This is a genomic window from Rhodobacter sp. (genome assembly GCA_020637515.1).
Taxonomy (GTDB): Bacteria; Pseudomonadota; Alphaproteobacteria; order Rhodobacterales; family Rhodobacteraceae; genus Pararhodobacter.
Window position 1 is genome coordinate 506,961 of sequence record JACKKG010000001.1, and the last position, 114,500, is coordinate 621,460.

Below are 114,500 nucleotides of genomic sequence, written 5' to 3' on the forward strand. Positions count from 1 at the left end.
CTGCTGGGGCTGATCCTGCTGCGGCGCTATCACCGCGAGCTCATCAACCGCTGATTACGGGTCGGGCGCACGCCCCTCGGCGCGGGCCAGGACCTCGGCATGGGGGCGGCCGGTGCGCCGCCGCAGCCCGTCCGCCAGCGCAAGTGCGAACAGCCGCAGGAACCGGCCGCGTTCCCCGCCGTGCGCCTTGAGCCGCAGCAGCCATCGCGGAACATAGTAGGCCAGCACCGGCACAAAGAAGACGCCCGTCGCCATGCGATACAGGATCAGCAGGTTGCGGTGATAGTAATAGACCTTCCACAAGGGGCGGATGCGCGGATCGGCGGTGGAATAGGTCGTGCTGTCATGCGTGAACCGGACCGAGGGCGCAAAGCCCAGCCGGTGCCCCGCCCGCGTCAGGCCCATCGTGTAGATCGCGTCATCGCCATACAGAAACAGCGCCGGGTCGGGATAGCCGCGCCGCGCAATGACCGACGCGCGCAGAAAGAACCCCACGAACGAGGCCCCGTCCACCGCGCGCAGACCCGCGCGGGCAAAATCGGCCTCGCCCAGGTGGAACGCACCGCGCCCCCCGCCCAGCACCGTGCGCATGAGGATGCGCTTGTGCCAGAACGGGTTCAGCGTGGGCCGGTTCATCTCGCACAGGGTGCCGTCGGGATGCCGGACCGCCGCGGCGATTCCGTCCCATCCGTCCAGGTCCAGCGCCTGAAAGGCCGCCAGCGCGCCCGGGTCGGGGCGGGCGTCGTCGTCCATGACGACCAGCCAGTCGGGGCCATGATGCGCCATCGCGTGCCGCATCCCGGCCTCGAAGCCGCCGGCGCCGCCGGTGTTGCGGTCCAGCCGCAGGACATGCAGCCGGGGGTCCGTCTGCGTTGCCAGCCAGTCCGGCGTGCCATCGTCCGAGGCGTTGTCCACCACGACCACCGCGGCCAGCGCGGCGCGTGGCGCGGCCAGCAGTGCGGGCAGCGTCACCTGCAATTGCGCCAGGCGTCGGTGCGTCACCACCACCGCCACCAGCCGCCCGTTGCCGCCCGTTCCGTCCTGCATCGACACCCCCTGACACCCCTGCCCAGCTAGGCCAGCCGCGCCGGCCTGTCAAATGGCGCACCCGCTCGGCCGTTGGATCAAATGCGACACGAACGCCCCATTTCTGCCCAGATTGCGCACCGCTTGCCACCCCGCGATCCATGCACGGTGCCCCCCGGTGGAAAGAAGGGGCAGCCCATGCGACTGACGTTGCAAGGCGTGATCGAGACCGGGGTCGGTCTGCTCGATTCGGGCATTACCGACCTCGAGGTCGCCGTGGTCGATGGCACGCTGCATCTGTATTCCAGCACCGGGCGCAACGGCGGTTTGGTGGATTACGTCGTCGGCGCCGAAGGTGGGGCCGAGGTCGGCACCAGCGTGATCTTCCCGCCCGAGATCACCGCGATCGTCTCGGACAGGATCGTTCTGGCCGACGATGGCACCGGGCTGGTGCTGCTGGTCGGCAATGCGGCGCAGGGCCTGGTCGGCTACCTGACCGATGCCGGCGGCAATCTGGGGGCGCAGGTGCTGTCCAGCCTGACCGCGGCCGAAGGGGCCGCAACCGACGGCAGCATCGGCCATATCGAGGCGCTGGTGGTTCTGGCCGACGCCAGCCTGTCACTGTTCCCCGCCGGCTTCGACTGCACGCAACTGGTGGAACTGGTCAGCATCACCCTGAACGGGCAGAGCTTTCTTCTGGGCGCCTGCGGCAGCCTGGACGGGGTGGTGGGCTTTCGCGTCGATCCCGGCACGGGCCAGTTGATCCAGACGGGCACGATGGGCATGGCCCAGGGGCTGGGCGTGCATCTGCCCACCGCGATCGAGGTGGTCGAGATCGCGGGCCAGGCCTATGTGCTGCTGGCGGCCTCGGGTAGCTCGTCGATATCGGTGATGCGGCTGGGGCTGGACGGCGCGCTGACGCCGACCGACCATGTGGTCGATACCGGCATCACCCGGTTCGAAGGCGTCCAGGCGCTGGGGGTCGCGCAATCGGGCGATCACGTCTTTGTCGTCGCCGGCGGTGCCGACAACGGTCTGACCCTGTTCCGCCTGTTGCCCGACGGCCGCCTGATCGCCCTGCAAAGCCTTGGCGATACCGCCCTGACCGCAATGCACAAGGTGACCGCCGTCAGCCTGGCGATCGAGGGCGACCTGCTGCACGTCTTCGTCGGCTCGCAGAACGAAAGCGGGGTGACGCATTTCACCCTCGATCTGTCCAACCTGGGGATCGTCCTGTCGGGCACTGCCGCGGCGGAAACCCTGGCGGGCGGCGGCGGCGACGACGTGCTGATGGCCTCGGGCGCGGGGGACACGTTGCTGGGCGGGGCGGGCGACGACATCCTGGTGACCGGCCAGGGCCAGACGGTGATGACCGGCGGCGCGGGCGCGGATACCTTTGTCATCCGCGACGGGGCCGGCGGTTCGACCGTCACCGACTTTCAGCGCGGAACGGACCGGCTGGATCTTTCCGACCTGCCGATGCTGCGCGACCCCGCGCAACTGAGTGTCACGGCGACCGGATCGGGCTGCATCGTCAGCTATCGCGGCACGATGATCGTGGTGACCGCCGCCGATGGCCGACCGCTGACCCTGGCCGACCTGTTCCCCGGGGGCTTCGACTGGGCCGATCATTTCCCCTTTGTGCCGCAAGAGCCGGTCACGCCGCTGAACCCCGGTGTGCGGATCAAAGGCACGGACCTGCGCGACACGCTGACCGGCACCGACCGCGACGACACCCTGCTCGGCGGCCTGGGGCACGACACGTTGATCGGTGGCGCCGGCAACGACAGCCTGGACGGGGGCAACGGCCGCGACCTGCTGACGGTGACAGACGGCGCCAACCTGTTGCTGGGCGGCGCCGGCGCGGACACGCTGCGGGGCGGGATCGGCGCCGATACGCTGGACGGCGGCGACGGCCGGGACCTGATCCAGGGCGGCGCCGGGAACGACCTGATCTATGGCGGCAACGGCGCGGATACCCTGGCCGGTGGCGCGGGTGACGACACGCTCCGCGACAGCAGCGGGCGCAATCTGCTGTATTGCGGGGCCGGCAACGACGATGCCCTGGGCGGGGCCGACAGCGACCAGATCTATGGCGGCCAGGGCGACGATCTGGTGGACGGGGGCGGCGGCAATGACACCGTGGGCGGCGGAACCGGCAACGACACCGTGCGCGGCGGCGCCGGCGACGATCTGCTGTTCGGCAAGTCCGGCAACGACTGGATGGAGGGGGGCGCGGGCGCCGACGAGATCTGGGGTGGCGACGGCGCCGACACGCTGGACGGCGGCGACGGGCACGACCTGATCTATGGCGGCGCCGGCGACGATCAGATCTTTGGCGGCAGCGGGTCCGACCGGCTTTGGGGCAAGGACGGCGACGACCTGATCGACGGCGGCAGCTGGAACGACCTGCTCTGGGGCGACGCGGGCAACGACACGCTGATCGGCGGAACCGGCGACGACTGGTTGTCGGGCGGCGATGGCGACGACCTGCTGCAAGGCGACGAAGGCAATGACGTGATGCGCGGCGGGCGCGGCACCGACACGTTCGTGGGCGGCGCCGGGGCCGATGTGTTCGAATACTTCCGCGACCACGACACCAGCCGGATCATGGATTTCCACCCGGGCGAGGGCGACGCGCTGCGGATCGACGACTGGACCTGGCACATGCTGGGCACGCTGAGCGCGCAAGAGGTCGTGGACCGCTTCGGCCTTCTGGATGCGGATGGCAATGTCGTGCTGGATTTCACCGGGATCGGCAGCGGGATGGTGATCCTGGACGGGTTCCACGATCTGTCCGGGCTGGCCGGCGCCATCGACATCGTCTGACCCGCCGCGGTTCGGACCGGCCGACCGCAGGCGCGCGGGATCAGCCGCCCGCTTCCTCGCTAGAGACGGCGTTGTGGTCGATGTCGCGTTTGACCCAGCGCATCGTTTCCTCGACCAGCGCCGGGGCATCGCCCGCCTCGATCGCCGCGCGCAACGCCTGAAGGGCCCGGGCCGTTTCGAATTCGGACAGAACCTTTTCGCGCGTGCGCGACAGCTTGGGGTGCGCGGTATCTTCCAGCTGCGCGCTGATCGACAACTCCTCGTGCAGCTTCTCGCCGGGGCGCAGGCCGGTGGTGACGATCTCGATGTCGCCCTCGGGGTTCTGCGCGTCGCGCACGGTGTGTCCCGACCGCTCGATCACCTGCCGCGCCAGATTGAGGATGCGCACCGGCTTGCCCATGTCCAGGACAAAGATCTCGCCCCCCTCGGCCAGCGTTCCAGCCCACAGAACCAGGCGACAGGCCTCTTGCGTGGTCATGAAATAGCGCGTGACCAACTCGTCGGTCACGGTGACCGGCCCGCCCCGGCTGATCTGCTCGTGAAAGATCGGCACCACCGACCCCGACGACCCCAGCACATTGCCGAACCGCACCATGGCAAAGATCGTGTTCCCCGACCGGCGCGCCAGATCGCCGACGATGATTTCCGACAGCCGCTTGGTCGCGCCCATGACCCCCACGGGGCGCACCGCCTTGTCCGACGAAATCAGCACGAACCGCTGCACCCCCAGGTCCAGCGCCGCCTGCGCCAGGGTCAGCGTGCCGAAGACGTTGTTGGTGACACCGGCGATCGGGTTCTTCTCGACCATGGGCACATGCTTGTAGGCGGCCGCGTGCAGGATCACCGACACGCCGTGCTCGAGGATGACGGACCGGATCAGCCGCGCGTCGCCGGTAGAGCCCAGGACGGGAACGATCCGGACCGGCGTATCTTCGGACAGGGCGCGCAATTCGCGGTCGATCATGAACAGCGCGTATTCGTTCAGATCCAGGATCACCAATGTCCGGGGCTTGCACCCCAGGATCTGCCGGCACAGTTCCGACCCGATCGATCCGCCCGCGCCGGTTATCAGCACCGCCTGGTCGGTATAGGCCCCGCAGCCGCCGTTCAGGGCATCGGTCAGGTGTTGCCGCCCCAGAACGGACTGCGGCAGCACCGGCGCCAGTTTGGTGACGATCTGCTGCTCGCCGATCAGCTGCGCAAACGAGGGCAGCGCGTGAACCTCGACCCCGTGCTTGCCGACACGCCGGGCGATCTGCGCCTGTCGCGGCATGCTGAGGGACGGCATCGCCAGAAGCACGCGCTCGATGTGATGCGATTCGATCAGCGATTCGATGCGCCGGCCAGGAAACACCGTGAGCCCGGCCACCGTCATCCCCTGAAGCGAGGGGTTGTCGTCGAGAAAGCCGATCACCCGGACCTCGGCGTGGGCCTTCAGCGCCATGGCCAACTGGATGCCGGTCATACCCGCGCCATAGATCAGCACCCGCTTGCTGGGCGTGTCGTGGCGATAGATCGCGATCAGGATCTGCAACAGGATCATGCGCGACGCGGCGCTGAACACCGAATACATCAGCGCCAGGATCACCGGCGTTCCGACCTGGACATGGGAATAACCCAGCATGATGAGCCCGGCCAGCATCCCCGCCAGAACCGCCCCCAGCGCGGCGCTGAGCCCCAGCGCCGACAGCTCATAGGATTTGAGCTGCACCCGCGGCAGGCCCAGCAGGATCGACAGGAACCCCGAGGCAATCGTCAGGATCCCGAAGGCCAGCCATTCCTGCTGGATCACGGAGACCGACGGCACCCGGCCCGCCGCCACCGCCAGCGACACCAGCAACGAGACGGGCACGAGGACCACGTCAAGCGCCATCAGGATCGCTTGCTTCACGGGACGGGACAGGGTCTTGAGGATTGCGAGCATACCGAACCGGACTGGGGTCGTTCAGGAAGCGTTACGCCTCCTGGTTGCAAAAGAGAAACGCGAAGACAGGGTCCCCCCGAAAATTTCTAACAGATATTGCACCGCAGAGACAGCATTGCCACCGGCATGGGCGGAATGTTGCGCCGCGATGCAGAAATCTACAGCGGACTGACGGCAAAGGCCCCGACACGGCGGCCTGCGCGGCGCGCCTCCAGCCAGGCGTGGGCACTGTCCAGCGCCTCGCGGATCGTCACGTCCATGTCCAGATACCGATAGGTGCCCAGCCGCCCCAGGAAGCTGACCCCCTCGGTCTGCGCGGCGCGGTCCACATAGCGGCCCAGCAGGGCTTTCTCCTCGATCAGCCGGATCGGATAAAAGGGAATGTCGTCGGGGCCCGCCGCACGCGCGCGTTCCCGATAGAGCACCGTTTCCGCGTGGTCCTCCCAGGGCGCGAAATGCTTGTGCTCGGTGATCCGCGTCCAGGGCACATCCGCGTCGCAATAGTTCATCACCGCGCATCCCTGCCAGTCGCCCCGGGCCGTGAACCGCTCGAAATCGAGGGTGCGATACCCCAGCCGGCCCAGGTCATGCCCAAACCAGGCGTCCAGCGGCCCGGTCCAGAAGACATGCGCCGCCGTCCCCGCCATCGCGGGCGCATAGGGCGTGCGCAGTTCCAGCCGGATGCGCGGATGGTCAAGGATCGCCTGCACCAACGCCGTGTAGCCCTGCTCCGGCATCCCCTGATAGGGATGCGCAAAATAGCTGTCATCATAGCTGAACCGCACCGGCAGACGCTTCAGGATCGCGGCCGGCAGGGCGCGCGGCGCGCAGCCCCATTGCTTTTGCGTATAGCCCTTGAAGAACGTCTCGTAGAGCCGCGCCCCCATCAGCGCCAGCGCCTGCTCCTCAAAGTTGCGGGGCGCGGCGATGTCGGTTTCGGCCTGTGCGGCGACAAAGGCGCGGGCCTCGTCGGGGCGAAAGGTCCGGCCGAAGATCTGGTTGATGGTCAGCAGGTTCAGCGGTAGCGAATAGACCCGCCCGCCGCTTTGCGCCATGACCCGGTGCCGATACGGGCGAAAGGTCGCGAAGCGGTTCACATAGGCCCAGACCCCGGCGTCGGCGGTGTGAAAGATGTGCGGCCCGTAGACATGCACCATCACCCCCGTTTCGGCATCGCGTTCGGTGTGGCAATTGCCGCCGACATGATCGCGCGCCTCGATCACGCGCACGCGCAGGCCGGCCTCGGCCAGTTCGCGCGCCACCACCGCGCCCGACAGGCCGGCGCCGACGATCAGGACCGCGCTGTCATCCGCCAAGCCATGCCCTTTCACCTTGTCGCAAATACGCCGGGGGTCCGGGGGCAGGGCCCCCGGCGGCTCAATCCATGTTCATCCGCTTCAGATACCCCTCGATCAGCGGCACGTCCGAGGGGTTGTTCAACTCCCAGAAGGCCGCGCCCGGCGCGCTGACCTCGACGGCCGCGATCTTGTGCCCGTGTTCGAGGAACCGCAACTGCTCCAGCCCCTCGATCTGTTCCAGCGCCCCGGCGTCAAGGCCCGCATAGAGCGTCAGCGCCTGCGGCGTATAGGCGTAAAGCCCGACATGGTGGAACACCGGGATCGGGTCATGGCGTTTCAGGCTGCCCGTGAACGGGATCACTTCCTTGGAAAAGTAGATGGCGTTGCCCAGCATGTCGCGCACAACCGTGGTGGCGCCGACACGGCCGGCCTTGCGGTCGGCCAGGAAATTGTCCAGCGCCTCGCGGTCGCAGCGCAGCACGGGCGTCGCAACCTGGCGCGTGTCGTCGTCGCGCATCGCGGCGATCAGCGCGCTGACGAAATGCGGCGGCGTCAGCGGCGCGTCGCCTTGCAGGTTCACCACGATCGGCTGCGTCAGCCCCGCACGGTGCACCGCCTGGGCGACGCGCTCGGTGCCGTTGGCGCATTCGGGGTCGGTCAGGATGACCTCGACACCGATGCGGCGCGCCTCGTCGACGATGCGCGCGTCATCGGTTGCGACATAGACGCCGGTGACGCCGCGCGTGGACACCGCCGCGGCACGGGCCGCCATGACGCTGCGTTCCAGCAGGCTGCGTTCGACGCCGGACGCGCCCTTCAGCTTTGCCAGCGGCTTGGCCGGGTAGCGGGTGGACGCGTAGCGCGCCGGAATGACGATGACGGCCTCACGCATTCGGGCCTCCTTTGGTCAGGGCGTCGTAGGCGGCCAGGTTGCCGATCAGCGCCTTCATCTGGTCCAGCGGCACCATGTTCGGCCCGTCCGAGGGGGCGTTGTCCGGGTCCTGGTGGCTTTCGATGAACAGCGCGTGCACGCCGACCGCGCAGGCGGCGCGCGCCAGCACCGGCACGTATTCGCGCTGCCCCCCGGTCGAGGCCCCCTGCCCCCCCGGCTGCTGCACCGAATGCGTGGCATCGAACACCACCGGATAGCCGGTCGCGGCCATTTCCGGCAGGCCGCGGAAATCGGTCACCAGCGTGTTGTAGCCAAAGCTGGTGCCCCGGTCGCACAACAGGATGTTCTGGTTGCCGGTGCTGGCGATCTTGGCGGCGACGTTCTTCATGTCCCAGGGCGCCAGGAACTGGCCCTTTTTCACGTTGACCGCCTTGCCGGTTTCGCCGGCGGCCAGCAACAGGTCGGTCTGGCGGCACAGAAAGGCGGGGATCTGCAACACGTCCACCACCTCGGCGGCTTTGGCGCAGTGCCAGGGTTCATGCACGTCGGTCAGCACCGGCACGCCGAATTCCGCGCGGATCGCGGCCAGCGCCTCCAGCCCCTTGTCCATGCCCAGCCCGCGCTGCGCCCCGACCGAGGTGCGGTTGGCCTTGTCGTAGCTGGCCTTGAAGATCAGCCGGGTGCCGGTGGGCGCGCAGGCCTCGAGCAGGCCCGCGCACATCCTCCGCGCGTGATCCAGGCTTTCCAGCTGGCAAGGCCCGGCAATCAACGCGAAGGGATGCGTGCCGCCGATGGCGATGTCGCCGATGGTGACAATCCGGGTCATGGGCACTCCTTACACCACGCCCGCGCGCAGGCAGTCGTGCAGGCGCACGATCCCCACCGGGCTGAGGTCGGTTTCGACGACGAAAACGGAATAGATCTTGCGTTTGTTCATGATCGCCACGGCCTCGGCGGCGGCGGTCTCGGGCGAGACGCTGACCGGGTTCCTGGTGGCCACCTGCCCGGCGGTGCGGCCCATCAGCCCGTCCATGTGGCGGCGCAGGTCCCCGTCCGAGATGACGCCGATCAGCGCGCCTTGCGCATCGGTCACCCCGGTGATGCCAAAGCCGCAGCGGGTCATGGTCAGGATGGTGTCGGGCATGGGCGTGGCCTCGGACACCAGGGGCAGCAGGTCGCCCGAATGCATGAGCTGCGTCACCTTGGCCAGACGCGCGCCCAGCTTGCCGCCGGGGTGGAAACTGCGGAAATGTTCGGCGCGGAATTCGCGCTGGTCCATCACCGCCACGGCCAGCGCGTCGCCCAGTCCCAGCGTCAGCGTGGTCGAGGTCGTCGGCGCCATGCCCAGCGAGCAGGCTTCCTCGTGGTCGGGCAGGGTCAGCTTCAGGGTCGCGGCCTGCATCAGCGTCGAATCCGCGCGTTTCGAGATGCCGATCACCGGCACGTCGAACCTGAGGCAATAGGCCAGCAAATCGCTGAGTTCACTGGTCTCGCCCGAGTTCGAGATGACGATGGCGATGTCGTCGGGCGTGATCATGCCCAGGTCGCCATGGCTGGCCTCGGCCGGGTGGACAAAGAACGCAGGCGTCCCGGTCGAGGCCATCGTCGCCGCGATCTTGCGCGCGATATGGCCCGACTTGCCCATCCCCGACAACGCCACCCGCCCCCGCCCGTTCAGGATCAGCCGCACGGCCGCGTCGAAATCGGCAGGCAGCGCGCGCGACAGCGCCAGCAGCGCGTTGCCTTCGATGTCCAGCACGCGCGTGGCCGATGCGGTGGGCGTTCGGGGGGTGGTCGGCATGGGGGTTCCAGGGTCCGCCCGGCCACAAGAGGGCCGTCAGCCGGTGCATAGACAGCCCGGGCCCCGAGGTCAACTCGCGGGCAGGGGCGCGCCGCTTTCGCTGGGCCGCTGTTCGCCCAGCAACACCTTTGCGCGCCGCACACCGTCGCGCAGCGTGGGGGCGAATTCGACCTGCGGCGCGACGATGCCATGGCCGGCAAACTGGTTGGACAGCGCCGGCGAGACCCCGGCCAGCACCACCACAACCCCCTTGCGCGCGGCGCTGGTCAACAACCCCTCGACGGTATGGATCGCGGTGGAATCGACCATCGCGGTTTCGGTGAAATCCACCACCAGCGCGCGGTGGTCGTCACCGATGCGCTCCAGCACAGCCCCCACCGCCGAGGCCGCGCCAAAGAAGAACGCGCCCTGGATGCGATAGACCAGGATCGCGTCGGCGCGACCGATACCGATGGGCTCGGGCGCGCTGTCGTCGGCCTCGTCCAGCCCCTCGGGCACGACGGCGCTGACGCCTGCGGCCTTGGACATGCGGTGGATGAACAGCAGCGCCCCCAGCGAAAACCCGACGAGAATCGCCTCGGTCAGGTCGCGGAACACTGTCAGCCCCCAGGTCGCCAGCAACACGACCGTATCCTCGCCCGAGGTGCGCAGAAGGCGGGCGATGGCGTGGCGTTCGATCATGTTCCACGCGACCGTCGCCAGCACCCCGGCCAGGGCCGCCAGCGGCACCAGCCCGACCAGCGGCGCGGCGACCATCATGAAGGCCAGCACGAAGACCGCGTGCAGCATCCCCGACACCGGGCCGTGGGCGTTGGCGCGCACGTTGGTCGCCGTGCGGGCGATCGTGCCCGTGGCCACCAGCCCTCCCATCGCCGCCGAGGCCAGGTTGGCGACGCCCTGCGCGATCAGCTCCATGTTCGAATTGTGCCGCCGTCCGCTCATGCCGTCCGCGACCACGGCGGACAACAGCGCCTCGATCGAGCCGAGCAGCGTGAAGGCGATGGCATTGGGCAGAACCGCCAGGGCCAGGGTCCAGGTAAAGGCAGGCAAATGCGGCGCGGGCAGGCCAGCGGGCACCGCGCCAAAGGTCGAGCGGATCGTCGGCGTATCGAGGTTCAGCAACGCCACCGCCGCCGTCGTTGCCGCCACCGCGACCAGCAGGTTCGGAACCCGGGGCGCGAACCGCTTGAGGCCGACGATCAGCGCGACGGTGCCGGCCGCAATCGCAATGGTGACCGGGTTCGCGCTGGGCAGGGCCTGCCAGATCACCGGCAGTTTCTCGAGTATCGGGCCGGGTTCGGGCCCGGCCAGCGTCAGACCCAGCAGATCCTTGATCTGGCTGGCGAAAATGATGACGCCGATACCCGCCGTGAACCCCACCGTGACGGGATAGGGGATGAACTTGATGTAGCTGCCCAGACGCAAGACCCCGATCGCCGCCATCAGGACGCCGGCGATCATCGTCGCCAGGGCCATGCCCTCCATCCCGTATTGGTGCACCGTGGCGGCGACCAGCACGATGAAGGCCCCCGCCGGACCGCCGATCTGAAACCGGCTGCCCCCCAGCATCGAGATGAAGAACCCCCCGACGATGGCCGTGTAAAGCCCCGCTGCCGGCGTCGCGCCCGAGGCGATGGCGATCGCCATCGACAGCGGCAGCGCGACGATCGCCACCGTCAGCCCGGCGATGGCATCGCGCTTCAGATGCGCGACGGTGTATCCCTCGCGCAGGACGGCATAGAGGGCGGGGACCATACGGTCTGCGGGCATGGGAGCACCAGGTCAACGATCAGGAATGCCCGACCCTAGACCCCGCGCCCCGGCTTCCGCAATGCCCCCGATGACGGAAAGATCACAGAACCGGTTGAAAACTGTCGGTTTCGGGATCGTAGACCGTCAGCCCGCCCTCGCCGATGTTGTGCCAGACCCCGTGCAGGGTCAGGCGCTCGGCCTCGACCGCCTCGCGGATGAAGGGGAAGGTCATCAGATTCGCCAGCGAGATGCGGATGGATTGCAGTTCCATCGCCTTGATGCGGTCCTCGGGGTCGGCGATGCCGCTGGTCGCGTCATAGCCCGGGCGCAGGATCTCCATCCAGTTGCCGACAAAGCTGGAACCCGACGCCAGGTCCGGCGCCAGCCCCGCGCACATGTCATGACACCCGCGCACGCCGCCACAGTTGGAATGCCCCACCACGATCAGATGCGCGACCTTCAGCGCCGACACCGCGTATTCCACCGCCGCCGAGGTGCCGTGATGGTCGCCGTCGGGCGTATAGGGCGGCACCAGGTTGGCGATATTGCGGTGAATGAAGAACTCGCCCGGATCGGCGCCGAAGATCGATGTGACATGAACCCGTGAATCGCAACACGCGATCATCATCGACCGCGGGTGCTGCCCTTCCATTGCCAGATGACGGAACCAGCTCTTGTTCTCGCTGTAGGCGGTGGCATGCCAACCCTTGAAGCGGTTCACCAGATATCCGGGCAATTTGCGTGCAAAATTCATCGTGGATTTCCCTTAAGTCCGAGGCGTGGTCAGTGCTATGATCAATTCATAAGAAAATCGAGCAAGTTCCCAGTTCAAGGGGCAACGAATTGTTAGCCCGGATCACCCAAGCTGAACGCGGGTGTGAAGGAGCCGACTGAGGCAGAAAGGTGTGGGCATGACCATGGTATTCGAATTCCGCCCCAGCGAGCGGATCGTGATCGATACGGCGACGCTGGGCGACCTGTTCACGCGGCTGGGTGACCGCGGGGCCGAAGATTTCGTGATGGAGACGGTCGAGGCGATCTCGGACACGCTGGCCGAGGTGGACGGCCTGCTTCGCAAGGACCGGCTGGACGACATCGCGCCGCGGGCGCAACAGGTGTCCAAACTCAGCGCGGCGATCGGGTTGACCTCGTTGGCGCGGGTCTCGCGCGATATGGGGATTGCCGCGCGGCGGGGCGATCTGGTCGCCTATCGGGCGGTCTGGGAACGGCTGGTGCGCATCGGCGACCGGTCCCTGGCCCAGGTGTGGGAGGTGCCCGGCCTTTCGGTCTGACCTGGTGACGGGCGGCGTGACGGGCGGCAGCGCCGATGGCGGCGCAGAACGGTCTTTTTATTCGGGGCCCCGGGCGCTAGTCTGCGGCGAAACCAGATAGAGAGAGCCATGCGCCAAAGCCTTGCCGCGTTTGCTTCGCCCGATGCAGCCTCGATCCCGTTGCATGCCATTGCCGCCGAAACCCTGGGCGACTGGCTGGACAGCCAACCCGAGCGGGTGCGCACCTGGCTGGACGCGGTCGGCTTCAAGGCCGCCGTGGGCGAGACGGTCGCCGTGCCCGACGCGGCCGGCGCGCTGTCGATGGCGGTTTTCGGGTTGGGCGCGGCCAAGGCGCGCGCCCGGGGCCGCATGGCGCTGGGCGCGGCCCGCGGCAAACTGCCGCTGGGCACCTATCACCTGGCGAGCGGCTTCGAGACCGATGCCTTGCCCGAACAACTGCTGGGCTGGCTGCTTGCGGGCTACAGCTTTGACCGGTTCCGCCGCCATGGCCAGCCGGAAGCCGAGATGCCGATGCTCAAGGCGCCGGCTGGGGTCGATGTCCGCCGCATCGAGATCCTGGCCGCCGCCGAATGGCTGACGCGCGATCTCATCAACACCCCCGCCTCGCAGATGGGCCCCGAGGAAATGGAAACCGCCGTCCTCGCCCTGGCCGAGGAATTCGACGCGCAGGTTTCTGTCACCTATGACGACGATCTGCTGCACGAGAATTTTCCCCTGATCCACGCTGTCGGGCGCGCATCGGACCGGATGCCGCGCCTGCTGGACATGCGCTGGGGAAACGAGGGGCCGCGTATCACCCTGGTCGGCAAGGGCGTGTGCTTTGACACGGGCGGGCTGGACATCAAGCCGGCGGCCTCGATGGGGCTGATGAAAAAGGACATGGGCGGCGCGGCGACGGTGCTGGGTCTGGCGCTGATGATCATGGCGCTGGACTGGAAGGTGCGCTTGCGCGTGCTGATCCCGGCGGTCGAGAATGCGATCTCGGGCAGTGCGATGCGTCCGGGCGACATCATCACCGCGCGCAACGGCCTGACGGTCGAAATCAACAACACCGATGCCGAAGGTCGCCTTGTGCTGGCCGATGCGCTGGCGCTGGCGGCCGAGGAAGCGCCCGACGCGCTGATCTGCATGGCGACGCTGACGGGCGCGGCGCGGGTTGCGCTGGGCCCCGATCTGCCGCCCTTCTACACCGATGACGAGCCCTTTGCGCAGGCCCTGATGGATGGCGCCCGGATCGAGGCCGACCCCTTGTGGCGGATGCCCTTCCACACCCCCTATGAGGCCCTGATCGAACCCGGAATCGCGGACCTGGACAACGCGCCGGGGGGCGGTATGGCGGGTTCGATCACCGCCGCGCTGTTCCTGCGCCGCTTTGTCGGGGACAGCCCCCGCTTCGCGCATTTCGACATTTACGGCTGGCAGCAAAAGGATGCGCCGGGCCGCCCCAAGGGCGGTGTCTCGCAGGCCGCGCGCGCCATCCTGTGGGCCCTGCCCCAGGTTCTGGGCCCCGAGATCACCGGCGACGAACCCACCGCGCGCCCATGACCGACCGGCGGTTCCTGCGCGCCGCGCGGGGCATCGCGCATGACAGCCTGGCCGGCGCGCTGGACGGGCACCGGCTGACGGCGGGCACCTGGTGGCGCGTGGCCGCCCCGCTGGCCGACCTGTGCGACAGCCCCGGCGGCATGCGCGACCGGCAGCTTCTGATGGGCACCCGGTTCTGCGTGCTGACCCGGGACGCGGATCACGCGTTCGGCTTTGACGGCGACGACGGGTATTGCGGCTGGCTCGATACCCAGGCGCTGGCGGACGACCAGCCCCCCACCCATTGGGTCGCGGCACCCGCGACGCATCTCTATCCCGCGCCCGACATCAAGACGCGCGAACGCGCCACGGTGTCGATCGGCGCGCGGCTGCGGGTCACCGATCGCTCGGGGGCCTTTGCCACGACCCCCGCGGGCCATGTCCCCGCCCGCCATCTGCGCCCCCTGGGCGATTGGCGCGCCGATCCGGTGGCGGTGGCGCGCGATCTTCTGGGGACGCCCTATCTGTGGGGCGGAAACAGCCGCGACGGCATCGACTGCTCGGGACTGGTGCAGGTGGCGCGGCGCGCCTGTGGGCTGGCCTGCCCGCCCGACAGCGACCTGCAACGCGCCATGGCCGGGGCCGATGTCGTGCCCGGGGCCGAGGAACCGGGCGATCTGATCTTCTGGGCGGGGCATGTGGGCATGGTCAGCGCGCCGGGGCGGCTGATCCATGCGAACGCGCATCACATGGCGGTGGTCGAGGAAGACCTCGAACCCGCCATCGCGCGCATTGCCGCAACCGGTTCGGCGGTGTTGCGACGGCTCAGGCCGTAGTCGGATCAAGGGTGGGCCGTCCCGGCCGGGACGCTGTCGGAACGACCCGGGCTGCCTCAGTTGCCGGCCTGGCCCTGCATCTGGCCGTGGCCTTGCATCTGGCCGTGGCCCTGCATCTGGCCGTGCTGCATGCCCATGCCCTGCATCGGCTGACGCTCGTTATCGACGGTCACCGTGGCGACGTATTCGGTGCCATCCGCGAACACCAGCGTCACCGGGAACTCGGCGCCCTGCTCCATGGTGCCGTGCAGGCCCAGGAACATCACGTGGTCACCGCCGCGTTGCAGCGCGTGCTCGCCGCCGGCGGGCACATCGAACCCGTCCACCTGGCGCATTTGCATGACGCCGTTGGCGTCCTGGATATGGGTGTGCAGTTCCGTGCGGTCGGCAATGTCGGACCGCGCCGCGACTACGCGGCAATCGGCACCGCCGGTGTTCTGCATCACCATGAAGGCGGCGCCCGAAACCGACATCGCGGTCGACGTGCGGGCATAGGCATCCTGCACCGAGAAGCCGTCGCAGGCGAGGGCGGGCATGGCGAAAGCGGCCGCAAAGGCGGCCAGGGAAAGCGTGCGGATCATGGCATTCGTCCTGTCTGTTGATTGGGTCTGAAAGGTCGGGATCAGACCGTGACAGGGGGTGCGCGGGACTGCGCGTGAACCGGTGCCTCGGGTTGATGCACCAGCGTGACCCGGCGCGCGTAGCGCACCGGCACCAGCCGGCTTGGCGCGCTGAACAGCGGCGTCACCGTATCCGTCAGCGCGGCCAGCGCGGGCACGCAGTCCGGGCACAGGATCATCGGCCCGTCGGGAACCGGATTGCCCTGCGCGTCGATGGTGATGGTCGTGACGCCGTAACCCGTGCAAACCACGGTCTGCCCGACCGCCCGCGCCTGATGGCGGGCGCTGGCCATGGCAAACGAGCCGCCGACAAGCAGCAGCACCAGCAGGACCAGGGAAAGGGCACGCGTCGGCTTCATGGCGCCAATCTAATCCGTCTTTGTGGCGGGCACTAGTGCGACCAAACGCGCGGGATCAGCGCCTTGATACGGCCCGCGTGCCCCCGCGGCGCGGCACAGGCGTCGGCGGTCAGCGCGCGGGCATCGTCGAGCAACGCCTCGGGCGCCGACAGGCGGTCCACCAGGCCCCAGGCCAGCGCCTCGGGGGCCTCGATCCGGGCCCCACCCATGAGGAGCGTGCGCGCCCGCCCCGAACCGATCAGCGCCGCCATGCGCGCCGGGTCCGAGGGTTGCGGCAGGTAGCCCAGCTTCATCACCGGATAGAAGAACCTTGCCCCCGGCACCGCCAGCCGGATGTCACAGGCCAGCGCCATGCCGAACGCCCCGCCCGCCAGCGTGCCGTTCAACGCCGCGATCGTCAGGCACGGCAGCGCGGCGAGGGTGCCCGACAGCTCCTCCCAGATGGGATCGGTGGCCAGGCCCGCGCGGGCTTCGTCCAGATCGGCGCCGGCGGAAAAGACCTTTCCGGCGCCGGTCAGGATCAGCGCCTCGGCCCGCTGGCCGGCGTCGCGCAGGTGGTCGATCAGCGCGACCATCATCGCCCGGGTCAGCGAGTTGGCCTTGTCCGGCCGGTCCAGCGTCAGGATCGTCAGCGCGCCGTCGTCGTCGCGCCGGATCATCGGCCCAGCCCCAGCCGCTCGCGGATTGCTTCGTCGCGCAGGGCGACCTCGGCGCCGCGAAAATCGTCGGCGTCGGGCGAACACATCCACAGCAGCGCCTCGGCCGGCCATTCGGGGGGCACATGCGCGGCCCAGTCCAGTTGGCTGACGGGGTTGACGCCCGATCCCTTGATCGCGCGCTGCATGTCGGTGGCCACGGTGCCCGGCGACAACGACAGCACCCGCACGCGGCGCCCGGCCTCGAGATGCGCGGCCTTGGTCAGCATCATCGCCCCCGCCTTTGACGCGCAATAGCCGCTCCAGCCTTCCAGCGGGTTATAGGCCGCACCCGACCCCACGGTCAGGATGGTGCCGCCCTCGGCCTGCGCCTGCATCACCGGCAGCGCCGCGCGCATCCCGTGAAACACGCCCTTCAGGTTCACATCGATCTGGCGGCCCCAGGCGTCGGGATCGGCCCGCGTCAGCAGCGCGATGGGTTCGATCACGCCGGCATTGTTGATCAGCACATCAAGCCGCCCGTGCATCCGCACCATCGTCTGGACCGCAGCCGCGACCTGGCCCGCATCGGCCACGTCGCAGGGGATGAGCGTCGCGCCCACGGCGTCCGCCACGGCCTGCAATGCGGCAGAGGGGCGCCCGGCCAGACCCAGATTCGCCCCTGCTTCCGCAAAGCGGCGCGCCGTCGCCGCACCGATGCCGCGGCTTGCGCCCGTGATCAGCACCGCCTTGCCCGCCACCGCTTTCGCCCAAGAAGTCGTGTCCTGCATCGCATGTCCCCATCGTTTCCCGCCCTTGGTAACGCGCAGTTTTCTGCCTGACCATATGGATGTTGCGGCTTTTCGCTTGACCCCGGGGGGGGCTGGGGCAGAATCCCCGGATGTTTCGCCGCAAGGCCCAAGGGAGTTTTACCGCATGTTTCATCACCCGATCCCGTTGAGCGCCGCACTGCTGGCGGTGTTGCTACCGGTGACCGCCGCCGCGCAGCAGATGACCGCAAAAGACGCCTGGGATGCCCTGCGCGCGCTGGCCGCCGACAACGGCATGGCGATTACCGCCCAGGGGGTCAGCGATTTCGGCACCGCGCTGGAAGCGCGCGGCGTTCACATCTTTCCGACGGACGAGCCCAATGCGATGGTGATCGGCATGGCCGACCTGCGGGTCGAGCCGCGCGGCGACATGATCGCGCTGATCCCGTCCGAGACGATCACGGTGGACACACTGTTCGCTGGTGGCGTCACGCGCGGATTCGAGATCCACCAGGCGGGCGAGATCCGGGGCAACCTGACCGACGACTCCGCCGCGCTGGATCTGGACTTCGGCACGGTCTCGATGCGGCTGGTATCGTCGAACCGGCGCGGTGCACCCCTGGCCGAGGCCTTCGACGTGGACCTGACCGGGTTCGACGGGTCCCTGCGCGCCACACGCGACGGCACGGCCGAGGTCACGCTGGGCTTCGACGGTTCGCGCTATGACTATTCCCTGCCCCAGGGGTTCCCGGGCAGCGGGGGCGCGGTCGCGGCCAGCGGCGCGACCGAGGCGATCCGGGTGACGTTCTCGGGCGCCGAACTGGACATGCTCGGCGGGCTCGAGGATACGCCCGGCGCCCTGCGCGCCGCCTTTGACGCCGGATTCCACGCGCATTTCAGCATGGAGACCGAGGGCGGGACGGGTTCGTCCCAGCAGACGATCGAAGGGGCGCCCGTGTCGATGACGACGCAGTCGGGGCCCTCGTCGATGACCCTCGACATCGTGGACGGCCGCTTTGACCTGGACATGACCGCGGACGCGGCGCAGTTCTCGGGCTCTTATGCCGGGGTCGCCGGGTCGCTGGGCCTGGACGGCATGGGCGTGTCGATCGGCGGCCCGCTGGTGGTCACGCCGGACCTGCAACCCGCGCGCTACGCGTTCCACCTGGACAATGTGACGCCCTCGCCGGAACTGCTGGCGCTGGTCAATGCCGGCGATTTCGCCGGGGAAAGCCTGTCTCTGGCCCTGGACATCCGCGCCGATGCCCGGCTGACGCGCGAACTGGGCCCCGATTTCGGCGAGGGCGCGACGCCGCCGTTCGACCTGGATCAACTGCGCCTCGATCAGGTGCTGCTACAGGTCGGGGACAGCGCGTTCACGGGCAACGGCGCGGCCACGCTGATCGGCGGGATGGCGGCGCAGATCGGCCGCGGGATGCCCAATGCCAACGGCGATTTCACCTTTGACCTCGTCGGCGGGCAGCGCCTGCTGGACCGGCTGACCGCGCTGGGTCTGGTGCCGCAGGATCAGCTGTTCTTCGTGCGCATGATGATGAACGGACTGGGCCAGCCGGTGGGCGAGGATCACCTGCGCTCCGAGGTTGCGCTGCGGCCTGGCGGACAGATCACCGTCAACGGCGCGCCGCTGCCGTTCTGAGCGTGCACAGCGCCCGCCATATCCAGATCGTCGGCTGCCATGCCGAGGGCGAGGTGGGCGATGTCATCACCGGCGGCGTCGCCCCGCCGCCGGGGGACACCCTGTGGGATCAGGCCCGATGGATCGCCCGCGACGGCGGCTTGCGCGATTTCGTCCTGAACGAACCTCGCGGCGGCGTGTTCCGGCATGTGAACCTGCTGGTGCCAGCCAAGGACCCGCGCGCCCATATGGGGTTCATCATCATGGAACCCGCGCACACGCCGCCGATGTCGGGATCGAATGCGATCTGCGTGGCGACGGTGCTGCTGGAAACCGGCATCGTGCCGATGGTGGAGCCCGTGACCGAGCTGATGCTCGAGGCCCCCGGAGGACTGATCCCGGTGCGCGCGGATTGCGCCGCAGGCCGGGTCGAGCGGGTGCATGTGCGCAACGTCCCCAGCTTCGCGGCCCGGCTCGACGCCCGGCTCGAGGTGCCGGGCCTGGGCACGCTGACGGTGGACACGGCCTATGGCGGCGACAGTTTCGTGGTCGTGGACGCCGGGGCGCTGGGCTTTGACCTGACACCCGACGAGGCCCGCGACCTGGCCGAACTGGGCGTTCGCATCACGTCGAACGCGAACAAGCAACTGGGCTTTCACCATCCGCGCCACCCCGACTGGACGCATCTGTCGTTCTGCCTGTTCGCCGGCCCCCTGCTGGACGGCCATCGCACCCGCCACGCCGTCGCCATCGAACCGGGCAAGATCGACCGCTCCCCCACGGGAACGGCCGTCTCGGCGCGCCTGGCGTTGCTGGCCGCGCGCGGGGTGGCTGGGCCCGGTTTCACGCTGACCGCGCAGTCGCTGATCGGGTCGCGGTTCCAGGGCACGATCCTGGACCGCGGGCTGATGGGCGATCAACCCGTGATCACGCCCGAGATCAGCGGCCGCGCCTGGATCACCGGCACCTCGCAACTGATGCTCGACCCACGCGATCCCTGGCCACGCGGCTACCGGCTGTCGGATACCTGGCCCGGGGCATGAGCGCCGTAAGGTGCGTGCTCGCACGCACCCTACCAGGGCCATCTTGATTTCGCGGCGGGGCTCTGCTATCGGCCCCTCATGTTCACGCAAGCGACCCTCAAGCGCACCGAGAAAACCACCGCTCCGGCGGGGGTCCTAAGGGTGTGTGCGGTCGTGCGGCCGAACTGAAGCCCGAAGCCCCGCCGGTAACCGGACGGGGCGCGCCAGGCAGGAAACCGGTCCCCGTCCTCTCATGGAGAACGACGATGACCGACCTTTCGCCCCCCCTCGCCCGCGCCGCCGATCCGCTGCGCATCAATCGCCGCCTTCCCGCCCATCCCGTGGTCGCCATCGTCGGTGCGACCGGCGCGGTCGGGATCGAGCTGATCGAAAGCCTGACCGCCCGCGACTTCCCCGTCGCCGCGCTGCGGCTTCTGGCCTCGGCCCGGTCGGCGGGCACACGGCTGACGTTCCGCGGCCGCGAACTGGTCGTGCAGGCCCTGACCGAGGACAGTTTCGCCGGCGTCGATGTCGCGTTCTTCTCGGCCGGTGCGGCGGTCTCGCGCGACTTTGCGCCGCTCGCCGTTCGGGCCGGCGCGGTGGTGGTGGACAATTCCTCGGCCTTTCGCATGGCGCCCGAGGTGCCCCTGGTCGTCCCCGAGGTGAACGCCCCGGCCATGGACCAGCACGCCGGAATCATCGCCAATCCCAACTGCGTCGCGGCGATCCTGACCGTCGCCCTTGCGCCCCTGGCGCAGGCGGCCCGCATCCGGCGCCTGAACGTGGCAACCTATCAGGCGGCTTCGGGCGCGGGCGCGGCGGCGATGGAGGAGCTGCGCCAGGCGACCGGCGCCTATCTCGACGGGCGCGCCTTTTCGCCGCGTGTCCTGCCCCATCCCTATGCCTTCAACATGTTCAGCCACAACGCCGCCGTGGACCCTGACACCGGCTACAACGGCGAAGAAGAGAAGGTCATCGCGGAAACCCGTCGCATTCTGGGCCGCCCGGATCTGCCGGTCAGCATCACCTGCATCCGCGTTCCCGTGTTGCGCGCGCACGGCATGGCCGTCACCGTCGAATTCGACGCGCCGCTGTCGGTCGCCGAAGCCCGCCGCCGGATTGCCGCCGCGCCCGGTCTTCGCCTGGTCGATGACCGCGCGGCCAACCATTTCCCGATGCCGGTCGAAGCCAGCGGGCAAGAGGACGTGCTGGTCGGCCGTCTGAGGCAGGACCTGGGCGATCCGTCGGGCCGGTCGCTGGCGCTGTTCGTGGTGGGCGATCAGTTGCTGAAGGGCGCGGCCCTGAACGCGGTGCAGATCGCCGAGGCGCTGTTGCCGCGCTGACCCTGCACCCTGGCGCGTGCAGCGCGGCCGTCGCGCGCCAGGGCCAAAGCCGGCTCAGGCCCTGACGAAACAGGTTACCTGGTCGATGGTTTCGACCGGCGTGAACCCTGCCGCGCGCAGATCGGATTCCAGCGCGGCCTGATCCCGGTCCCCGCCCGGATAGACGCCCGGGTGCAGTTCCATCACGATGACCGAGAACCGCGCCAAAGCCGCCTGTTCCGCGTGGCACAAAGCCAGTTCGGCCCCCTCGATGTCGCAGATCAGCGCCGCCGGTCCGTCGTCGGGGAACCCCTCCATCAACCGGGTCAAGGTGGTGGTGGGCACGTCGTTGCCGTCTTCGCCGGGCTGGGCAACGTGGCCGACATGGGCGTTGTGCCCGGTGGCAAAGCGGACAAAGGGCGCGCCGGAATAATCGACCGCCGCGTGCACCGCCAGCGCCGCGCCGGGCAACGCCCCGCGCGCGGCATTGGCGCCGCACACCGGAACCAGCGCCTTTTCGGCCTCGACCACGATCTGCCGTGCCTCGGGGCCGATCACGCTGCGGGTCAACGCCGAGATCACGCCCACGCAGCCGCCCAGTTCGATCACATGCGTGCCGGGGGTCACGTATTTGCGGATCAGCGTGGCTTCGCCCACCTCGTAGGGAACCTTGCGCGTCAGGTTGTATCGCATCGACAGGTCCGACCCCTTGGGCACATGAACCTCGACGCCGTAAGGGTGAAACACCTCGGTCGAGACGCCCAGGCGATCCAGCAGCCACAGGATTGCCGTGCGGCGCTGACGTTTCATGAATTTCATAGCCGTGCTCCGATGTTCGGACGGTTCAGTTGGGCCTGGGTGATGCCGCGCAGATACCCCCAGCGTTCGGCCCGCGCCGGGGCCGACACCCAGGTCCGCGGCGACAGCGCGCGCGGAATGGCGCGCACCAGGGTCTTCACATAGGCGCCGGTTCGGCCATGCTTGCGCGAGGCGTAGATCCGCGACCAGCCGAAATGCCACGCCTTGAACCCTTCGATCCGCGGGTCGGGGGCCGATCCACCGCCGCCGGTATGCGTGACCAGCGCGGCGCGGGCCAGTCGCAGGGTTCCCAGGCCGCGCAGGCGCAGGGACAGGTCGTCGTCCTCGAAGAACAGGAAAATCGCGGGATCAAAGCCGCCCACTGCCTCGAACGCCGCGCGGCGCACGAAATAGGCCGCACCCGACAGGACCGGCAGCGCGCAATCGGCGGCGGGCGTTCCCTTAGGCATCCATTGGCTGCGGGGCAGCAGATGGCAACTGCGCTTGAAGGCCCCCTGCCCGGCGTCGTCCTGAAAGCGCGGGTTGAAGGCGACGGCCTCAGGGTGGGCATCGGCGGCGGCGATCAACTGGTCCAGCGTATCGGGCGCCAGGCGGGCATCGGGGTTCAGAAACAGCAGGAATTCGCTTGTCACACCGGCGGCGCCGCGATTGCAGGCGGGGCCAAAACCCTCGTTCGCGGGATTTTCGATCAGCGAGACACCGGGACGATCCGCCAGCGCGCGCAACGCGGCGCGATCGCGCGAGGCGTTGTCCACGATCACGCAGGGCGTCCCGTCCGGCAACGAGTCCAGCATGGCGCCCAGCACGCCGCTGCTGTTGTAGGCCACGGTAACGACCGTCACGCGATGCTGCGAAAGTGGCACCTGATCCTCATGCATGGACCCCCCGGTGTCGCCACCGGGGGGCTTTGAGTCATACGCCAGGGCCGATCACTCGGCGCTGTCGTCCTTCTTCTCGGCGGCGAGTTCCTCGCCGGTTTCCTGATCGACCATCTTCATCGCCAGGCGGACCTTGCCGCGATCGTCGAAGCCCAGCAGCTTGACCTTAACCTCCTGGCCTTCCTTCAGCAGGTCGGACGGGTGGTTCAGGCGCTTGTTGGCGATCTGCGACACGTGGACCAGGCCGTCGCGCTTGCCGAAGAAGTTCACGAAGGCGCCGAAATCGACGATCTTCACCACGGTGCCGGTGTAGATCTTGCCGACCTCGGGCTCGGCCACGATCGAATAGATCATGTCGTGGGCCTTCTTGATCGCATCGGCGTCGTTCGAGGCGATCTTGATGGTGCCGTCGTCGTTGATATCGACCTTGGCGCCCGACACTTCGACGATCTCGCGGATCACCTTGCCGCCCGAACCGATCACTTCACGGATCTTGTCGGTCGGAATGGTCATCGTCTCGATCTTGGGCGCATACTGGCTGAAGCCCGACGGCGCCGACAGCGACTTGGACATCTCGCCCAGGATGTGCATCCGGCCGGCCTTGGCCTGAGCCAGGGCCTTTTCCATGATCTCGGGCGTGATGCCGGCGACCTTGATGTCCATCTGCAGGCTGGTGATGCCGTTCTCGGTGCCCGCGACCTTGAAGTCCATGTCGCCGAGGTGATCCTCGTCGCCCAGGATGTCGGACAGGATCGCGAAGCGGCCGTCCTCTTCCAGGATCAGGCCCATCGCCACGCCGGCGACCGGCGCTTTCAGCGGCACGCCCGCATCCATCATCGACAGCGAACCGCCGCAGACCGTGGCCATCGAGCTGGAGCCGTTCGATTCCGTGATCTCGGACACGACGCGGATCGTGTAGGGGAAATCGGTCGCGGCGGGCAGCACGGCCTGCAAGGCGCGCCAGGCCAGCTTGCCGTGGCCGATCTCGCGGCGGCCCGGGCTGCCCATGCGGCCCACTTCACCGACCGAATAGGGCGGGAAGTTGTAGTGCAGCAGGAAGTTGGCCTTGTAGGTGCCGGTCAGCGCGTCGATGAACTGTTCGTCATCGCCGGTGCCCAGCGTCGCCACGCACAGCGACTGGGTTTCGCCGCGGGTGAACAGCGCCGACCCGTGGGCGCGCGGCAGGACCGAGGTTTCCGACACGATCGGGCGGATATCCGTGGTCGAGCGGCCGTCGATGCGGGGCGCGCCGTTGATGACGTCACCGCGCAGGATCGACGCCTCCAGCTTTTTCATCGCGGTGTCGAGCTGCGGATCGGCCAGTTCCTCGTCGGTGAGCTGGGCCTTGATCGCGGCGCGGGTTTCCGAGATGGCGTTGACGCGGTCCTGCTTGTCCTTGATGCCGAACGCGGCGCGCATCTGCGGTTCGCCCACGGCCTTGATGCGGGCCAGGATCGGCGCATAGTCGGGCGCTTCGAAGTGGAAGGGCTCTTTCGCGCATTCCTCGGCGAAGTCGATGATCAGGCCGATGACCGGCTGGATGCTTTCATGCGCGAATTTCACCGCGCCCAGCATTTCCGCCTCGGACAGCTCATAGGCTTCCGATTCGACCATCATCACCGCGTCGGCGGTGCCGGCGACCACCAGGTCCAGGCGCTGCTCAGGGTTCTCGCGCAGCTTGACCATGTCGTCGCAATCGGGGTTCAGCACGTATTCGCCGTCCACGAAACCGACACGCGCGGCGGCGATCGGGCCCATGAAGGGCACGCCCGAGACCGTCAGCGCGGCCGAGGCGGCAATCATCGCGACGATATCGGGCTCGTTGACCAGATCGTGCGACAGCACGGTGCAGACGACCAGAACCTCGTTCTTGAAGCCCTCGACGAACAGCGGGCGGATCGGCCGGTCGATCAGACGCGAGGTCAGCGTCTCTTTTTCCGACGGGCGGCCCTCACGTTTGAAGAAACCGCCGGGGATCTTGCCGGCGGCATAGGTGCGTTCCTGGTAGTGAACGGTCAGCGGGAAGAAATCCTGCCCCGGTTTCGGGGCCTTGGCGAAGGTCACGTTGGCCATGACCGAGGTCTCGCCCAGCGTGGCGATCACGGACCCATCGGCCTGACGCGCGACGCGCCCGGTTTCCAGCGTGAGCATTTCCTGGCCCCACTGGATCGACTTCTTGGTGATGTTGAACATACAGTTTCCTCATGGGAGCACTCCCGCCCCTGCGGGTCTCCCGTTCCTATGGCGGCCCCATTGCCGCCGACCCCTATCCTTCGCATCACGCCGGGGTCGAAGCGTCACGTCTCAGATGCGCGGGCCATACAGGAATTCGGGGGCCAAGGGAAGTGGCGCATTGGCCGGGCCACGGCGGCACGAATTTCGCGCCCGGGGAAATAAGCGGTTGGCACGGCGGCGCGGCCCGGCCAATATTTGCCCATAACAAAACCGAGGAGGTCTTTCCGATGAAGCATTTCACACTCGTGTCCGCGGCGGCGCTGGCGCTGTCGGTGGCGGCCCCGGCGGCCGCGCAGATGCAACTGTCCATCGCCACCGGCGGCACCGGCGGGGTCTATTACCCGATGGGCGGCGGCCTGGCCGAGATCATCAACAATCACATCGACGGGTATTCCGCCACCGCCGAGGTCACCGGCGCCTCGGTCGAAAACATGGGCCTGATCGCCACCGGCGACGCCGATCTGGCGATCGGCCTGGCCGATACCGTGGCGCAGGCGCAGACCGGCACCGGCCGGTTCGAGGGGCAGCAACTCGAGATGATCCGCGGCCTGGCCTCGCTCTACGCCAACATGGTGCAGATCGTCGCCCTGGACGGCAGCGGCATCACCAGCCTGTCCGATCTGCGCGGCCGCCGCGTCTCGGTGGGCGCGCCTGGCTCGGGCACCGAGGTGAACGCGCAGCAGATCCTCAATGCCAATGGCATCACCTATGACGACATCGACGAACAGCGCCTGAACTTCAACGAGACCGCCGACGCGCTGGCCAACGGCGACATCGACGCCGGCTTCTGGTCGGTGGGCGCGCCGACCTCGTCGATCCTGAACCTGGCGACCACGCAATCCATCCACATGATCGCCCTGACGCCCGAGGAAATGACCGCCGCCATCGGTGCGAACCCGATCTTCGCGCGCACCAGCCTGCCCGGCGGCATCTACAACGGCGTCGATCAGCCGGTGCCGGTTGTCGGCGTGCCGAACGTGCTGGTCGTGTCCTCGGCCATGGACGACGATCTGGCCTATCAGATCACCCGCGCCATGTTCGAGAACATCGACGAATTGCGCGCGGTGCATCCGGCGGCGAACCAGACCACGGTCGAATTCACGCTGGACGCCACCCCGGTGCCGCTGCACCCCGGCGCGATCCGGTATTTCGAGGAAATCGGCGCCACCGTTCCCGACCGTCTGCGCCCGTGATGCGGACCCTCTGGGGGCGGCTTCCGGCCGCCCTCGCGGTTCTGGCGGGGCTGATGGCATCGGCCCCCGCCCGCGCCGACCAGATCGTCGTGTCGCTGGCCGATACCGGCCGCGTCCTCGCCCGCCTGTCGGTGGCCGAGGGCGCGCGCTGGAGCATCCTGTGGAATCATTCGGTCGATGGATACGAGGTCGAGGACATCTATCAGGACCGCGGCGGCGCGATGGTGCTGGTGCGGTCGCACCTGCCGGATTTCGGCGCCGGCCTGGGGCATATCCCGGGCCGGGGGCGGCAGGTGAGCGACGGCCGCGGCGGCTACTGGATCGAGGATATCGACGAGCCCGTGCCCGGCAACGCCTATGTCCTGCGCCCGGGCCGCCCGGCCGTGAACCACCGGCTGCGCACGGCCGACGCCGAAATCTCGCTGACCGCGCTGGCCGAGCACGCGCGCGTCCAGATCGCCCTTCAACCTGATCGGTGACCCTTTGGCTGACGAATTCCCCGACGCGCTGACCCCGCCCAAACTGCCGCCCCCCCTGCCCGTGCTGCGAGCGATCACCGTGATCGGCATCGCACTGTCGCTGTTCCAGCTTTGGGCGGCCGGCGTGCAGCCGCTGGGCCTGTTCTATCAGCGGCCGATCCACCTGGGATTCGTCCTGGTTCTGTGTTTCCTGATCTACCCGGCGTTCGGCCCCTACCGGCCGCGCGGCGCGTCGGGATGGGCCATCGATGCGCTGCTGATCGCGGGCAGCGTGGTCGCGGGTCTTTGGCTGCCGCTGAACATCGACACCATTTCCAACCAGATCTTTCCGCGCGGCATCGACGTCGCCGTGGGGGTGATGATCGTGCTGCTGGTGCTCGAGGCCGCGCGCCGGGCCGTCGGGCTGGGCATGACCGTGATCGCCGCCGCGTTTCTGGTCTATGCCTTTGCCGGGCGCCGCGGCGCCCTGCCGTGGCTGGCCGACTGGCTGCCTGGAATCCTGAACCACCGGGGCTATTCGCTGGACCGGCTGGCCAGCCAGATGACCCTGGGGGCCGAGGGGATCTACGGCCTGCCCCTGGGGGTCGCTGCAACCTTCATCTTCGTCTTTGTGCTGTTCGGCGCGGTGCTCGAGGTGACGGGCGCGGGCAAGTTCTTCATCGACCTGGCCTATGCCACCACGGGGCGCCAGCGTGGCGGTCCGGCCAAGGCGGCGGTGGTGGCCTCGGCGGGAATGGGGTCGATCTCGGGCTCGGCGATCGCCAATGTGGTGACCACGGGGGCCTTCACCATCCCCTTGATGAAGCGCCTAGGCTACCGCCCCGCACAGGCCGGCGGGATCGAGGCCGCGGCCTCGACCGGCGGTCAGATCATGCCGCCCCTGATGGGCGCGGGCGCCTTTCTGATGAGCGAATTCACGCAGGTGCCCTATATCGACATCGTGCTGGTGTCGATCTTTCCGGCGTTCCTGTATTTCGGCGCGATCTATCTGATGGTGCACATCGCCGCCGTGAAGCTGGGGATGCAGGGCCTGCCGGCCGAGGCCCTGCCGCGCACCCGCACCGTGCTGGCCGAGGGGTGGCACTTTCTGCTGCCGCTGCTGGCGCTGGTGGCGTTGCTGGTCGCGGGCTATTCGCCGATGCGCGTGGGTTTTTACGCCACGCTGTCGATCGCCGTGGCCGCCATCGGCCGCGCATTGTGGCACTATGCGGCGAACGGGCCCACCCTGGACGGGCTTTGGTCGCTGATCCGCTCGGGGCTGGCGAAAACCGCCGAGGCGCTGGAACTGGGCGCGCGCAACGCCGTCACCGTGTCGGTCGCCTGCGCGGTCGCGGGGGTGATCGTCGGCGTCGTCGGCCTGACCGGGCTGGGGTTGAAATTCAGCGCCATGATGCTGGCGCTCAGCCACGGGAACCTGCTGATCGCGCTGGTGCTGGTGGTGTTGGCCAGCCTGGTGCTGGGCATGGGGCTGCCGGTCACGGCGTCCTATATCGTGCTCATCATCCTGGTCGGTCCGGCGCTGCACAGCGAATTCGGCGTGCCCCTGCTGATCGCGCATCTGGTGGTGTTCTGGTATTCGCAGGATTCGAACGTCACGCCCCCGGTGGCGCTGGCGGGCTTTGCCGGTGCGGCCATCGCCGGCGCCAGCCCGATGGAAACCAGCGTCCAGGCCTGGAAATTCGCCAAGGGCCTGTATCTGATCCCGCTGTTCATGGTCTACAACCCGGTCATCATCGAGGGCGGCCCCATCCCTCTGGTGATCTGGAACGGGTTGATCGCCATTGCCGCGCTGGTCGCCTTTGCCGCGGTGCTCGAAGGGTTCCTCTTTGCGCCGATCCGATGGTGGATGCGCCTGGCGCTGGTGCCGGGGGTGATCGCGGTGTTCTGGTCCTCGGTCCCGATCGAGGCCGCGGGCACGGCACTGATCGTCGGCCTGCTGGCGCTGAACTGGCGGGCGGCAAAGGCCGCCGCCTAGCCCAGATGCACCTGTGCCTCGGGATAGCGGATCCGGGGCGCGCTGCGGGTGGCGATGAAGAAGCCCAGCGTCAGCGGACCGACCCGGCCCAGGAACATCACCACGATGATGACCGCCCGGCCGAATTCGTTCAGATCGTCGGTAAAGCCGCGCGACAACCCCACCGTGCCAAAGGCCGAGGCGACCTCGAACGCGATGTCCATGAAATGCCCGTCATGCGACACCGTCATGATGAAGATCGCGACAAAGACCACCAGCATCGAAATGGCGGTCAGCGCCATCACCTTCAGCACCTGGTCCAGACCGATCGACCGGCCAAAGGCGTGAAGCTGCGTCTGCCGCCGGAAAAAGGCCGCCGTGGCCAGCAGCATGATGACGAAGGTCGTGACCTTGATCCCGCCGGCGGTCGAGGTCGGCCCGCCGCCGATCAACATGAGCGAGATGAACAGAATCGACGTGTCGTCGTGCAGCGCGGCGATGTCGGTCGTGTTGAACCCTGCGGTGCGTGTGGTGACGCCCTGGAACCAGCTGACCACCAGCCGCGCGGCCCAGGAATCGAACTGGCCCAGCGTGCCGGGGTTGTTCCACTCCAGCGCCGCGAACATGATGACCGACCAGGGGATCAGGATCGCCGTGCCCAAAAGTGTGATCTTGGTGTGCAAGGACCAGCTGCGCGGCGATTTCTGCCGGAACACGTCTTGCAGCACCACATAGCCGATGCCGCCGATAAGAAAGAGCGCGGGAATGACCGTGTTCACCACCGGGTCGGTGGCAAAGGGCACCAGCCCGTCCGGAAAGGTCGAGAACCCGGCATTGTTGAACGCCGAAATCGAATGGAAAGCGGCGTCCCACATGCCCTGGATCAGGCCGAAACGCGGCACAAAGGTCAGGGACAGCAACATCGCGCCCGCCACCTCGCAGATCAGCACCACCTTCAGGATGGTGCGCGTCAGGCGCATGAGCTGATGCATGGAACTGTGGTTCAGGTCCTCGCGCAGGAACACCTGCCCGGTCAGTCCCAACGGCATCCCAAGCGCGGCCAGCACCAGCACGGCAAAGGTCATCAGCCCCAGCCCGCCCAGCTGGATCAGGAACGCCAGCACGATCTCTCCGACCACGGTCAGATTCGTTCCGGTGTTGAACACCGCCAACCCTGTCACCGTCACCGCCGAGGTCGCGGTGAAGACCGCGTCGCTCCAGGTGATGGGGGCAACGGTCGAGACAGGCAGCATCAGCGCGCCCGCGCCCAGCGCGATCAGCACCGCATAGAGCCCGGCCAGGACCAGCGGCGGCGGGACGTGCCGGATCCGATAGGCGGCCCGGCGCAAGCGTTTGCGCAGCCACATCATGGTCAAAGCGTGTCGCCGAAGCGCCGCAACTCGGGGCGCTTGCCCAGCAGGATCAGCTTGTCCTCGGGCATGACGGTCTGCGACAGGTCGGCGCAGGGCAGGAACTCGGTCCCGCGCATCAGCCCCAGCGCCCTCAGATCATAGGTCGAGGCAATGCCCAGCGAGCGGATCGAGCGCCCGTCCAGACGTTCGGGCACGACGATGGTCACGACGCTGTAGCCGTTGCCCATGCTGACGTAATCCTGCACCACCGGGTTGTTCAGCATCTGCGCGATGTGGCGGCCCATTTCCTGTTCCGGCAGGATCACCCGGTCCACGCCCAGCTTGGACAGGATGCGGTGGTGGGTCCGGTTCGAGGCCTTGGCCCACAGGGTTTCGATCCCCAGAAGTTTCAGGTTCATCACCGTCAGGATGCTGGCCTGGATATCGCGACCGATGGCCACCAGCGCCACGTCGTAACGGTCGATCCCGGCCTCACGCAGGGCGCTGTCGTCGGTGGTGTCCACGATCAGCGCGCTGTGCAGCACCGAGGCCATCTGCGCCACGCGTTTCTCGTCCGCGTCCAGCCCGACGACCCGGTTCCCGAAGCGCGCCAGTTCGGACGCGACCGCGCTGCCGAATGCCCCCAGTCCGACGACTGCGAAATTGCGGGTGTCTTTCGCCATAGTCCTTCTCCGTTTCCCACGGAAACGTCCCGAGGGTCTGCGCCCCTGCGGCGGGCGAGTCAAGAGTGCGCCGCGTGATCGCTAACGCAAAACGCCCGCCATCGCTGGCGGGCGCTGCACGCTCAAGGCGCGGCGATCAGCGGCGGATGCCGAGACGCGCGATCAGGGCGGTGTAGCGGGCTTCTTCCTTGCCCTTCAGGTAGTCCAGCAGCTTGCGGCGCTGCGCAACCAGCATCAGAAGGCCACGACGGCTGTGGTTGTCCTTCTTGTGGGTCTTGAAGTGCTCGGTCAGGGTGGTGATGCGCGAGGTCAGGATCGCAACCTGCACTTCGGGCGAACCGGTGTCGCCTTCCTTGGTCGCGAATTCCTTGATGAGGCGCTGTTTTTCTTCAACGGTGATCGACATCGGGGTCTCCTGTGTCAAAAAGGGTCAAGGCGCAATCCGGGATGTCGTCCAGAAAAGGCCCGTGGAGGAACCTGCCCGTTCGGGCGAGGATGCGCGCCTATACGCGATCGCCGGACAAAGGGCAACGGTGGTCTCGGGTCTGGTTGCCCGCCCGTTAACCACTTTTGCAGAAACCGTCTTTATACTGGCCCATGATCGCTGTTTGTTCAGGGTTTCCGGGTTCACTGGACTCACGAATGTCGTGGACCATCGCCGTGCGGGCGTAGGGGGTGCGTTATGTGGTTTTTGCTGGGGTTGTTCGGGGTGGTGTTCGCCGCGGGCGCGGGCGACATGCTGCTGCGCCAGGATCCCACCGATTCGGCCGACCCGCCGGCGGATGACACGGGCGGCGACGGTCTGGTCGACTCTGCCTCCGCCGAATCCGCCGATATGCTGGATTTTGCCAGCCCGGACGCAACCGGCCCGGGTTTGGTGGACCCGGGTATCGCGGGGCCCGGTTTCGATCTGGCGGGCGGTCTCGCCGGGACACCCGCACCGGGCGGCGACGACCCGACGGGAACCGGCTTGGCGCAGGGCTATGCCGGCCACGGCGAGGAAGGCGAATACATCAGCACCGACGGCCCCGGCTATCAGGCCCCGGACGCCTTTATCGACGCAGGCGACACGGGCGGACCCAGCCAGGGCGGCGCCGGCAACGACACCGTTCTGGGTGGCACCGGCGACGACTGGATCGAAGGGGCGGACGGCGCCGATTCGCTGCTGGGCAATGGCGGCGACGATACCCTTCTGGGCGGCGACGGCAGCGATATCCTGGACGGCGGCGACGGCAACGATTCGCTGGTCGGCGGCAATGGCGACGACAGCCTTTCGGGCGGCGATGGGCGTGACACGCTGCTGGGGGGCGACGGGAACGATACCCTCGATGGCGGCGACGGCGCCGACACGCTGGAAGGGGGCGCCGGCAACGACCTGCTGCGCGCGGGCCCGGGCGGCGACCTGCTGATGGGCGGTGCGGGGGACGATACCCTCTCCGGCTACGCGCCCGACCCCCTGGGCGTCGATGGCAGCGCGCGGGATTTCCTCAACGGTGGCGACGGCGCGGATGTGCTGGTCCTGGGATCGGGCGACATCGCCAGCGGCGGGTCCGGCGCCGACGGCTTTCTGTTGGGCGACTGGATCGACAGCACCAACCCGGCCGAGGTTTCGGATTTCGCGGTCGGTTTCGACCATCTTCTGATCGCGCACGAGGCCGGCACGCCCGAGCCCGCGATCACCACGAGCTTCGACACCGAAACCGGATCGCTGCGGGTGTTCCTGAACGGCGCGCTGGTGGCCCGTCTCTCGGGCGTGGCCGCGCTGGACCCGGGGTCCGTGGCGCTGGTCGCCGTGGATGCGGCTGGCCTGCCCGTGACGGGCTGACCCGGCCGGCCCGCCAACGCCCCGGCCCCGCAAAGCACCCCACGAGCCCGCGCGACGGCGCCCGTTCATCCGCCTTGAACCCTGCGCTTGATCCCGGTCCCGGCGCCTGCCCCACCTGCGCGCCGCCGACCGCCACCCGGTTCAGGCGATCTGGTGACCCCGACAGGATTCGAACCTGTAACCTGCCCCTTAGGAGGGGGCTGCTCTATCCAGTTGAGCCACGGGGCCGCCGCGTCCTGTATTGGCGGGTCCTGCGGCGCAAGGCAAGCCTTGGCGCAGGATTTTCTGCCGGCCGGCCGCGCCCTTGTGCGGCAGCGACCGCGCTGCGCGGGATGCTTTGACACTCTGGCAAACCGCGTTCTACAAAGAAGCATTCGCGACCTGAAACTGCGCCCCGCGCGTCCCACCCAAGGGACGCTCTGAAGGAGAGTCCGACCAATGGCCCAACCGCCGCGTCACCCCGAGAACCGCCGCCCGCTGACACTGCGCGATGTGTCCGAAGCCTGCGGCGTCAGCGAGATGACGGTCAGCCGCGTGTTGCGCAACCGCGAGGACGTCTCGCCAGCCACGCGCGAAAAGGTTCTGGCAGCCGCGCGGGCGCTGGGCTACGTGCCGAACAAGATCGCCGGCGGCCTGGCCTCGCAGCAGGTCAACCTGGTGGCGGTGATCGTCCCCTCGCTGTCGAACATGGTTTTCCCCGAGGTGCTGAGCGGCATCTCGGCCGCGCTCGAGGATACCGGGCTGCAACCGGTGTTCGGCGTCACCAATTACTCGCCCGACAAGGAAGAGAATGTCCTTTACGAAATGCTCTCGTGGCGCCCCTCGGGGGTGATCGTCGCGGGGCTGGAGCACACCGAGTCCGCCCGCGCCATGCTGGAGAACGCCGGCATCCCGATCGTCGAGATCATGGATTCCGATGGCTCGCCGATCGACAGCGTCGTCGGCATATCGCACCGCGCCGCCGGCCGCCAGATGGCCGAGGCGATCGTCGCCGCCGGCTATCGCAAGATCGGCTTCCTGGGCACCAAGATGGCCGACGATCATCGCGCCCGCAAACGTCTGGAGGGGCTGACCGAGGGCCTGGCCGAACACGGCATCGCGCTGGCCGATACCGAACTCTATTCCGGCGGCTCGGCCCTGAAAAAGGGCCGCGAACTGACCGAGGCCATTCTGTCGCGCAATCCGGACCTGGATTTCCTTTACTATTCCAATGATATGATCGGCGCAGGCGGGCTGCTGTACTGCCTGGAAAAGGGGCTGGACGTACCGGGCAAGCTGGGCCTCGCCGGGTTCAACGGCGTCGATTTCCTGGATGGTCTGCCGATGCGGCTGGCCACCATCGACGCCTGCCGCCGCGAGATCGGCGAAGCCGCGGCCAACATCATCGCGGGCAAGGGTTTTGACGATGGCGTGATCGGCGGCCACCGGATCGAACTGTCCCCGCGGCTCGAACCGGGCGAAACGATCCGCCGGCGCTGACATCTGCCCCCGGTGAATGTGGCAGGGCCCGCCCGTGACGGCGGGCCTTTTGGTGGACAAAAAGCCCGGGCGCGAACGCCCGGGCCACGACCCCCAAGGAAAAGGCGGGATCAGTAGTTATAGGCCGATTCGCCGTGGCTGCTCAGATCCAGCCCCTGACGTTCGTCATCGGTCGTGACGCGCAGGCCGACGGTCATGTCCACCAGTTTGTAAAGGACAAAGGACACCACGCCGGACCACACCACGGTGATCAGAACCGCCTGGACCTGGATCCAGGTCTGCGCCGCGGCCGTGTCGGCCAGGGTGCCGACGCCGCCCAGCGCCTCGGACGACAGGAAGCCGGTGCCGATGGCGCCGATGATCCCGCCGACACCATGCACGCCGAACACGTCGAGGCTGTCGTCATAACCCATCTTGTTCTTGACCACCGCGACAAAGAAGTAGCAGCCCAGCGACGCCACCGCGCCCAGAACGATCGCACCGATCGGGCCCACCGTGCCGCAGGCCGGGGTGATCGCCACCAGACCGGCCACCATGCCCGAGGCCGCACCCAGCATCGAGGAATGCTTGCGGGTGAACTTTTCGATGATGTTCCAGGCCAGGATCGCCGCCGCCGTGGCGATAAAGGTGTTCATCATGGCCAGCGCCGCGCCACCGTTGGCTTCCAGGTTCGAACCGGCGTTGAAGCCGAACCAGCCAACCCACAGGATCGCCGCGCCGACCAGCGTCAGCGTCATCGAATGCGGCGCCATGTTGTCCTTGCGATAGCCCACGCGCTTGCCGATCACCAGCGCGCCGACCAGCGCCGCGATCCCGGCGTTGATGTGCACCACCGTGCCGCCCGCAAAGTCGATCGCGCCGGTGCCGCCGCCCAGGTTGAAGATTAGGCCCGAGCTGTCCCAGACCATGTGCGCGACCGGGAAATAGACCAGCGTGACCCACAGCGCCATGAACAGCATCATCGCGCCGAACTTGATACGTTCGGCAAAGGCGCCGACGATCAGCGCCGGGGTAATCGCGGCAAAGGTCATCTGAAACGCGATGAACACGTATTCGGGGATCACCACGCCGTCGGTGAAGGTCGCCGCCATCGAATCCGGCGTGACGCCGCCGAGGAACAGCTTGCCCAGCCCGCCCCAGAACGGCGAGGTGCCGCCGCCGAAGGCAAACGAATAGCCGTAGAGAACCCAGATCACCATGACCATCGCCGCGATCGAGGTGCACTGCATCAGCACGCTGAGCATGTTCTTCGAGCGGACAAGGCCGCCATAGAACAGCGCCAGGCCGGGGATGATCATGAACAACACCAGCAGCGTCGCGGTCATCATCCAGGCGACATCGCCCTTGTCCATGACCGGGGTGACCTCGGCGGCCACTTCGGCCGTGGCCTCCTGGGCCAGGGCGGCCAGGGGCAGCAACAGCGCGGCGCCCGTGGCGGGAAGCAGTTTCATCAGTTTCATGTCAGTCGGTCCTTTTCCCTTGTCCCTTGCCGCTTACAGTGCGTCGTCGCCGGCTTCGCCGGTGCGCACGCGGGTTGCCTGTTCCAGATCCAGAACGAAAATCTTGCCGTCGCCGATCTTGCCGGTGCGCGCGGTGCGCGAGAGGGTCTCGACGACCTGTTCAGCCAGACCGTCCGGCACGGCGATTTCCAGCTTCACCTTTGGCACGAAATTCACGGCGTATTCGGCCCCGCGATAGATCTCGGTGTGCCCGGACTGGGTGCCGAAGCCCTTGATCTCGGTGACCATCAAGCCGCGCACACCGATGTCGGTCAGTGCCTCGCGCACCTCCTCCAGCTTGAACGGCTTGATTGCTGCGATGATGTATTTCACGGATGCCCCCTTCTTGCGGTCCCTGGCCAGCGCCCCCGCGTCGGGGCACCTCCTGTCGGCATTGCGCGTGCTGCGGGTGCAAAGAGCAACGGCGCGCCGGGGGCCGGACGGGGGCGAATCCGCCACTTCTGCCGAAAATTTGCACATTCAGGCGGTCGCGATGAATTTTTGGGCATATCACGAAGGCGAATCGCCCTTGAGGACGCACTCCACATCGACGGCGCGGGCATGTATGGTGTCACAAAAGTCGAAACGACACGGCGAACGGGCACCCTCGGGCATGGCATCAAACGGAAATCGGCGTCCCCCTCTGGTGGCGGACCAGCGTGCGCAGCAATCGCCGCGTGCCCGGTCCGGCGGGTCCTCGGGCGGGGGGCGATCGGGCTCGGGCGGGGGCGGGCGCAAGCCGCCACGCAAACGTGCGCCAAAGCGCAGCGGCAACATCGTCGTGCGGCTACTGCGCTGGGTGCTGCGGCTGATCTGGGGCGTCGTCTGGCGGGTGGGGCTGGCCGCTACCCTGGTCATGGCGGCCGCCACCTTTTACTTCTACACGACCCTGCCTGCCGACCTGACGGACCTGCTGGACGGGCGCGCGCGCGGATCGGTGACGATGCTCGACGCCGACGGACAGGTCTTTGCGTGGCGCGGCGAGTCATTCGGCGGGTTCACCACCTCGGACCAGGTTTCGGAAAACCTGGTGCACGCCATCGTCGCCACCGAGGACCGCCGCTTTTACTGGCATATGGGCGTCAGCCCGCGTGGCATCCTGGGGGCGATCGCGTCGAACATCGCGGCGGGGCGCGGCCCGTTCCGGGGCGCGGGCGGGTCCACGATCACCCAGCAGGTGGCAAAGCTGCTGTGCCTGGGCCGGCCCTATGACCCCGACACCTGGGCAACCGAGGCCGAGTATGAGGCCGACTGCCGCGAGGGCACCGTCTGGCGCAAGATCCAGGAACTGCCCTACGCCTTTGCGCTGGAGCTGCACTATACCAAGGCCGACATCCTGACGATCTACATCAACCGCGCCTTTCTGGGCGCCGGTTCGCGCGGGTTCGAGGCCGCCTCGCAACGCTATTTCGGCCATTCCGCCGCAACCTTGAGCCCGGCCGAGGCCGCGATGCTGGCCGGCTTGCTGGTCGCGCCCAGCTATTACGCACCGACCCGCAACCTGGAACGCGCGCAGGAACGCGCGGCCGTGGTGCTGGGGCTGATGCACGAACAGGGCTATCTGACGGATGCCGAATACGAGCACGCGCGCACCCATCCCGCGACCCTGCACGACGCCGCGGACCGGTCCACCGGCGGGTTCTTTGCCGATTGGGTGATGCAGACCGGCCCCGCCTGGCTGACCCGCGACACGACCGAGGACGTGCGCATCCAGACCACGCTGGACCAGCGCGTGCAGCACCAGGCCGAGGCCGCCGTGGCCGATGTCTTTGCCAACCGCGTGCGCCAGGGGTCTACGGCCGAGGCGGCGGTGCTGGTGATGTCGGCGGACGGCGCCGTGCGCGGAATGGTCGGCGGTCGCGGCTATGTGCCGGGCGGGTTCAACCGCGCGACCCAGGCGCTCAGGCAGACGGGGTCGGCCTTCAAGCCCTTTGTGTATGCGCTGGCCATGGACGACGGCTATCAACCCTATGATCTGGTGGACGATTCGCCGCTGACGATCAACGTGCCGGGGTCGGGCCCCTGGACCCCGCGCAACTACAGCAACGATTTTCTGGGCTATATGCCCCTGGTCGAGGCCCTGGCACGTTCGCAGAACATCCCGGCGGTGCGTATCTCCGAGGCGATGGGCCGCGAGCGCGTGCGCCAGGCCGCCAACGCCTTTGGCCTGCATTCCGACCTGGCCGAGGGGCCGTCGCTGGCGCTGGGTTCCAGCGAAGCGACGCTGCTCGACATGACGGCGGCCTTCGCGGGTATCCTGAATGGCGGCAGCGCGGTGCGGCCCTACGGCTTCACCTCGCTGACGCTGGCCGGCGAATCGACACCGCTCATGACCATCGGGTCGGGCATCGGCGAGCGGGTCATCAGCGAGGACGCCGCGCAGCGGCTGATCTGGATGATGACGCAGGTGATCGAGGCCCCCTATGGCACCGGGCGTCGCGCGCAACTGCCCGATGGCCGACAGGCAGCGGGCAAGACCGGGACGACCACTTCGGCCCGCGATGCCTGGTTCGTGGGGTTCACCGCCGATTACGTCGTCGGCGTCTGGATGGGCAACGACGACAACTCGCCCCTGACCGGGGTCACCGGCGGCGGCCTCCCGGCCGAGATCTGGCGCGAGGTCATGACCCGCATCAGCGCCGGCACCCCCCTGCATCCGCTGCCGATGACCGTGCCCCGCCGCCCCGATCTGGAGCCGCCGACAACCCGCGGCACGCCAGGCACCACACAGGGCGGGGGCGGCAGCTTGTCGGACACGGTGATGGGCATTCTGAACGGCATTCTGGGGGGCAACTGAATCCTCGGCCCCCCCCTGCCCCAGCGGCGCTAGATCAGCGCCGTGGACAGCGCCGGGAACCGGCTGAGCAGCACCAGAATGACCGTCACCGCCAGCAGAAACGGCCACAACGACCGCAGGATGCGCCATGGCGAAGCGCCGCTCATCGACGACGCGATGTAAAGCCCCACACCGACCGGCGGCGTCAGCAGCCCCAGCACCAGATTGAGGCACATCACCACCCCGAACTGGAAGGGGTCGATCGTGTAGTCGTTCATCGCGATCGGCAAAAGGATCGGCGTGATCAGGATGACCGCGGCGATGCCGTCGATCAGCATCCCGACCAGCAGAAGGATGCCATTGACGATCAGCAGAAACACGAACGGATCCTGCGTCAACGAGGTGATGAGCGCCGCCAGCTTTTGCGGAAGCGCCTCGTAGATGATGACCCAGCCGAACACGTTGGCGGCGGCGATCATGAAAATGATCATCGAGGCGTTGACCGCGGTGCGCACGAACATCTCGCCCAGCGCGCGCGGCTTCAGTTCCTTGTAGACCAGCCATCCGATCAGGAAGGCGATCAGCGACGCAACGGCGGCGGATTCCGTCGGCGTGGCGATCCCCAGCAGGATCCCCCCGATGATGGCCGTGGGGATCAGCGCGGCGGGCAGGCACCTGAGCAGGGCCGACATCGCCTCGGGGCGCGTGAACCAGCGCCCCATGGGCAGGCCCCGGAAAAATCCGATCAGCGTGATGACGGTCGCAAAGGCCAGCGCCAGCAGCAGGCCCGGGATCACCCCGGCCAGGAACATGTCGCCGATCGGAATCTGCGCCAGGACCCCATAGATCACGAACATCATCGACGGCGGAATGACCGGCGCCAGGAGCCCGCCCGCTGCCGTCGTCGCAGCGGCGAAGCCGATGTCATAGCCTTCCTTTTCCATCTCGGGCGTCATGGCCCGGGACATGACCGCAATCTGCGCCGTGGCCGACCCGATGATGGCCGCCATGAACATGTTGGCCAGCAGGTTGATATAGGCCAGCCCGCCGCGAAAGCCGCCGACAAACACCCGCGCGGCATTGATGAGGCGGCGGGTCATCCCGCCTTCGTTCATCAGTTCGCCCGTCAGCATGAACAGCGGGATCGCCAACAGCCCATAGTTTTCCAGCCCCGAGAACATCTTTTGCGCAAAGCTGTCGAACAGGACGGTGTTGCCCGTTTCCCAGATATACCACATGGCGCTGAGCGCCAGCACCAGCGATACCGGCACCGCGACCAGAAGCGCAAAGGCAAATACGAACGGGGTCATGCGACGTCCTGACTGTTGCCGGCAGAGCCGCGCGATTCAAGCAGATTGGCAACGCTGTGCAGCGTGGCGCCAAGGGAAAAGAGCCACATGATCGACCAGACCCAGGCCTTCTTGATCCCCAGGGTGGTGGTCGGTTCGGCATAGATGAAATTGAATGTCGCGCCCTGAAAGGCCCGCAGGTCGAACCCGTGCCGGGCCAGATCGAGCGGCGCGAACCAGCGCCAGCAGAACCACACCATGGCCAGCGAAAAACCCAGGACGATCACATCCACCAGCTTTGCGACCAGGGTGCGCAGGGACCGCGGCAAGGCATCCGCGAGGACCGTCACCGCCACCGCGTTGCCGTGATGTATCGCCGCCGAGGCACCGAGAAACGTCATCCAGGCCATGCAGTAGATGGCCAGTTCATCCACCCAGAACAGCGCCGCCCCGGCCGAGCGTGTCACGACGTTCAACAAGATCAGCAGCGTCACCGCGACCGCCAATCCGGCGGCCAGCGTCAGCTCGACCCTGGCCCAATGTCCCGAAATCTTTCTGAACATGCCATCCTCGCCAAAATCCGGTCGGGGGCGGTGTATCGTTCCGCCCCTGACCTGCTGATGTCCGACAGCTTATTCGGCGGTCGCGGCCGCCACCTCGCGCAGCGCGCCCAGCATGCTGGACCGCGTTTCCCAGATGGCGTTCCACTGGGCGACGGCATCGCCGAAGAACTCGGGGCCCACGCGCAGATAGGTCTTTCCGGTTCCCTCGATCTGGTCGAGCCAGCCTTGCTCATGCCCGATGTAGCTGTCGATCGTGCTGTCGACATGCTGCGCCATCAAGGTGCCGATCATCGCCCGGTCCTCTTCGGACAGGGTCGCCCAGACCCGGGCGGACACCAGCCCCACCATCGGGAACATCATGTGGTTGGACTGAATGATGGTGTCGGCGTGATCGTAGTAGTGCAGCAGCCAGATCAGCTCGGCATCCATGTCGATGGCATCGACCTGACCGTTGGCCAGCGCGTCATAGACATCGGGCAGCGGCATCGGGGTCGGCGCGGCGCCCAGCGCCCGGTAGAAATCGAGGTTCGGTTCGAAGGGCGTGATCCGGATCTTCAGTCCGGCCAGGTCGGCGGCCGAGGTCACGTCGCCCCGGGTGACAATCTGGCGCAACCCGGCCATGCCGTAGCCGACGCCCACGACGCCGACTTCGGCCGGAAGCTGCGCCAGCATCCCGACAGCCGTGTCGCTGCGCAGGATGCGCCCGGCATGGCTGATGTCATTGGCGAGGAACGGCGCGTAGAAGGCCCCGAAATCGGGCGCACGGTTGGACACTTCGGCCACCGTCATGAACGCCATGTCGAGCGCGCCGGTCTGCAACTGCTGAAGCATCTCGGCTTCGTTGCCAAGCTGCTGCGCCGGGAACACGGTCACGCTGTGCCGGCCGCCGCTTTGGGCCGCGAGGTCGGCGCCAAAGGCCTCGGCGGCGCGGGTCCAGATATGCGGCGGGGGCGTGATCAGCCCAAGCCGGAATTCGTTGGCGGACGCCATGGCGCCCGAAAAGGCGGCCGAAAGCGCAAGAAGCGCGCCGCCAAGCGTTTTACCCAGTGTGTTCATTGGTTTCTCCCTGTTTATGGTTCCGGTCAAAGCTGGACCCAGCCCTCGGGCGGCTTGCCCCGGCCGGGATGCACGGTGCCGCAATGCGGGCAGGTGCGGGCGTCCATGTCGTTGTGGAAGGCGTCGTAGATCTGCGGTAGAGCGGACACGATCCCCTCGGGGCCGTCAAGCGTCACTTCGGCGCGGTGCACCAGCCCTTCGCAGTTGAAGCAATACCACTCGAACCCTTCCTTCATGCCGGGTTGGCGCGGCGCCTCGACGACGATCCCGATCGAGCCTTCCTGCGGGCGCTGCGGGGCGTGGCGGGTGTGCGGCGGAAGCAGGAAAACCTCGCCCTCGCGAACCGGCACGTCATAGATCTTTCCGCCGTCGGCGATCTTCAGCATCATGTCGCCCTTCTGCTGAAAGAACCATTCCTCGACCGGGTCGTCATGGAAATCGACGCGGGTGTTCGGCCCGCCGACGACCATCACGATCATGTTGCCTTCCTTGTGCAACAACTGGTTGCCAACCGGCGGGCGCAGCTTGTCCGCGTTATCCTCAACCCATTTCTTGAAGTTGAACGGTTTCAGTGTCGGATGTTCGGCCATCTGATTTCTCCATCCCGGGCCTGTGTGGCCCTCTTGGTGCGCGGTGTCCCGTGGTGATCCTAGGCGAGTCTGATCCCAAGAAATATTTGTTTCGAGGAAATTCGGTATCCATATTTGTGATAGCCAGCCGTCTAATCCAGCAGCAGGACGGTTCCCCCCGCCGCGAGGATCAGCGTGAACGCGAAACGCGCGGGGGCCACCGAAAGCCCGTGCCCGAACAAGCCCCACAAAAGCGCGGCAAAGAACACCTCGAGCGTGCCGAGACAGGCCACCACCACAGCCGGGATCGCGGCCAACGCCGCGAACTGGCAGACCTGTCCGACGGCCAGTGCCCCGGCGGCGGCCCATTGCCAACGGCCGCGGTCGGCTAGCAATCGCCGCAGCCTTGCCCCGCGCGCCCTGCCCGCAAGAGCCGCGAGGGGGAACCAAAGGCAGCCCACGATCGCCCCGATGAATGTTCCCAGCAGCGGGTCGGGCAGAGTCTCAAGCCCCAGCCGGCGCAGGACATAGGCCGAGGCGTAGACCGCCGCCGACCCGATTCCGATCCAGAACCCGGCCCTGTCCCAGACCTCGCGTCCGGGCCCGCCCTGGTAGATCAACACCGCCACCAGGACGATCGCCGCCCCGACCAGGGCCCGCGGCCCCGGCACCTCGGCCAGCAGAAGCAGCGCCAGCGGCAGCGTGAAGACCGGCGTGAGCCGACGCAAGAGGCTGGCCCGCACCGCGCCGATCCGTTCCGTGGCGCGATAGAGCGTTGCGCGGCCCAGCACGGTGGAAAAGACCCCGGCAGCCGCAAAGATCGCGACCGTGCCCACCGAGCCGGGGTCGAGCAGCCGCGCCAACTGGACCCGGCCGAACCCCATCCACAGCAGCCCGGTGCCCAGCGCGGTCACCAGGGCCGACAGGTAGACGCCATTGTCGCCCCTTGCGACCGGCTTGCCCTGCGCGATGGCCACCCCGGCAAAGCCATAGGCCGCGGCGGCCAGCACCGCGAAACCGATACCGCCGAGCGCGATCTGGTCAAACACGAAGGCCGCAGCCCTCGAAAGCGGCACGCGTCGCGGCCTTTTCGGCCTCGGTCAATTCCAGCATCGGGTGGCGCACCCGCCCCCCAACCTGCCCGAGAAGCTCTTGCCAATACTTGCCATGCGCGGTGGGTTTGCCCCCCGGTTTGGTCGCGCGAATCGCCGCGCGCACCGGGTTCAGGCTGTCACGGACCCGCCGCGCCTGATCCAGCTTTCCGGCGAACGCCAGTTCAGTATATTCGTGCATCCGGCGGTCGTTCTTCGTCTGCAACTGATAGGGCGGCGACGAGCACAGATAAAGCTGCCAGCCCAGTTCCTCGATATTGTCGAGCCATTCTTCCTCGGACGAGGTCGAGACCAGGATCCTGTCGCCCACCATCTGGGTCAGCCGCACATACATCTCGCGCGGCACGGAATACTTGATGGCCATGATATTGGGCAATTCCGCAACGCGGGCGCAGGTTTCCGGGGCCATCAGATAGCCGCTGTCGGGGTGGCTCCACATCGCGATGCCGATATCGAGCCGGTCGCAGAGGTATTTGTAATAGTTGAACAAGACCTCGTCGCGGTCGTGGCAAAAGCTCAGCATCGGCGCGTGGACCACCACATAGTCGGCGCCGCAGTCTTGCGCGTGGAGGCCCAGCTCCAGCACCGTATCGACGTTCTGGTCCGAGATCGACATGATGGTCCCGGCCCGGTCGCCGCATTCCTGCGCGGCGATGGTCATGTTGCGCTTGCGCTCTTCCAGCGACATCGACCAGAACTCGCCCTGCTTTCCGGCAACGAAAAGGCCCTGGATGCCCAGATCGTCAATCCAGTGGCGGATGTTGCGGCGCAGGCCGGCCTCGTCCAGCGCCAGGGTCTCGTCAAAGGGGTTGAGCGCGGCGGCCCAGATGCCGCGCATGGTTTCGCGCGCATGGGCTTTGGCGTCGTGCTTGGCGTATTTCATGGCTGGGGTCCGGAAAAGCTGGGGTCAGAATGGCCGCAATAAGGCCCGATCCGTGGCGCGCGGCCAATCGGATAGGTCCGAATTGGATATTCCAATTTTGGATATCAAAGCCACGGGAAATGCCGTTAAGTTGAAACCGACCAGAGGAGAACCGCGTTGAATATCGGACTGATCGGGGAAGGCGCCATCGGGCGCCATGTGCAGGCGGAACTGGCAAAGCGCGGGCTGGTTCCCGTGGCGTGGATCGTCCGGCCGGCCAAGGCCCAGGCGGGCGGGCCGCGCGTCGCCAGTGCCAGGGACCTGCCCGAACAGGTCACGCTGATGATCGATTGCGCGGGCCACGCGGCGCTGGCCGAACATGGGCCGGCCATTCTTGCGCGCGGGATCGACCTGCTGACCGTCTCGCCGGGGGCGCTGGCGGACCCGGTGCTGTGCGACAGGCTGGAACAGGCCGCCGTCGCGGGCGGATCGCGGCTTTACCTTGCCAGCGGCGCCATCGGCGCGCTGGATTGCCTGCAAGCGGCGCGGATCGGCGAACTTGCCCAGGTTCGCTATACCGGGCGGAAGCCGCCGCGCGGCTGGATGGGTTCGCCCGCCGAGACCGTCCTGGATCTGGCCACGCTGGACCAGGCCGCCACGCATTTCACCGGCACCGCCCGGGAAGCCGCCCTGCGCTATCCCAAGAACGCCAATGTCGCGGCCGCCGTCGCGCTGGCCGGGATCGGGTTCGACCGCACCGAGGTCGCGCTGATCGCCGACCCGGCCGTCACCGCCAACGTGCACGAAATCACGGCGTCGGGCACGTTCGGCCGGTTCACCTTTCACATCGAGGCCGCAAGCCTGCCCGACAATCCCAAAAGCTCGGCCATCGCGGCGATGAGCGTCGTCGCGGCGATCGAACGCCAGCGCGGCTGGATCAGCCTGTGATCCGCGCATGATCAACAGCCACACCCGTATCGTCGAACGTGCGCTGACCCGGCTCAAGTTGCGCCAACTCAGGTTGCTGGTCGTCGTCGGCCTTCATGGCAATATCCAGAACGCCGCCCGGGACCTCGGGATTTCCCAGCCCGCCGCGACCAAGATGATCCAGGATCTCGAACTCGATTTCGAGGTGAAGCTGTTCGAGCGCACCAATCGCGGCGTCGTGCCGACGATCTTCGGCGAAAGCCTGATCCGGCACGGCAAGCTGATCTTTGCGCAGATTTCGACCGCCGCGCAGGAACTGGACGACCTGAACGAGGGCAACAGCGGCAGGGTCGTGGTGGGCACGCTTCTGGCCGCGTCGCCAATGATCCTGCCCGAAGCAGTGGAGGCCCTGCTGAAGGACCGCCCGAAGGTGGCGATCAAGATCGTCGAGGGCACCAACGAGGTGCTGATGCCGTCCCTGCTGTCGGGCGAGATCGACATGGTCGTCGGACGATTGCCCAGCCACCGCCACCGCACCAGGATCAAGCAGGAAAAGTTCTTTGACGAACGGGTTCTGGCCGTGGTCGGACCGCAGCATCCGCTGGCCCGGGCGCGGCAGATCGGCTTTGAACAGTTGATGCCCTATGGCTGGATCCTGCCGCCGGTCGAAACGACACTGCGCCGCCAGACCGATCAGTTCTTTGTGCGGGTTGACCAGTATACGCCCAGCGTCACGATCGAATCGGTGTCGTATCTTGCCAATCGGACGATGCTCAGAAGCCATGACTTCATCGGGTTGATGCCGGCACAGGTGGCCGCGCTGGACATCGCGGCCGGGCTGCTCGTCGCGCTTGACTGGGCGGTGCCGTTCGGCGCCAATCCCGTCGGCGTTTCGCATCGCGGCGTCGAAAGCCTGTCGCCCGCTGGCGGGGCGTTCCTCGAGGCGTTGCGCAGGGCCGCGCAGAACCTCAAGGTCGAAACCGGATCTCCCTGATATCAGGCTTTCGGATACCAGTATTTTCTCAATTCACTTGAGCTGATGCCGGGCCAGGTGAGACGTTGCTTGCCAAAGACACGCGAGACACCAAGAGGTCGGCATGACATCCTATCCGGATCTGCAACTCTACATCGGCGGCAAGTGGCGCAAGACGGCGCAGGACATTCCCGTTGTCAACCCGGCCACGGAAGAGGTCATCGGCAGGCTCCCCCATGCCGAGATTTCCGATCTGGACGACGCGCTGACCGCGGCAGAGGCCGGGTTTCGCCTGTGGCGCCACACGGCCCCCCGGGACCGGGCCGACATCATTGTCCGCGCCGCCCGGCTGATGCGTGAACGCCAGGACGAGATCGCCCGCGCGATCACCGCGGAACAGGGCAAGCCGCTGGAACAGGCCCGGCTGGAAGTGATCCGCGGTTGCGAATTTTTCGAATGGGACGCCGGCGAGGCGATGCGCAGCTATGGCCGGGTCATCCCGTCGGCCCACGGCACGCGCTACGCCGTCCACCACGAGCCAGTCGGCGTGGTCCTGGGTCTGTCGCCCTGGAATTTCCCGATGAGCCAGCCGGCCCGGAAAGTGGGGGGCGCGCTGGCCTCGGGCTGTTCGATCATTCTGAAGGCCGCCGAGGAAACGCCTGCCGGGGCGCTGCACATTGCCCGCGCCTTTCACGATGCAGGCCTGCCGCCCGGTGTTCTGAACCTGGTTTTCGGGACCCCGGCGATGATTTCCGACCACCTGATCCGGCAGGATGCGGTGCGGCTGGTGGCGTTTACCGGCTCGACCGCCGTCGGCCGCCATCTGACGACGCTGGCGTCCGAAAACATGACCCGCGTGCTGATGGAACTGGGCGGCCATGCCCCGGTCATCGTCTGCGAGGATACCGATATCGAAAAGGCTGCGATAAGCGGCGCGATCCGCAAATATCGCAACGCGGGACAGGTCTGCACCTCGCCCACGCGGTTTTTCGTGCATGAAAGCGTTTACGAGCCGTTCCTGGCCCGGTTCATCGAGCGCGCGCAGGCGGTTCGGGTGGGCAACGGCGCCGAGCCGGGCATCGAGATGGGCCCGCTGGCCAACGAACGCCGCCTGCCGGCGCTGGCGGCGCTGGTCGAAGACGCCCGCGCCAAGGGGGCCGAGGTCCGCACCGGCGGGCGCCGGATCGGCAACACCGGCTATATGTTCGAGCCGACCGTGCTGGCCAATGTCCCCGATGACGCCCGGGTCATGCAGGAAGAGCCCTTTGGCCCGATCGCCATCATCAACCCCGTCGCCTCGCTGGACGAGGCGATTTCCAGGGCGAATTCCGTCCCCTTCGGTCTGGCTGCCTATGGGTTCAGCAATCGTGCCGATTACATCGACCGCATGACCGACGGGATCGAGGCCGGAAACATCTCGTTCAACACGCTGGAGGCGTCTTTGCCGGAAACCCCGTTCGGGGGTGTGAAGTCCAGCGGCTATGGCCGCGAGGGCGGGACCGAGGGGCTGGACAACTACATGGTCGTCAAGAACATCTCGCACCACATGGACATCGACCTGCCCGCGGGCGGCTGAAAACGGCCCGGGCGCCCGGCCCACGCGGGGCGCCCCACCGTCAGCCCGCCTGGCGCAAGTCCTGGATCATCCGGTCCAGGTTGCCGCTCCGGCGTTCCAGCATCGTGCCGATTTCCTGACGCTCGGCGGCCAGCACGTTCACGCCGCCGATGATCAGGTTGAAGAACAGGTTCCGCCCGGACCGGTCCGAAACATGCCAGCGCACTTCGAACGGGGCCTGTCCACGCAGGGTCATGGTGGTCACGACCTCCCAGAAGCTTTGCAGCGCGCGGGCGTCCTGCACATCGGCGGTGGCGCCTATGAAGCGGCGGAACTGGCGGCCGTATTTGCGCGCCAGATAGCCGCGAAAGGCCTCGGTAAAGGCTGACATCTGCGCCGCCGAGGCGCTGCGCGCGGGCGGCCCCAGCGCCGAACGGGCGATGATCGGCACGTCCCCGTAGCGGTCGAAGAGATCCTCGAACCGGGCGATCATCCGCGATTCCGACGCCCCCGAATTGATGATCCCCTGCACGTCTGCCATCACCTGGTCGATCAGCGCCCGCGCCTGCGCCTGCGTCATCGCGCCGGCCTGGCGCGGCAGCAGCGAAAGCGTGGCCAGGCCGGCCAGGCCGGCCAAAACGCGCCGGCGGGTGTCAGAAATCGGCATACGGGTCAATGATCTCGTCCTCGGCTTGAATGCCAAGATGATAACGGCGGGTCTGCAGGTAGAGAAGCCTCGCCTGGGCATAAGGGTCGGCGGTATTGATCACATTCGCGTCGAGCAGGTCGGAATATTCCGCCGCGTTGGCAAAGCGCCCCGCCAGCCGCGCCGCCACGCTGAGATTGTAGTCGCCCGCGGACGGCAGCACCAGCCGCATCGGGTCCAGCGCCATGTCCACCACCAGCCCCAGCGCGTCCCGCCCGGTCGAGGGGCCGAACGCCGGCAGCACCACATAGGCGCCCTCGGGCGCGCCCCAGCGGTGCAGCGTCTCGCCGAAATCGCTGCTGCGCCCGTGCACGCCCAACCGACTGGCGGGGTCGAACAGCCCGCCCAATCCGACCGTGGTGTTCAGCAGCAGCCGCACGGTATTCTCGGTCGCGTGATCGGGGCGCAGTTGCAGCAGGTCGTTCAGAATCACCCCGGGCAGGCCCAGATTGGCGCCGAAATTGCCCAGCGCGTGGCGGAAGGGGTGGCGCCGGGGCGCGGCCGCAGGGACCTCGGACGCAGGGTCGGCGGGCGCGCTGTCCGCGCGCGATACCACCCCGGCCAACGCCAGGTTGCGCTGAAACCACACGCGGTTCACGGCCTCGTTCGGGTCATTCGTGCCAGTCGCCACCGGGGCATGACCGCAGGCCGCGAGCAGCAGCGCGGCGCCGAACGCCAGGACCTTGATCTTGGGTGCCACCAGAATTCTCCAAACACGTTTACCGGATCATAGGCTTTGGCCCTTATCCCCGTCTTAACAGGCGCCGGCGCGTCAGGGCAACCGGACCCGGCCGGAAAGGGGATCGCGCGCGATGCAGGCGAAAGTGGACTCAGGCCCGACCGGAACGCGCGGCTTGTGGATCGCGGCCCTGGGTTTTGGCGCGGTATCGAACCTGCTGCTGCTGACGGGGCCGGTGTTCATGTTGCAGGTCTATGACCGCGTGCTGACCGGGCGATCGGTCGAAACGCTGTTGGCGCTGGTCGCGCTGATGGCGTTTCTCTACGCCGTCATGGCGGTGATCGACACCGCCCGCGCCCGGCTGGTCGCCCGCATCGGCGCGCGGCTCAGGGTGGGGGTCGAAACCACCCTGTTCGCGGCCAGCCTGCGCCCCGCCCCCCGCGACCCGCCCCTGTCGCAGGCGCTGCGCGATCTCGATTCGGTGCAACGGGTTCTGATTTCGGGTGCGGCGCAGGCGGTGATGGATCTGCCCTGGACAATCGTGTTCCTGGCGCTCCTGGCCCTGGTCCATCCGTGGATGGGCTGGCTGGCGTTGACGGGCGGCGCGATTCTGGTCGCGATGGCTTTCGCGGGATTTCTGTCGCAGCGCGGCGCCCAGGGACTCGCCCAGCGGAACGAGGGTGCGGCGGCGCAACTGATTGCGTCGCTCGAACGGCCGGGGGGCGACGGACTGGCCGGGCTGCGCCCCGGATTCGGACAGACCTGGCAGGCATTGCGAGGTCAGGCTTTGGCAGCACAACTGCGCGTCGCCGACCGCGCCGTCGCCGGAACCGCCGGGGCGCGGGCCTTTCGGCTGTTCCTGCAATCGGCCACCCTGGCCCTGGGCGCCTGGCTGGTCATCCGCCAGGAGATGTCGGCCGGGCTCATGATCGGCGCGTCGATCCTGCTGGGACGGTCGCTGGCGCCGGTCGAACAGCTTTCGGGTCAATGGGGGGCCCTGGCCGCGGCCTGGGCCGCCTGGCGCCGCCTGTCCGCCCGGGGCCGCCTCGCGGACCCTGCGCCACCCCTGGGCGCCTCTGCGCGCGGCACGTTGGTCGTGCGCGCGCTGCTGGTCGCCGGGGGGCAGGGCCCGACGCTGCGCATCCCCGGGTTCGAGGTCGCGCCAGGGCGGGCCCTGGGCGTGATCGGCCCGGGCGGGGCGGGCAAATCCCTGCTGGCGCGGGTGCTGGCCGGGGGGGTTGTGCCGACTTCGGGGCAGATCCTGCTGGGCCCGGTGCCGGCCACGTTCTGGCCGGCCGGGACCGTCGGTTACCTGCCGCAACGGGTCCACCTGCCCCCGGGCTCGCTGATCCAGGCCCTATCGGGGCACGATCCGCGCCCCGATCCCGCAGCGGTCCAGGCCGCGGCCATCGCGGCGGGCGCCCATGCCGCGATCCTGACCCTGCCCGAGGGCTATGGCAGCCGTGCCGACGACCCGCTGCTTCCGCGCGGATTGACCCAGCGACTGGGCCTTGCACGCGCGCTTCACGGCGATCCGGCGCTGGTGATCCTGGACGATCCGGCCGCCCATCTCGATGCCGAGGGGGCGGCGGCCCTGGCCGCGGCGATCCGGGCGCTGAAGGCCCGGGGCGCGGTCGTCGTCGTGACCGCGAACCGCCCAGCCGAGATTGCCGAATGCGAGGACCTGCTGGTCCTGGACCAGGGCGCACAGGCGGCTTTTGGCCCGCGCGATCGCGTTCTGCGCGAGGTTGTGCGCAGTCGCGTCGCGCTGGTCGGCACCGGGGCGCCGCCGTGACCCTGCCCCTGGACCTGCGCGCACGGCGCCCCCTGGGGTTGGGCCTGGCGGCCTGTCTGGTCCTGTTGCTGGGGATTTCCGGCTGGGCGGCGCGCGCGGTAATCTCCGGGGCCGTCCTCGCGGCGGGCGAGATCGACGCGACCCCCGCCCGCCACAGCATCCAGCATGCCGAGGGTGGGACGGTTGCCGAACTGGCGGTCCGCGATGGTCAGACCGTCGCCCCCGGGGACCTGTTGCTGCGCCTGGAAACCGACGCGATCGACGGCGAATTGGCCCTGATCGCCGCGCAGGATGACGAAGCCCGGGCGCGTCAGATCCGGCTCGAGGCCGAGCGCGACGGCAGCGATTTCCCGCCCCCGTCGCCGGGCGATCCGGCCGCCATCGGGGCCCAGCGCGCGCTGTTCCAGGCCCGCGCCGAAACCCTGGCACGGCAGCGCGGGCAACTGGCGGAACGCCGCCACCAGGCCCAGGCTGAAATCGACGGACTGGTCCGTCAACGCGCCGCCCTGAGCCGCGAAACCGCCCTGATCGACGCTGCCCTTCAGGCGCAACAATCCCTTCGAAACCAAGGGCTTGCACTGAATTCACAGGTCGAGGCCCTGGCGCGCGACGCGGCCAGGCTCGACGGTCAGCGCGCGGCATTCGACGCCCGCGAGGCGCAGGTTCGAGGCCAGATCGCCGAGATCGCGCAGCAGATCGAAACGCTCGACGCAACCCGCCGCGAAGAGGCCGAACGCGACCTGGCCGAGACCGGCGTGCGGCGCGTCGAACTGGCGGCGCGGCGGTCCGCGCTGCGGGCGCAACGCGACCGGATGGCGCTGCGCGCGCCGGTCGCCGGGGTGGTTCACGGCTTGGCGGTCGGCAGCGGGGCGGTGCTGCGCCCCGCGCAAGAGGCGATGCAGATCCTCGCACGTGATTCGCCGCCCGGGATCGTGCTGCGGCTTCGCCCCGACGACATCGACCATGTGGTGCCCGGGCAGGCGGTTCAACTGCACCTGCCGGCCCTGTCCGCCCGCCACCTGGGCGACATCGACGGCACCGTGCGCGCCGTTTCGGCGGCCGCGCTGATCGATGAGCGCAGCGGCCAGCGGTTCTTTCGCGTCGAGGTCACGCTGAATGCCGACGCCGCCGCGCGGCTGGTCGGGGCGCCGCTGGCACCGGGCATGGCGGTGCAGGGCTATATCGTGACCGGCGAACGCACTCCGCTGGACTATCTGCTGGCCCCGGTGCGCGACCACATGGCGCGCGCCATGCGCGAGCCCTGATCCGCCCGGCCCCGAACCGCCCCGGCCATCGCCTGGGGCGGCGGGGCTTTTCGCGCCGGCGCAAACGTGCTTTCCTCGGCTCGACCGCAAAGGAGGCCCCCATGCCGAACGCCATCGAAACCCGCCTCGCCGACATGGGCCTTGCCCTGCCCGCCGCGCCGGCGCCCGCCGCGAACTATGTGCCCTGGGTCATCAGCGGCAACCAGATCTTTGTCTCGGGCCAGGTCAGCCAGGCCAACGGCGCCTTTCTGACCGGAAAGCTGGGCGCGGATCTCAGCACCGAACAAGGGGCCGAGGCGGCGCGCAGCTGCGCGCTGTCGCTGCTGGCGCAAGCCAAGGCCGCGCTGGGTGGCGACCTGTCGCGGCTGAAACGGGTGGTGAAGCTGACCGGCTTCGTCAACTGCACCGCCGATTTCACCGATCAGCCCAAGGTCATCAACGGCGCATCCGACCTGATGGTCGCGGCGTTGGGCGATGCCGGACGGCACGCCCGGTCCGCAGTCGGCGCACCCTCGTTGCCGCTGGGGGTCGCGGTCGAGATCGAGGCGATCTTCGAATTCGCCTGAGGAGCCCGCCGATGCGTCCGCGCCTTTCGCCCGCCTTCCTGTCCGTGCCGATCGCCCATCGCGCGCTGCACGACGCGGGCGCCCACCGGCCCGAGAATTCGCTGCCCGCCATTCGCGCCGCGATCGCCGCCGGCTATGGAATCGAAATCGACCTGCAACCCAGCGCGGACGGCGTGCCGATGGTGTTCCATGACGACACGCTGGATCGGCTGACCCATGACAGCGGGCCGATCCGGGCGCGGACCGCGGCCGCGTTGCAGCGCATCGGCGTGCGGGCCAGCCCCGAACCGATCCCGACCCTGCGTCAGGTCCTGGACGAGGTGGACGGCCGCGTGCCCCTGCTGATCGAGATCAAGGACCAGTCCGGCGTCATGGGGCCAACCGACGGCGCGCTCGAACGCGCCACGGCCGAGGCCCTTGTGGGCTATGCCGGGCCGGTCGCGGTCATGTCGTTCAATCCGGACTCGATCGCGCACATGGCCCGACACGCGCCACATGTGCCGCGCGGCCTGACCACCTATGCCTTTCCGGCCAGCGATTTCCCGGGCGACCTGACCGCCACCCTCGAACTCCACCGTCAGGCCCTGGCCGACATCGCCGCATTCGACACGGTCGAGGCCAGCTTCATCTCGCATCACTGGCTGGATCTCGATCGCCCGCGCGTCGCCGAAATCCGGGCCCAGGGGTGGGACGTGCTGTGCTGGACCATCCGCTCGCCCCAGGACGAGGCCACCGCCCGCCGCATCGCGCAGAACATCACCTTCGAGCGATATCTGGCGGTCAAGGCCTGAGGCGCCCTTGACCTTGGCGCCGCTTTGGCCAGCATGACGGCATCAGCCAGGGGACCCCGGGTGCAGATCGCCCTACACGATTCCATCACCGAAATCGCGGCCGCCGACTGGGACGCGCTGTCCCCGCCGGGCCGCGACGGCCGCCCGCGGGACCCCTTTACCACGCATCGCTTCCTGGCCGCGCTGGAACGGTCGGGATCGGTCGGTCCCGGCACAGGGTGGGAGGCCAAGCACCTGAGCGTGCGCCAGGACGGCCGGCTGCTGGCCGCGATGCCCCTCTATGCAAAGGGCCACAGTCAGGGCGAATACGTCTTTGACCATGCGTTCGCCGATGCCTGGCAACGCGCTGGTGGGCAGTATTACCCCAAATTGCAGGCCGCGGTGCCCTTCACGCCCGCCACCGGACCGCGGCTTCTGGGCGATCCGGCGCTGCGCCCGATCCTGCTGCGCGCGCTGCGCGAGGTGACCGAGGGCAACGGCCTCAGCTCGGCGCATATCACCTTTTGCACCGCGGACGAGGCCGCGGCCGGCACGCGCGAGGGCTATCTGCACCGCGTCACACAGCAATTCCACTGGCACGATGCCGGGTATGGCGATTTCACCGGCTTCCTGGCCGCGCTGTCCTCGCGCAAGCGAAAGACGATCCGGCGCGAGCGGGCGCAGGCGCAGGACTTTGGCGGCGACATCGTGGCGCTGACCGGCACCGCCTTGCAGCCGGCCCATTGGGAGGCCTTCTGGCGGTTCTATCAGGACACCGGCCATCGCAAATGGGGCCGCCCCTATCTGACGCGCGCCTTTTTCGACGAAGTGCACCGCACCATGGCCGACGATATCTTGCTGGTTCTGGCGCTGCGCGACGGCCGGCCGGTGGCGGGGGCGTTGAACTTCATCGGCGCCGACACCCTGTTCGGCCGCTATTGGGGCTGTATCGAAGATCACCCCTGCCTGCACTTCGAACTGTGCTATTACCAGGCCATCGACTGGGCGCTGGCGCATGGCCTGTCCCGGGTCGAAGCCGGCGCGCAGGGGGAACACAAGGTGGCGCGCGGCTATCTGCCGGCCGAGATCCATTCCTTGCACTGGTTCGCCGACCCCCGCTTCCGAGAGGCCGTGGCCGACTATCTGCGCGCCGAGGCCGCGGCCGTCGGCGAGGAAATGCACCTGCTGGAAAGCTATGGTCCGTTCCGGCGCGGACCGATCCCCGAGGAGGAGGAGGAACGAGAATGATCGACTTCTACACCAACCCGCAATCGCGCGGCGCCATCGCGCACTGGATGCTCGAGGAGATCGGCCAGCCCTATCGCCTGCACACCCTGGACTATGACACGACGATGAAGGCCCCCGACTATCTGGCGATCAACCCGATGGGCAAGGTCCCCGCGATCGTCCACGACGGCCAGGTGGTGACCGAGGTGGCCGCGATCTGCGCCTATCTGGCCGATGCCTTTCCCGATGCCGGGCTGGCCCCGGCCCCGGCCGCGCGCGGCGCCTATTACCGCTGGCTCTTTTTCGGCGCCGGCCCGGTCGAGGCTGCGGTGTCCAACAATGCGCTGGGGTTTCAGGTTCCCCCCGACCGCCGAAAGATGATCGGATACGGATCGCTGGACGATGTGGTGCACGCCCTCGACGGGCACCTGTCGCGCAGTCCCTACATGGCGGGCGAGGCGTTCACCGCCGCCGACGTCTATACCGGAAGCCAGATCGGCTGGGGCATGATGTTCGGCACCCTGCCGGTGCGCGATTCGTTCGTGGCCTATTGGGACCGGATCAAGGACCGCCCGGCGCGCCTGCGCTCGATGGCGGCGGGGCAGGTCTGAAATGACACGCCCTGCCCTGCTCGACGGCGATCTGCGCGACCGCGCCCTGTCCGAACTTGCGGCGATGGGCTGGACCTATGAGCCCGCCCGCGATGCCGTGTCGCGCCATTTCCGGTTTCGGGATTTTTCGGATGCGTTCGGCTGGATGACCCGCGTCGCCATGGAGGCCGAGAAACTGGACCACCATCCGGAATGGTTCAACGTCTGGAACCGGGTCGATGTCGTGCTGACCACGCATGACGTCGCGGGCCTGACCGAGCTGGACCTGAAACTGGCCCGGGCGATGACGCGGCTGGCCGAACGCGCCGCGCCGCCGGCGTGACCCGCGGGACGGGACGCGGTGCCACCCGACGGGCCTGCGTGCGGGGTGGACCATCCGCCCACCCCGGCACCTCTTACAGCGCGTCGAGCATCGCCTCGCCGCCCGAGATTTCGCAGCCCTTGCCCGTTTCGGGGTGCCAGACCTTGACCACGCCGTCCTCGGCCATCAGGGCGTAACGTTTCGACCGCCCGCCGACCCAGCTGCCGGGTTGCTCGATGGTCTGGCCGATGGCCTTGGTGAAATCCCCCGCGCCATCCGACAACATGGCGATTCCCGCCGCCGAGGCGCCGGTCGCCTCGCCCCAGGCTTTCATCACGAAGGGGTCGTTCACCGCGACGCAGATCACCTCGTCCACCCCCTTGGCGGCCAGCGCCTCCTTGGTGCGGATGAAGCTGGGCACATGCGCCGAATGACAGGTCGGCGTGAACGCGCCGGGGACGGCAAAGATGACCACCTTGCGCCCCTCGGTCAGCGATTTGACGCTGACCGGCTGGGGACCGTCGGGGCCCATGCGGGTCAACTGGACATCGGGCAGCGACGCGCCCTCGGAAATGGACATGGAAAACGCTCCTGGTCTGGGTTTGGTCGAGAATCCGGGATATATACCGGGCCGGGACATCATCCAGTGCGTTCACGCCTGTGACAAGAAGGGGAAAAGGATGGCGGGTATCGTGGTGATCGGGGCCGGGCAGGCAGGGTCTGCGCTGGTGGCGAAATTGCGGGCGTCGGGCTACGATGGCGCGCTGACGCTGATCGGTGACGAACCCGTGCCGCCCTACCAGCGCCCGCCGCTGTCCAAGAAATACCTGTTGGGCGAGATGGGCGTCGAACGGCTGATCCTGCGCGCCGACAGTTTCTATGCCGACCAGGCCATTACCCTGAAACTGGGCCAGCCCGTGACACGGATCGACCCGGCCGCGAAAACCGTCTGGCTGGGCAACGAGTCCATCGCCTATGACCAGCTTGCACTGACCACCGGGGCGGACCCCCGCCGCCTGCCGGCCGCCGCCGGGGGCGATCTGGCGGGGGTCTACGGCGTGCGCAAGCTGGCCGATATCGACGCAATGGCGAGCGAATTCCAGCCGGGCCGGCGCGTGCTGATCGTCGGCGGCGGCTATATCGGGCTCGAAGCGGCGGCGGTGGCGTCGAAAAAGGGGCTGGAGGTGACCCTGATCGAGGCCGCGCCACGCATCCTGGGACGGGTCGCCGCGCCGCAGACCGCCGACGCGGTGCGCGCGCTGCACCAAAGCCACGGGGTGACGATCCGCGAGGGGCTTGGCCTGACGCGGCTGACCGGCGACACCCGCGTCACCGGCGCCGATCTGGCCGACGGCAGCCACCTGGACGTGGATTTCGCCATCATCGGCATCGGCATCACGCCAGGGGGGCAGGCCCTGGCCGAGGCCGCCGGGCTGACCCTGGACAACGGGATCGCGACCGATGCCCTGGGGCGGACCTCGGACCCGGCGATCTGGGCGGCGGGCGACTGCGCAAGCTTCGTCTACCGGGGCGCGCGCATCCGGCTGGAAAGCGTGCAGAACGCCATCGACCAGGCCGAGGCCGTGGCGGCGAACATGTTGGGCGCCGACACACCCTATGTGCCGATGCCGTGGTTCTGGTCCGATCAATACGACATGAAACTGCAAATCGCCGGGCTGAACACCGGCTATGACCGCGTCGTCACCCGCGACTCTGGCCCCGCGCGCAGCTTCTGGTATTACCGGGGCGCGACCCTGCTGGCGGTCGATGCGATGAACGACCCGCGCGGCTACATGGTCGGCAAGCGCCTGATCGAGCAGGGAAAATCCCCCGCGCCCGAGGCCGTTGCCGACCCTGCGACGGACCTGAAGGCGCTGCTGGCCTGATGCGGATCGTCGGTGGTGCGCATCGCGGCCTGACCCTGGCCGACGTCGGCGCCGGTGACCCGGCGGCGCATCTGCGCCCCACGTCGGACCGCGTGCGCGAGGCGCTGTTCAACATGCTGTGCCAGGGGCGCTGGGGCGATCTGGTGCGCGGCCAGCGGGTGCTGGACCTGTTCGCCGGCACCGGCGCGCTGGGGCTCGAGGCGCTGTCGCGCGGCGCGGTGCAGGTGACGCTGGTCGATGACGGCGCCGCCGCCCGGGCCCTGATTCGCGCCAATATCGAAAAGCTGCGGGCGATGGGCGTGACCCGGCTCTATCGCCGCGATGCGCGCGATCTGGGCGAGAACCGGGGGCCGGGGTTCGGACTGGTGTTTCTGGATCCGCCCTATGGCAAGGCCCTGGGCGAGATCGCGCTGGCCTCGGCCCGGGCGGGCGGTTGGCTGGCACCCGGCGCAACCCTGATGTGGGAGGAAAACGCGCCGATGGGCCCACCCCCGGGCTTCGAGGTTCTGGATCAGCGCCGCTATGGCGAGACCTGGATCACGGTTCTGCGTGCCCCAGGCTAGCGCGCCGGCCAGGGCTGGGGCTGGTGGGTATAGGCGATGTAGAGCGGGTGCCTGGGGTGGCCGTCCTTGCTGAGCCCCAGATGCGCAAGCGGCTTGCCACTGCCGCGCAACAGGGCCTCGACCTGCGCCCCCCGGCCCAGATGCGCGCCATGCGTGCCCCAGGCGCAAACCACGGCGTCGGCCCAGGCCGCCCCCTCTAGGATGGCCGCGTCGTTGTCGGGGCCGACCGGGTCGGGCTGAGCGCGCATCGCCCGGGGGTCGGTCGCGCGCCAGGCAAAGATGTTGCACACACGAAAGGCGCCGTAACCCAGCGCCCGCGCGCGGCGCTCGCAGCGTTCCACGGTGGGGTCGTTCTGCACCTCGGTCGCGGTCGAGGGATTGAGCATGACGAACAGCACGCGCCCGCCCGCCGCGTCCCAGGTTCGGGTCAGCGCATAGCGGTAGGCCGCGCAATCCGAATAGAGCGCGGTCGAGGGGGCGTCGCCCTTGATGTGGGTGCGGATCATCATGCAAGCGTTCTAGCCCCTGCGCACCGTCAGGGCCAGTGGCGGGTGAGGGCCGGGGCGCTGCCCCGGACCCCGGCGTATTTGCGACAAGATGATGGGGCTTTTCGTCCCCGTTCCCCGGGGGTAGGGTCGCGGCCCGCTTTCCCCGTTGTGAGGCCCCTTCGTGACCCAGCCCGTCAATTTCCGCATTCCCCGTCAGATCGCCGCCGAGATTGGCGCGCGCCCCGAGCAGGTCTCGGTCGCGATCGGATTGCTGGACGAGGGGGCGACGGTGCCTTTCGTCGCGCGCTACCGCAAGGAGGCGACCGGCGGGCTGGACGACACCCAACTGCGCACCCTGTCCGAGCGGCTGACCTATCTGCGCGAGATGGAGGCGCGGCGTGCCAGCATCGTCGAATCGATCACCCAGCAGGGCAAGATGACCGACGACCTGGCCCGCGCCCTGGCCGGGGCCGAGACCAAGGCGGTGCTTGAAGACCTGTATCTGCCCTATAAACCCAAGCGCCGCACCAAGGCGATGATCGCGCGCGAAAACGGGCTGGCGCCCCTGGCCGACGCGATTCTGGCGGATCGGGCGGCCGACCCCGAGCGGCTGGCGCAGGCCTATCTGGGCGAGGGCGTGGCCGATGTGAAGGCCGCCCTCGAGGGCGCGCGCGAAATCGTCGCCGAGCGGCTGGTCGAAGACGCCAGGCTGAAGGCGCAGCTCAGGGCGCACATGGCCGCCGTCGCCCGGCTGACCGCCGAGGTGTTGCCGGGCAAGGAGGTCGAGGGCGCCAAATTCGCCGACTATTTCGCGCATTCCGAGGCGCTGTCGGGCGTGCCCAGCCACCGCGCGTTGGCGATGTTCCGGGGCCGCAACGAGGGGATCCTGGCACTGGACCTGGTGGTCGAGCCCGAGGCCGCGCCGGGCGACTCGGTGGCCGAGCGCACCGTGAAGGCGGCGCTGGACGTGGGGCGCGCCGGCAAGGCGGATCAATGGCTGGGCACGGTCGCCGGCTGGGTCTGGCGCATCAAGCTGAAGCTGAGCCTGACCATCGATCTGATGACCGACCTGCGCGAAAAGGCCGAGGCCGAGGCGATCCGCGTCTTTGCGCGGAACCTGAAGGACCTGCTGCTGGCCGCGCCCGCCGGCGCCAAGGCGACGCTGGGGTTGGACCCGGGGATTCGCACGGGCGTCAAGGTGGCGGTGGTCGATGCGACCGGCAAGGTGCTGGACACGGCCACTGTCTACCCGTTCCAGCCGCGCATGGATGTGCAGGGATCGCTGGCCGTGCTGGGGGCCCTGGTCCGCAAGCACGGCGTCGGCCTGATCGCCATCGGCAACGGCACCGCCAGCCGCGAGACCGACGCTTTGGTGCAGGAGTTGCTGTCGAAACTGCCCAGCCCGCGCCCGGTCAAGGTGGTGGTCAGCGAGGCCGGCGCCTCGGTCTATTCGGCCAGCGAACTGGCGGCGCGGGAATTTCCCGATCTCGATGTGTCGCTGAGGGGTGCGGTCAGCATCGCGCGGCGTTTGCAGGACCCGCTGGCCGAACTGGTCAAGATCGAGCCCAAGGCGATCGGTGTCGGCCAGTATCAGCACGATGTGAACCAGTCGGCCCTGGGCCGGGCACTGGACGGCGTGGTCGAGGACGCAGTGAACGCCGTCGGGGTCGCGCTGAACACCGCGTCGGCGCCGCTTCTTGCGCGGGTGTCGGGGCTGGGCCCGGGCCTGGCGGAGGCCGTGGTCGCGCATCGCGACGCCAACGGTCCCTTTGCGCGCCGGCGCGATCTGCTGAAGGTCGCGCGGCTGGGGCCCAAGGCCTTCGAACAGGCGGCCGGGTTCTTGCGCATTCAGGGCGGCGACGAGCCGCTCGATGCCTCGGCCGTGCATCCAGAGGCCTATGACCTGGCCCGCCGCATCGTCAAGGCCGCCGGCCGGGACGTCGCCAGCCTGATGAAGGACCCCGCCCCCCTGCGCCGGCTGGAGCCGCGCGATTTCACCGACGACCGATTCGGGTTGCCGACGGTTCGCGACATCCTGGCCGAACTGGAGAAACCCGGCCGCGACCCGCGACCCGAATTCAAGACCGCGACCTTTGCCGAGGGCGTGCACGAGATCCGCGACCTGAAGCCCGGGATGCAGCTGGAGGGCACCGTGACCAACGTCGCGGCCTTTGGCGCCTTTGTGGACATCGGCGTTCACCAGGACGGGCTGGTCCACGTCAGCCAGTTGGCCGATCGCTTCGTCAAGGACCCGCACGAGGTTGTCAGGGCCGGCGATGTCGTCAGCGTGCGCGTGGTCGAGGTGGACGTGCCCCGAAAGCGCATCGGCCTGACGATGCGCAAGGACAACGCCGAAACCCGGCCGCCGCGCGACCCCGGCCCGCGGGGCGGCGGCCGGGGGCCCAAAGGCGGCAGCGCCGGGCCGGACAGGACGTCGGACACCGGCGCATTCGGGGCCGCGCTGCGCGATGCCCTGAAAAAACGCTGAGCCACGGCGGGGATCTGGTGGGGTTTCGGCCACAGGTGCGCCCCCGCGCCCGGCCAAACCCGATTCCCGACTTGCCCGAATCCCCCGCTTGCGTCTTGATCGGCACAAAGCCTGGGGGGGCAAATTATGATGGATTCTGCGGCCCGGAAACGCATCTGGGGCTGGTGGTGGTTTGACTGGGCCAGCCAACCCTACAACACATTGCTGATTACGTTCATCTTTGGGCCCTATGTGGTGTCCCAGGTGGGCGATGGCACGACCGCGCAAGCGATCTGGGGCTATGGAATCGGCGCGGCCGGGGTCTTGCTGGCCGTGCTGGCGCCGCTGCTGGGCGCCGTCGCCGACAAAAGCGGCAAGCGCATGGGCTTCGTGTGGTTCTTTTCGATCCTCTACGTTGTGGGGGCCTGGTCGATCTGGTGGTCCGCGCCGGACAGTTTCAACGTCTGGTTCGTCATGCTGATGTTCTGCATCGGCATGATCGGCATGGAATTCGCGACGATCTTCACCAACGCCATGCTGCCCGACCTGGCCCCGCGCGAGGATCTGGGCCGTGTCTCGGGCTCGGGCTGGGCCTGGGGCTATGTGGGGGGCATGCTGTCGCTCATCATCATGCTGTTGTTCCTGGCGGAAAACACCAGCGGCAAGACACTGATCGGCCTGGACCCGATCCTGGGCCTGGACGCCGCCAGCCGCGAGGGCACACGCGCGGTCGGGCCGCTGACGGCGATCTGGTATATCGTGTTCATGATCCCGTTCTTCCGCTGGGTGCGCGAACCCCGAAAGCCGGGCGCCCTGAGCATCGGCGCGGCCATTGCCGGCGCCTGGCCCGAGCTGAAATCCACCATCGCCAGCCTGCCGCGCAACCGCAGCCTGTTCGCGTTCCTGGGTTCGTCGATGTTCTACCGGGACGCGCTGAACGGGGTTTACAGCTTTGGCGGGATCTATGCGGCCGGCGTCCTGGGGTGGAGCGTGACCAATGTCGGCATCTTCGGCATCCTCGCCACCATCACCGGCGCGACCTTCGCCTGGCTGGGCGGCAAGGCCGACAGCCGCATGGGGCCGAAACCGGTGATCGTGTTCAACGTGGTCGTGCTGGCGGCGACATCGCTGGCGATCATCTTCGTGTCGCGCACGTCGGTCTTCGGCCTGCCCGTGGCCGAGACCTCGTCGCTGCCCGACATCGCCTTTTACGTTCTGGGCGCGCTGATCGGCGCCGCCGGGGGCGCGATGCAATCCGCGAGCCGCACGATGATGGTCAGGCAGGGCGACGCGGAAAAGATGACCGAGGGGTTCGGCCTGTATGCGCTGTCGGGCAAGGCCACGGCCTTTCTGGCGCCGCTGTCCATAGGCGTTGTCACCAGCCTTTCCGACAGCCAGCAGATCGGCATCCTGCCGATCTTTGCCCTGTTCATCCTGGGCCTGATCCTGTTGCTCTTTGTCCATCCGGACGGGGGCAAGCGGGCATGAGGGCCTGGCGTGCCCTTGTGCCGGCGCTGGGCCTGGCCGCCTGCGTGAGCGCCGTGGACCCGGCGATCAGCCAGGACCTGGCGAACCAGTTGTTCGGCGCGGCGACGCGCGGCACCGCGGAACCCGCGCAGGTCTACGGGTCCTATGCCCGCGGCTGCGCCGACGGCCTGGTGCAACTGCCGGAAACGGGGCCGACCTGGCAGGCCATGCGGCTCAGCCGCAACCGCAACTGGGGTCACCCCGAGATGATCCGCTTCCTCGAGGATCTCAGCCGCGAGGCGGTGCAGATCGGCTGGAACGGGCTTTATGTGGGCGACATCGGCCAGCCCCGGGGCGGGCCGATGACCTCGGGCCATGCCAGCCACCAGGTGGGGCTGGACGCCGATATCTGGATGCTGCCGCCCGGGCGGCTGAACCTGACGCGGGCCGAACGTGAGAGCCTCAGCTCGATCAGCGTGCGGACCGAAGATCAGCGCGCCGTCACCAGCGCCTGGACACCGCGACACGCCGCCCTTTTGCGCGCCGCCGCCAGCGATCCGCGCGTGGACCGCATCTTTGTCGCCGCCGCCGTCAAGATCGAACTGTGCCGCACCGCGACCCAGGCCGATACCCCCTGGCTGCAACGTATCCGCCCGATCGCCGGGCACAATTACCATTTCCACGTCCGGCTGCGCTGCCCGGCCGGATCGCCGCATTGCGAGACCCAGTCGCCCACGGTGGCCGAGCTGTCGCACGGCGGCAACGGCTGCGATGCCAGCCTGCGCTGGTGGGTGACGGATTACCTGAACCCACCCCCTTCGACCGGCCGTCCCGCGGAACCGGCGGCGCCCCGGCGACGCCACCCGCGGGAATTCACCATGGCCGACCTTCCTGCCCAGTGTTCCCAAGTTGTGCAAAGACCATGATTTCGACCCATCGCTTTTTCGCCCTTTTGCTGACGGCTCTGCTGCTGCCTCTGGCCGCGCAGGCCCAGCCAGACACCTATTACGCCGGGGTGGTCCAGCACCCCACAACCCAGATCCCGCCCGTTCAGGTCGTGGCGCGGTATGCGTTGCCGCGCATGTCGGGGGGGATCAACGATTTCTCGGGGATTGCCACCACCGACGGGGTGAACGTCCTGCTGCTGTCCGACCACGGGTTCGTCGTCTCGGGTCGGCTCGAACGGGGCTACGGCCAGCGCATCGATGGCTTTCAGGTGCGGCAGGTCGCGAACCTGCTGGACGAACAGGGCCGCCCGCTGACCGGCTCGTTGCACGATTCCGAAGGGATCGCCATCGGCCCGGACGGCGCCCTTTATGTGTCCTTTGAACAGCACAACCGGGTGCTGCGCTATGACCGGCTGGGCGCCCCCGCCCAGGCAATGGGCGAACACCGCGACTTTGACCGGATGCGCGCCGGCCGGGGGATGGAGGCCCTGGCCATCGACCGCGACGGGTCGATCTATGCGATCCCCGAACGTGCGGCGCGGGCGACCTATGGCTTTCCGTCGTATCGCTGGCGCGCGGCCGAGGGGTGGACGGGCTCGTTCCGGATGCCCTCGGACGGGGCCTTCCTGCCGGTGGGCGCCGATTTCGGGCCCGACGGCCGTCTCTATGTGCTGGAGCGCGAACAGACCGGCCAGGGATTCCGCAGCCAGGTGCGCCGCTTCGTGGTGCGCGGACGCGCCATCGGACCCGAAGACGACGTCATCATGCGCTCGGACTATGGCCAGTTCGGCGATCTCGAAGGGTTGAGCGTGTTCCGCGACTGGTCGGGGCGAATCCGTCTGCTGATGGTCTCCGATGACGACCAGGGCCGTTACGGGGCCAGCGAGATCGTCGATCTGGTCGTGAACCGCTGAGATTGCATCCGGGCCGCGCGCATCCTACCTGAAGAGGGATCAACGCAAGGGGCGCAACCCGTGGCCGAAACGCAGCAGACAGTCGAACCGGCGGTGCCCGTCCTGTGGGTGCTGGGCAAGACCGGCGCGGGCAAGACCGCGCTGGTGCGGGCGCTGACCGGGCTGGGACACCCCGGCGACGGGTTCAGCCCCACCACCCGGCAGGCGCAGGTCTATGACTTTCCGCCCGAGGCGCCGGTCGTGCGCTTTCTGGACACCCGCGGCCTGGGCGAGGCCGGCTACGACCCCGCCGCGGACCTGACCGCCGCCGAGGGCCAGGCCCAGGCCGTGCTGGCCGTGATGCGGCTGGACGATCCCGTGCAACAGCCCGTCACCGAGGTGCTGCGCCGGCTCAAGCTGCCGGTCCTGCTGGTGCACACCGGGGGCGACCTGGTGGCAAACCCGCACGCGCAGGACCGTGCGCGCAGCCATGTTCGTGCCCTGATCGGCCGCGACCTGCCCGCCGTCACCCTGTCGATGCCCCCCGACGGGCTGGTGACCGGGATCGAGGGGCTGCTGGACGCGCTGGACAGTTTCCTGCCACACGCCGGCGCGGCGCTGCGCCGGGCGGACGAGGCACGCAGCTTTCAGCGCCTGCGCAAGATCGTGCTGCGCTACGCGATCGCCGCGGGGGCCTCGGACGCGGTGCCCTTTGCCGGGATCGCCACGGTGCCGGCGGCCCAGGGCGCGATGCTGAACGCGCTGGCCCGCGCGCATCGGGTTGACCTGACCCCGGCGCGGTTGGGACTGCTGGCTTCGGCCCTGGGCACGGGGGCCTTGCTGCGCATCGGCGCGGGGCATCTGGTTCGCCAGGGCATCAAACTGGTGCCGGTCGCGGGCCAGACCCTGGGCGCCGCCGCCGCCGCCGGCACCAGCTTTGCCACCACCTATGCGCTGGGCCGCGCGGCCTCGGCCTGGCTCTATGGCGTGGCGCAGGGCGCGCCGCCCGATCGCGCGGCGCTGCGCGGGCTCTACGATCAGGCGTTGAAAGGCGCGGGCCATGCATCTGGGTGACCGCCTGCGCCGGGCGCTGCTGCGCTGGGACCGGCTGGGCCTGGCCGCGGTGCTGGCGCTGCCGCTCACGGTATCGTCGGTGCTGGGTTTCCTGTGGCTGAACGACCGCGGCTGGCTGCTGTGGTTCGCGCTGGGAACGGCGGTCTTCTACGCCGTGTTCCGGCTGGCCGTCGCTGCCGCGCGCTGGCGGGCGCGGCGGGACCGTCACGACGACGTGTCGCGCGAATTGCAGGGCCCCGAGGCCGAACCCGACTGGTCCGAGGCCGAGCGTGCCGCCTTTGACCGGGCGCGGGCGCGCATTGCCCGGCGGGTCGAAACCCCCTTGTCATGGGACACCCTGCCGATCGAGGCGCTGGCCGTGGTCGAGGCCGTCGCCACCGACATGTCCCGGGGCAGCCGCAGCGCGCTGGATTTCACACTGCCCGAGGCGCTGCTGCTGATCGATCGCGTGGCGCTGCGCTACCGGGCGTTCCTGCTCAGGCATGTGCCCTATTCCGACCAGTTGTCGGTGCGCACGCTGCATTGGCTGTGGCGCAAGCAGGACGCCGCGCTGACCGCCTGGGAAACCGGTTTTCTGGCCTGGCGCGGCTTGCGGCTGGTGCTGAACCCGGCGGTCGGCCTGCTGCGCGAGGCCGAGCGCGTGCTGGCCACCGGCTTGCAGGACCGGCTGACGGAACAATTCCGCCGCGACGCCCAGGCGATCTTGCTGGAAGAGGCCGCGCAAGCGGCGATCGACCTCTACTCGGGCCGGTTGCGGTTCACCGACACCGAACTCGCGCGGCGCAAAGACCCGGGCGCGGTCGCGCTCGCGGAACCGGAAACCCCCGTCAGGATCGTGGTCGTCGGGCAAGGCGGCGCGGGGAAATCGACGCTGGTCAACGCGCTGCTGGGCGAAGACAAGGCCGAAACCGACGCCGCCCCGGCGACGGACCGGCCCCGCGCCTATGACTGGCCCGCGATGGGCGCCGAACTGGTGGACACGCCCGGAATGGACGGCGGCGCCAAAGGGCTGAAAGCCCTGGCCGAACGCGTCGCCGGGGCCGATCTGGTGCTGTGGGTGCACCGCGCCAACCGGCCCGGCCGCGAACCGGATCGCGCCCTGGCGGACCGTCTGGCCGACGCGCCGCCCGCGCATCGCCCGCCGCCGGTGATCCATGTCGCGGCCGGCGCGGACCTGCTGCTGCGCGACTGGCCCCGCCCCGAGAACGCGCTGACCCCCGCCGACCGCGCGCGTCTGGATCAGGCCTGTGCCGCGATCGGTGCGGCGATGGGCGGCGCGGCGATCGAGAGCGCGGCGGTGATCCCGATCCGGGCCGAGGCACCGGACTGGAACCTCGATGCCCTGCGCGACGCCCTGCGCGACGCCCTGCCCGAGGCGCGCATGGTGCACCGCGCCCGCCTGCGGATCGAGGCGGCGAAGGGGACCGGACTGGGCAGCAATCTGGGGCGCGCCGGGCGGGGCCTGGGCGCCTTGGCGCGCACCCTGGGCGATCGCTGGCGGCCAAGGGGTTAGAACAGGCGCCGGGGGGCTGCCGCCCCGGACCCCCCCGCCAAAGGGGTTTTCACCCCTTTGGATACCCCCGAGGATATTTCCGGCACAAAGAAGGGTGGAGTCAGAGCCCCAGAACGGCGGCCATGTCGTATTCGCCGGCGGGTTTCCCCTGGGCCCAGAGCGCGGCTCTGAGTGCGCCGCGGGCAAAGACGCCGCGATCCGAAGCGACGTGGCGCAACACGATGCGCTCGCCATCCGCGGCGAAGAGCACGTCGTGTTCGCCGATGATGTCGCCGCCACGAATGGCGCTGAATCCGATGCTGCCGCGTTCGCGCGGGCCGGTGATCCCGTCGCGTCCGCGCACCGCCAGATCCGCGAGCCCAGCGCCCCGGCCCTGAGCCGCCGCGTCGCCCAGCATCAGGGCGGTGCCCGAGGGGGCGTCGACCTTGTGCCGGTGGTGGGCTTCGATCACCTCGATGTCGTAATCGTCGTCGAGCGCCTGCGCGACCTTGCGGGTCAGGGCGACCAACAGGTTGACCCCCAGGCTCATGTTTCCGGCGCGCACGATGACGCCGGTCCGGGCCGCCTGGGCGATCGCGACCAGATCGGCATCGGCGAAGCCGGTGGTGCCGATCACATGCGCGACGCCCATCGCCGCGGCGACGGGGGCGAGCGCCACGCTGGCGGCCGGCGCGGTGAAGTCGATCACCGCGTCGGCGCCGGCCAGCGCCTGGCGCGGGTCGTCCAGCACGGGCACGCCCGAGGGTGCGCCGCCCAGCATCTCGCCCAGATCCCGGCCGATCCAGGCGTGGCCGGGCCGTTCCAGCACCGCCGTGAGCCGCGCCTTGTCGCTGGCGCCAATGACCTGCACCAGCATCCGGCCCATGCGGCCCGAAACGCCATTCACCACGATTGCCGGTTGCTCTGTCATTCTGCGCTCCTGTCTGTGTGCTCTCTGTAACGTGGGGCCCGGCGCAGGAAAACCGCTTTTCGCGGCGCGGCGAATGGCCTAGAGGAGGGATATGTGCGCCAAACGCTTTTCTTCCGGCCACGGCCCCTCGCAGCGACAGCTGCGCGTGGCCGAGGTCATCCGCCACCGCCTGGCCGATGTGCTGGCGCGGGGCGATGTGCATGACCCCGACCTGTCGCGCCTGTCGATCACCGTGGCCGAGGTCACGACCTCGCCCGATCTGAAACACGCGACCGCCTATGTCATGCCCCTGGGGGGCATCGGCGCCGAGGACGCGCTGAAAGCCCTGCGCCGCAACAAGGCCGAGCTGCGCCATATGGTGGCGCGCGATCTGGGACTGAAGTTCGCCCCCGACCTGAAATTCGAGCTGGACGGCACTTTTGACCGGATGGACGATGCGCGGCGCCTGTTCGCGGACCCGCGCGTGCAGGCCGATGTCGCCAACCCCCCGGACGAGGACGATGAGGCGTAGCCTGTTGGCCCTGATACTGGCCGCCCTGGCGACGCCGGCGGCCGGCGCAAGCTGCCGGGACCAGGCCTTCGAGGAGGCCCGCTTCACGGTTTGCGAGGCCGAAGCCGGCCAGGACCTGCGGTTGTTCCTGCGCGGCGATGACGGGCAGGTCTATGGCTCGTTCACGCGGATCGAGGCCGCGCTGGAACCGCGCGGCGAGCGGCTGGCCTTTGCCATGAACGCCGGCATGTTCCACCTGGATCGCGCGCCTGTCGGTCTGTATGTCGAACAGGGCAGCACCGAGGGGCGCCTTGTCACCCGGGCCGGGCCCGGCAATTTCGGCATGCTGCCGAACGGGGTGTTCTGCGTCCGCCCCGCGGGCGATTTCGCCATCGTCGAAAGCCGCACCTATGACGCCGCGCCGCCCGATTGCCGCTATGCCACGCAATCCGGCCCGATGCTGGTGATCGACGGCGCGCTGCACCCCAGGTTTCTGCCCGATTCGACCTCGGCCCATCTGCGCAACGGGGTGGGCGTCAGCGCGGACGGGCAGCGGGCGGTTTTCGTCATCTCGGACGATCCGGTCACCTTTCACCGCTTTGCCCGCTTCTTTCGCGATGCGCTGGGGCTGAACCAGGCGCTTTACCTCGATGGCAGCGTGTCGCGGCTTTATGCGCCAGAGCTGGGTCGCACCGACTGGGGCGTGCCGATGGGCCCGGTGGTGGGGCTGGTCGTGCCGCGCGAGTGACCCTATCTGTGGGGCCAGAGGTGCCCCATGCTGACCATTCGCTTCGACAACACCTATGCGCGCGACCTCGAGGGCTTGTATCTGCCCTTTCAGGGCGCCGTCTCGCCCGACCCCGCGCTGGTCTGGCTGAACGAGGGGCTGGCAGACGAGCTGGGCCTTTCGGTGCCGGCACTGCGCACCCCCCAGGGGCTGGCGATGCTGACCGGAGGGGCGATGCCCGACGGGGCCTCGCCGCTGGCGATGGCCTATGCAGGGCACCAGTTCGGCGGTTTCTCGCCGCAACTGGGCGACGGGCGGGCGATGCTGGTGGGCGAGGTGATCGACCGCCACGGGCAGCGACGCGACATCCATCTGAAAGGCTCGGGGCGGACACCGTTTTCGCGCGGCGGCGACGGCAAGGCCGTGCTGGGCCCCGTCCTGCGCGAGGTGCTGATCGGCGAGGCGATGCACGCACTGGGCATCCCCACCACCCGCGCGCTGGCCGCCACCACCACCGGCGAAACCGTCTGGCGTGAGACCCCGCAACAAGGCGCGGTGCTGGCACGGGTGGCCGCCAGCCACCTCAGGGTGGGCACGTTCCAGTTCTTTTATGCCCGCCAGGAAACCGCGCGTCTGCGCCGGCTGGCGGATTATGCCATCGCCCGCCACGACCCCGACCTGAGCGGCACACCCGACCGCTACCTGGCCTTTCTGCACCGGGTCATCGCCCGGCAGATGGCGCTGGTCGCGCGCTGGATGGCGGTGGGGTTCGTGCACGGGGTGATGAACACCGACAACATGACGATCTCGGGCGAGACGATCGACTATGGCCCCTGCGCCTTTATCGACGCGCACGACCCGGCGGCGGTCTATTCCTCGATCGACCAGCAGGGGCGCTATGCCTATGGCAACCAGCCGCTGCTGGCGCGCTGGAACCTGGCCCGCCTGGCCGAGACGCTGTTGCCGCTGATCGCCGACGACCCGCAGGACGCCCTGCCCGCCGTTCAGGACGCCATCGCGGGCGCCGAATCCCTGTATGCCGCCGAACGCCGGGCGCGGTTTTCCGCCAAGCTGGGCCTGGACGGCGCCCCGGATTCGCTGATCGACGGTTTCCTGGACATGCTGACCGCGCAGGGCGCCGATTTCACAAACGCCTTTCGCGCGCTCTCACCCGATGACGACGCGCCGCTGCGCACGCTGATCGGTGCCGACCCCCGGTTCGAGGGCTGGCTGGCCGACTGGCGCGCCAGGGGGCCGGTCAATGCACGCGCGGTGAACCCGGTCTACATCCCGCGCAATCACGTCGTGGACGCCGCGCTGACCGCCGCCCAGGCGGGCGATCTGGCCCCGTTCCAGCGGTTGCTGGCGGCACTTCAGGACCCGTTCACGCGCCGGCCCGGGTTCGAGGACCTCGAAACCCCCGGAACGGCCCATATCGTGACCTATTGCGGAACCTAGACCACCCTGAGGGTCAGCGCCGGCAGATCCAGTGCGTCGCGTGTGCTCCAGACCTGGCCGGGGACGATCGGCAGCGCGCGGGTCAGCGTGCCGGTGCTGACGACGAAACCCGCGGGCAACAGGTCATCGCCGCGCTGGCGCACCAGGTCCCGCAGCGCCGCCATCGGCCCGCCACCCATGACGTTGCGCGCGTGCCCGGTGTCGGCCACCGCGCCGTCGCAGAGCAAGGCGATCTCGAAATCCGCCAACGCGGCCAGCACCCTTGGGGTCGCGGCGACAAAAGCCCCGGTGACGAGCGCGCCGTGCAACGCCCCCGCCGCGACCGTGTCGGCGGCGCGAAAGGTCCAGCCCCGAAACGGCGATTGCACGATTTCGAACCCGCGCGCCACGCGGCGCACACAGGCCGCCAGCGCCGCGTCGTCCATGTCCGGGCGGGGCGCGGCACCGAGTTCCAGCACCACCTCGGGCTCGATCTTGGGTTCCATGTAGGCGCCCGCCGCGACCGGCCCCTCGATCCAGGTGGTGTCGAACACCGGGCCGTGGATCGGCGCGTGGACGTTGTATTCCTCCCATATGGTCGAGTTGGTGAACCCGGCCTTGACCCCGACAACCCGGGCCCCGCGCCGTTCGCGCAGGGCGGTCAGCGCAGCCTGCGCGCGATAGGCGGCGGGCAGTCCGAAATCGACATCCGATTCCGTGATCGGCGCCATCGGCACCCGTGTGTCAAAAGCGTGCTGGATCGCGTCGGCAAGCGTGATCATCCCTGGTCCCCCATCCTGACGGCCATATCGAGCATTCTGCACGAAAAGCCCCATTCGTTGTCATACCACCCGAACACCCGGATCAGCCCGCCCCCCGTCACCCGCGTTTCCGGCAGGGCCATGACGATGCTTTCGGGCCGCGCGCGCAGATCCGAGGACACCAGCGGCTTCCCCGTCCAGCCGATCACACCGCCCGCCCCGGCCAGAATCGCGTTCACCGATGCCACGTCGGCGGGCTGCCCCGGCACCACGCACAGATCCACCGCCGAGACGCTCGCCGTCGGCACCCGGACCGCGGCGCATTCGATTCGGCCCGCCATGCCCGGCAAAACCCGGTCCAGCAGCCGCCCGGCCGAGGTCGTCGTCGGCACCATCGACAGGGCCGCCGCGCGGTTCCGCGCCGGATCCGAACTGCGCGGCGCATCCACCGTGGGCTGGCTGCCGGTGTAGCAATGGATCGTCGTCATCCACCCCGCCGTGACGCCGAACGCCGAGTCCAGCACCCGAACCAGCGGCGCCAGCGCGTTGGTCGTGCACGAGGCATTCGACACGACTCGCATCGCCGGGTCCAGAACCGCGTCATTCGCGCCCAGCACCACGGTCGCATCCGCGGCGTCCGAGGGTCCCGAGATCAGCACCCGGCGCGCGCCCGCCCCAAGGCCCCGTTCCGCAACCGCGCGGCTGTCCGCCTTGCCGGTGCATTCCAGCACCAGATCGACCCCGCGCAGGTCCAGCGCGGACAGGTCCGCCGCCTGCGTCAGCGGCAGGCGGTGCCCCTGCACGACCAACGCGTCACCTTGCAGCGCAACCCCGTCGAGCGGGCCGAACACGCTGTCGAACTCCAGCAGATAGGCGCAGGTTTCCGGCGGCGCGATGTCGTTGATCGCGACGATCTGCACCCCGGGCCAGCCGCCCTTCAGCCAGGCGCGCAGCACCGTGCGCCCGATCCGCCCGAACCCGTTGATGACAACCCGCATGGCGCGCCTCCAGCCGTTACGCGGATAGAGCTACGCCTCGGGGGATCAAAGCTCAACCTCGGCGGCCAGTCCCTGCGCGCGCGCCAGCTCCACCACCCGCGCCGCCACGGCAATGTCCTGCAACCCCACGCCCGTGCCGTCGAAAAGCGTGATCTCCTCGGCCGAGCGGCGCCCCTCGGCCGCGCCGGTCAGGACCGCGCCGATCGGCGTGATGTCCTCGGCCCGCAGCAGCCCCTGGGCCACCGCGTGCTGCGCCTCGCCCAGCAGGACCGATTGCGCCACCTCGTCGGCGAACACCCGGGCACGGGCCAGCAGCGCGGGCTCCACCTCCTGCTTGCCGATGGTGTCGGTGCCCATGCAGGCCAGATGCGTGCCCGGGCGCACATGCTCTGCGGCCAACGAAAAGGCCGGCGCCGAGGTGATGGTGACGATCACGTCGGCCTCGACCATGCGCTCCAGCGGAACGGCCTCGAACGGCAGGCCCAGCTCCGCCGCCACGGCGCCCAGCCTGGGCAGCATGTCGGGATGATAGTTCCAGGCGATGACCCGTTCAAACCGCCGCACCCGGGCCGCCGCGCGCAACTGGAACGCCGCCTGGTGCCCGGCGCCCACCATCCCCAACACCCGCGCATCCGCCCGCGCCAGCCGGTCGATGGAAACCGCGCTCGCCGCCGCCGTCCTGAGAGCGGTCAGCAGATTCCCCCCGACCGCCGCCTGCAGGACGCCAGTTTCCGGGTCGAACAGAAACACGGTAGACTGGTGATTGATCAGCCCCCGCGCCGCGTTCCCCGGGAAATAGCCGCCCGCCTTCACGCCCAGCGCACGGGCGTCGATCCCCGATTTGAACCCGTATTGCCGCCCGCCGCCCAGCGCCTCGCGCACCACGGGAAAATTCCGCGCCGACCCGTCCGCCATGCTCGCGAACACCGCCTCGACCGCGCCAAAGGCTTCCTCGGGCGTCATCAACCCGGCGATCATCGTTTCGGGAACCACGAACATCGGCACCCCTTTCATCTTGTCTCAAATACGCTGCGGGGGTCCGGGGGTGCAAAACCCCCGGCGCTCTCAATAGGCCTTGCCGCGGGCCGAGACGGGCCAGACGCTTTCCACCACGCCGCCCCGCACGCCGACATACCAGTCGTGCACGTTGCAGGTGGGGTCGCAGTGTCCCGGCACCAGCCGCAGCATGTCGCCCACGGCCAGCACGCCCTGGGGATCCTCGACCACGCCGTGTTCATCCGAGCATTTCACATAGCTCACGTCGTCGCGGCCGAACACCACGGGCAGGCCGGAATCCACCGACTGCGCCTTCAGCCCGGCATCGACGATCGCCTTGTTCGCCTTGGCGTGGCTCATGACCGAGGTGAGGATGAACAGCGCGTTTTCCCATTCGCCACGGTCGATCCGCTGGCCGTCGGCGTCCAGGATGCGGCCGTAATCGGCATCCATGAAGGCGTAGCTGCCGCATTGCAGCTCGTTGTAGACGCCCGAGGTGCTTTCGAAATAGTAGCTGCCGGTGCCGCCGCCGCCGACGATGTCGCAGTCCAGCCCCACGGCCTTCAGCCCGGCAACCGCATCGGCCACCATTGCCACCGCGACATCCAGCTTGGCCTTGCGGTCCTGGAAGCGGTCCAGATGCTGCATCGCGCCCTGATAGGCCTGGATGCCGGCGAATGTCAGACCGGGCGCCGCGTCGATGGCCTGCGCCAACGCCACCACCTCAGGGGTCGTGGTGACGCCGCAGCGCCCGGCGCCGCAGTCGATCTCGACCAGGCATTCGATGCGGGTGCCGTGCTTGACCGCCGCCGCCGACAGTTCGGCCACGTTGGCCATGTCGTCAACGCAGACGATGGTGCGCGCGCCCAGTTTCGGCAGTCGCGCCAGCCGGTCGATGCGCGCCGCGCCGCGCACCTGGTTGGACACCAGCACGTCCTTGACACCCGCGCGGGCAAAGACCTCGGCCTCGCTGACCTTCTGGCAACAGACGCCACAGGCGCCGCCCAGCGATTCCTGCAAGCGATAGACATCGACCGACTTGTGCATCTTGCCGTGCACCCGGTGGCGCATTCCATGCGCCTTTGCATAGTCGCCCATTTTCTTCACGTTGCGTTCCAGCGCGTCCAGATCCAGCACCAGGCAGGGGGTCTGGATCTCGGCCTCGGTCATGCCGGGCAGGGCGGGAATGTCGTAGCCGACCTCGAGGCCGGCGAAAGGGGTGGATGCGTTCATGATGGTCTCCCGAACCGTGAAAATCGCGCTGCGCCTGGGGCGGGGGTCACCCCGCCATCCAGGGCAACCTGTCCAGATCGACGTTGCCGCCGGTGATGATGACGCCGACACGCTTGCCGGCAAAGGCGGCCCTGTTCTTGAGGATCACCGCAAGCGGCACCGCGCTCGAGGGCTCCATGACGACGCGCAGGTGCTTCCAGGTCAGCTTCATCGCCTCGATGATCTCGGCGTCGCTGGCGGTATGGATTTCGCTGACGCGGTTCGACACGAAATGCCAGGTCAGCTCCTTCAGCGGCACCAGCAACCCGTCGGCCACGGTTTTCGGCGCGTCGTCGGCGATGATATGCCCGGCCTTGAAGCTGCGATAGGCGTCGTCCGCCTGCTCGGGCTCGGCCGCGATCACCTGGCAGTCGGGCGCCAGCGTGGACAGCGTCAGACAGGTGCCCGAGATCATCCCGCCCCCGCCGATCGGCGCCACCACGGCATCCAGACCGCCGGACTGCTCCCACAGTTCGCGCGCGCAGGTCCCCTGCCCCGCGATCACGCGCGGGTCGTTATAGGGATGCACGAAATCCCCACCGGTTTCCGCCTGCACCCGGGCAAAGGTTTCCTCGCGCGACGAGGTCGAGGGCTCGCATTCGGTAATCACCCCGCCATAGCGGCGCACCGTGTCCTTCTTGGCCTGCGGCGCGGTGCGCGGCATGACCACGTTGCAGGGGATGCCGCGCAATTTCGCCGCATAGCTCAGGCACGAGGCATGATTGCCCGACGAATGCGTCGCCACGCCCCGCGCCGCCTGCTCGGCACTCAGGCCGAACACCGCGTTGGTGGCGCCGCGCACCTTGAAGGCGCCCGGCTCCTGGAAGTTTTCGCATTTGAAGACCAGGTCCGCGCCGGTCAGTTCGTTCAGGTAATCCGAGGTCCGGATCGGCGTGCGCCGGATATGGGGCGCGATCCGCTCGTGCGCGGCCAGCATGTCGTCATAGGTGGGAATATACATCGTCGTCCGTCCCTTATGCCGCCGCCGCCAGGCGCACGGTGCCGCGGAAATACTCCTGCGCCGCCGCCACGCCCGATCCCAGCCGGACCGGCCAGCCCAGATCGGCCATGACCATTTCCGCCGTCGCCAGACCCGCCAGCACCATCACATCCGACAGCATCCCCAGATGCCCGATGCGGAACACCTTGCCCGCGACCGCGCCCAGTCCGACGCCAAAGGCGACGTGATACTTCTCGGCCGCCAGTTTCACGACCTCGGTGCCGTCGAACCCGGGGGGCGCGACAACCGCCGTCACCGTGTCCGAGGCCAGCGCCGGTGAGGCCGCGCAGATCTCCAGCCCCCAGGCGGCCACCGCGCGGCGCACCCCCTCGGCCAGGCGGTGATGGCGGGCAAAGACGGCGTCGAGACCTTCCTCCTCGAGCATCTCGATGGACCTGGCCAGACCCGCGATCAGGCCGACCGGGGGCGTATAGGGATAGCCGCCCGCCGCGTAGCCCTTTTGCTGGTCGCGCAGGTCGAAATAGGTGCGCGCCAGCCCGGCACCGGCCATCGACGCAAGCGCCTTGTCCGACACGCCCAGGATCGCCAGACCCGCCGGCAGCATGAAGCCCTTTTGACTGCCGGTCACGGCGATATCGACGCCCCACCGGCTGAATTCGAACGGCATCGACGCAATGGAACTGACCCCGTCCACGAACAGCAGCGCGCCATGCCCGGCACGGTCCATCGCCTTGCGCAGGCCGCCGATGTCGGACCGGACGCCGGTCGCCGTTTCGTTGTGCGTGGCCAGCACCGCCTTGATACGGCCCTGGGTGTCGGCCTTCAGCGCGGCCTGGATCCGTTCCTGCGGCATGCCGTGCCCCCAGGGGGTTTCCAGGATCTCGACCGTCAAGCCGTGCCGCTGGCACAGGTCGATCCAGCGTTGGCTGAACATGCCGAAGCGCGCGGCCAGAACGGTATCGCCCGGGCTGAGGGTGTTGGTGATCGCCGCTTCCCAGCCGCCGGTGCCGGTGGCGGGCAGCAGGAAAACCTCGCCCGCGTCCATCTTCAGCACCCGCTTCACCCCGGCCACGGCGGGGCGGAACATCGCCGCAAACGCCGGCGAGCGGTGATCCAGGGTCGCCACGTCGCAGGCCTTGCGGATCGCGTCGGGCATGTTGGTGGGGCCGGGAATGAAAACGGGGTTCTGGGCGTGCATGGTCGCGCTCCTTGATGGCTGAGCCCAAGGTAGGCGAAGCACCCGGTTCACCGCAATTTTTTTGAAATCTTTTTTCACAAAGCGAAAAACAGGGATTTTCCGTTCCAGAATAATCTGTTACACTTTTTCATAGGGCGAAAGTAATTTTTGGAAACGCGCATGACCGATCAACCCAGACGCGGCCGGCCCAAGGCCTTTCATGACCGGACCGAACAGAACACCGTGCGCGCGCTGGATCGTGCCATGGCGCTGTTGCAGGCCCTGGCGGCATCGGACGGCCTGACCCTGACCGAACTGGCACAGGCGCAGGGCGAATCGCCCGCCACGGTCTACCGGGTGCTGACCACGCTGGCGCAGCGGCAGATGGTGGAACTGGACCCCAGGGGGCAGGTCTGGCACGTCGGCGCGGGCACCTTTCGGGCCGGCGCCGCGTTTCTCAGGCGCACGAATGTCGTCGAACGCGCGCGCGCGCCCATGCAGGCGCTGATGCGGGCCACCGATGAAACCGCGAATCTGGGGATCGAACAGCAGGGCGAGGTCCTGTTCCTGACCCAGGTCGAAACCCAACGCGCGATCCGCGCCTTTTTCCCGCCGGGCACGCGCAGCCCGATGCACGCCTCGGGCATCGGCAAGGCGCTGCTGGCCTGGTCCGCGCCGCGCGCGCTGGGCCCATTGGCCGGGTTCACCCCCGCGACCATCACCGACGCCGGCGCCCTGTCCGCCGACCTGGCCCTGACCCGCGCCCGGGGTTACGCGCTGGACGACGAAGAGCGCACGCCCGGGATGCGCTGCGTCGCGGCGGCGGTGTTCAACGCCCACGGCGAGCCGGTCGCGGGGGTCTCGGTCTCGGGGCCGGCGTTTCGGATGCCCGATTCCGGGCTTTCGGCCATCGGCGCCCAGGTCGCCGCCGCCGCGGCCGAGGTGACCGAGGCCCTGGGCGGCCAGCCCCCTAAAGCCGACAATAAAAATCAGGATTGACGAAACCCAGGGTTTTTGTCAGGTTACAGCGATCAAGACCGGAGCCTGCCATGACCCTGTTTTCGCACCCCGACCTGAACCGCGCCGAACCCGTCGCGCCGCCGCGCCACGCCGCGCGCGCCCTGACCCAGGGCGGCACCCAGGCGCAGATCGAACTGGACGGAAAGGTCTATGACCTGCGCATCACCAAGGCCGGAAAGCTGATCTTGACGAAATAGGCTCAGCGCCGCAGGAACCGCAGGCCGGCGCGCGATACCAGCACCGCCAGCACGATGCGCGCCAGGTGATGCATCGTCACGAAGACCGCGCTCAGATGCAGCGACAAGGCGACCAGCGACATCTCGCTGACGCCACCCGGCGCAAAGGCCAGCACGACGGCGGACATCGGCTCGCCCACGCGCGGCGCCAGGAACCAGGCGATCACCGTCGCGACGCACAGCATCGCGCTGACATTCAGCGCCGCCAGCATCAGCGCCCGCCCGGCCTGACCGCGCGTGAATCCCGACAGCCGCGCCCCCAATGAGGTGCCGATGACCCATTGCGTCACCAGGACGGCCCAGCCCGGCGGCACCGCCTGGGTCAGTCCGGTGGCATGGGCCAGCCCGCTCAGAAGCAGGGGACCCGACAGAACCGCGGCGGGAAAGTTCAACCGCGAGGCCAGGAACCACCCACCCAGCGCCAGCAGCACCAGTTCGGCCACATGCCGCAGGGTCAGGTCGGGCTGGGTCCCGGCGATCGACAGCCCCGCCGCGCTGCCGACCGCGTGTCCCTCGATCAGGGAAAAGGCGATGGGGATGGCGACGATGGTCAGGATCAACCGCAGGAATTGCAGCATGATGAGCATGGGCATCTGGGCGCCCGCCCGTTCGCCCATCTCGAGCGATTCGATGAAACCGCCGGGCATCGCGGCATAATAGGCCGTGGGCGGTGTCAGACCGCCGACCCGGGAATAGAGCTGATAGCCCAGGAATTGCGCCATCGGCACGAAGACCAGCAGGGCGACCATCGTCACCCACCAATGCCGGGCCTGCGCGACGAAATCCGCGGGAAAGCTGGCGCCGATCGCCACGCCGATCACCGGCACCAGCACGTTGCGCCATTTCTGCGGAACCGCCAGCCCCTGCCCCCAGGGCCGGAAGTCCAGCGCGGACAGGGCCGTGACGCTCACCATCGCGCCCAGCAGCACGCCAAGCGGCAACCCGGCCCAGCGCGCCAGCAACCCGCCCGCCCCGCCCAGCACATAGGTCAGCAGCGCCACGCGCAGCGGCACGCCGGCGGTCAGGCGGGACAGGAACGGCGCCACCGAGTCACATCTGCCCGCCAGCGATCTCGATCGTCTGGCCGTTGATGCTGTCCGATCCCGGCCCGCACAACCAGTTCGCGGCCGCCGCGACCTCGTCCACGCGCACCAGGCGCTTGTGCCGGTTGGTCTGCACCATGATGGCGCGGGCCTTGTCGATGTCGATCCCGGCGCGGGCGGCGATGGATTCGGTGTTCCGGGTGACGATCTCGGTCTCGGTATAGCCGGGGCAGAGCGCATTGAAGGTCAGCCCGGCGCCCATGTATTCCTCGCTCAGGCCGCGCATCAGGCCGATCATCCCATGCTTGGACGCGGTATAGGCCGGCGCGCCCTTCAGACCCTTCAGCCCGGCGATCGAGGACACAAAGAGCCCCCGCCCCCAGCCCGCGGCCAGCATCCCCGGCAGGCATTCGCGCATGGTCACATAGGCGCCGTCCAGATTGATCGCCATCATCCGCCGCCAGAAGGCCATGTCCATCTTGGCCATCGACTTGCCCTCGGCGATGCCGGCGTTGGCGACACAGATCGTCACCGGCCCGCGCGCCGCGATGGCCGCGGCGGTGCCCTGCACGACGCTGGCCTCGTCGGCGACATCCATCGCCAGCGGGTGCAGGTTGGGGTGGCTGGCCGCGGCCTCGTGCAACACCTCGATCCGGCGACCGGTGATCGTGACCTGCGCCCCCTGCGCGGCCAGCAGTTGCGCAATGGCCAGGCCGATCCCCGTGCCGCCGCCGGTGACCAGCGCGTGGCGTCCGCTGTGATGGTGTTCCATGTCCTGCCCTCCCTGGCTGTCGCGGCCAGACTAGTGCACAGGTGTAGCAGAGGGAAGCTCAGCCGCGCGAATCCGACGCCGGGTAAGTGCCCAGGATATGCAGGCGCGTGGTGAAATAGCCCAGCTCGTCCAGCGCCAGCTTCACGTTCGGGTCGTCGGGGTGACCCTCGATATCGGCATAGAACTGGGTGGCGGTGAAATTGCCGCCCACCATGTAGCTTTCCAGCTTGGTCATGTTCACGCCATTGGTCGCGAACCCGCCCATCGCCTTGTAGAGAGCGGCCGGAATGTTGCGCACCTGGAACACGAACGTGGTGACCATGCCATGGCTGCCGCGGCGGCGCATGTCGGGTTCTGGCGCCATGACCAGGAAACGGGTGGTGTTGTGGCCGTGATCCTCGATGTTGCGCGCCAGCACGTCCAACCCGTAGATCTGCGCCGCCAGGTCGGACGCCAGCACCCCCTGCCCCGGCGTGCGGTGCTGCGCCAGCTCGGCGGCCGCACCGGCGCTGTCGGCGGCGGCCTCGCCGCGGATGCCGTGCCGCTTCAGGAACGACCGCGCCTGCGGGATCAGCACCAGATGCGCGCGCACATGGTCGATCCGGTCCAGCGTCATCCCCGGCAGCGCCATCAGGGCAATGCGCACGCGGACAAAGGCCTCGTCCACGATATGCAAGCCGCTTTCGGGCAGCAGGCGGTGAATGTCGGCGACGCGGCCATAGGTCGAATTCTCGACCGGCAGCATGGCCAGATCCGCGCGCCCCTCGCGCACGGCGTCGATCACCTCTTCAAAGGTGTTGCATGGCAAGGCCTCGTGATCGGGACGCGAAGCCACGCAGGCCTCATGCGAGTAGGCCCCCGGCTCTCCCTGGAATGCGATACGCTTGATCATCGGGCCCCCTGACGGCAATTTCCTGGCAATCCTGTCAATACGTCGCGGTAACTATCGCTTGAATTCGCCAAGGGGAAGCGGGTAGAAGGGCGCGACTTCTGCTCTGGCACGGGACGCGACATGTTCGATACCATGACTATCACCAAGACGGTGGCGGGGCTCTGCGCGACGCTCCTGTTTTTCCTTGTCGGCAAATGGGCCGCCGAGACGATCTATATGCCCGCCGAACATGGCGCCGAGGCCCACGCGGTCTATCCGCTGCCGTCGGAAGGGGGCGCCAGTCACGCCGCCGCGGCCGCACCGACCAACCCCGACGACGGCATCAATGTCGAAGAGCTTTACGCCAGCGCCGACGCCACCGCGGGCGAGGCCCTGTGGCGCAACTGCCGCTCGTGCCACGCGCTGGACGGCTCGAACGGCACCGGCCCGCACCTGAACGGCGTGGTCGGCCGCGCGGTGGACAGCGTTGCCGGCTTCAACTATTCGGGCGCGCTGACCCAAATCGGCGACACCTGGACGGTCGAGAACCTGTTCCACTTCCTGCGCGATCCCCGTGGCATGGCGCCCGGCACCCGCATGACCTTTCGCGGGCTGGCCAATCCGCAGGACCGCGTCAACCTGATCGCCTATCTGGCGACGCAAAGCGGCTGATCGGCCGTTCCGCACCAACCTTTCGGGGGCCGCCGCATCCAGCGCGCGGCCCTTTTGCTTGCCTGCGGCGGGGTTTCCGCGCAGCCTCACGCAAACGCCACTTGAACCGGCCTCGCCGCTGCCTTTAGCTGGGCCCGAGCCGAGAGTTGAGGAGACCGCGATGACCCGAGCCGCCCAAGCAAAGACCCTGGCCCGCGACCCCTCGGCCGGTCTGCGCCTCTGGCTGGGGGCGGCGGCGCTGGCCATGGCCGGGCTGACGGTGGCACAGGCCGCGCACGGCCAGGACACCACGCAACCCGACCTGATCCGCACCTATGGGTATTCCTATTACGGCGACCTCAGCTATCCCGCCGATTTCCCGCATTACACCTATGTGAACCCCGACGCGCCGCAGGGCGGCGACATTTCGGAATATGCCTCGGGCACCTTCGATTCGATGAACCCCTATTCGCGCCGGGGCCGGTCCGGGCGCTATTCCTGGGCGATTTACGAAAGCCTGCTGGAAACCGGCGCGCCCTTTGGCGATGCCGCCCCCGCCGATGTCTATGACGAGGCCTACTGCCTGCTGTGCGAAAGCCTGGAATACCCGCCCAGCAAGGATTGGGTGATCTTTCACCTGCGCCCCGAAGCGCATTTCAGCGATGGCACCCCGCTGACCGCCGACGACGTCGTCTTTACCCATAACCTGTTCCTTGAGCAGGGCCTGCCCAGCTATGCCGAGGCTGTGCGCCAGCGCGTCGTCAACGCCGAAGCGATCGACGAGCACACCGTGCGCTTCGATTTCGCACCCGGCATCTCGCGCCGGTCGCTGATCGATCAGGTGGGTTCGACGCCCGTCTTTTCGCATCGCTGGTTCCAGGAAGCCGGCGCCCGGCTCGATGAGCCGCGCATGGAGACTTCGCCCGGCTCGGGCCCCTATGTGCTGGACAGCTTCGAGGTCAATCGCCGTATTACCTATCGCCGCGACCCCAACTATTGGGGCCGCGATCTGCCGATCAACCGCGGGCGGCACAATTTCGATGTGATACGGGTCGAATACTTCAGCGACGACGCCGCCGCGTTCGAGGCCTTCAAGACCGGCGAATACACGATCCGCAATGAGAGCAACTCGCGCCAATGGGCGACGGGCTACGATTTTCCGGCGGTGACCAACGGCTGGATCACGCGCGAGGAAATCCCCGTGGGCTCGCCGCCCACACCGACCGGCTTTGTCTTCAACCTGGGGCACGCGATGTTCCAGGACCGCCGCGTGCGCGAGGCGCTGATCCTGGCCTACAACTTCGAATGGACGAACCAGCAGTTGCAATACGGGCTGATGGCGCAACGCTATTCCTATTCGCAGGGCACCCGGCTGGAGGCGGCCGGCCTGCCCGAGGGTGACGAACTGGCCCTGCTGCAATCGCTGGGCGACATCGTGCCGCCCGCGTTGCTGACCGAGCCGGCGGTCGGCGCGCACACGTCGTCGGCCGACCAGTTGCAGGACCGCCGCAACCTGCGCCGCGCCAGCCGCCTGCTGCAAGAGGCCGGCTGGACCGTCGGCGACGACGGCGTGCGCCGCAACGCCGACGGGCAGGTGATGACCATCGTCTTCCCCTATCCGTCGTCGGGCTCGGCCACCACCGAGGCGGTGATCGAAAGCTACCTGCAAAACCTGCGGGTGCTGGGGATCGACGCCCAAGGCCAGAAGATCGACCCCGCTCAATACACCGAACGCACGCGCAACCGCGACTATGACATGGTGTTCGACAGCTACGTCTCGTTCATCGACACCGGCACCGGGTTGTTGCAGCGATTCGGGTCCGAGGCCGCCGACTATTCGCTGTTCAACCCGGCCGGCCTGGCCGATCCGGTGGTGGACGCGGTCATCAACGCCTCGCTCATGGCCGAAACGCCCGAGGCCCGCGACACCGCGCTGCGCGCGCTGGACCGGGTGCTGCGCTGGGACATGATCATGGTTCCGCTGTGGTATTCGCCGAACGAATGGGTCGCCTATTGGGATGTCTACCGCCACCCGGACCAACTGCCGCGTTTCTCGTCGGGCGCGCTGGACTGGTGGTGGTATGACGCGGGCCGCGCGGACGAATTGCGCGCCGCCGGTGCACCGCTGCACTAGGAAAACGCATGGGCGCCTATATCCTCAGACGGCTGTTGCTGGTCATCCCCACGTTGATCGGCGTGATGGTCATCAACTTCACGCTGGTGCAGTTCGTGCCGGGCGGGCCGATCGAACAGATCATCGCCGACATGCAGGGCCAGGGGGATGTGACGCGCGGTTTCACCGGCTCGGGCGGGGATGACGCCGCGCGCGGCGCCGCCGCGGCACCGGCAGGAACCGAACGCTACATCGGCGCGCGCGGCCTGCCACCGGCCTTCATCGCCCAGCTCGAACGCGAGTTCGGCTTTGACAAACCGCCACTGCAACGGTTCCTCGACATGATGTGGAACTATATGCGCTTCGATTTCGGCACCAGTTACTTCACCTCGAAAACGGTGGTGCAACTGATCGTCGAACGGATGCCGGTGTCGATCTCGCTGGGGCTGTGGTCCACGCTGATCGCCTATGTCGTGTCGATCCCGCTGGGCATCCGAAAGGCCGTCCGCGACGGCACGCCATTCGACACCTGGACCTCTGGGGCGATCATCGTCGGCTATGCGATCCCCGGCTTTCTGTTCGCGATCCTGCTTCTGGTGCTGTTCGCCGGCGGGTCCTATTGGCAGTGGTTCCCCTCGCGCGGGCTGCATTCCGAGGCCGACGTCTGGAACGCCATGACCTGGCCGCAACGCATCCTCGACTATGCCCACCACATGATCCTGCCGACGATCGCGCTGACCATCTCCAGCTTTGCCACGCTGACGTTGCTGACCAAGAACAGCTTCCTGGACGAATTGCGCAAGCACTACGTCATGACCGCCCGCGCAAAGGGGCTGGTGGAACGCCGGGTGCTTTACGGCCACGTCTTTCGCAACGCCATGCTGATCGTGATCGCGGGCTTTCCGGCAGTGTTCATCGGCGCCTTTTTCGGCGGCTCGCTGATCATCGAGACCGTGTTCTCGCTGGACGGGCTGGGCAAGCTGTTCTTCGAGGCCGCCGTGGCGCGCGACTATCCGGTGATCTTCGGCACGCTGTTCATCTTCACGCTGGTGGGGCTGCTGGTCGGCATCCTGTCCGACCTGATGTATGTCTGGATCGACCCGCGCATCGACTTTGAAACGCGCGGGGGCTGACACGATGGCGCTGTCCCCCCTCAACCAGCGCCGCTGGCGCAATTTCCGCGCCAACCGCCGCGCCTATTGGTCGCTGTGGCTGTTCCTGCTGCTTTACGGCGTGACGCTGTTCGCCGAGTTCCTGGCCAATGACGTGCCGATCGTGGTCAACTATCGCGGCAGCTACCAGTTCCCGATCTTCCGCTTCTATCCCGAAACCGCCTATGGCGGCGAGTTCCGAACCCAGGCGGATTACCGCACGGACGAGGTGCAGTGCCTGATCGAAACCGGCGGCATGGAACTCTGCCTCGACGACCCCGAGGACGCGCGGGCGCAGGCCCCGTCCGGCACCGTGGACGGCGAAACCGTGGTCCCCGGCTGGATGATCTGGCCGCCGATCCCCTATTCCTATGACACGATCAACAACCTGGGCGGCCCGGCACCGTCCGCCCCGGATGGCGACCACTGGCTGGGCACCGACGGCGCCGCGCGCGACGTGCTGGCGCGGGTGATCTACGGCTTCCGCCTGTCGGTCAGCTTTGCTTTCGTGGTGGTGGCGCTGTCGTCGGTCATGGGCGTCACGGCGGGCGCGGTGCAGGGCTTTTTCGGCGGTCTGACCGACCTGATCGCGCAACGCCTGATCGAATTGTGGGGCTCGGTTCCGTCGCTCTACGTCATCATCATCGTCGCCGCGATCATCCCGATGAACTTCTGGTTGCTGGTGTTCCTGATGGTGCTGTTCTCGTGGACCGCGCTGGTCGGCGTGGTGCGCGCAGAGTTCCTGCGCGCGCGCAATTTCGAATACGTCCGCGCCGCCCGCGCGCTGGGGGTCTCGAACGCCCGGATCATGGCGCGCCACGTCCTGCCGAACGCGCTGGTCGCGACCGTCACCATGCTGCCCTTCATCATCACCGGCGCCATCGCGTCGCTGGCGACGCTGGATTTCCTGGGATTTGGCCTGCCGGCCTCGGCGCCGTCGCTGGGCAACCTGACGCTTCAGGCGAAACAGAACCTTCAGGCGACCTGGCTGGGGTTCACCGCGTTTTTCACCTTTGCCATCATGCTCAGCCTGCTGGTGTTCATCTTCGAGGGCGTGCGCGACGCCTTTGACCCGCGAAAGACCTTCCGATGAGCCTGCTCAGCCTCGAAAACCTGGGCGTGGCCTTTCGTCAGGCCGGGGCGGAACTCGCTGCGGTCAAGGGCGTCTCGTTCGCCATCGCCGAGGGCGAGACCCTCGCGCTGGTGGGCGAGTCGGGCTCGGGCAAGTCGGTGACGGCGCTCAGCACGGTGGGGCTGCTGCCCGACGCGGCGCATGTCACAGGCTCCATCCGGTTCGAGGGGACCGAGATGGTCGGCGCCTCGGGGGCGGACCTCAGGCGGGTGCGCGGCAACGACATCAGCTTCATCTTCCAGGAGCCGATGACCTCGCTCAACCCGTTGCACACGGTCGAACGCCAGATCACGGAATCGCTGACCCTGCACCAGGGCCTGATCGGCGACGCCGCCCGCACCCGCGCGCTGGACCTGTTGCAGAAAGTCGGCATCCGCGACGCCGAATCCCGGCTTGGCGCCTATCCGCACCAGCTCTCGGGCGGGCAGCGCCAACGGGTGATGATCGCCATGGCGCTGGCCAACGGGCCCAAGCTGCTGATCGCGGACGAGCCGACGACCGCGTTGGACGTGACCATCCAGGCGCAGATCCTGGACCTGCTGGCCGATCTGAAACGCTCGGAACGCATGTCGATGCTGTTCATAACCCATGACCTGAACATTGTCCGCCGTGTCGCCGACCGTGTCTGCGTCATGCAGAACGGCGAGATCGTCGAACAGGGGCCCACCGCGCAGGTCTTTGAAGCGCCGACCCATCCCTATACGCGCAAGCTGCTGGCCGCCGAACCGCAAGGAACCCCCGGCACCGTCGCCGCCGATGCGCCCGAGATCCTGTCCACCGATGCGCTGCGCGTCTGGTTCCCGATCCAGCGCGGCTTTCTCAGGCGCACGGTCGGCCACGTCAAGGCGGTGAACGACGCCACCCTCAGCCTGCGCGCGGGGGAAACCCTGGGGATCGTCGGCGAATCGGGCTCGGGCAAGACCACACTGGCGCTGGCCATAGCGCGGCTGACCGGATCGACCGGGCGGATCGTCTTTCTGGGCCGCGACATCAGCCCCGAAAGCCTGCGCCGCCCGCCGCGCGAATTGCGCCGCGACATGCAGATCGTGTTCCAGGACCCGTTCGGCAGCCTCAGCCCACGCATGACGATCGAGGAAATCATCGCCGAGGGGCTGGGCGTGCACGGGGTGCCGACCGGCGGCGCGCCCCGCCAGGCCGTCGCCGCGATCATGGAGGAAGTCGGGCTCGACCCGGCGATGATGGACCGCTATCCGCACGAATTCTCGGGCGGGCAGCGCCAGCGCATCGCCATCGCCCGCGCCATGATCCTGCAACCGAAGCTGGTGATCCTGGACGAGCCGACCTCGGCGCTGGACATGACCGTGCAGGTGCAGATCGTCGAACTGCTGCGCGCGTTGCAGCGCCGGCATGGGCTGGCCTATCTGTTCATCAGCCACGACCTGCGCGTGGTGCGCGCGATGTCGCACCAGATCCTCGTTCTGAAACAGGGCGATGTGCTGGAATACGGCCCCGCCGCGCAGGTCTTCGACGCGCCCGCGCATGACTATACCCGCGCGCTTCTGGCGGCGGCGTTCGATCTGCGCGCGACGGCCGGGGGGGGCGAGGGATGAAGATTCTCTTTGTGCACCAGAACTTTCCCGGCCAGTTCCTGCATCTGGCGCCCGCTCTGGTGGACCGCGGCCATCAGGTCGTTGCGCTGACGGACGAAACGAACACCCGCACCTCGCCCATCACCACCTATCGCTATCGCAAGCCCGAGGGCCGCCCCGACCCGCGCGAGGCCCGTCTGGGCACCACCTATGCCGAGATGACGAACCGCGCCTATCGCGCCGCCCGCGCCGCGCGGCAGTTGCGCGACAAGCACGGGTTCGTGCCCGACGTGGTCTTCGGTCACGGCGGCTGGGGCGAGACCCTGTTCCTGCGCGAGATCTGGCCTGAGGCGCGCCACCTGCTCTATGCCGAACTCTACTATTCTCCGCACGGGCTGGACGTGGGCTTCGACCCCGAATTCGGAACTGCCGACGATGACAAGAAGTTTGCCGTGATCGCGCGCCAGGGCCATCAGGCCCTGATGATGACCCAATGCGACGCCGCCCTGTCGCCGACCGAATTCCAGGCCGATACTTTCCCCACCTGTTTCCGCGACAAGATCACTATCATTCACGACGGCATCGACACCGACCGACTGCGCCCCGATCCGCAGGCGCGGGCGGTCCTGCCCTCGGGCGTCGAATTCCGCGCCGGTGACGAGGTTCTGACTTTCGTCAACCGCAATCTCGAACCCTACCGTGGCTATCATTCCTTTGTTCGGGCGTTGCCCGAGGTTCTGCGCGCCCGGCCAAAGGCGCAGGTGGTCATCATCGGCGGCGACGACGTCAGCTATGGCCCGCGCCCGGGTGGCGGGCGCACCTGGAAAGAGATTTTCCTGGACGAGGTCCGCGACCGCATCGACCTGAGCCGCGTGCATTTCACCGGCAAGGTCCCCTACCCCACCTTTGCGGCCCTGATGCAGTGCACGCGGGTGCACTGCTATCTGACGGTGCCCTTCGTCCTGTCCTGGTCCCTGCTCGAGGCGATGAGCGCCGGCGCGCTGGTGGTCGGCTCGCGCACCGCCCCGGTCGAAGAACTGATCCGCGATGGCGTCACCGGCCGGCTGGTCGATTTCTTCGACACCGCCGAGATCGCCGAAACGCTGATCGACGGGCTGGCCGATCCGGTCGCGTCCGACCCCCTGCGCGCCGCCGCGCGCGCCCTGATCGTCGAGAACTACGACCTCAAGCGCCTGTGCCTGCCACGCCTGATCGGCTTTGTCGAAGGCGTCGCCTGATCCCCGCGGCTGAGCCCCGTCGCCGCCCGGACCCGCCGGACGGCGGCGCGACATGCACGCCGTGACGCGCCTCAGCGCACCAGAAGATCGGCATGCAGCGCGCCCGCGGCATTGATCGTGTTCAGGATGTCGATCATGTCGCGCGGCCCCACCCCCAGCGCGTTCAGCCCGGCAACCACCTCGGCCAGGGTGGTGCCGCCCTGAACCTCGGCCAGGCTGACGCCTTGCTGCTGCGCGATCGACGCATTCGTGCGGGGCACCACGACCGTCTGGCCCGGGCTGAACGGGTTGGGCTGCACCGCCTGCGGCGACTCCTCGACCCGCAAGGTCAGTCCGCCCTGGGCGACGGCGACCCGGCTGATGCGCACATCCTCGCCCATCACGATGGTGCCCGACCGCTGGTCGATCACAACCCGGGCGCGGGTTCCGGGATCGACGACCAGGTTTTCAACTTCGCTCAACGCGTGGGCCGCGGACGGCGCGCGCGTCGCGGCGATGTCCAGAACCACCGTGCCCGCGTCCTGCATCGCCGCCACGGCACGGCCAAAGTGGCGATTGATCGCCTGCTCGATGCGGACCGCCGTGGTGAAATCCGCCTGTCGCAACGCCAGCCGCACGCGCGACAGCGACGCGAGCGCAAACTCGACCTCGCGTTCGACGCGCGCTCCGCCCGGTATCGAGCCCGAGGTCGGCACCCCCTCGACCACCTGGGCCGCGTCGCCCCGCGCCGCGACCCCGCCGGCGATGACCGCCCCTTGCGCCACCGCATAGATCTGTCCGTCAGCCCCGTTCAAGGGGGTCATCACCAGGGTGCCGCCGAACAGGCTGCTGGCGTCGCCGATCGCCGAAACCGTCACATCGACCCGCGACCCGGTGCGCGCGAAGGGCGGCAGCGCGGCCGTGACCAGCACCGCCGCGACATTGCGCGGACGGAACTGTTCGCCCGTGATGTTCACACCCAACCGTTCCAGGATGTTGGTCATGATGTCTTCGGTGAACGGCGCGTTGCGGATACCGTCGCCGGTTCCGTCCAGACCCACCACCAGGCCGTAGCCGATCAGGTCATTGCCACGCACCCCGTCGAATTCCACGAGGTCCTTCAACCGGATCTGCGCCGCCGCCGATGCCGCGGTCACGATCACGCACAACGCGGCCAGCAGGCCCCGCAGCATCACAGATACTCCGTCAGCGACAGGCGCGCGGTGCGGGCGGTGACGGCATAGATCGATTGCAGCCGCGTCTGCGCGTTTTCGAGCTGCGTCACTGCCTCATAAGGATCGACACCGACCAGCTCCTGGCGGGCCAGGGACAGCGCATCGCGTTCACCGATCAGCTGCGTGACCCGGGTATCCAGCCGCTCTTGCGCGGTGCCGACCCGGGCCTGAAGCGCGGTCATGCCCCGGTCGGCGGATAGCAGGCGCTCGGCCCCGGTTTGTGCCAGCGCGCGGCGTTGGCCGGCATCCAGTCCCAGGGCGGGATCGCCGGCCAGCGCCGAGATCGCGAGCCCGGCAAGCAGAGTGCGGACACCCGCGTCAGCGGCGGTTGGCAGCGCATCTGCGGCCTGGCCTGCGTCGATCAACCCGCCCGCGGCTTCCGTGCTGCCCTGGTAAAACGCCGTCTCGAACAGTCCGCCCGGGTCCAGGAACGCGGCGGTCACCGCCGCCGCGACGGCATCGGCCGAGGTCAACCCCGCGACAACTGGCCCCAGCGCGGCAAACATGGCGTCGGCCGGAACCAGCGGCGCGCGGTCCGTGGCGACGCCCGAAAAGACCGCCTGCCCCGCGACCTGTTGCGACAGCGTGGCGACGGCATCGCCCAACGCCGCGCGCGCCGCCCCGCCCGCCGTCAGCACCGCGTCGTCGCCGGCGCCCGCGGCCGCGGTCAGCATGCGGCTGGCGCTGGCCTGCCCCAGTCCCGCCACCTGGCCCAGCGCAGCCTGCGCGGCATCGGTGCGGGTCAGGGCCAGACGCGCCGTCTGGCCAAAGGTGGCGACGCGCGCGATCCGTGCCTCGACCGCGGCGAGCGGCGTCAGACTGCCCTTCAACAAGGCTTGCGGTCGCTGCGCCTCGCCGGTGGTGGCCTCGATCCCCAGGCGCGAGATCTCGGACTTGAGCGCAGTCGCGTTGCGGTTCAGGTGAAACGGCAGCGCGAGACTGCCCAGGGTTGCCCAGCTCATGGTCAGATCTCCATCAGGCGCTTCAGAAGCGAATCGGCCGTTTCGATAACGCGCGCGTTGGCGGCATAGGACTGCTCGATCATCAACAGGCGCTGCATTTCCGCGTCGGTATCGACACCTTGCGCGAGCCCCTGTTCGGTCAGTTCGGCGTGGCGGGCCTGTGTGGAGATCGCGCTCTCCTCGGCGCCTTGGCGTGCACGGGATACGTCGGTCAGCATCTCGCCCAGGGATTGCGCCGAGGTCAGTTGCGCGCTGCCGGGCATCACCGAAACCGGCCGGTCCAGGGCCGCGGCCAACCGGGAAAGCTGCGTTGCGTCGCCGACGGCGCCCGGGCCGGCGGCGCCGATCCCGTCGCGCAGTCGCCAGAGTGCACCGCCCTGGGCGGGCTGGACCGCCGCATTCACCGCGATGCGCCCGGCCAGCCCGGGGGTGGCGGTCGGCGCGGCACCCGCGTCGGTGAAAAGGCCCGGCGCACCCGGGGCCAGGGTCGGATCGCTGGCGGGATCCGAGAACCGCGCGATCAGGTCCCCCGCGAAACTGTCGATCCGGGTCTGCACCTGCACGCCATCCACATCGCGGATCTGGAAATTGGCGGCCAGACGGCCACCTGCCATGGGACCCGACGCACCGGTATCGACGGGCCGCCCGCCGATTGTCAGGCCCGAAAGCCCCGCGCCCGCCTGAAGCCCCGGCTCCATCGCAGGGGCGCGGTTGAAGCCGATCTCGGCGGGGGCGATGTCCAGCAAAAGCGTGCCGCCCGAAGAGAACAGCGTGATCCGCCCGTCGGCGCGGGGCATTTCGCGCATCGGCACAATCTCGGACAGGGTCGAGATGAGCGCCGCGCGTTCATCCTGCAACCCCAGCGACGATTGGCCCGACGCCTGCATCCGGACGATCTTTTCGTTCAGATCGTCGATCCGCGCGAGGCCGGTGTTCAGCGTCTCGACATCCTGCGCGATCGCGGTGTCGGCCTGGAACCGCAGGGACTGGACCGTATCCTGCACGCTGCCCAATTGCGCGGCCAGCGCGGCCGCACGGTCGGCGACGGCGCCGAGGCGGCTGTCCAGATCCGGCCGGTCGCTGGCCGAGACCAGCGACGAATCGAAGGCCGAGAGCGCCTGCGACACCCCCTCGCCCGGGAGGCCGAGCGCCCCCTCGATCCGCTGCCAGAAGGCATTGCGCGTGCCGCCGAACCGTGCGGACGCGGCGGCGTCGCGCGTCAGGCCTTGCAGCACGGGATCGGTCAGGCGGGTGGTGCCCAGGATGCGCACCCCGCCCCCCAGCGTGGCCGACCCCAGATCGAGCCGCCGCGCGGCATACCCTTCGGTCAGGGCATTGGCGATGTTCGAGGACACCACCTGCACCGCGCGCGCCGACGCCGCGAGGCCGGTGGTGGCGTTGTTGAAGGCACTTGCGATGCTCATGGCACCCTCCGATCAGGTCAGCGTTTGATGTTGGTGGTTTCCTGCAACATCTCGTCCACGGTCTGGATCACCTTGGCGTTCGAGGAATAGGCCCGCTGGGTCTGGATCATGTTGGTCAGTTCGGCGGCGACATCGGTTGTCGATTCCTCGCGCGCGAAGCCGACGATCTCACCCGTCGGGCCGTCGCCCGCGTTCCACAGGAACATCGGCCCCGAATCCGGCGAGACCCGGAACGCCTGGTTGTTCAGTGCGGTCAGCCCGTTGGGATTGGGGACATCGACCAGGGGCACCTGGGCGATGGTCCGGATCAGGCCTGAGTCGTAGTAGGCCTTGACGAACCCGCTGGGATCGACCTGCACACCCACCAGCGACTGCACCGGCGATCCGTTGCGATCCAGCGCGACGGGCACGAAGCTTTCGGCCATCTGGGTGATGCTGTCCTCGCTGCCCGGGGCGCCGATGTTCAGCGCGATCGGCTGGCCATTCACCGTGACCGTGAATTCGCCGGTGGCCGAGTCATAGGCCCCACCCGGCGCCCCGGGCGCCTGGCTGACGGACAAGATGCGCCCGCCGTTCGGCGGCGCGTTGTCGAAGGTCACCGTGTATTCCCCCACGACCGTGCCGGTCGCCGGGTCGGTCACCGTGGCCAGCCATTCGTTGGAACTGCCCGTGGCCGGCACCGTTGGCGAGAACGTCAGGGTCATCGTCTCGGTCGTGCCGAGGGGGCTGTAGTATTCCAATGCCACGTCATGCGTCGCCCCGTCCGAATCGGACGCGGTGCCGGTCGCCGGCAGGTTCACCCGGATCGAGATATGCGACGTCGGATCCGACGCGAATTGATTCGAGTTGATGCGCACGGGTTCCAGACCGCCCACCGTGTCGCGCGGGAAGGTGCCGATGGTGCCGTCGGCATTGGCCGGCCAGCCCAGCAGGATCTGCCCGGCGGGATTGCGCAGCATCCCGTCCGCGTCGGGCCGGAAAGAGCCCGTCGTGGTCAGCATCAACGGCAGGGTTTCGCTGCCACCATTGATCGCGGTGACCGAGGTGACCGGCAGGAAACCGCGCCCGCTGACCGCCAGATCCGTCGCGTTGGAACTGTTCGTCAGCGTGCCGTGTTCGTCGATCAGTCGCATGGTCGAGGACCGCACGCCGCCCGCGATATAGGGCCCGTAATGCGAGCCCGACAGAACCATCGAATGGAACGAGGCAATGACCCGTTTGTAACCGATGGTCCCCGTGTTCGCGATGTTGTCCGAGATCGCCGCGAGGCGGGTCGAGTTGGCGTTCAGACCGGAAATGCCGGCATTGAACGAGGAGTATAGCGTCGACATGGCAGCCCTTTCGTGCAGTGCGATGGACCCGACACTGCACCAAGGGCGTTAATGCGCGGCTAACGCCGATCCGCCGTCCCTCCCGGCCGCCTGAGGAGGATCAGCTCAAGCCGGTTGTTGCGCACCGCCATCGGGTTCGGATCGGCCGGGCGGCGGTCGGCGTGGCCGGTGACGCGCGCCACCCGCGCCGGATCGAAACCGGCCTGGTCCAGCAGCCGGCGCACGCGGTCGGCGCGGCTGGTGGACAGCGCCCAACGGGGATCATTGGCCTGAACGACGGTATAGCTGCGGGTATGGCCTTCGATCGCCAAGGGATTGACGACCATGGGGAAAACCTGCGTGACGATATCCACGATGCGGTTCAGCACCGGCATCGGCAGATCGCTGTCGCCATCGAACAGGGGGGCCTCGGGCAGGTCGAAGAGTTCGATCACCAACCCCTCGTCGGTGACGCGGGTCAGGACGTGACGCAGCGCGTCGTCCATGACCGGGCTCTCGCCACCCAGCCCGCTGAGGCGTTGCTGCACATCCTCGAAGGTTTCGGTGTCGGCTTGACCGGCCTCGTCCGATTCGCTGCGCGGCCGGTCCGGCGTCGTCGGCCCGATCTGCGCCCGCGTCTCGAGATCGTCGCCGCCGAACATCCCCTCGCCACCCGAGGAAATCCTGTGCACGGGGATCGACGGATTGAAATAATCCGCTAGACCGCGCCGTTGCGATTCCGTTGTTGCACCCAGCAGCCACATCATCAGGAAGAACGCCATCATTGCCGTCACGAAGTCGGCATAGGCCACTTTCCACGCGCCGCCATGATGGCCGTCGCCGGAAACCACTTTCTTCCGTTTGATGATGATAGGCCTGGCATCGTTTTGCCGGCTCATCCCATCACCCGTTCACTTCACCCAGTCACAGGGCTAGCAGACAGGTGTGAACCGCGGGTTAATCCGTGCCGGGAGGCAGGGGCACGCGCCCGCCGGGCCCCAGCACCCAGACCTGCTGCCCCTCGATCACGACGGCGGTCAAGGGCCCGCCATAGGCGGCGCCGCTGTCGATGTTCACACGGTTTCCGTAATGGGTGGGCGCGGAAATATGCGTGTGTCCGTGCACCACCAGCCACGGATGGGGATCTGCAAACTCCAGGAACGGGGCGCGGATCCAGGTCAGATCGTCCTCGGTCTGGTCGTCCAGCGGCACACCCGGCGCGATGCCGGCGTGCACGAACAGAACCTCGCCGCGCAGGAAATGGCAGGGCAGGTCGGACAGAAACGCGCGCTGTGCCGGGGGCACGGCGGCACGCGCCTGCACCGGCGTGGCATCGCCAGGCAGGCCATAACTGCGCAGCGTCGCCGGCCCGCCGATCTTTGGGTGCAGATAGTCCAGCTCGGCCCGCAAACGGTGATCGCGCTCGCCTTCGAGGAACCGCGAGAACATGCGGTCGTGATTGCCTTTCAGCACCACCCAGGGCTGCCCCGTCATCTGGCCCGCCATCAGCCAGGCGATCACGCCGCGCGAATCCGGCCCCCGGTCCACCAGATCGCCCACATGCACGACCGGGGCCTCGGCATCGGCGACGCGGGCGCGGTCGGCGGCGATCCAGTCATGCGCCTGCTTGAGCAGGTCGATCTGGCCGTGAATGTCGCCGATGGCATAGGTGCGAGGGGTCATGCGCTGGGTCCCGGTTTCCTGCCGCCTTGTGCGGGAAATCGCGGTCGGGTGCAATCATCGGGCCGCCACCAGCAACCCGCGCAAGACCTCGACGCTGCGTTCGGTGGCGGCGACGGCGGCCGACAGGTCCAGCGTTCCCAACCGGGCGACGGCGATGCAGGGCTCGATCCCGGCGCGGGCCTCGCCGGGCCGCAGGACAGGGCGGGCAAGACCCGTCACCCCGGCCTCCAGTTGGCCCTGCGTGACCACATACCCCTTGCGCCGCCCCTGCGTCACGTCCGGCGATTCGCCCGGCTGCGCGGCGCGGCCCGCCAGGATCGCCAGCCCGGTCGCCCCCAGGGTCAACGGATGACGCACGCCCACGCGATAGGACAGCCGCATGAAACCGGCCTCGGCCTCGTGCACCTGCGAGACGACGCAGGTGTCACCCTCGGCCACGGCGATGCAGGCGGTGCAGCCCGTGGCGCGCGACAGATCGGCCAGAACGCGCGCGGCCTCGGTCTGGAAATGGGGCGCGAAACGCGCCGACAGCGCCAGCGTGCCCGCGCCCAGCGTCACCCGCCCGTCCGGCGCGCGGGCGACCAGCCCGTGCCCTTCCAGGGTGGCGACGATGCGATAGGCGATCGCCTTGTGCACGCCCAGCGCATCCGCCAGCGCCTGCACGCTCAGCCCCGCGCTGTCGGCGATCAGTGCCAGGGCCGCCAGGCCCCGGTCCAGTGTCTGCAAGGTCGTCATGGCGCGATTGACCCGTCCCTGGGCATGGTGTTACGCATATAGCACCACATGTGACGGATAAAGATCAAGGAGGGATCGCATGTCCGGCTGCCCCATGCACCAATCCAGCGACCGCGCGCGCGCGTTCGATCCCTTTGGCCCCGCGTTCCAATCCGATCCTCCCGGCGCGCTGGCCTGGGCCCGCGACGGCGAGCCGGTCTTTTACTCCGAGGTGCTGAACTACTGGGTCGTCACCCGCTATGCGGACATCAAGGCGGTGTTTCGCGACAACCTCACCTTCTCGGCCTCGGTCGCGCTGGAAAAGATGGTGCCCCCCACAGCCGAGGCGGTCGAAATCCTGAAGACCTATGCCTTTGACCTGCGCAAGACCCTGGTGAACGAGGACGAGCCCATCCATATGGAGCGCCGCCGCGCGCTGCTGGATGCCTTTTCCCCCGCCGCGCTGGAAAGCCACGAGGCGATGGTGCGCTCGCTGGTGCGCGACCGGGTGGATGCCATCATCGACACGGGCGAGGCCGACCTGGTCAAGGCGCTGCTATGGGAGGTTCCCCTGACTGTCGCCCTGCATTTCCTGGGCGTGCCCGAAAGCGACATGGGAAAACTGCGCGAGTTTTCGGTGGCCCACACGCTCAACGTCTGGGGCAAGCCCAGCGACGACGAGCAGGCCGAACTGGCGCATGGCGTGGGCCGTTTCTGGGCCTATTGCGGCGCGGTTCTTGAGCGGATGAAGGCCAACCCCGACGGCCACGGCTGGATGCACGACATGATTCGCGCCAACCGCGAAATCCCCGAGATCGTCACCGACAATTATCTGCACTCGATGCTGATGGCGATCATCGTCGCCGCGCATGAGACGACGGCGCTGGCGGGCGCGAACATGATGCGGCGGATGCTGGGCGACCGGGCGGCCTGGCGCGCGGTCTGCCGCAACCCCGACCTGATCCCCAACGCGGTCGAGGAATGTCTGCGGCACTCGGGCTCGCAAGTGGCATGGCGGCGGGTGACGACCACCGACACCACGGTCGGCGGCGTGCCGATCCCCGAGGGCGCGCGGCTTCTGATCGTCTCGGCCTCGGGCAATCATGACCCGCGCCAGTTCGAGAACCCCGACGCGCTGGACCTGTGGCGCGACAACGCGGCCTCGCATCTGACGTTCGGCTATGGCGCGCATCAATGCATGGGCAAGAACCTGGGCCGCATGGAACTGCGCGTGATGCTCGAGGAACTGACGCGCCGCCTGCCGCATATGGCGTTGCAGGATCAGACCTTTCACGCGCTGCCCAACGTCAGTTTCTATGGCGTGGACCGGGTTCTGGTGCACTGGGACCCCGCGCAGAACCCTGAACGCCGCAATCCCGCCCTGCGCGCGGGCACCCGCCGCTTTCCCATCGGCGCCCCCGATGTGCGGGTGCTGACCCGCGCGCTGCGGGTCGCCAGGCTGGCGCCCGTGGCCGAGGGCGTGCTGGGCCTGACGCTGGAAGACCCCGAGGGCGCGCCCCTTCCCCCCTGGTCGCCCGGCGCGCATATCGACCTGCACCTGCCGGGCGATCTGACGCGGAAATATTCGCTCTGCGGTGAAAACGGCGCCTGGTCGCTGGCCATCCTGCGCGAGGATCAGGGCCGCGGCGGGTCGCGCTGGATCCATGACTCGTTGCGCGCGGGCGACATCGTTCACACGCGCGGCCCGCGCAATCACTTCCGGCTGGATGACAGCGCCCCCGCCCATGTCCTGATCGCGGGCGGCATCGGCATCACCCCCATCCTGGCGATGGCCGACCATCTGCGCGACCGGCCCCACGCGCTGCACTACGCAGGGCGCAGCCGCGCCGGCATGGCGCTGCTGGACCGGGTGACACGCGATCATCCCGGCGCGCATCTGTGGATCGGGGACGAGGGGCGGCGCATGGACCTGCCCGCGCTGATCGCCGCCGCGCCCCCGGGCGCGCAGGTCTGCGTCTGCGGCCCGGCGCGGCTGATCCAGGGGGTCGAGGCCGCCTGTGCCGCCCGCCCCGACCTGATCCTGACCTTCGAACATTTCGATCCGGTCGATACCGCGCTGGACCCGGACCGCGACCACGCCTTTACCGTCGAACTGCTGGATTCCGACCTGACCCTCACCGTGCCCGCCACGCGCAGCCTGCTGGACGTGCTGCACGAAACCGGCATCGACGTGCCTTGCGACTGCGGCGAGGGTCTGTGCGGCACCTGCGAGATCGAGGTCGCCGACGGAGGGATCGACCACCGCGACCGCGTTCTGACCCGCACCGAGCGGGCCGAGGGGCGGCGGATGATGGCCTGTTGTTCGCGCGCCGCGGGGGATCGGCTGAAGGTGCGCCTGTAATCTGTATTTACATCACGGATTTTCGCGCTACCTCTTGAGGCAGGAGGTCCCGCCATGCCCGACAAGCCCGCCCGCTTTGCCTCGCCGCCATGTTACGCGGCCGAGGTCGCGCCCGATTACTTCGATCCCCTCGCGGTCGATCCGCAACAGGCCCGGGACGTCGCCCGCTGGCGCAAGGCCGAACGGACCCGCCTGCTCGACACGCGCAGGGCCCTGTCGGTCGAGGCGCGGCGCGACTGGGGCCAGGCGCTGATGCGGCACCTGCACAGCCTGTTGCCGCATGTCCCGGGCTGGGGGGCGGGCACCGTCTTTTCCGCCTATTGGCCGATCAAGGGCGAGGCCGACCTGCGCCCGCTGATGGCCGACCTGCACGCGCAGGGAATCCGCATTGCCCTGCCGCTGGTGGAAACCAAGGCCGCGCCGCTGGTCTTTCGGCAGTGGACGCCGGACACCACGATGGTGCGCGGCGACTGGAACATCCCCGTCCCGCCCCCCGACTCGCCGGTGGTCACGCCGCTGGTGTCGCTTGCGCCGCTGGTCGGATGGGAGGACGGCGGCTACCGGCTGGGCTATGGCGGCGGGTATTTCGACCGCACGCTGGCCGGGCTGCACCCGTTCACTATCGGCGTGGGGCTGCAATCGGCCCGCCTGGCGACGATCTTTCCGCAACCGCACGACATCGCGCTGAACGTGATCGTCACCGAGGACGGCGTGCAGGTCTTTCGCTAGAAATCGACGGCGATGCCCTTCTTTTCCCAGTCGCCGTAGCGCACCGGCTCAGGCCCGTCGCGGCCGCCCAGTTCCCTGGGCGGGGTCGGGGCGGCTTCGGCGGCCTTGCGGCGGGCCTCGGCCTCGGCCAGGGCGCGCTGGGCGGCGGGCGGCAGGTCGGAACGGTCCATCGGCTTTCCTTGCACGGTGCAATCGGCTAGGGGCAAGCTAAACGTCCCGCATGCCGTGAACAAGACCGAGGCCCCATGATCGCCCCCATTGACCCGCGACGGTTGGCCGCCCTGATGGTGCAGGGCGTGATCGACGGCCAGATGCTGCCCGAGGTCCCCGTGCCCGCCGCCGATCCCGCCACCCGCGCGCAGGCGCTGCGGTTGGCGTTGGCGACGCTGCGCAACCTGGCGCGCGCCGACACCGTTCTGCGCCCCCACCTGCGCCACGAACCCGCGCCGCCGGTGATCGCCGCGCTGCGCGTCGGCGTCGTGGCGATGCTGGACCAGGGCGAGGCCGCGCACGGGGTGGTCAATGCCACGGTCGCGGCACTGAAGGCGGCGCCCGCGACCGCCCGCGCCGCCGGGCTGGCAAACGCCGTGCTGCGCAAGGCGGCCGCGTTTCCGGGCTGGGCCGACCTGCCGGTGCAGCGCCTGCCCGGCTGGCTGCGGCGGCGGTTGAAAGGGGTTTACGGCGAGGAGACCCTGCAAGCCATCGAAGCCGCGCATCACCGGGGCGCCGCGCTGGACCTGACGCTGAAACCGGGCGCCACGCCCCCCGCCGGCGCGCGCGCTATCGGCGCCTCGTGGCGGCTCGATTCCGGGGTGCAGGTCAGCGCGCTGCCCGGCTATGACAGCGGCGACTGGTGGGTGCAGGACGCCGCCGCCGCGCTGCCCGCCGGAATGCTGGCGGTGCAGCCCGGGGACACGGTGCTGGATCTGTGCGCCGCGCCCGGCGGCAAGACGATGCAACTGGCCGCGGCCGGGGCGGCGGTGACGGCGCTCGATCTGTCCGAGGGGCGGCTGAAGCGCCTGCGCGAGAACCTGGCGCGCACCGGCCTGACCGCCGCCGTCGTCTGCGCCGACATACTGGACTGGGCACCGCCCGCGCCGGTGGACGCGGTGCTGCTGGATGCGCCCTGTTCCGCCACCGGCACCATCCGCCGCCACCCCGACCTGCCGATGGTGCGCAAACCCGCCGATGTGGACGGGTTGACCGCCCTTCAGGCGCGGCTCATCGACCGGGCACTGGGCTTTCTGAAACCGGGCGGGCGGCTGGTCTATTGCACCTGTTCGCTATTGCCCGACGAGGGCGAGGCGCAGATTGCCGCCGCCCTGGCCCGTCATCCCGGCCTGACCGTCGCCACCCCGCCCCAACCGCTGGGCCGCGCCACGCCGGAGGGCGGCTGGCGCACGCGCCCCGACGATCACGAAGCCGGGATCGACGGCTTCTACATGGCGCTTCTTCGCCGCGCCCCGGCGTGATCGCGTGACAGACCGGCGCCGGGGCGGTATGCCCAACGAAAAGAGGTGAGGCATGGATCACGGCTGGGCAGCGCGCAAACGCCGGTGGGGCAACCGCCTCGCCGCGCGCGCGGTGCGCTCGGCGCCAGCGGCGGGTGGCTTTACCTCGATGCCGGAGCCGCGCACCGTGGGCTTCTTTGCGCGCGGCCGGCAGATCGCGCAGGGCAATTTCCTGCTGTCCGGGCACATGGTCGAAACGCTGGAACCCTGGACGGTGGACCCCCCCTCGCAGGGGTTCGCGGATGAACTGCATGGCATGAGCTGGCTGGACCATCTGGCCGCCAATGGCGACCGGACCGCGCGGCTGGCGGCGCAGGGCTGGGTGTTCGACTGGATCGACCGCTTCGGCATGGGGGACGGCCCGGGATGGGCGCCCGACCTGACAGGGCGCCGCCTGCTGCGCTGGCTGCATCACGCGATCTTCCTCACCTCGGCCCGCAGCGGCGCGGAAAACCAACCCTTTTTCGCCGCCCTGGGCCGCCAGACCGCGTTCCTGGCGCGCCGCTGGCAGGCCGCAGAACCCGGCCTGCCCCGGTTCGAGGCCCTGACCGGCCTGCTTTACGCCGCCTATGCCCTGCTGGGCATGGACGGGTATCGCGAGGCCGCGATGCAGGCCCTGTCCACGGCGTGCGCGCGCGACATCGACGCGGGCGGTGCCATCGCCAGCCGCAACCCTGAGGACCTGCTCGAAGTCTTCACCCTGCTGACCTGGGCCAAGCTGGCGCTCGAGGATGCCGAACACCCGGTGCCCCCGGCGCTCGAGGCCGCGATCGACCGCATCACGCCGTGCCTGCGCACCCTCAGACACGCCGACGGCGGGTTGGCCCGCTTTCACGGCGGCGGTCGCGGGATGGAGGGGCGGTTCGAACACGCGCTGGCCATCGCCGCCGTGCCGGTGCGCCCGACGTTGCCGCAGGCGATGGGCTTTGCCCGGCTGGAAGGCGGGCGCACCAGCGTGATCGTCGATGCCGCCGCCCCGCCCGCCGGGCCGGCCGCGCAGCGCGCCCATGCGTCGATGCTGGCGTTCGAACTGACCTCGAACCGCAGGCCGCTGATCGTCAACTCGGGCTCGGGCGTGCCCTTTGGGCCGGAATGGGAAAAGGCCGCCCGCGCCACCAATTCGCATTCGACCCTGTCGATCGACGGCACGTCCTCGGCCCGGTTCGGCCGCGCCAGCAAGCCCGAGGACGGTGGCGCGCCCCTGGTCGATGGGCCCGATCTGGTTACGCTGCACCGCACGGACGAACGCGATGCGGCCTCGTTGCTCATCAGTCATGACGGCTATGTGGCCACCCACGGGCTGACCCATGTGCGCACGCTGGAATTGTCGCGCGACGGGCGCGTGTTGCTGGGCGAGGATACGCTGGCGGCGCTGGAGCCCAACCATCGCAAGACCTTCGACCGGCTGCTGAACGCCAGCCGGATGCGCGGCATCGCCTATTCGCTGCGCTTCCACCTGCACCCCGAGGCCGACCCCTCGCTGGACATGAACGGCAGCGCGGTCTCGGTCGCGCTGCCCTCGGGCGAGATCTGGGTGTTCCGCTTCGACGGGCCGGGGCGCCTGTCGCTGGAACCCTCGGTCTATCTGGAAAAGGGCCGACTGGCGCCGCGCCCGTGCCAGCAGATCGTCGTTCGCGCCGCGATCCTGGACGAAACCAGCCAGATCAACTGGACACTGGCCAAGGCACAGGATACCCCGCTGGCAATTCGCGACATCGGCCGCGACACCGGCCTGGCCCTGCCGCGAGATCTGTTCGCTCTCGACTGAGGACCGCTGCCCCATGACCGACATCGTCCCGCTGAAACGCGCCCTGCTCTCTGTTTCCGACAAGAGCGGTCTGATCGACCTGGGCCGCGCCCTGGCCGCCAAGGGGGTCGAGCTGGTCTCGACCGGGGGCACCGCCAAGGCGCTGCGCGACGCGGGGCTGGCCGTCAGGGACGTGGCCGACCTGACCGGCTTCCCCGAGATGATGGACGGCCGCGTCAAGACGCTGCACCCGATGGTGCACGGCGGCCTGCTGGCGCTGCGCGAGGACGCCGGACACCGCGCCTCGATGGACGAACACGGCATCCTGCCGATCGACCTGCTGGTGGTGAATCTCTATCCGTTCGAGGCCACCGTGGCGCGCGGCGGCGATTATGACGACTGCGTGGAAAACATCGACATCGGCGGCCCGGCCATGCTGCGCGCGGCAGCCAAGAACCACGCCTGGGTCACCGTCATCACCGACCCCGCCGATTATGCCCCGCTGCTGGCGCAACTGGAGCAGGGCGGCACCACGCTGCGGTTCCGGCAGGACATGGCGGCGAATACCTATGCCCGCACCGCCGCCTATGACGCGGCCGTCAGCGCCTGGTTCGCCAGCACGCTGGAAACCCCCGCGCCGCGCCGCCGCGCCTTTGCCGGCACCCTGGCGCAGACCCTGCGCTACGGCGAGAACCCGCACCAGTCGGCGGCCTTCTACACCGACGGCACCGGCCGCCCCGGGGTCGCCACCGCCGTGCAGCACCAGGGCAAGGAGCTGTCCTACAACAACATCAACGACACCGACGCGGCGTTCGAACTGGTGGCCGAATTCACCGACGGCCCGGCCTGCGCGATCATCAAGCACGCGAACCCCAGCGGCGTCGCGCGCGGGGCGACCCTGCTTCAGGCCTACAAGGCGGCCTTCGACTGTGATCGCACCTCGGCCTTTGGCGGCATCGTCGCGCTGAACCGGCCGCTGGACGCCGAGACCGCGCACGAGATCACCGGCATCTTCACCGAGGTCGTGATCGCCCCCGGCGCCAGCGACGAGGCCCGCGCCATTTTCGCCGCCAAGAAGAACCTGCGCCTGCTGACGACCGAGGGGCTGCCCGATGTGCGCGCGGGCGGGCTGACCTTTCGCCAGGTCGCCGGCGGCTTTCTGGTCCAGGACAAGGACAACGGCTTTGTCGGTCTGGACGATCTGAAAGTGGTCACGAAAAAGGCCCCGACCGAGGCCCAGATGCAGGACCTGCTCTTTGCCTGGAAGGTCGCCAAGCACGTCAAGTCGAACGCCATCGTCTATGTCCGGGACGGCGCCACCGTGGGCGTCGGCGCCGGGCAGATGAGCCGCGTGGACAGCGCCCTGATCGCCGCCAAAAAGGCCGAGCGCATGGCCGAGGTCCTGGGCCTGCCGCAACCGCTGACCCTTGGCTCTGCGGTGGCGTCGGACGCGTTCTTCCCCTTCCCCGACGGCCTGATGGAGGCCGCCGCGGCCGGGGCGACCTGCGTCATCCAGCCCGGCGGGTCGATGCGCGACGCCGAGGTCATCGCCGCCGCCGACGAGGCGGGCCTGGCGATGGTCTTCACCGGAATGCGCCATTTCCGGCACTGAGATGAAGATCGCGCTCTGGACCTCGATTCTGGTGATCGCGCTGGATCAGGCGCTGAAATGGCTGGTGGTGGTCGGTCTCGATCTGCCGGCGGTCCTGCACATCGACCTCTGGCCGCCCTTTGTCGCGCTGACCATGGCGTGGAACCGGGGGGTGAATTTTGGCCTGTTCGCCGACGAATCGCAGCTTCTGCGCTGGGGTCTGGTGGTGCTGCCGGTGATCGTCAGCGCGCTGGTCTGGCGCTGGACCCGCAAGGAAGGCGCGCGCCCGGCGATGCAACTGGCGGCGGGGGCGCTGATCGGCGGCGCCCTTGGCAACGCCATCGACCGCGCCATTTGGGGCGCGGTGGCGGATTTCCTGAACGTTTCGTGCTGCGGATGGACCAATCCCTGGGCGTTCAACGTCGCCGATATCGCGATCTTTGTCGGCGCCTTCGGGCTGATCCTTGCCGCCGGGGGAAAAACGCCCCGTGACGGCGGGACAGGCTTGGGCTAAACAGGGGCACCTCAGAGGACCGGGGACCACGGATGAGCACTCTTCGCCTTGGCGTCTTGATCGCGTTCGGCCTGTTGGCCGTCAGCGCCTGCTCGCGGGCCGGCGAAACGCCGCAACTGATGAACCTTCAGGCGCGGCAGGACAGCCCGGACGAATTCTCGATCGTGCCGACCAACCCGCTTCAGGCGCCGTCCGACTACCGCACCTTGCCGACCCCGACCCCGGGCGGCACCAATCTGGTCGATCCCGATCCCCGGGCCGAGGCCGTGGCCGCAATGGGCGGGCGCCCCTCGGCCGGCCAGTCGCGGGGCGTGCCGGCGGCCGATGCCGGTCTGGTCCGCTATGCCGGGCGTCAGGGCGTGGACCCGGAAATCCGTCAGGAACTGGCGTCCGAGGACCTGCAACTGCGTCAGGGCACGCGCGTCCGCCCGCTGGAACGCCTGTTCAACACCAACATGTATCGCCAGGCCTACGAGGAACAGCTCCTCGACCCGCAGGACGAACTGCAGCGCTGGCGCACCCGGGGCGTGCGCACCCCCGCGGCCCCGCCGCCCGGTCAGTAATCGCGCCGGCTTCACAACTGCGGCAACCCCCGTTGCGCGCCGGCCGTTCGCCGGTAATTCTGCGGGCGACCCCAGGACCGGAGCCTACCCCATGTTCTTCGCCAAGCGCCTGATCGCCGTCGCCTTTCTGCTGGCGGCGACCTCGCTGTCCGCCCGCGCCTCGGAGCCGGTGGAATTCACCCTGGACAACGGGATGCAGGTCGTCGTGATCGAGGATCACCGCGCCCCGGTGGTGGTGCACATGGTCTGGTATCGCGTCGGCGCGGCCGACGATCCGGCAGGCCATTCCGGCATCGCCCATTTCCTGGAACATCTGATGTTCAAGGCCACGGACACGATGGAAGAGGGCGATTTCGACCGCATCGTGCAGGCCAATGGCGGCACCCACAACGCGTTTACCAGCTGGGATTATACCGCCTATCACCAGCGCGTTGCCGCCGACCGGCTGGGCCTGATGATGCAGATGGAGGCCGACCGCATGACGCATTTGCGGCTGGACCGCTCGGACTGGCTGCCGGAACGCGACGTGATCCTGCGCGAACGCGGGCAGACGCTGGAATCCAGCCCCGACCGCGTGTTCGGCGAGCAGATGCGCGCCGCACTGTTCCAAAACAGCCCCTATGGCAGGCCGATCATCGGCTGGCGCCACGAGATGGAGCAACTGACCGGCGACATCGCCGCGGCCTTTTATCACCAGCACTATGCGCCGAACAACGCGATCCTGGTCGTCGCCGGCGATGTCACCCCCGACTCGGTCCGCGCTTTGGCCGAACAGTATTACGGGCCGATTCCCCCGGTGGCCGACCTGCCGCCGCGCGATCACCCCGTCGAGCCGCCGCAATACGCCGAACGGCGCCTGGTGATGCACGATGCACGGGTGGGCCAACCCTATCTCTACCGGCTGTATCTGGCGCCGCGCCGGCAGGCGGGCGACCAGCAACAGGCGGCGGCTTTTCAGGTGCTGGCGGCGCTGCTGGGCGGATCGTCGCAGACCTCGGTTCTGGAACGCGCGCTGACCTATGACCAGAACGTCGCCGTCAGTGCCTGGGCAGGCTACGACGGCACGGCGCTGGATCAGGGGACCTTTACCCTGGGCGTGATGCCGAAACCCGGCGTGACCTTGCAGCAGGCCGAGGACGCGATGGATCAGGTCGTGGCCGAATTCATCGCCAACGGCCCCGACCCCGAGCAGTTCCAGCGCGTGCGGATGCAACTGCGCGCCAGCGCGATCTACGACCAGGACGACACCGCCGGACGCGCGCAGAACGTTGGCGAGGATCTGGCGATCGGCCTGACCTTGCAGGATTATCACGACTGGCTGGGCGCGCTGGAATCGGTCACCCCCGAGGATGTCGTCGCCGCCGCGCGGCAGTTGAACCGCAACGCCTCGGTCACCGGCTGGCTGATGGGAGAGGATGCTCAATGATCGCCCGTTTTCTCAGCGCCGCCGCGCTGGTCTGCACCCTCGCCCTGCCCGCCGGCGCGGTCGAGATCCAGGAAGTGACCTCGCCCATGGGCCGCACCGCCTGGCTGTCCGAGGAGCACTCGCTGCCTTTCGTGTCGATCCAGGTGATCTTTACCGGCGGGGCCGCTCTGGACCCGGCGAGCAAGGCGGGCGCCGTATCGCTCATGACCTCGCTTCTGACCGAGGGCGCGGGCGACATGGACGCTCAGCAATACGCCGCCGCGCTGGAATCGCTGGCCGCTGACGTGACGTTCCAGGCCAGCCGCGATTCGGTCACCATGACGATCCGCGCCCTGACCGAGAACCGCGACCAGGTGATCGACCTGGCGATGCTGGCGCTGACCGATCCGCACCTGGATCAGATGAGCCTGGACCGCGTCCGCGCGCAGGCCATCGCCTCGCTCGAACGCGCGGCGCGCAACCCGAACACCATCGCCCAGCAGACCTGGGCCGCCGACGGCTATGCGGGCCACGCCTATGCCACGCCGACCGACGGCACGCCCAACACGCTGGGCGCGCTGACCCTCGATGACATGCTGGACGCCCATCGCGCCGCTTTCACCAGCGATCTGGTCTATGTTGGCGCGGCGGGCGACATCACGCCGGCCGACCTGGGCGCCATCGTGGACCGGATCCAGGACGATCTGCCGACCTCGAACACGCCACTGCCCACCTATCGCAGCTATGACGCCACGCCGGGTGTCACGGTGGTCCAGGTCCCGGGCCCGCAATCGGTGATCCAGTTCGGCCACGGCGGGCTGCGCTGGGACGACCCCGATTTCATGCCCGCCTATGTCATGAACGAGATTTTCGGCGGCGGCGGCTTTGGGTCGCGCCTGATGCACGAAATCCGCGAGGAACGCGGCCTGACCTACGGCATCTATACCTCGGTCGCCTCGTTCCGGTTCGGAGACAGCTTCGTCGGTCGCTTTTCCACCGGCAACGAGACCGCCGCCGAGGCCATCGACCTGGTGCGCCAGCAATTCCGCTGGCTGGCCGAGGACGGCATCACCCAGGAGCAGCTGGACCAGGTCAAGACCTACCTCACCGGCGCCTACCCGCTGCGCTTCGACGGCAACGATTCCATCGCCTCGATCCTGGCCTCGATGCAGTTCCAGGGGTTCCCGCTGAACTACGTCAATATCCGCAACGATCTGGTGAACGCCGTCACGCTGGACGACGTGCGCCGCGTCGCCCGGCGCCTGGCCCAACCCGACGCGCTGCACTTCGTGGTGGTGGGCCAACCCGTGGGGGTCGAAAGCGGGACGGACGAACCGCGCCACGATTGACCCGTCCGCGCGCGGCAGGCAGTTTCGCACCATGAGCAAACGCCTGAACCTGAAACGCGCACGGCCTCATACCCGCAGACGCCCGGCCCATACCGCGGCAGGCTGGATGATCGTGGGGCTTGGGCTGGTTCGAACGGATCGTGCTGCTGGCCACTTTCGCGTCGATCCTGCTGGCAAGCTTGGCCTTCTGGATCGACTACAACGACCGGATCGAGGCCCGCCGCGTCAACGCCGCAACCCTGACTGAAATTGCGGCCAGTCATGCCGCCCGGCGCGAGGAAGCCATCGCCCGCGCCTGGACCACCCTCACAACGCCCGCGCCTGGCAATTCCGGCAAGCGGGAAGCGATGGAGTATCTGGCCGCGCAGGGGGTTTCGCTGAGCGGTATCGACCTGTCGTGCGAACGCATGGGGGCGGATTGGTCCTTCAATCTGATGCGCGAACGCATGGAGTGTAACGCTCCGACCGCCCTGACTCGACTCTCCTTGCCGCCAAGGAATGGCCAAGGGGCCGTGCTGCGCGGCGCCAATCTGTCTGGCAGCGATCTGAGAGTTGCCGATCTGCGGCAAGCGATTCTGGTTGAAACGAATCTGTTTCGCGCCTTGTTCGCGAGTGCTGATCTTCGCTCGGCCAATTTTGCGGATGCCAATCTGCGAGATGCGAACCTGTATCTTGCCAATCTTGAGGGAGCGTTCATTGCGGGCGCTGACCTCTCGGGTGCATATTTGATTTCCGCGAACCTGCTGCGAGCCAATTTGTGGAACGCGCTGCTGATCGGGGTCGATGTCACAAACGCGAATTTTCGGGAAGCCAACCTTTCGGGCGCGGATTTCACCGGGACCATCGGTCAGGGTCAGGCGGATTTCTCGGCAGCGTGGACCTGGCACGACCAACCACCCATCGGACTGGACCCTCGTGTCGCCGTTGTGCATTGTCAGTTTGACCCGACGAGTCATATCCGTACTTACCGCCCCGAGCCCTGCATTGCGCCGCCCGATTGACCGCCGACTCGCTTTCGTCCGGCGGGCCGTCATGCTATGCCTAGTAGCATGAACGCCAGTCGCCCCAACATGCGCCATGCCAGCCCCGAATCGCGGCCCGTGATTCGACAGCTCGACGATGCCGCCGCGAACCGGATCGCGGCGGGCGAGGTGGTGGAACGGCCGGCCTCGGCGGTCAAGGAACTGGTGGAAAACGCGCTGGACGCGGGCGCGACGCGGGTGCGGGTGGATATCGCGGGCGGCGGCAAGACGCTGATCCGCGTCACCGACGATGGCCACGGCATGACCGCGCAGGACCTTCCGCTGGCCTTGAGCCGGCACGCGACATCGAAGATCGACGGCTCGGACCTGCTGGACATTCACACCTTTGGCTTTCGCGGCGAGGCGCTGCCCTCGTTGGGTGCGGTCGGCCGCCTGACCATTGCCAGCCGGGCCGAGGGGCACGAGGGCGCGCAGATCGCCGTCGCGGGCGGCCAGATCGGGCCGGTGCGCCCGGCCGCTCTCAATCGCGGCACCCAGGTCGAATTGCGCGACCTGTTCTATGCCACGCCCGCGCGGCTCAAGTTCCTGCGCTCGGATCGGGCGGAAATGCAGGCGATCACCGACACGATGCGCCGGCTGGCCATGGCCGAACCCTATGTCGGCTTCACCCTGCATGACGCGGACGCCGCGCGCGAGATTCTGCGCGTCGATGCCGAACAGGGCGAGCTGTTCGACGCGCTGGGCACCCGTCTTGCGCGGCTGATGGGGCGCGAGTTCACCGACAACGCGCTGCGGCTGGATCTGGAGCGCGACGCGGTGCGGCTGTCCGGCTTTGCCGCGCTGCCGACCTATTCGCGCGGCGCGGCGGTGGCGCAGCATATCTTCGTCAACGGTCGTCCGGTGCGCGACAAGCAACTGATCGGCGCGCTGCGGGCCGCCTATATGGATGTGCTGGCCCGGGACCGGCACCCGGCGGCGGTTCTGTTCATCGACTGTGACCCGCATCTGGTCGATGTGAACGTCCACCCCGCCAAGGCCGAGGTCCGGTTCCGCGACCCCGGCCTGGTGCGGGCGCTGATCGTGACCGGCATCCGTCACGCGCTGGCCGGGGCCGGCCACCGGGCCTCGGGCACGGTTGCGACGGCGACGCTGGGCGCCCTGCGTCCCGAACCCGCCGCGCCGATGGCGCCGCGAATCTATCAGATGGATTTCGCCAGCCGCCCGGGTCTGGCCGCGATCCAGCGCAGCTATGACGCCCAGGCGCCCGTGGACCTGGCGGAAGCGCCCCAGCCCTATGCCGCCGCCCGGGTCGAGCCCGCGCAAGGCCCGACCGACGCCCCCCTGGGCGCCGCCCGCGCGCAGGTGCACGAGAATTACATCATCGCCCAGACCCGCGACGGGATCGTCATCGTCGATCAGCACGCGGCCCATGAGCGGCTGGTCTATGAGCGCCTCAAACGGCAGATGGCCGAACACGGCGTCACCGCGCAGGCGCTGCTGATCCCCGAGATCGTGCCCCTCAGCGCCGGCGACGCGCGCCGCCTGCTGGACCATGCCCAGGATCTGGCGCGTCTGGGCCTGGTGCTGGAACCCTTTGGCGGCGACGCCATCGCCGTGCGCGAAACCCCCGCCGCGCTGGGCCGCTGCGATGCGCGCGGTCTGGTGCTGGACATCCTGGATGAGCTGTCCGACCTGGGCCAGACCCAGGCGCTGGGCGCGCGCATCGACGCCGTGCTCAGCCGCATGGCTTGCCACGGCTCCATCCGGTCCGGCCGCCAGATGCGGGCCGAGGAAATGAACGCCCTGCTGCGCGAGATGGAAGCGACGCCGCTCTCGGGCCAGTGCAACCACGGGCGGCCCACCTATGTCGAACTGAAGCTCGACGATATCGAAAAGCTGTTTGGCCGGCGATGACCCTCGACTTTTCCGATCCGCTGGTTTTGGCGGCCCTGGCCGCCGGGGTGGTCCTGCTGGTGCTGCTGCTGATCCTGCACGCCGTGATGAAGGCCGCGCGCGGCACCGCGCCCCTGCAATGGCAGATGGGCGAACTGGGTCGCCGGGTGCAGGCCCTGAACGACAGCCAGCAGCATCTGGCGGGCGGCTTGCACCACGTCAGCGAGGCGCAGGCCAAATCGCAGGCGCAGATGTTGCACCTGATGGAACAGCGCCTGTCCGAGGTGTCCGATACCATGGGCGAGGCGCTGGAAGGCAGCGCCGTGCGCACCGCGCGCAGCCTGGGCGACCTGCACGCCCGTCTGGAAGCCATCGACAAGGCGCAGGAAAATATCGAGAAACTGTCCGGCAACGTGCTGTCGTTGCAGGACATTCTGTCGAACAAACAGGCACGCGGCGCGTTCGGCGAAATCCAGTTGCATGACATCGTGTCGCGCGCCCTGCCCTCGGACAGCTATACGATGCAGGCGACGCTTTCGAACGGCCGCCGCACGGACTGCCTGGTGCACCTGCCCAAGCCGCCCGGCCCCATCGCCATCGACGCCAAGTTCCCGCTGGAACCCTACGAGGCCCTGCGCAACGCCACCACCGAGGCCGAGGTGCAGGAGGCCCGTCGCCAGATGCGCACGGCGATCCGCCATCACATGCGCGCCATCGCCGACCGTTATATCCTTGAGGGGGAAACCGCCGACGGCGCGCTGATGTTCCTGCCCTCCGAGGCGGTCTACGCCGAATTGCACGCCAATTTTCCCGAACTGGTGCGTGAAGGATTCGCGCTGCGCGTCTGGACCGTTTCGCCCACCACCTGCATGGCCACGCTGAACACCCTGCGCGCGGTGCTGAAAGACGCGCGAATGCGCGAACAGGCCGGCGCGATCCGGCGCGAGCTCAGCGAGTTGGGCAAGGATATCGACCGCCTGGGTCTGCGGGTTGAAAATCTGGATCGGCATTTTTCGCAGGCGCAAAAAGATGTCGCCGAGATCCGTATTTCTGCCGACAAGGCCGGCCGCCGCTCGCGCCGCCTGGACAATTTCGATTTCGAGGAATTGGCCCCCGAAACCCCCGTCTTGCCGCTGCGCGGTGACGGCTGAAAATCCGTCTGGAAAAGGCGACATTTTCGGTCGTTTTATTTTGACGGTTGTTTCGGCTGGGATCGCGGGCTGGCCCAGGGACCTCTTGCGCCGGCCGCGGCGCGCCTGGGGAATTCTCGCCGGGTTGCGGTGGTATATACCGTCGCAGCCTGAAATTTATCGGTTGTCAGGGTAAACGCGCGGCCTATAGTCATGAACTGACTTTGTCGCCAATTCTTGTCTGACGCTACCATCGACGTTTTGTCCCCCGGGCGAACCTGATTATTTCGAACGATATGGCAAGGGTTCGATGGGGTCGTTTCGGCGCTCTCTTGAAAGGAATTCCTGCCATGTTGAAATCCGCAATCAGCTCTGCCGCCATCGCGCTTGTCACGCTTGCGCCACTGGCCGCGATGGCCGACACGACCTGCGATCGGGGCGCGTTCCGCCGCGACTGGACCATGAGCATCGATTCCAACGCGAACCCGGAAACAATCGCCTGCTCGCTCAGCTTCATCAACAGCTATGGCCGGTTCGAGGGCACCTGCCACGACCTGTCCTCGACCGGCCCCACCACCCCCCCGGACGAGATCTACTCCAGCATTTCGGGCCGGCTGATCCTGGATGCCGACTGCCACTTCACGGGATCGGTGACGGTGGTCGATCCGCTGGCCACCTGGACCGTTCCGCTGGAAGGCTACGCCTGGTCAGGGGTCGCGGGCCTGCCGCAAATGGCAACCGGTTTCGGCAGCCTGGATATTTCGGGATACACCGCGCACATGTCCTTTACCATGATCCGCCGGCTGTGGAATTCGGGCGTGGCAATCATCACCCCGCCGCCGGCCTGATCCCGGGTGCGCGACCACCGCCCGCGATGGTCGCGCGTCCGTTCCCTGCGCCGATAAGCCAATTCACCGAGTGCCGAGTGTAACGATGACCAGAAATACCCTGACTGCCGCGCTTTTTGCAGTGACCGCCCTTTCGCCGCTGGCGGCCGCTGCCGATACCACCTGCGACCGGGGCGCGTTTCGCCGGGACTGGACAATGCTTGGCGTGATGAACGCAGACCCGGATTCCCTGGCCTGTAGCGTCAGCTTCTACGACAATTGGGGACGGTTCCAAGGGACCTGTATGGGCCTGAGGGCAACCGAAACGCCGCCGACCATGTATCAGTCGATCTCCGGGCTTCTGGTGTTGGAGAACGACTGCCATTTTACCGGGTCGGTCACCTTCGGCAGCAATGGCGGCGCCATGACCGTTGCGGTCGAGGGGTATGCCTCGTCGGCGGCGGGCGGGCTGCCGCAGGCGGCGGTCGCAATCGGCAGCATCGAGGTTTCGCCGGGCGTCGTCTGGCACCTGTCCTTCAATATGGCGCGCCGGATGTGGAATTCGGGCGTGGCGATCATCACCCCGCCGCCGACCTGATCGCCGCCGCGCCGCAACAGCGTGAATGGGGGCGCCGCCGCGGTGCCCCCTGTTCCGTTCAGGCGCGCACATCCACCACGACGCGGCCCTGCACCTGGCCTTTCAGGATCGCCTGGCCCAGCGCCGGCAGGTCGGCCAGCGTGGCGGGGCGGATCATCCGTTCCAGTTGATCCAGCGGCAAGTCGCGCGACAGCCGCGACCAGGCGCGCACCCGGTCGGCATAGGGGCGCATGACGGAATCGATGCCCAGCAGGTTCACGCCCCGCAGCAGGAACGGAATGACCGTCGCCGGCAGCGCCGCGCCCCCCGCCAGCCCGACCGAGGCCACCGACCCGCCATACTGCATCTGCCCCAGAACCCGCGCAAGCATCGCGCCGCCAACGGCATCAATGCAGCCCGCCCAGGTCTCGGCCTCGAGCGGGCGCTTCACCGTTTCGGCAAGCTCGGCGCGCGGCACGACGCGCGTGGCCCCCAGGCTTTGCAGATAGGCCTGGGTTTCCGGGCGCCCCGTGACGGCGGCGACCTGATAGCCCAGATGCGCCAGGATCGCCACCGCGACCGAGCCGACACCCCCCGCCGCGCCGGTGACCAGCACCTCGGCCGTGCCGGGCGCCAGGCCGTGATCTTCAAGCGCCGTCACCGCCAGCATCGCGGTGAAACCCGCCGTGCCAATGGCCATCGCCTGCCGCGTGGTCAATCCCTGGGGCAGGGGCACCAGCCAGTCGGCCTTGACCCGGGCGCGGGTGGCGTAACCGCCCCAGTGCACCTCGCCCACGCGCCAGCCGGTCAGGATCACCTGGTCGCCCGGCGCATAGCGCGGATCGTCCGAGGTTTCGACCGTCCCGGCAAAGTCGATGCCCGGCACATGCGGGTAGGTCCGCACCAACCCCCCGCCCGAGGTCAGGCACAGCCCGTCCTTGTAGTTCAGCGTCGAATACTCGACCGCGACGGTGACGTCTCCGGCGGGCAGGCGGTCGTCATCAAGCGACCGCACAGCCGCATGGGTTGCGCCGGCATCGTCCTTTTCCACGACAAGGGCTGTGAACATGGGCCATCCTCCATCTGATGGCCCATGCCATAGCACGCGCCGCCGGCCAAAGTCAGGGCCTGAGATACGCCCAGCCCTGTTGCTGCAATTCGATCAGATGCACCGCTCCCGAGGGCACGACATGGGCCTCGGCCAGCAGCGCGATCTCGTGCCCGGCCTGCCGCTGCATTCCCTGCAACGTGTTGTTGCAGGCCTGGAAGCTGACGTTGGGGTGCTCCATCGACATCTGCGCCACCCGGTCGGCGACCGGCGAGGTGTCGGCGCGCAGCATGTTCAGACCCGGGCCATAGGTGACGATCTCGATCTCGACCTCTTCGCCCTGGCTCTGGTAATAGCTGACGATATTGTTGGCGTTGTTCAGCGCCATGTTCATGCGCGCCGGATCGTTGTCATCGACGTGAATCGCGACGCGGTTGACCTCGGCCCCGGCGGCGAGGGGGGTGGCCAGCGCCACGAAAGCCGCAAGCCCGAGTCCGCGCAGCGCGCGGGTGGCAAGTGTCGTCATCGGTATCCTCCCTGAATGAAGCGCGTCCTCCCAAACACGCGGACCGACAGCTTGGCCGCAATCGCCTCATCACGCAAGCATATGCATATCCGAATGAA

Annotated in this window: 107 protein-coding genes and 1 tRNA gene (1 of these 108 only partly in view); 57 read left to right on the plus strand and 51 right to left on the minus strand. The window is 68.3% G+C overall.

Annotated elements, in window-relative coordinates:
• Positions 1–54: the end of an ABC transporter permease gene (locus H6900_02465; protein MCC0072132.1), read on the plus strand. It extends 768 nt beyond the left edge of the window; 54 of the gene's 822 nt are visible here — the last part of the coding sequence; the start codon falls outside the window, past its left edge; its stop codon occupies positions 52–54.
• On the opposite strand, the gene H6900_02470 is transcribed toward H6900_02465, so the two are convergent.
• On the minus strand, positions 55–1,047 hold the full coding sequence (locus H6900_02470) for a glycosyltransferase (protein ID MCC0072133.1): 993 nt from the start codon (positions 1,045–1,047) through the stop codon (positions 55–57).
• 177 nt (positions 1,048–1,224) lie between these two features.
• Here H6900_02470 and H6900_02475 point away from each other — a divergent pair, with 177 nt between their 5' ends.
• A complete protein-coding gene (locus tag H6900_02475; protein ID MCC0072134.1) occupies positions 1,225–3,855 on the plus strand; it encodes a hypothetical protein in 2,631 nt (876 codons plus the stop codon).
• A gap of 40 nt (positions 3,856–3,895) precedes the next feature.
• Here the strand turns inward: H6900_02475 and H6900_02480 are convergent, their stop codons facing one another.
• The 7 genes from H6900_02480 to H6900_02510 form a co-directional block, all read right to left on the minus strand.
• Positions 3,896–5,779, minus strand: a complete 1,884-nt coding sequence (locus tag H6900_02480; GenBank protein MCC0072135.1) for a polysaccharide biosynthesis protein — start codon at positions 5,777–5,779, stop codon at positions 3,896–3,898.
• A gap of 158 nt (positions 5,780–5,937) precedes the next feature.
• A complete protein-coding gene (locus H6900_02485; GenBank protein MCC0072136.1) occupies positions 5,938–7,095 on the minus strand; it encodes an NAD(P)-binding protein in 1,158 nt (385 codons plus the stop codon).
• A 61-nt stretch (positions 7,096–7,156) separates the two neighbouring features.
• Positions 7,157–7,969, minus strand: a complete 813-nt coding sequence (locus tag H6900_02490) for a 3-deoxy-manno-octulosonate cytidylyltransferase (GenBank protein MCC0072137.1) — start codon at positions 7,967–7,969, stop codon at positions 7,157–7,159.
• A complete protein-coding gene (kdsA, locus tag H6900_02495) occupies positions 7,962–8,795 on the minus strand; it encodes a 3-deoxy-8-phosphooctulonate synthase (GenBank protein ID MCC0072138.1) in 834 nt (277 codons plus the stop codon). Before kdsA ends, H6900_02490 begins: the two co-directional genes overlap by 8 nt.
• Positions 8,796–8,804: 9 nt before the next feature.
• Entirely contained in the window at positions 8,805–9,770 is a 966-nt protein-coding gene (locus H6900_02500) for a KpsF/GutQ family sugar-phosphate isomerase (GenBank protein MCC0072139.1), read from the minus strand.
• Between the two features lie 69 nt (positions 9,771–9,839).
• Positions 9,840–11,540, minus strand: coding sequence for a SulP family inorganic anion transporter (locus H6900_02505; protein ID MCC0072140.1), 1,701 nt, complete (start codon positions 11,538–11,540; stop codon positions 9,840–9,842).
• 82 nt (positions 11,541–11,622) lie between these two features.
• A complete protein-coding gene (locus H6900_02510) occupies positions 11,623–12,276 on the minus strand; it encodes a carbonic anhydrase (protein MCC0072141.1) in 654 nt (217 codons plus the stop codon).
• Between the two features lie 157 nt (positions 12,277–12,433).
• On the opposite strand from H6900_02510, the gene H6900_02515 reads away from it, so the two are divergent.
• The 3 genes from H6900_02515 (at position 12,434) to H6900_02525 (ending at position 15,174) form a co-directional block, all read left to right on the plus strand.
• A complete protein-coding gene (locus H6900_02515; protein MCC0072142.1) occupies positions 12,434–12,814 on the plus strand; it encodes a hypothetical protein in 381 nt (126 codons plus the stop codon).
• 108 nt (positions 12,815–12,922) lie between these two features.
• Positions 12,923–14,359, plus strand: coding sequence for a leucyl aminopeptidase family protein (locus tag H6900_02520; protein MCC0072143.1), 1,437 nt, complete (start codon positions 12,923–12,925; stop codon positions 14,357–14,359).
• Entirely contained in the window at positions 14,356–15,174 is an 819-nt protein-coding gene (locus H6900_02525; protein ID MCC0072144.1) for a C40 family peptidase, read from the plus strand. The genes H6900_02520 and H6900_02525 overlap by 4 nt, the downstream gene beginning before the upstream one ends.
• A 56-nt stretch (positions 15,175–15,230) precedes the next feature.
• Here the strand turns inward: H6900_02525 and H6900_02530 are convergent, their stop codons facing one another.
• From H6900_02530 to H6900_02545, 4 genes are read right to left on the minus strand one after another with little or no spacing between them, the layout of a single operon-like run.
• Positions 15,231–15,755: a copper chaperone PCu(A)C gene (locus H6900_02530; protein MCC0072145.1), complete on the minus strand. Its 525-nt coding sequence runs from the start codon at positions 15,753–15,755 to the stop codon at positions 15,231–15,233.
• Between the two features lie 41 nt (positions 15,756–15,796).
• The gene (locus H6900_02535) at positions 15,797–16,153 is read right to left on the minus strand and encodes a hypothetical protein (protein ID MCC0072146.1); all 357 of its coding nucleotides are present in this window, start codon (positions 16,151–16,153) and stop codon (positions 15,797–15,799) included.
• Between the two features lie 32 nt (positions 16,154–16,185).
• On the minus strand, positions 16,186–16,812 hold the full coding sequence (locus tag H6900_02540) for an enoyl-CoA hydratase/isomerase family protein (protein MCC0072147.1): 627 nt from the start codon (positions 16,810–16,812) through the stop codon (positions 16,186–16,188).
• Positions 16,809–17,579, minus strand: a complete 771-nt coding sequence (locus tag H6900_02545) for an SDR family oxidoreductase (GenBank protein MCC0072148.1) — start codon at positions 17,577–17,579, stop codon at positions 16,809–16,811. The genes H6900_02540 and H6900_02545 overlap by 4 nt, the downstream gene beginning before the upstream one ends.
• A 145-nt stretch (positions 17,580–17,724) precedes the next feature.
• Here H6900_02545 and H6900_02550 point away from each other — a divergent pair, with 145 nt between their 5' ends.
• The 3 genes from H6900_02550 (at position 17,725) to H6900_02560 (ending at position 21,559) form a co-directional block, all read left to right on the plus strand.
• A complete protein-coding gene (locus tag H6900_02550; GenBank protein MCC0072149.1) occupies positions 17,725–19,215 on the plus strand; it encodes a hypothetical protein in 1,491 nt (496 codons plus the stop codon).
• Positions 19,216–19,217: 2 nt separating this feature from the next.
• A complete protein-coding gene (locus H6900_02555; protein ID MCC0072150.1) occupies positions 19,218–20,237 on the plus strand; it encodes a proline racemase family protein in 1,020 nt (339 codons plus the stop codon).
• 245 nt (positions 20,238–20,482) lie between these two features.
• Positions 20,483–21,559, plus strand: coding sequence for an aspartate-semialdehyde dehydrogenase (locus tag H6900_02560; GenBank protein MCC0072151.1), 1,077 nt, complete (start codon positions 20,483–20,485; stop codon positions 21,557–21,559).
• A gap of 54 nt (positions 21,560–21,613) precedes the next feature.
• On the opposite strand, the gene H6900_02565 is transcribed toward H6900_02560, so the two are convergent.
• Genes H6900_02565 through pnp form a run of 3 tightly spaced genes read right to left on the minus strand, consistent with a single transcriptional unit; the run spans position 21,614 to position 25,428 of the window.
• The gene (locus H6900_02565) at positions 21,614–22,357 is read right to left on the minus strand and encodes an FkbM family methyltransferase (protein MCC0072152.1); all 744 of its coding nucleotides are present in this window, start codon (positions 22,355–22,357) and stop codon (positions 21,614–21,616) included.
• On the minus strand, positions 22,354–23,235 hold the full coding sequence (locus H6900_02570) for a glycosyltransferase family 2 protein (GenBank protein ID MCC0072153.1): 882 nt from the start codon (positions 23,233–23,235) through the stop codon (positions 22,354–22,356). The genes H6900_02565 and H6900_02570 overlap by 4 nt, the downstream gene beginning before the upstream one ends.
• 51 nt (positions 23,236–23,286) lie before the next feature.
• Complete coding sequence (pnp, locus tag H6900_02575) at positions 23,287–25,428, minus strand: polyribonucleotide nucleotidyltransferase (protein MCC0072154.1); 2,142 nt, start codon at positions 25,426–25,428, stop codon at positions 23,287–23,289.
• Between the two features lie 269 nt (positions 25,429–25,697).
• On the opposite strand from pnp, the gene H6900_02580 reads away from it, so the two are divergent.
• From H6900_02580 to H6900_02590, 3 genes are read left to right on the plus strand one after another with little or no spacing between them, the layout of a single operon-like run.
• On the plus strand, positions 25,698–26,663 hold the full coding sequence (locus H6900_02580; protein MCC0072155.1) for a TAXI family TRAP transporter solute-binding subunit: 966 nt from the start codon (positions 25,698–25,700) through the stop codon (positions 26,661–26,663).
• Positions 26,663–27,142, plus strand: coding sequence for a DUF1850 domain-containing protein (locus tag H6900_02585; GenBank protein ID MCC0072156.1), 480 nt, complete (start codon positions 26,663–26,665; stop codon positions 27,140–27,142). Before H6900_02580 ends, H6900_02585 begins: the two co-directional genes overlap by 1 nt.
• Positions 27,143–27,146: 4 nt before the next feature.
• Positions 27,147–29,117 (plus strand): TRAP transporter fused permease subunit, encoded by a 1,971-nt coding sequence (locus H6900_02590; protein ID MCC0072157.1) that lies wholly within the window; start codon positions 27,147–27,149, stop codon positions 29,115–29,117.
• Here H6900_02590 and H6900_02595 read toward each other — a convergent pair.
• The 3 genes from H6900_02595 to rpsO form a co-directional block, all read right to left on the minus strand.
• Positions 29,114–30,466, minus strand: coding sequence for a Ktr system potassium transporter B (locus tag H6900_02595; protein ID MCC0072158.1), 1,353 nt, complete (start codon positions 30,464–30,466; stop codon positions 29,114–29,116). The genes H6900_02590 and H6900_02595 overlap by 4 nt on opposite strands.
• Before the next feature lie 2 nt (positions 30,467–30,468).
• The gene (locus H6900_02600; protein MCC0072159.1) at positions 30,469–31,131 is read right to left on the minus strand and encodes a TrkA family potassium uptake protein; all 663 of its coding nucleotides are present in this window, start codon (positions 31,129–31,131) and stop codon (positions 30,469–30,471) included.
• Positions 31,132–31,267: 136 nt separating this feature from the next.
• The gene (gene rpsO, locus H6900_02605; protein MCC0072160.1) at positions 31,268–31,537 is read right to left on the minus strand and encodes a 30S ribosomal protein S15; all 270 of its coding nucleotides are present in this window, start codon (positions 31,535–31,537) and stop codon (positions 31,268–31,270) included.
• A gap of 483 nt (positions 31,538–32,020) precedes the next feature.
• Between rpsO and H6900_02610 the strand changes: the two genes are divergently transcribed.
• Positions 32,021–32,956: a calcium-binding protein gene (locus H6900_02610; protein MCC0072161.1), complete on the plus strand. Its 936-nt coding sequence runs from the start codon at positions 32,021–32,023 to the stop codon at positions 32,954–32,956.
• Positions 32,957–33,107: 151 nt separating this feature from the next.
• Here H6900_02610 and H6900_02615 read toward each other — a convergent pair.
• A tRNA-Arg gene (locus H6900_02615) sits at positions 33,108–33,184 on the minus strand.
• 210 nt (positions 33,185–33,394) lie between these two features.
• On the opposite strand from H6900_02615, the gene H6900_02620 reads away from it, so the two are divergent.
• The gene (locus tag H6900_02620; GenBank protein MCC0072162.1) at positions 33,395–34,435 is read left to right on the plus strand and encodes a LacI family DNA-binding transcriptional regulator; all 1,041 of its coding nucleotides are present in this window, start codon (positions 33,395–33,397) and stop codon (positions 34,433–34,435) included.
• A gap of 110 nt (positions 34,436–34,545) precedes the next feature.
• On the opposite strand, the gene H6900_02625 is transcribed toward H6900_02620, so the two are convergent.
• Entirely contained in the window at positions 34,546–35,895 is a 1,350-nt protein-coding gene (locus tag H6900_02625; protein ID MCC0072163.1) for an ammonium transporter, read from the minus strand.
• Positions 35,896–35,928: 33 nt separating this feature from the next.
• Positions 35,929–36,267 carry a P-II family nitrogen regulator gene (locus H6900_02630; GenBank protein ID MCC0072164.1) on the minus strand — a complete coding sequence of 113 codons (339 nt, stop codon included), beginning with the start codon at positions 36,265–36,267 and terminating at the stop codon, positions 35,929–35,931.
• A gap of 280 nt (positions 36,268–36,547) precedes the next feature.
• On the opposite strand from H6900_02630, the gene H6900_02635 reads away from it, so the two are divergent.
• Positions 36,548–38,731 carry a transglycosylase domain-containing protein gene (locus H6900_02635; GenBank protein MCC0072165.1) on the plus strand — a complete coding sequence of 728 codons (2,184 nt, stop codon included), beginning with the start codon at positions 36,548–36,550 and terminating at the stop codon, positions 38,729–38,731.
• 29 nt (positions 38,732–38,760) lie between these two features.
• Here the strand turns inward: H6900_02635 and H6900_02640 are convergent, their stop codons facing one another.
• The 6 genes from H6900_02640 to H6900_02665 form a co-directional block, all read right to left on the minus strand.
• The gene (locus tag H6900_02640; protein MCC0072166.1) at positions 38,761–40,020 is read right to left on the minus strand and encodes a TRAP transporter large permease; all 1,260 of its coding nucleotides are present in this window, start codon (positions 40,018–40,020) and stop codon (positions 38,761–38,763) included.
• The gene (locus H6900_02645) at positions 40,017–40,562 is read right to left on the minus strand and encodes a TRAP transporter small permease (GenBank protein MCC0072167.1); all 546 of its coding nucleotides are present in this window, start codon (positions 40,560–40,562) and stop codon (positions 40,017–40,019) included. Before H6900_02645 ends, H6900_02640 begins: the two co-directional genes overlap by 4 nt.
• A 69-nt stretch (positions 40,563–40,631) precedes the next feature.
• Positions 40,632–41,618, minus strand: a complete 987-nt coding sequence (locus H6900_02650; protein ID MCC0072168.1) for a TRAP transporter substrate-binding protein — start codon at positions 41,616–41,618, stop codon at positions 40,632–40,634.
• Between the two features lie 26 nt (positions 41,619–41,644).
• A complete protein-coding gene (locus H6900_02655; GenBank protein MCC0072169.1) occupies positions 41,645–42,208 on the minus strand; it encodes a 3-hydroxyanthranilate 3,4-dioxygenase in 564 nt (187 codons plus the stop codon).
• Between the two features lie 131 nt (positions 42,209–42,339).
• Positions 42,340–43,236 carry a DMT family transporter gene (locus H6900_02660; GenBank protein ID MCC0072170.1) on the minus strand — a complete coding sequence of 299 codons (897 nt, stop codon included), beginning with the start codon at positions 43,234–43,236 and terminating at the stop codon, positions 42,340–42,342.
• Positions 43,229–44,182 (minus strand): dihydrodipicolinate synthase family protein, encoded by a 954-nt coding sequence (locus H6900_02665; GenBank protein ID MCC0072171.1) that lies wholly within the window; start codon positions 44,180–44,182, stop codon positions 43,229–43,231. Before H6900_02665 ends, H6900_02660 begins: the two co-directional genes overlap by 8 nt.
• 156 nt (positions 44,183–44,338) lie before the next feature.
• Here H6900_02665 and H6900_02670 point away from each other — a divergent pair, with 156 nt between their 5' ends.
• From H6900_02670 to H6900_02680, 3 genes are all read left to right on the plus strand, one after another.
• The gene (locus H6900_02670) at positions 44,339–45,109 is read left to right on the plus strand and encodes an aspartate dehydrogenase (GenBank protein ID MCC0072172.1); all 771 of its coding nucleotides are present in this window, start codon (positions 44,339–44,341) and stop codon (positions 45,107–45,109) included.
• A gap of 7 nt (positions 45,110–45,116) precedes the next feature.
• Positions 45,117–46,082 (plus strand): LysR family transcriptional regulator, encoded by a 966-nt coding sequence (locus tag H6900_02675; protein MCC0072173.1) that lies wholly within the window; start codon positions 45,117–45,119, stop codon positions 46,080–46,082.
• A gap of 103 nt (positions 46,083–46,185) precedes the next feature.
• Positions 46,186–47,637 carry an NAD-dependent succinate-semialdehyde dehydrogenase gene (locus H6900_02680; protein MCC0072174.1) on the plus strand — a complete coding sequence of 484 codons (1,452 nt, stop codon included), beginning with the start codon at positions 46,186–46,188 and terminating at the stop codon, positions 47,635–47,637.
• Between the two features lie 40 nt (positions 47,638–47,677).
• On the opposite strand, the gene H6900_02685 is transcribed toward H6900_02680, so the two are convergent.
• Together H6900_02685 and H6900_02690 are read right to left on the minus strand one after the other, a co-directional pair.
• A complete protein-coding gene (locus H6900_02685; GenBank protein ID MCC0072175.1) occupies positions 47,678–48,283 on the minus strand; it encodes an ABC transporter substrate-binding protein in 606 nt (201 codons plus the stop codon).
• The gene (locus H6900_02690) at positions 48,270–49,022 is read right to left on the minus strand and encodes a VacJ family lipoprotein (protein MCC0072176.1); all 753 of its coding nucleotides are present in this window, start codon (positions 49,020–49,022) and stop codon (positions 48,270–48,272) included. The genes H6900_02685 and H6900_02690 overlap by 14 nt, the downstream gene beginning before the upstream one ends.
• A gap of 112 nt (positions 49,023–49,134) precedes the next feature.
• On the opposite strand from H6900_02690, the gene H6900_02695 reads away from it, so the two are divergent.
• The 7 genes from H6900_02695 to H6900_02725 all read left to right on the plus strand — a co-directional run bounded on the left by H6900_02695 (position 49,135) and on the right by H6900_02725 (position 55,557).
• Positions 49,135–50,796, plus strand: a complete 1,662-nt coding sequence (locus H6900_02695; protein MCC0072177.1) for an ATP-binding cassette domain-containing protein — start codon at positions 49,135–49,137, stop codon at positions 50,794–50,796.
• Complete coding sequence (locus H6900_02700) at positions 50,793–52,061, plus strand: HlyD family type I secretion periplasmic adaptor subunit (protein ID MCC0072178.1); 1,269 nt, start codon at positions 50,793–50,795, stop codon at positions 52,059–52,061. Before H6900_02695 ends, H6900_02700 begins: the two co-directional genes overlap by 4 nt.
• A 101-nt stretch (positions 52,062–52,162) precedes the next feature.
• Complete coding sequence (locus tag H6900_02705) at positions 52,163–52,627, plus strand: RidA family protein (GenBank protein MCC0072179.1); 465 nt, start codon at positions 52,163–52,165, stop codon at positions 52,625–52,627.
• A gap of 11 nt (positions 52,628–52,638) precedes the next feature.
• On the plus strand, positions 52,639–53,418 hold the full coding sequence (locus tag H6900_02710) for a phosphodiesterase (GenBank protein ID MCC0072180.1): 780 nt from the start codon (positions 52,639–52,641) through the stop codon (positions 53,416–53,418).
• Between the two features lie 33 nt (positions 53,419–53,451).
• A complete protein-coding gene (locus H6900_02715; protein ID MCC0072181.1) occupies positions 53,452–54,645 on the plus strand; it encodes an N-acetyltransferase in 1,194 nt (397 codons plus the stop codon).
• Entirely contained in the window at positions 54,642–55,235 is a 594-nt protein-coding gene (locus tag H6900_02720) for a glutathione S-transferase family protein (GenBank protein MCC0072182.1), read from the plus strand. The genes H6900_02715 and H6900_02720 overlap by 4 nt, the downstream gene beginning before the upstream one ends.
• 1 nt (position 55,236) lies before the next feature.
• On the plus strand, positions 55,237–55,557 hold the full coding sequence (locus H6900_02725; protein MCC0072183.1) for a 4a-hydroxytetrahydrobiopterin dehydratase: 321 nt from the start codon (positions 55,237–55,239) through the stop codon (positions 55,555–55,557).
• Positions 55,558–55,630: 73 nt separating this feature from the next.
• On the opposite strand, the gene H6900_02730 is transcribed toward H6900_02725, so the two are convergent.
• The gene (locus H6900_02730; GenBank protein ID MCC0072184.1) at positions 55,631–56,116 is read right to left on the minus strand and encodes a peroxiredoxin; all 486 of its coding nucleotides are present in this window, start codon (positions 56,114–56,116) and stop codon (positions 55,631–55,633) included.
• Positions 56,117–56,216: 100 nt separating this feature from the next.
• Here H6900_02730 and H6900_02735 point away from each other — a divergent pair, with 100 nt between their 5' ends.
• Entirely contained in the window at positions 56,217–57,422 is a 1,206-nt protein-coding gene (locus H6900_02735; protein ID MCC0072185.1) for an FAD-dependent oxidoreductase, read from the plus strand.
• The gene (gene rsmD, locus H6900_02740) at positions 57,422–57,985 is read left to right on the plus strand and encodes a 16S rRNA (guanine(966)-N(2))-methyltransferase RsmD (protein ID MCC0072186.1); all 564 of its coding nucleotides are present in this window, start codon (positions 57,422–57,424) and stop codon (positions 57,983–57,985) included. Before H6900_02735 ends, rsmD begins: the two co-directional genes overlap by 1 nt.
• On the opposite strand, the gene H6900_02745 is transcribed toward rsmD, so the two are convergent.
• Positions 57,982–58,494: a DUF1643 domain-containing protein gene (locus H6900_02745; protein ID MCC0072187.1), complete on the minus strand. Its 513-nt coding sequence runs from the start codon at positions 58,492–58,494 to the stop codon at positions 57,982–57,984. The genes rsmD and H6900_02745 overlap by 4 nt on opposite strands.
• Positions 58,495–58,654: 160 nt before the next feature.
• Between H6900_02745 and H6900_02750 the strand changes: the two genes are divergently transcribed.
• The 6 genes from H6900_02750 (at position 58,655) to H6900_02775 (ending at position 66,834) form a co-directional block, all read left to right on the plus strand.
• Positions 58,655–60,961, plus strand: coding sequence for an RNA-binding transcriptional accessory protein (locus H6900_02750; GenBank protein MCC0072188.1), 2,307 nt, complete (start codon positions 58,655–58,657; stop codon positions 60,959–60,961).
• Between the two features lie 126 nt (positions 60,962–61,087).
• The gene (locus H6900_02755) at positions 61,088–62,428 is read left to right on the plus strand and encodes an MFS transporter (GenBank protein MCC0072189.1); all 1,341 of its coding nucleotides are present in this window, start codon (positions 61,088–61,090) and stop codon (positions 62,426–62,428) included.
• Positions 62,425–63,333 (plus strand): penicillin-insensitive murein endopeptidase, encoded by a 909-nt coding sequence (mepA, locus tag H6900_02760; protein MCC0072190.1) that lies wholly within the window; start codon positions 62,425–62,427, stop codon positions 63,331–63,333. Before H6900_02755 ends, mepA begins: the two co-directional genes overlap by 4 nt.
• A complete protein-coding gene (locus tag H6900_02765; GenBank protein ID MCC0072191.1) occupies positions 63,330–64,268 on the plus strand; it encodes an esterase-like activity of phytase family protein in 939 nt (312 codons plus the stop codon). The genes mepA and H6900_02765 overlap by 4 nt, the downstream gene beginning before the upstream one ends.
• Positions 64,269–64,328: 60 nt before the next feature.
• On the plus strand, positions 64,329–65,321 hold the full coding sequence (locus H6900_02770; GenBank protein ID MCC0072192.1) for a GTPase domain-containing protein: 993 nt from the start codon (positions 64,329–64,331) through the stop codon (positions 65,319–65,321).
• Entirely contained in the window at positions 65,308–66,834 is a 1,527-nt protein-coding gene (locus H6900_02775) for a 50S ribosome-binding GTPase (protein ID MCC0072193.1), read from the plus strand. Before H6900_02770 ends, H6900_02775 begins: the two co-directional genes overlap by 14 nt.
• A gap of 100 nt (positions 66,835–66,934) precedes the next feature.
• Here the strand turns inward: H6900_02775 and H6900_02780 are convergent, their stop codons facing one another.
• Positions 66,935–67,744: a 4-hydroxy-tetrahydrodipicolinate reductase gene (locus H6900_02780; GenBank protein MCC0072194.1), complete on the minus strand. Its 810-nt coding sequence runs from the start codon at positions 67,742–67,744 to the stop codon at positions 66,935–66,937.
• A gap of 91 nt (positions 67,745–67,835) precedes the next feature.
• Here H6900_02780 and rbfA point away from each other — a divergent pair, with 91 nt between their 5' ends.
• The 3 genes from rbfA to H6900_02795 are packed head-to-tail and all read left to right on the plus strand — an operon-like array spanning position 67,836 to position 70,419.
• Complete coding sequence (gene rbfA, locus H6900_02785) at positions 67,836–68,255, plus strand: 30S ribosome-binding factor RbfA (protein MCC0072195.1); 420 nt, start codon at positions 67,836–67,838, stop codon at positions 68,253–68,255.
• The gene (locus H6900_02790) at positions 68,245–68,982 is read left to right on the plus strand and encodes a phosphodiester glycosidase family protein (protein ID MCC0072196.1); all 738 of its coding nucleotides are present in this window, start codon (positions 68,245–68,247) and stop codon (positions 68,980–68,982) included. The genes rbfA and H6900_02790 overlap by 11 nt, the downstream gene beginning before the upstream one ends.
• Before the next feature lie 30 nt (positions 68,983–69,012).
• On the plus strand, positions 69,013–70,419 hold the full coding sequence (locus H6900_02795) for a YdiU family protein (GenBank protein MCC0072197.1): 1,407 nt from the start codon (positions 69,013–69,015) through the stop codon (positions 70,417–70,419).
• On the opposite strand, the gene H6900_02800 is transcribed toward H6900_02795, so the two are convergent.
• The 6 genes from H6900_02800 to H6900_02825 all read right to left on the minus strand — a co-directional run bounded on the left by H6900_02800 (position 70,416) and on the right by H6900_02825 (position 76,584).
• Entirely contained in the window at positions 70,416–71,180 is a 765-nt protein-coding gene (locus tag H6900_02800; GenBank protein ID MCC0072198.1) for a hydratase, read from the minus strand. The two genes, H6900_02795 and H6900_02800, sit on opposite strands and share 4 nt — an antisense overlap.
• Positions 71,177–72,157, minus strand: a complete 981-nt coding sequence (locus tag H6900_02805) for an aldehyde dehydrogenase (GenBank protein ID MCC0072199.1) — start codon at positions 72,155–72,157, stop codon at positions 71,177–71,179. Before H6900_02805 ends, H6900_02800 begins: the two co-directional genes overlap by 4 nt.
• Positions 72,158–72,202: 45 nt before the next feature.
• The gene (locus H6900_02810; protein MCC0072200.1) at positions 72,203–73,156 is read right to left on the minus strand and encodes an ornithine cyclodeaminase family protein; all 954 of its coding nucleotides are present in this window, start codon (positions 73,154–73,156) and stop codon (positions 72,203–72,205) included.
• Between the two features lie 66 nt (positions 73,157–73,222).
• Positions 73,223–74,386 (minus strand): DSD1 family PLP-dependent enzyme, encoded by a 1,164-nt coding sequence (locus H6900_02815; GenBank protein MCC0072201.1) that lies wholly within the window; start codon positions 74,384–74,386, stop codon positions 73,223–73,225.
• A gap of 46 nt (positions 74,387–74,432) precedes the next feature.
• The gene (locus H6900_02820; protein MCC0072202.1) at positions 74,433–75,386 is read right to left on the minus strand and encodes a pyridoxal-phosphate dependent enzyme; all 954 of its coding nucleotides are present in this window, start codon (positions 75,384–75,386) and stop codon (positions 74,433–74,435) included.
• A 13-nt stretch (positions 75,387–75,399) separates the two neighbouring features.
• The gene (locus tag H6900_02825; GenBank protein MCC0072203.1) at positions 75,400–76,584 is read right to left on the minus strand and encodes an aminotransferase class V-fold PLP-dependent enzyme; all 1,185 of its coding nucleotides are present in this window, start codon (positions 76,582–76,584) and stop codon (positions 75,400–75,402) included.
• Positions 76,585–76,743: 159 nt separating this feature from the next.
• Between H6900_02825 and H6900_02830 the strand changes: the two genes are divergently transcribed.
• On the plus strand, positions 76,744–77,562 hold the full coding sequence (locus H6900_02830) for an IclR family transcriptional regulator (GenBank protein MCC0072204.1): 819 nt from the start codon (positions 76,744–76,746) through the stop codon (positions 77,560–77,562).
• Between the two features lie 50 nt (positions 77,563–77,612).
• Positions 77,613–77,780, plus strand: a complete 168-nt coding sequence (locus tag H6900_02835; GenBank protein ID MCC0072205.1) for a hemin uptake protein HemP — start codon at positions 77,613–77,615, stop codon at positions 77,778–77,780.
• Between the two features lie 2 nt (positions 77,781–77,782).
• Here H6900_02835 and H6900_02840 read toward each other — a convergent pair whose 3' ends face one another.
• From H6900_02840 to H6900_02850, 3 genes are read right to left on the minus strand one after another with little or no spacing between them, the layout of a single operon-like run.
• Complete coding sequence (locus H6900_02840) at positions 77,783–78,865, minus strand: AbrB family transcriptional regulator (protein ID MCC0072206.1); 1,083 nt, start codon at positions 78,863–78,865, stop codon at positions 77,783–77,785.
• A 4-nt stretch (positions 78,866–78,869) separates the two neighbouring features.
• Positions 78,870–79,634, minus strand: coding sequence for an SDR family oxidoreductase (locus H6900_02845; GenBank protein ID MCC0072207.1), 765 nt, complete (start codon positions 79,632–79,634; stop codon positions 78,870–78,872).
• Between the two features lie 58 nt (positions 79,635–79,692).
• Complete coding sequence (locus tag H6900_02850; protein MCC0072208.1) at positions 79,693–80,526, minus strand: prephenate dehydratase; 834 nt, start codon at positions 80,524–80,526, stop codon at positions 79,693–79,695.
• Between the two features lie 120 nt (positions 80,527–80,646).
• On the opposite strand from H6900_02850, the gene H6900_02855 reads away from it, so the two are divergent.
• The 6 genes from H6900_02855 (at position 80,647) to H6900_02880 (ending at position 88,340) form a co-directional block, all read left to right on the plus strand.
• Entirely contained in the window at positions 80,647–81,177 is a 531-nt protein-coding gene (locus H6900_02855; GenBank protein MCC0072209.1) for a cytochrome c family protein, read from the plus strand.
• A gap of 160 nt (positions 81,178–81,337) precedes the next feature.
• On the plus strand, positions 81,338–83,290 hold the full coding sequence (locus tag H6900_02860) for an ABC transporter substrate-binding protein (GenBank protein MCC0072210.1): 1,953 nt from the start codon (positions 81,338–81,340) through the stop codon (positions 83,288–83,290).
• An 8-nt stretch (positions 83,291–83,298) separates the two neighbouring features.
• Positions 83,299–84,402, plus strand: a complete 1,104-nt coding sequence (gene yejB / locus H6900_02865) for a microcin C ABC transporter permease YejB (GenBank protein MCC0072211.1) — start codon at positions 83,299–83,301, stop codon at positions 84,400–84,402.
• A 4-nt stretch (positions 84,403–84,406) separates the two neighbouring features.
• The gene (locus H6900_02870) at positions 84,407–85,513 is read left to right on the plus strand and encodes an ABC transporter permease (protein ID MCC0072212.1); all 1,107 of its coding nucleotides are present in this window, start codon (positions 84,407–84,409) and stop codon (positions 85,511–85,513) included.
• Complete coding sequence (locus H6900_02875) at positions 85,510–87,123, plus strand: ABC transporter ATP-binding protein (GenBank protein ID MCC0072213.1); 1,614 nt, start codon at positions 85,510–85,512, stop codon at positions 87,121–87,123. The genes H6900_02870 and H6900_02875 overlap by 4 nt, the downstream gene beginning before the upstream one ends.
• Entirely contained in the window at positions 87,120–88,340 is a 1,221-nt protein-coding gene (locus H6900_02880; protein MCC0072214.1) for a glycosyltransferase, read from the plus strand. The genes H6900_02875 and H6900_02880 overlap by 4 nt, the downstream gene beginning before the upstream one ends.
• A gap of 71 nt (positions 88,341–88,411) precedes the next feature.
• On the opposite strand, the gene H6900_02885 is transcribed toward H6900_02880, so the two are convergent.
• Genes H6900_02885 through H6900_02915 form a run of 7 tightly spaced genes read right to left on the minus strand, consistent with a single transcriptional unit; the run spans position 88,412 to position 95,668 of the window.
• Positions 88,412–89,512 carry a flagellar basal body P-ring protein FlgI gene (locus H6900_02885; GenBank protein MCC0072215.1) on the minus strand — a complete coding sequence of 367 codons (1,101 nt, stop codon included), beginning with the start codon at positions 89,510–89,512 and terminating at the stop codon, positions 88,412–88,414.
• Positions 89,512–90,516, minus strand: a complete 1,005-nt coding sequence (locus tag H6900_02890) for a hypothetical protein (protein ID MCC0072216.1) — start codon at positions 90,514–90,516, stop codon at positions 89,512–89,514. The genes H6900_02885 and H6900_02890 overlap by 1 nt, the downstream gene beginning before the upstream one ends.
• 2 nt (positions 90,517–90,518) lie before the next feature.
• On the minus strand, positions 90,519–91,940 hold the full coding sequence (gene flgK / locus H6900_02895) for a flagellar hook-associated protein FlgK (GenBank protein ID MCC0072217.1): 1,422 nt from the start codon (positions 91,938–91,940) through the stop codon (positions 90,519–90,521).
• 17 nt (positions 91,941–91,957) lie between these two features.
• A complete protein-coding gene (locus tag H6900_02900) occupies positions 91,958–93,271 on the minus strand; it encodes a flagellar hook-basal body complex protein (protein MCC0072218.1) in 1,314 nt (437 codons plus the stop codon).
• Between the two features lie 59 nt (positions 93,272–93,330).
• The gene (locus H6900_02905; protein ID MCC0072219.1) at positions 93,331–94,149 is read right to left on the minus strand and encodes an OmpA family protein; all 819 of its coding nucleotides are present in this window, start codon (positions 94,147–94,149) and stop codon (positions 93,331–93,333) included.
• 58 nt (positions 94,150–94,207) lie between these two features.
• Positions 94,208–94,933 carry a serine/threonine protein phosphatase gene (locus H6900_02910; protein MCC0072220.1) on the minus strand — a complete coding sequence of 242 codons (726 nt, stop codon included), beginning with the start codon at positions 94,931–94,933 and terminating at the stop codon, positions 94,208–94,210.
• Positions 94,934–94,987: 54 nt separating this feature from the next.
• Positions 94,988–95,668, minus strand: a complete 681-nt coding sequence (locus tag H6900_02915; protein MCC0072221.1) for a helix-turn-helix domain-containing protein — start codon at positions 95,666–95,668, stop codon at positions 94,988–94,990.
• Between the two features lie 79 nt (positions 95,669–95,747).
• Here H6900_02915 and H6900_02920 point away from each other — a divergent pair, with 79 nt between their 5' ends.
• Both H6900_02920 and H6900_02925 read left to right on the plus strand, forming a co-directional pair.
• Complete coding sequence (locus H6900_02920) at positions 95,748–98,009, plus strand: cytochrome P450 (GenBank protein MCC0072222.1); 2,262 nt, start codon at positions 95,748–95,750, stop codon at positions 98,007–98,009.
• 54 nt (positions 98,010–98,063) lie between these two features.
• The gene (locus H6900_02925; protein MCC0072223.1) at positions 98,064–98,738 is read left to right on the plus strand and encodes a 5-formyltetrahydrofolate cyclo-ligase; all 675 of its coding nucleotides are present in this window, start codon (positions 98,064–98,066) and stop codon (positions 98,736–98,738) included.
• On the opposite strand, the gene H6900_02930 is transcribed toward H6900_02925, so the two are convergent.
• Positions 98,735–98,908, minus strand: coding sequence for a DUF1674 domain-containing protein (locus H6900_02930; protein ID MCC0072224.1), 174 nt, complete (start codon positions 98,906–98,908; stop codon positions 98,735–98,737). The genes H6900_02925 and H6900_02930 overlap by 4 nt on opposite strands.
• 75 nt (positions 98,909–98,983) lie before the next feature.
• On the opposite strand from H6900_02930, the gene H6900_02935 reads away from it, so the two are divergent.
• The 12 genes from H6900_02935 to H6900_02990 all read left to right on the plus strand — a co-directional run bounded on the left by H6900_02935 (position 98,984) and on the right by H6900_02990 (position 112,849).
• Positions 98,984–100,210 (plus strand): methyltransferase domain-containing protein, encoded by a 1,227-nt coding sequence (locus H6900_02935; GenBank protein ID MCC0072225.1) that lies wholly within the window; start codon positions 98,984–98,986, stop codon positions 100,208–100,210.
• Between the two features lie 52 nt (positions 100,211–100,262).
• Positions 100,263–102,017 (plus strand): heparinase II/III family protein, encoded by a 1,755-nt coding sequence (locus tag H6900_02940; protein ID MCC0072226.1) that lies wholly within the window; start codon positions 100,263–100,265, stop codon positions 102,015–102,017.
• Positions 102,018–102,030: 13 nt separating this feature from the next.
• Entirely contained in the window at positions 102,031–103,608 is a 1,578-nt protein-coding gene (purH, locus tag H6900_02945; protein MCC0072227.1) for a bifunctional phosphoribosylaminoimidazolecarboxamide formyltransferase/IMP cyclohydrolase, read from the plus strand.
• 1 nt (position 103,609) lies between these two features.
• Positions 103,610–104,101 (plus strand): signal peptidase II, encoded by a 492-nt coding sequence (gene lspA / locus H6900_02950; GenBank protein ID MCC0072228.1) that lies wholly within the window; start codon positions 103,610–103,612, stop codon positions 104,099–104,101.
• Between the two features lie 32 nt (positions 104,102–104,133).
• Positions 104,134–104,664: a DUF3035 domain-containing protein gene (locus H6900_02955; protein MCC0072229.1), complete on the plus strand. Its 531-nt coding sequence runs from the start codon at positions 104,134–104,136 to the stop codon at positions 104,662–104,664.
• A 91-nt stretch (positions 104,665–104,755) separates the two neighbouring features.
• On the plus strand, positions 104,756–106,090 hold the full coding sequence (locus H6900_02960) for an insulinase family protein (protein MCC0072230.1): 1,335 nt from the start codon (positions 104,756–104,758) through the stop codon (positions 106,088–106,090).
• Positions 106,087–107,418 (plus strand): insulinase family protein, encoded by a 1,332-nt coding sequence (locus tag H6900_02965; protein ID MCC0072231.1) that lies wholly within the window; start codon positions 106,087–106,089, stop codon positions 107,416–107,418. The genes H6900_02960 and H6900_02965 overlap by 4 nt, the downstream gene beginning before the upstream one ends.
• Positions 107,419–107,537: 119 nt before the next feature.
• Positions 107,538–108,419: a pentapeptide repeat-containing protein gene (locus H6900_02970; protein ID MCC0072232.1), complete on the plus strand. Its 882-nt coding sequence runs from the start codon at positions 107,538–107,540 to the stop codon at positions 108,417–108,419.
• Positions 108,420–108,488: 69 nt separating this feature from the next.
• The gene (mutL, locus tag H6900_02975; GenBank protein ID MCC0072233.1) at positions 108,489–110,315 is read left to right on the plus strand and encodes a DNA mismatch repair endonuclease MutL; all 1,827 of its coding nucleotides are present in this window, start codon (positions 108,489–108,491) and stop codon (positions 110,313–110,315) included.
• Positions 110,312–111,445 (plus strand): DNA recombination protein RmuC, encoded by a 1,134-nt coding sequence (rmuC, locus tag H6900_02980; GenBank protein ID MCC0072234.1) that lies wholly within the window; start codon positions 110,312–110,314, stop codon positions 111,443–111,445. The genes mutL and rmuC overlap by 4 nt, the downstream gene beginning before the upstream one ends.
• Before the next feature lie 329 nt (positions 111,446–111,774).
• Entirely contained in the window at positions 111,775–112,272 is a 498-nt protein-coding gene (locus H6900_02985; GenBank protein ID MCC0072235.1) for a hypothetical protein, read from the plus strand.
• 121 nt (positions 112,273–112,393) lie between these two features.
• Positions 112,394–112,849 (plus strand): hypothetical protein, encoded by a 456-nt coding sequence (locus H6900_02990; GenBank protein MCC0072236.1) that lies wholly within the window; start codon positions 112,394–112,396, stop codon positions 112,847–112,849.
• Between the two features lie 58 nt (positions 112,850–112,907).
• Here the strand turns inward: H6900_02990 and H6900_02995 are convergent, their stop codons facing one another.
• Together H6900_02995 and H6900_03000 are read right to left on the minus strand one after the other, a co-directional pair.
• On the minus strand, positions 112,908–113,897 hold the full coding sequence (locus tag H6900_02995) for an oxidoreductase (protein MCC0072237.1): 990 nt from the start codon (positions 113,895–113,897) through the stop codon (positions 112,908–112,910).
• Positions 113,898–113,949: 52 nt separating this feature from the next.
• On the minus strand, positions 113,950–114,402 hold the full coding sequence (locus H6900_03000) for a DsrE family protein (GenBank protein MCC0072238.1): 453 nt from the start codon (positions 114,400–114,402) through the stop codon (positions 113,950–113,952).
• Positions 114,403–114,500: the final 98 nt, after the last annotated feature.

Excerpts from the sequence above, each read along its gene's own strand:
- H6900_02725 (MCC0072183.1), top strand. The coding sequence starts at position 55,237 with ATGACACGCCCTGCCCTGCTCGACGGCGATCTGCGCGACCGCGCCCTG.
- H6900_02875 (MCC0072213.1), top strand. The coding sequence starts at position 85,510 with ATGAGCCTGCTCAGCCTCGAAAACCTGGGCGTGGCCTTTCGTCAGGCC.
- H6900_02635 (MCC0072165.1), top strand. The coding sequence starts at position 36,548 with ATGGCATCAAACGGAAATCGGCGTCCCCCTCTGGTGGCGGACCAGCGT.
- H6900_02960 (MCC0072230.1), top strand. The coding sequence starts at position 104,756 with ATGTTCTTCGCCAAGCGCCTGATCGCCGTCGCCTTTCTGCTGGCGGCG.
- H6900_02915 (MCC0072221.1), bottom strand. The coding sequence starts at position 95,668 with ATGACGACCTTGCAGACACTGGACCGGGGCCTGGCGGCCCTGGCACTG.
- H6900_02930 (MCC0072224.1), bottom strand. The coding sequence starts at position 98,908 with ATGGACCGTTCCGACCTGCCGCCCGCCGCCCAGCGCGCCCTGGCCGAG.
- H6900_02680 (MCC0072174.1), top strand. The coding sequence starts at position 46,186 with ATGACATCCTATCCGGATCTGCAACTCTACATCGGCGGCAAGTGGCGC.
- H6900_02580 (MCC0072155.1), top strand. The coding sequence starts at position 25,698 with ATGAAGCATTTCACACTCGTGTCCGCGGCGGCGCTGGCGCTGTCGGTG.
- H6900_02675 (MCC0072173.1), top strand. The coding sequence starts at position 45,117 with ATGATCAACAGCCACACCCGTATCGTCGAACGTGCGCTGACCCGGCTC.
- H6900_02645 (MCC0072167.1), bottom strand. The coding sequence starts at position 40,562 with ATGTTCAGAAAGATTTCGGGACATTGGGCCAGGGTCGAGCTGACGCTG.
- H6900_02920 (MCC0072222.1), top strand. The coding sequence starts at position 95,748 with ATGTCCGGCTGCCCCATGCACCAATCCAGCGACCGCGCGCGCGCGTTC.
- mutL (MCC0072233.1), top strand. The coding sequence starts at position 108,489 with ATGCGCCATGCCAGCCCCGAATCGCGGCCCGTGATTCGACAGCTCGAC.
- H6900_02520 (MCC0072143.1), top strand. The coding sequence starts at position 12,923 with ATGCGCCAAAGCCTTGCCGCGTTTGCTTCGCCCGATGCAGCCTCGATC.
- H6900_02925 (MCC0072223.1), top strand. The coding sequence starts at position 98,064 with ATGCCCGACAAGCCCGCCCGCTTTGCCTCGCCGCCATGTTACGCGGCC.
- H6900_02965 (MCC0072231.1), top strand. The coding sequence starts at position 106,087 with ATGATCGCCCGTTTTCTCAGCGCCGCCGCGCTGGTCTGCACCCTCGCC.
- H6900_02480 (MCC0072135.1), bottom strand. The coding sequence starts at position 5,779 with ATGCTCGCAATCCTCAAGACCCTGTCCCGTCCCGTGAAGCAAGCGATC.
- H6900_02985 (MCC0072235.1), top strand. The coding sequence starts at position 111,775 with ATGTTGAAATCCGCAATCAGCTCTGCCGCCATCGCGCTTGTCACGCTT.
- H6900_02490 (MCC0072137.1), bottom strand. The coding sequence starts at position 7,969 with ATGCGTGAGGCCGTCATCGTCATTCCGGCGCGCTACGCGTCCACCCGC.
- H6900_02830 (MCC0072204.1), top strand. The coding sequence starts at position 76,744 with ATGACCGATCAACCCAGACGCGGCCGGCCCAAGGCCTTTCATGACCGG.
- H6900_02565 (MCC0072152.1), bottom strand. The coding sequence starts at position 22,357 with ATGAAATTCATGAAACGTCAGCGCCGCACGGCAATCCTGTGGCTGCTG.
- H6900_02560 (MCC0072151.1), top strand. The coding sequence starts at position 20,483 with ATGACCGACCTTTCGCCCCCCCTCGCCCGCGCCGCCGATCCGCTGCGC.
- H6900_02640 (MCC0072166.1), bottom strand. The coding sequence starts at position 40,020 with ATGACCCCGTTCGTATTTGCCTTTGCGCTTCTGGTCGCGGTGCCGGTA.
- H6900_02595 (MCC0072158.1), bottom strand. The coding sequence starts at position 30,466 with ATGATGTGGCTGCGCAAACGCTTGCGCCGGGCCGCCTATCGGATCCGG.
- H6900_02715 (MCC0072181.1), top strand. The coding sequence starts at position 53,452 with ATGACGGCATCAGCCAGGGGACCCCGGGTGCAGATCGCCCTACACGAT.
- rpsO (MCC0072160.1), bottom strand. The coding sequence starts at position 31,537 with ATGTCGATCACCGTTGAAGAAAAACAGCGCCTCATCAAGGAATTCGCG.
- yejB (MCC0072211.1), top strand. The coding sequence starts at position 83,299 with ATGGGCGCCTATATCCTCAGACGGCTGTTGCTGGTCATCCCCACGTTG.
- H6900_02805 (MCC0072199.1), bottom strand. The coding sequence starts at position 72,157 with ATGCGGGTTGTCATCAACGGGTTCGGGCGGATCGGGCGCACGGTGCTG.
- H6900_02850 (MCC0072208.1), bottom strand. The coding sequence starts at position 80,526 with ATGATCAAGCGTATCGCATTCCAGGGAGAGCCGGGGGCCTACTCGCAT.
- H6900_02900 (MCC0072218.1), bottom strand. The coding sequence starts at position 93,271 with ATGTCGACGCTATACTCCTCGTTCAATGCCGGCATTTCCGGTCTGAAC.
- H6900_02790 (MCC0072196.1), top strand. The coding sequence starts at position 68,245 with ATGAGGCGTAGCCTGTTGGCCCTGATACTGGCCGCCCTGGCGACGCCG.
- H6900_02765 (MCC0072191.1), top strand. The coding sequence starts at position 63,330 with ATGATTTCGACCCATCGCTTTTTCGCCCTTTTGCTGACGGCTCTGCTG.
- H6900_02665 (MCC0072171.1), bottom strand. The coding sequence starts at position 44,182 with ATGAAATACGCCAAGCACGACGCCAAAGCCCATGCGCGCGAAACCATG.
- H6900_02620 (MCC0072162.1), top strand. The coding sequence starts at position 33,395 with ATGGCCCAACCGCCGCGTCACCCCGAGAACCGCCGCCCGCTGACACTG.
- purH (MCC0072227.1), top strand. The coding sequence starts at position 102,031 with ATGACCGACATCGTCCCGCTGAAACGCGCCCTGCTCTCTGTTTCCGAC.
- H6900_02655 (MCC0072169.1), bottom strand. The coding sequence starts at position 42,208 with ATGGCCGAACATCCGACACTGAAACCGTTCAACTTCAAGAAATGGGTT.
- H6900_02540 (MCC0072147.1), bottom strand. The coding sequence starts at position 16,812 with ATGATCCGGCGCGACGACGACGGCGCGCTGACGATCCTGACGCTGGAC.
- H6900_02825 (MCC0072203.1), bottom strand. The coding sequence starts at position 76,584 with ATGCACGCCCAGAACCCCGTTTTCATTCCCGGCCCCACCAACATGCCC.
- H6900_02910 (MCC0072220.1), bottom strand. The coding sequence starts at position 94,933 with ATGACCCCTCGCACCTATGCCATCGGCGACATTCACGGCCAGATCGAC.
- H6900_02500 (MCC0072139.1), bottom strand. The coding sequence starts at position 9,770 with ATGCCGACCACCCCCCGAACGCCCACCGCATCGGCCACGCGCGTGCTG.
- H6900_02775 (MCC0072193.1), top strand. The coding sequence starts at position 65,308 with ATGCATCTGGGTGACCGCCTGCGCCGGGCGCTGCTGCGCTGGGACCGG.
- H6900_02710 (MCC0072180.1), top strand. The coding sequence starts at position 52,639 with ATGCGTCCGCGCCTTTCGCCCGCCTTCCTGTCCGTGCCGATCGCCCAT.
- H6900_02800 (MCC0072198.1), bottom strand. The coding sequence starts at position 71,180 with ATGATCACGCTTGCCGACGCGATCCAGCACGCTTTTGACACACGGGTG.
- H6900_02890 (MCC0072216.1), bottom strand. The coding sequence starts at position 90,516 with ATGAGCTGGGCAACCCTGGGCAGTCTCGCGCTGCCGTTTCACCTGAAC.
- H6900_02780 (MCC0072194.1), bottom strand. The coding sequence starts at position 67,744 with ATGACAGAGCAACCGGCAATCGTGGTGAATGGCGTTTCGGGCCGCATG.
- H6900_02835 (MCC0072205.1), top strand. The coding sequence starts at position 77,613 with ATGACCCTGTTTTCGCACCCCGACCTGAACCGCGCCGAACCCGTCGCG.
- H6900_02545 (MCC0072148.1), bottom strand. The coding sequence starts at position 17,579 with ATGCAGGACACGACTTCTTGGGCGAAAGCGGTGGCGGGCAAGGCGGTG.
- H6900_02695 (MCC0072177.1), top strand. The coding sequence starts at position 49,135 with ATGCAGGCGAAAGTGGACTCAGGCCCGACCGGAACGCGCGGCTTGTGG.
- pnp (MCC0072154.1), bottom strand. The coding sequence starts at position 25,428 with ATGTTCAACATCACCAAGAAGTCGATCCAGTGGGGCCAGGAAATGCTC.
- H6900_02505 (MCC0072140.1), bottom strand. The coding sequence starts at position 11,540 with ATGCCCGCAGACCGTATGGTCCCCGCCCTCTATGCCGTCCTGCGCGAG.
- H6900_02860 (MCC0072210.1), top strand. The coding sequence starts at position 81,338 with ATGACCCGAGCCGCCCAAGCAAAGACCCTGGCCCGCGACCCCTCGGCC.
- rmuC (MCC0072234.1), top strand. The coding sequence starts at position 110,312 with ATGACCCTCGACTTTTCCGATCCGCTGGTTTTGGCGGCCCTGGCCGCC.
- H6900_02705 (MCC0072179.1), top strand. The coding sequence starts at position 52,163 with ATGCCGAACGCCATCGAAACCCGCCTCGCCGACATGGGCCTTGCCCTG.
- H6900_02685 (MCC0072175.1), bottom strand. The coding sequence starts at position 48,283 with ATGCCGATTTCTGACACCCGCCGGCGCGTTTTGGCCGGCCTGGCCGGC.
- H6900_02935 (MCC0072225.1), top strand. The coding sequence starts at position 98,984 with ATGATCGCCCCCATTGACCCGCGACGGTTGGCCGCCCTGATGGTGCAG.
- H6900_02525 (MCC0072144.1), top strand. The coding sequence starts at position 14,356 with ATGACCGACCGGCGGTTCCTGCGCGCCGCGCGGGGCATCGCGCATGAC.
- H6900_02600 (MCC0072159.1), bottom strand. The coding sequence starts at position 31,131 with ATGGCGAAAGACACCCGCAATTTCGCAGTCGTCGGACTGGGGGCATTC.
- H6900_02720 (MCC0072182.1), top strand. The coding sequence starts at position 54,642 with ATGATCGACTTCTACACCAACCCGCAATCGCGCGGCGCCATCGCGCAC.
- H6900_02570 (MCC0072153.1), bottom strand. The coding sequence starts at position 23,235 with ATGCATGAGGATCAGGTGCCACTTTCGCAGCATCGCGTGACGGTCGTT.
- rsmD (MCC0072186.1), top strand. The coding sequence starts at position 57,422 with ATGCGGATCGTCGGTGGTGCGCATCGCGGCCTGACCCTGGCCGACGTC.
- H6900_02470 (MCC0072133.1), bottom strand. The coding sequence starts at position 1,047 with ATGCAGGACGGAACGGGCGGCAACGGGCGGCTGGTGGCGGTGGTGGTG.
- H6900_02995 (MCC0072237.1), bottom strand. The coding sequence starts at position 113,897 with ATGTTCACAGCCCTTGTCGTGGAAAAGGACGATGCCGGCGCAACCCAT.
- lspA (MCC0072228.1), top strand. The coding sequence starts at position 103,610 with ATGAAGATCGCGCTCTGGACCTCGATTCTGGTGATCGCGCTGGATCAG.
- H6900_02745 (MCC0072187.1), bottom strand. The coding sequence starts at position 58,494 with ATGATGATCCGCACCCACATCAAGGGCGACGCCCCCTCGACCGCGCTC.
- H6900_02510 (MCC0072141.1), bottom strand. The coding sequence starts at position 12,276 with ATGAATTTTGCACGCAAATTGCCCGGATATCTGGTGAACCGCTTCAAG.
- H6900_02585 (MCC0072156.1), top strand. The coding sequence starts at position 26,663 with ATGCGGACCCTCTGGGGGCGGCTTCCGGCCGCCCTCGCGGTTCTGGCG.
- H6900_02515 (MCC0072142.1), top strand. The coding sequence starts at position 12,434 with ATGACCATGGTATTCGAATTCCGCCCCAGCGAGCGGATCGTGATCGAT.
- H6900_02815 (MCC0072201.1), bottom strand. The coding sequence starts at position 74,386 with ATGAACGCATCCACCCCTTTCGCCGGCCTCGAGGTCGGCTACGACATT.
- H6900_02955 (MCC0072229.1), top strand. The coding sequence starts at position 104,134 with ATGAGCACTCTTCGCCTTGGCGTCTTGATCGCGTTCGGCCTGTTGGCC.
- mepA (MCC0072190.1), top strand. The coding sequence starts at position 62,425 with ATGAGGGCCTGGCGTGCCCTTGTGCCGGCGCTGGGCCTGGCCGCCTGC.
- H6900_02885 (MCC0072215.1), bottom strand. The coding sequence starts at position 89,512 with ATGCTGCGGGGCCTGCTGGCCGCGTTGTGCGTGATCGTGACCGCGGCA.
- H6900_03000 (MCC0072238.1), bottom strand. The coding sequence starts at position 114,402 with ATGACGACACTTGCCACCCGCGCGCTGCGCGGACTCGGGCTTGCGGCT.
- H6900_02730 (MCC0072184.1), bottom strand. The coding sequence starts at position 56,116 with ATGTCCATTTCCGAGGGCGCGTCGCTGCCCGATGTCCAGTTGACCCGC.
- H6900_02650 (MCC0072168.1), bottom strand. The coding sequence starts at position 41,618 with ATGAACACACTGGGTAAAACGCTTGGCGGCGCGCTTCTTGCGCTTTCG.
- H6900_02475 (MCC0072134.1), top strand. The coding sequence starts at position 1,225 with ATGCGACTGACGTTGCAAGGCGTGATCGAGACCGGGGTCGGTCTGCTC.
- H6900_02530 (MCC0072145.1), bottom strand. The coding sequence starts at position 15,755 with ATGATCCGCACGCTTTCCCTGGCCGCCTTTGCGGCCGCTTTCGCCATG.
- rbfA (MCC0072195.1), top strand. The coding sequence starts at position 67,836 with ATGTGCGCCAAACGCTTTTCTTCCGGCCACGGCCCCTCGCAGCGACAG.
- H6900_02550 (MCC0072149.1), top strand. The coding sequence starts at position 17,725 with ATGTTTCATCACCCGATCCCGTTGAGCGCCGCACTGCTGGCGGTGTTG.
- H6900_02535 (MCC0072146.1), bottom strand. The coding sequence starts at position 16,153 with ATGAAGCCGACGCGTGCCCTTTCCCTGGTCCTGCTGGTGCTGCTGCTT.
- H6900_02905 (MCC0072219.1), bottom strand. The coding sequence starts at position 94,149 with ATGAGCCGGCAAAACGATGCCAGGCCTATCATCATCAAACGGAAGAAA.
- H6900_02735 (MCC0072185.1), top strand. The coding sequence starts at position 56,217 with ATGGCGGGTATCGTGGTGATCGGGGCCGGGCAGGCAGGGTCTGCGCTG.
- H6900_02940 (MCC0072226.1), top strand. The coding sequence starts at position 100,263 with ATGGATCACGGCTGGGCAGCGCGCAAACGCCGGTGGGGCAACCGCCTC.
- H6900_02870 (MCC0072212.1), top strand. The coding sequence starts at position 84,407 with ATGGCGCTGTCCCCCCTCAACCAGCGCCGCTGGCGCAATTTCCGCGCC.
- H6900_02810 (MCC0072200.1), bottom strand. The coding sequence starts at position 73,156 with ATGTTCGTGGTTCCCGAAACGATGATCGCCGGGTTGATGACGCCCGAG.
- H6900_02820 (MCC0072202.1), bottom strand. The coding sequence starts at position 75,386 with ATGTATATTCCCACCTATGACGACATGCTGGCCGCGCACGAGCGGATC.
- H6900_02755 (MCC0072189.1), top strand. The coding sequence starts at position 61,088 with ATGATGGATTCTGCGGCCCGGAAACGCATCTGGGGCTGGTGGTGGTTT.
- H6900_02855 (MCC0072209.1), top strand. The coding sequence starts at position 80,647 with ATGTTCGATACCATGACTATCACCAAGACGGTGGCGGGGCTCTGCGCG.
- H6900_02625 (MCC0072163.1), bottom strand. The coding sequence starts at position 35,895 with ATGAAACTGATGAAACTGCTTCCCGCCACGGGCGCCGCGCTGTTGCTG.
- H6900_02845 (MCC0072207.1), bottom strand. The coding sequence starts at position 79,634 with ATGGAACACCATCACAGCGGACGCCACGCGCTGGTCACCGGCGGCGGC.
- kdsA (MCC0072138.1), bottom strand. The coding sequence starts at position 8,795 with ATGACCCGGATTGTCACCATCGGCGACATCGCCATCGGCGGCACGCAT.
- flgK (MCC0072217.1), bottom strand. The coding sequence starts at position 91,940 with ATGAGCATCGCAAGTGCCTTCAACAACGCCACCACCGGCCTCGCGGCG.
- H6900_02880 (MCC0072214.1), top strand. The coding sequence starts at position 87,120 with ATGAAGATTCTCTTTGTGCACCAGAACTTTCCCGGCCAGTTCCTGCAT.